General features: G+C 60.8%; 119 protein-coding genes and 1 riboswitch (2 of these 120 cut by a window edge). Of the genes, 61 read left to right on the plus strand and 58 right to left on the minus strand.

Annotation, left to right across the window (positions count from 1 at the left end; translation table 11 throughout):
- The 10 genes from KYK33_RS04665 to KYK33_RS04710 all read right to left on the minus strand — a co-directional run.
- A protein-coding gene (locus KYK33_RS04665; RefSeq protein WP_224432173.1) for an N-acetylmuramidase domain-containing protein crosses the window boundary here: on the minus strand, positions 1 to 428 show its 5' portion. The gene continues 394 nt to the left of window position 1, outside the view; the window shows 428 of its 822 coding nt (coding positions 1-428); the start codon lies at positions 426 to 428; the stop codon falls past the left edge of the window.
- Positions 425 to 733, minus strand: a complete 309-nt coding sequence (locus KYK33_RS04670; RefSeq protein WP_224432174.1) for a phage holin family protein — start codon at positions 731 to 733, stop codon at positions 425 to 427. The genes KYK33_RS04665 and KYK33_RS04670 overlap by 4 nt, the downstream gene beginning before the upstream one ends.
- Before the next feature lies 1 nt (position 734).
- A complete protein-coding gene (locus tag KYK33_RS04675) occupies positions 735 to 995 on the minus strand; it encodes a hypothetical protein (protein WP_224432175.1) in 261 nt (86 codons plus the stop codon).
- 1 nt (position 996) lies between these two features.
- Positions 997 to 1,359, minus strand: coding sequence for a putative holin (locus KYK33_RS04680; RefSeq protein ID WP_224432176.1), 363 nt, complete (start codon positions 1,357 to 1,359; stop codon positions 997 to 999).
- A gap of 9 nt (positions 1,360 to 1,368) precedes the next feature.
- Positions 1,369 to 1,599, minus strand: coding sequence for a TraR/DksA C4-type zinc finger protein (locus KYK33_RS04685; protein ID WP_224432177.1), 231 nt, complete (start codon positions 1,597 to 1,599; stop codon positions 1,369 to 1,371).
- 2 nt (positions 1,600 to 1,601) lie between these two features.
- Positions 1,602 to 1,805, minus strand: a complete 204-nt coding sequence (locus tag KYK33_RS04690; protein WP_224432178.1) for a tail protein X — start codon at positions 1,803 to 1,805, stop codon at positions 1,602 to 1,604.
- The gene (locus KYK33_RS04695; protein WP_224432179.1) at positions 1,805 to 2,275 is read right to left on the minus strand and encodes a head completion/stabilization protein; all 471 of its coding nucleotides are present in this window, start codon (positions 2,273 to 2,275) and stop codon (positions 1,805 to 1,807) included. Before KYK33_RS04695 ends, KYK33_RS04690 begins: the two co-directional genes overlap by 1 nt.
- 105 nt (positions 2,276 to 2,380) lie before the next feature.
- A complete protein-coding gene (gene gpM / locus KYK33_RS04700) occupies positions 2,381 to 3,130 on the minus strand; it encodes a phage terminase small subunit (protein ID WP_224432180.1) in 750 nt (249 codons plus the stop codon).
- Between the two features lie 9 nt (positions 3,131 to 3,139).
- A complete protein-coding gene (locus tag KYK33_RS04705; protein ID WP_224432181.1) occupies positions 3,140 to 4,171 on the minus strand; it encodes a phage major capsid protein, P2 family in 1,032 nt (343 codons plus the stop codon).
- An 11-nt stretch (positions 4,172 to 4,182) separates the two neighbouring features.
- Positions 4,183 to 5,007, minus strand: coding sequence for a GPO family capsid scaffolding protein (locus KYK33_RS04710; protein WP_224432182.1), 825 nt, complete (start codon positions 5,005 to 5,007; stop codon positions 4,183 to 4,185).
- Positions 5,008 to 5,155: 148 nt separating this feature from the next.
- On the opposite strand from KYK33_RS04710, the gene KYK33_RS04715 reads away from it, so the two are divergent.
- The gene (locus tag KYK33_RS04715; protein ID WP_224432183.1) at positions 5,156 to 6,919 is read left to right on the plus strand and encodes a terminase ATPase subunit family protein; all 1,764 of its coding nucleotides are present in this window, start codon (positions 5,156 to 5,158) and stop codon (positions 6,917 to 6,919) included.
- Positions 6,919 to 7,995 (plus strand): phage portal protein, encoded by a 1,077-nt coding sequence (locus tag KYK33_RS04720; protein WP_224432184.1) that lies wholly within the window; start codon positions 6,919 to 6,921, stop codon positions 7,993 to 7,995. Before KYK33_RS04715 ends, KYK33_RS04720 begins: the two co-directional genes overlap by 1 nt.
- Positions 7,996 to 8,362: 367 nt before the next feature.
- Here the strand turns inward: KYK33_RS04720 and KYK33_RS04725 are convergent, their stop codons facing one another.
- Positions 8,363 to 9,259: a hypothetical protein gene (locus KYK33_RS04725; RefSeq protein WP_224432185.1), complete on the minus strand. Its 897-nt coding sequence runs from the start codon at positions 9,257 to 9,259 to the stop codon at positions 8,363 to 8,365.
- A 328-nt stretch (positions 9,260 to 9,587) separates the two neighbouring features.
- Between KYK33_RS04725 and umuD the strand changes: the two genes are divergently transcribed.
- Both umuD and umuC read left to right on the plus strand, forming a co-directional pair.
- Positions 9,588 to 10,010 carry a translesion error-prone DNA polymerase V autoproteolytic subunit gene (umuD, locus tag KYK33_RS04730; RefSeq protein ID WP_224432186.1) on the plus strand — a complete coding sequence of 141 codons (423 nt, stop codon included), beginning with the start codon at positions 9,588 to 9,590 and terminating at the stop codon, positions 10,008 to 10,010.
- On the plus strand, positions 10,007 to 11,287 hold the full coding sequence (gene umuC, locus KYK33_RS04735) for a translesion error-prone DNA polymerase V subunit UmuC (RefSeq protein ID WP_224432187.1): 1,281 nt from the start codon (positions 10,007 to 10,009) through the stop codon (positions 11,285 to 11,287). Before umuD ends, umuC begins: the two co-directional genes overlap by 4 nt.
- On the opposite strand, the gene KYK33_RS04740 is transcribed toward umuC, so the two are convergent.
- The 17 genes from KYK33_RS04740 to KYK33_RS04820 all read right to left on the minus strand — a co-directional run bounded on the left by KYK33_RS04740 (position 11,259) and on the right by KYK33_RS04820 (position 21,254).
- Complete coding sequence (locus KYK33_RS04740; RefSeq protein WP_224432188.1) at positions 11,259 to 11,699, minus strand: hypothetical protein; 441 nt, start codon at positions 11,697 to 11,699, stop codon at positions 11,259 to 11,261. The two genes, umuC and KYK33_RS04740, sit on opposite strands and share 29 nt — an antisense overlap.
- A 1,056-nt stretch (positions 11,700 to 12,755) precedes the next feature.
- Entirely contained in the window at positions 12,756 to 13,106 is a 351-nt protein-coding gene (locus KYK33_RS04745) for a hypothetical protein (protein ID WP_224432189.1), read from the minus strand.
- Complete coding sequence (locus KYK33_RS04750) at positions 13,103 to 13,588, minus strand: ead/Ea22-like family protein (protein WP_224432190.1); 486 nt, start codon at positions 13,586 to 13,588, stop codon at positions 13,103 to 13,105. The genes KYK33_RS04745 and KYK33_RS04750 overlap by 4 nt, the downstream gene beginning before the upstream one ends.
- A 4-nt stretch (positions 13,589 to 13,592) precedes the next feature.
- Positions 13,593 to 14,189 carry a 3'-5' exonuclease gene (locus KYK33_RS04755; RefSeq protein WP_224432191.1) on the minus strand — a complete coding sequence of 199 codons (597 nt, stop codon included), beginning with the start codon at positions 14,187 to 14,189 and terminating at the stop codon, positions 13,593 to 13,595.
- Positions 14,190 to 14,199: 10 nt separating this feature from the next.
- Positions 14,200 to 16,587, minus strand: a complete 2,388-nt coding sequence (locus KYK33_RS04760; RefSeq protein WP_224432192.1) for a replication endonuclease — start codon at positions 16,585 to 16,587, stop codon at positions 14,200 to 14,202.
- A gap of 229 nt (positions 16,588 to 16,816) precedes the next feature.
- The gene (locus KYK33_RS04765; RefSeq protein WP_224432193.1) at positions 16,817 to 17,251 is read right to left on the minus strand and encodes a hypothetical protein; all 435 of its coding nucleotides are present in this window, start codon (positions 17,249 to 17,251) and stop codon (positions 16,817 to 16,819) included.
- Positions 17,251 to 17,457 (minus strand): hypothetical protein, encoded by a 207-nt coding sequence (locus tag KYK33_RS04770; protein ID WP_139744002.1) that lies wholly within the window; start codon positions 17,455 to 17,457, stop codon positions 17,251 to 17,253. The genes KYK33_RS04765 and KYK33_RS04770 overlap by 1 nt, the downstream gene beginning before the upstream one ends.
- Complete coding sequence (locus tag KYK33_RS04775) at positions 17,454 to 17,990, minus strand: class I SAM-dependent methyltransferase (RefSeq protein ID WP_224432194.1); 537 nt, start codon at positions 17,988 to 17,990, stop codon at positions 17,454 to 17,456. The genes KYK33_RS04770 and KYK33_RS04775 overlap by 4 nt, the downstream gene beginning before the upstream one ends.
- Complete coding sequence (locus KYK33_RS04780) at positions 17,987 to 18,277, minus strand: hypothetical protein (RefSeq protein WP_224432195.1); 291 nt, start codon at positions 18,275 to 18,277, stop codon at positions 17,987 to 17,989. Before KYK33_RS04780 ends, KYK33_RS04775 begins: the two co-directional genes overlap by 4 nt.
- Complete coding sequence (locus KYK33_RS04785) at positions 18,274 to 18,450, minus strand: hypothetical protein (RefSeq protein WP_224432196.1); 177 nt, start codon at positions 18,448 to 18,450, stop codon at positions 18,274 to 18,276. The genes KYK33_RS04780 and KYK33_RS04785 overlap by 4 nt, the downstream gene beginning before the upstream one ends.
- Positions 18,451 to 18,656: 206 nt before the next feature.
- Positions 18,657 to 18,809, minus strand: coding sequence for a DUF3927 family protein (locus KYK33_RS04790; protein WP_224432197.1), 153 nt, complete (start codon positions 18,807 to 18,809; stop codon positions 18,657 to 18,659).
- The gene (locus tag KYK33_RS04795) at positions 18,802 to 19,236 is read right to left on the minus strand and encodes a tellurite resistance TerB family protein (protein ID WP_224432198.1); all 435 of its coding nucleotides are present in this window, start codon (positions 19,234 to 19,236) and stop codon (positions 18,802 to 18,804) included. The genes KYK33_RS04790 and KYK33_RS04795 overlap by 8 nt, the downstream gene beginning before the upstream one ends.
- A 36-nt stretch (positions 19,237 to 19,272) precedes the next feature.
- Positions 19,273 to 19,716 (minus strand): hypothetical protein, encoded by a 444-nt coding sequence (locus KYK33_RS04800; RefSeq protein WP_224432199.1) that lies wholly within the window; start codon positions 19,714 to 19,716, stop codon positions 19,273 to 19,275.
- Between the two features lie 15 nt (positions 19,717 to 19,731).
- Positions 19,732 to 19,965, minus strand: a complete 234-nt coding sequence (locus tag KYK33_RS04805) for a hypothetical protein (protein WP_224432200.1) — start codon at positions 19,963 to 19,965, stop codon at positions 19,732 to 19,734.
- A complete protein-coding gene (locus KYK33_RS04810) occupies positions 19,962 to 20,279 on the minus strand; it encodes an ogr/Delta-like zinc finger family protein (protein WP_224432201.1) in 318 nt (105 codons plus the stop codon). Before KYK33_RS04810 ends, KYK33_RS04805 begins: the two co-directional genes overlap by 4 nt.
- Positions 20,280 to 20,288: 9 nt before the next feature.
- Entirely contained in the window at positions 20,289 to 20,804 is a 516-nt protein-coding gene (locus KYK33_RS04815; protein WP_224432202.1) for a phage regulatory CII family protein, read from the minus strand.
- 33 nt (positions 20,805 to 20,837) lie between these two features.
- The gene (locus KYK33_RS04820) at positions 20,838 to 21,254 is read right to left on the minus strand and encodes a hypothetical protein (RefSeq protein WP_224432203.1); all 417 of its coding nucleotides are present in this window, start codon (positions 21,252 to 21,254) and stop codon (positions 20,838 to 20,840) included.
- A 153-nt stretch (positions 21,255 to 21,407) separates the two neighbouring features.
- Here KYK33_RS04820 and KYK33_RS04825 point away from each other — a divergent pair, with 153 nt between their 5' ends.
- The 9 genes from KYK33_RS04825 (at position 21,408) to KYK33_RS04865 (ending at position 29,736) form a co-directional block, all read left to right on the plus strand.
- On the plus strand, positions 21,408 to 22,160 hold the full coding sequence (locus KYK33_RS04825) for a S24 family peptidase (protein ID WP_224432204.1): 753 nt from the start codon (positions 21,408 to 21,410) through the stop codon (positions 22,158 to 22,160).
- Positions 22,161 to 22,178: 18 nt separating this feature from the next.
- Positions 22,179 to 22,790 (plus strand): BRCT domain-containing protein, encoded by a 612-nt coding sequence (locus KYK33_RS04830; RefSeq protein ID WP_224432205.1) that lies wholly within the window; start codon positions 22,179 to 22,181, stop codon positions 22,788 to 22,790.
- Positions 22,791 to 22,831: 41 nt separating this feature from the next.
- The gene (locus KYK33_RS04835; RefSeq protein ID WP_224432206.1) at positions 22,832 to 23,566 is read left to right on the plus strand and encodes a hypothetical protein; all 735 of its coding nucleotides are present in this window, start codon (positions 22,832 to 22,834) and stop codon (positions 23,564 to 23,566) included.
- A gap of 3 nt (positions 23,567 to 23,569) precedes the next feature.
- Positions 23,570 to 24,616: a phage integrase gene (locus tag KYK33_RS04840; protein WP_224432207.1), complete on the plus strand. Its 1,047-nt coding sequence runs from the start codon at positions 23,570 to 23,572 to the stop codon at positions 24,614 to 24,616.
- Between the two features lie 108 nt (positions 24,617 to 24,724).
- On the plus strand, positions 24,725 to 25,192 hold the full coding sequence (gene gpt, locus KYK33_RS04845) for a xanthine phosphoribosyltransferase (RefSeq protein WP_005892554.1): 468 nt from the start codon (positions 24,725 to 24,727) through the stop codon (positions 25,190 to 25,192).
- Between the two features lie 155 nt (positions 25,193 to 25,347).
- Entirely contained in the window at positions 25,348 to 26,610 is a 1,263-nt protein-coding gene (frsA, locus tag KYK33_RS04850; RefSeq protein ID WP_224432208.1) for an esterase FrsA, read from the plus strand.
- A 70-nt stretch (positions 26,611 to 26,680) separates the two neighbouring features.
- Positions 26,681 to 27,073: a sigma factor-binding protein Crl gene (gene crl, locus KYK33_RS04855; RefSeq protein WP_042039768.1), complete on the plus strand. Its 393-nt coding sequence runs from the start codon at positions 26,681 to 26,683 to the stop codon at positions 27,071 to 27,073.
- An 89-nt stretch (positions 27,074 to 27,162) separates the two neighbouring features.
- Positions 27,163 to 28,266 (plus strand): glutamate 5-kinase, encoded by a 1,104-nt coding sequence (proB, locus tag KYK33_RS04860; RefSeq protein ID WP_224432209.1) that lies wholly within the window; start codon positions 27,163 to 27,165, stop codon positions 28,264 to 28,266.
- 216 nt (positions 28,267 to 28,482) lie between these two features.
- Positions 28,483 to 29,736, plus strand: coding sequence for a glutamate-5-semialdehyde dehydrogenase (locus KYK33_RS04865; protein ID WP_224432210.1), 1,254 nt, complete (start codon positions 28,483 to 28,485; stop codon positions 29,734 to 29,736).
- A 92-nt stretch (positions 29,737 to 29,828) separates the two neighbouring features.
- On the opposite strand, the gene KYK33_RS04870 is transcribed toward KYK33_RS04865, so the two are convergent.
- Positions 29,829 to 30,260 (minus strand): universal stress protein, encoded by a 432-nt coding sequence (locus KYK33_RS04870; RefSeq protein WP_224432211.1) that lies wholly within the window; start codon positions 30,258 to 30,260, stop codon positions 29,829 to 29,831.
- 215 nt (positions 30,261 to 30,475) lie between these two features.
- Between KYK33_RS04870 and KYK33_RS04875 the strand changes: the two genes are divergently transcribed.
- A complete protein-coding gene (locus KYK33_RS04875; RefSeq protein ID WP_224432212.1) occupies positions 30,476 to 31,231 on the plus strand; it encodes a substrate-binding periplasmic protein in 756 nt (251 codons plus the stop codon).
- Between the two features lie 527 nt (positions 31,232 to 31,758).
- On the opposite strand, the gene KYK33_RS04880 is transcribed toward KYK33_RS04875, so the two are convergent.
- On the minus strand, positions 31,759 to 32,259 hold the full coding sequence (locus tag KYK33_RS04880; protein ID WP_224432213.1) for an RNA methyltransferase: 501 nt from the start codon (positions 32,257 to 32,259) through the stop codon (positions 31,759 to 31,761).
- A gap of 309 nt (positions 32,260 to 32,568) precedes the next feature.
- Between KYK33_RS04880 and KYK33_RS04885 the strand changes: the two genes are divergently transcribed.
- The 10 genes from KYK33_RS04885 (at position 32,569) to KYK33_RS04930 (ending at position 45,320) form a co-directional block, all read left to right on the plus strand.
- Complete coding sequence (locus KYK33_RS04885) at positions 32,569 to 35,190, plus strand: nitrate reductase (protein WP_224432214.1); 2,622 nt, start codon at positions 32,569 to 32,571, stop codon at positions 35,188 to 35,190.
- On the plus strand, positions 35,187 to 35,972 hold the full coding sequence (gene cobA / locus KYK33_RS04890) for a uroporphyrinogen-III C-methyltransferase (RefSeq protein WP_224432215.1): 786 nt from the start codon (positions 35,187 to 35,189) through the stop codon (positions 35,970 to 35,972). Before KYK33_RS04885 ends, cobA begins: the two co-directional genes overlap by 4 nt.
- 111 nt (positions 35,973 to 36,083) lie before the next feature.
- Positions 36,084 to 36,665 (plus strand): ANTAR domain-containing response regulator, encoded by a 582-nt coding sequence (locus tag KYK33_RS04895; protein ID WP_224432216.1) that lies wholly within the window; start codon positions 36,084 to 36,086, stop codon positions 36,663 to 36,665.
- A 382-nt stretch (positions 36,666 to 37,047) separates the two neighbouring features.
- Positions 37,048 to 38,433 (plus strand): CmpA/NrtA family ABC transporter substrate-binding protein, encoded by a 1,386-nt coding sequence (locus KYK33_RS04900; protein ID WP_224432217.1) that lies wholly within the window; start codon positions 37,048 to 37,050, stop codon positions 38,431 to 38,433.
- Positions 38,434 to 38,454: 21 nt separating this feature from the next.
- Positions 38,455 to 39,387 (plus strand): ABC transporter permease, encoded by a 933-nt coding sequence (locus tag KYK33_RS04905; protein WP_042040125.1) that lies wholly within the window; start codon positions 38,455 to 38,457, stop codon positions 39,385 to 39,387.
- Positions 39,388 to 39,412: 25 nt separating this feature from the next.
- On the plus strand, positions 39,413 to 40,234 hold the full coding sequence (locus KYK33_RS04910) for an ABC transporter ATP-binding protein (protein WP_224432218.1): 822 nt from the start codon (positions 39,413 to 39,415) through the stop codon (positions 40,232 to 40,234).
- 65 nt (positions 40,235 to 40,299) lie between these two features.
- Positions 40,300 to 42,846, plus strand: a complete 2,547-nt coding sequence (gene nirB / locus KYK33_RS04915) for a nitrite reductase large subunit NirB (RefSeq protein ID WP_396021391.1) — start codon at positions 40,300 to 40,302, stop codon at positions 42,844 to 42,846.
- On the plus strand, positions 42,843 to 43,175 hold the full coding sequence (gene nirD / locus KYK33_RS04920; RefSeq protein ID WP_224432220.1) for a nitrite reductase small subunit NirD: 333 nt from the start codon (positions 42,843 to 42,845) through the stop codon (positions 43,173 to 43,175). Before nirB ends, nirD begins: the two co-directional genes overlap by 4 nt.
- Positions 43,176 to 43,326: 151 nt before the next feature.
- Positions 43,327 to 44,418 carry a PfkB family carbohydrate kinase gene (locus tag KYK33_RS04925; protein WP_224432221.1) on the plus strand — a complete coding sequence of 364 codons (1,092 nt, stop codon included), beginning with the start codon at positions 43,327 to 43,329 and terminating at the stop codon, positions 44,416 to 44,418.
- Positions 44,412 to 45,320: a pseudouridine-5'-phosphate glycosidase gene (locus tag KYK33_RS04930; RefSeq protein WP_224432222.1), complete on the plus strand. Its 909-nt coding sequence runs from the start codon at positions 44,412 to 44,414 to the stop codon at positions 45,318 to 45,320. Before KYK33_RS04925 ends, KYK33_RS04930 begins: the two co-directional genes overlap by 7 nt.
- A 158-nt stretch (positions 45,321 to 45,478) precedes the next feature.
- Here the strand turns inward: KYK33_RS04930 and KYK33_RS04935 are convergent, their stop codons facing one another.
- The 3 genes from KYK33_RS04935 to KYK33_RS04945 form a co-directional block, all read right to left on the minus strand.
- Positions 45,479 to 45,664 (minus strand): hypothetical protein, encoded by a 186-nt coding sequence (locus KYK33_RS04935; RefSeq protein ID WP_396021392.1) that lies wholly within the window; start codon positions 45,662 to 45,664, stop codon positions 45,479 to 45,481.
- Positions 45,665 to 45,726: 62 nt separating this feature from the next.
- The gene (locus tag KYK33_RS04940) at positions 45,727 to 46,809 is read right to left on the minus strand and encodes a methyltransferase (protein ID WP_224432224.1); all 1,083 of its coding nucleotides are present in this window, start codon (positions 46,807 to 46,809) and stop codon (positions 45,727 to 45,729) included.
- 19 nt (positions 46,810 to 46,828) lie between these two features.
- Entirely contained in the window at positions 46,829 to 47,224 is a 396-nt protein-coding gene (locus KYK33_RS04945) for a hypothetical protein (protein WP_224432225.1), read from the minus strand.
- Positions 47,225 to 47,275: 51 nt separating this feature from the next.
- Here KYK33_RS04945 and KYK33_RS04950 point away from each other — a divergent pair, with 51 nt between their 5' ends.
- The 17 genes from KYK33_RS04950 to KYK33_RS05030 all read left to right on the plus strand — a co-directional run bounded on the left by KYK33_RS04950 (position 47,276) and on the right by KYK33_RS05030 (position 62,900).
- On the plus strand, positions 47,276 to 47,509 hold the full coding sequence (locus KYK33_RS04950) for a hypothetical protein (protein ID WP_224432226.1): 234 nt from the start codon (positions 47,276 to 47,278) through the stop codon (positions 47,507 to 47,509).
- On the plus strand, positions 47,487 to 48,200 hold the full coding sequence (locus tag KYK33_RS04955) for a beta-ketoacyl synthase chain length factor (protein WP_224432227.1): 714 nt from the start codon (positions 47,487 to 47,489) through the stop codon (positions 48,198 to 48,200). The genes KYK33_RS04950 and KYK33_RS04955 overlap by 23 nt, the downstream gene beginning before the upstream one ends.
- Positions 48,185 to 48,943, plus strand: a complete 759-nt coding sequence (locus tag KYK33_RS04960) for a lysophospholipid acyltransferase family protein (RefSeq protein WP_224432228.1) — start codon at positions 48,185 to 48,187, stop codon at positions 48,941 to 48,943. The genes KYK33_RS04955 and KYK33_RS04960 overlap by 16 nt, the downstream gene beginning before the upstream one ends.
- Positions 48,944 to 48,960: 17 nt before the next feature.
- Positions 48,961 to 49,215, plus strand: coding sequence for a phosphopantetheine-binding protein (locus tag KYK33_RS04965; protein ID WP_224432229.1), 255 nt, complete (start codon positions 48,961 to 48,963; stop codon positions 49,213 to 49,215).
- Positions 49,216 to 49,241: 26 nt separating this feature from the next.
- Complete coding sequence (locus KYK33_RS04970) at positions 49,242 to 49,490, plus strand: acyl carrier protein (protein WP_042040144.1); 249 nt, start codon at positions 49,242 to 49,244, stop codon at positions 49,488 to 49,490.
- Positions 49,483 to 50,070 carry a COG4648 family protein gene (locus tag KYK33_RS04975; protein WP_224432230.1) on the plus strand — a complete coding sequence of 196 codons (588 nt, stop codon included), beginning with the start codon at positions 49,483 to 49,485 and terminating at the stop codon, positions 50,068 to 50,070. The genes KYK33_RS04970 and KYK33_RS04975 overlap by 8 nt, the downstream gene beginning before the upstream one ends.
- Complete coding sequence (locus tag KYK33_RS04980) at positions 50,070 to 51,878, plus strand: ApeI family dehydratase (RefSeq protein ID WP_224432231.1); 1,809 nt, start codon at positions 50,070 to 50,072, stop codon at positions 51,876 to 51,878. Before KYK33_RS04975 ends, KYK33_RS04980 begins: the two co-directional genes overlap by 1 nt.
- Positions 51,875 to 53,560 carry a glycosyltransferase family 2 protein gene (locus KYK33_RS04985; protein ID WP_224432948.1) on the plus strand — a complete coding sequence of 562 codons (1,686 nt, stop codon included), beginning with the start codon at positions 51,875 to 51,877 and terminating at the stop codon, positions 53,558 to 53,560. The genes KYK33_RS04980 and KYK33_RS04985 overlap by 4 nt, the downstream gene beginning before the upstream one ends.
- The gene (locus KYK33_RS04990) at positions 53,550 to 55,121 is read left to right on the plus strand and encodes an HAL/PAL/TAL family ammonia-lyase (RefSeq protein WP_042040147.1); all 1,572 of its coding nucleotides are present in this window, start codon (positions 53,550 to 53,552) and stop codon (positions 55,119 to 55,121) included. Before KYK33_RS04985 ends, KYK33_RS04990 begins: the two co-directional genes overlap by 11 nt.
- Entirely contained in the window at positions 55,111 to 55,536 is a 426-nt protein-coding gene (locus KYK33_RS04995) for an acyl-CoA thioesterase (protein WP_224432232.1), read from the plus strand. Before KYK33_RS04990 ends, KYK33_RS04995 begins: the two co-directional genes overlap by 11 nt.
- A complete protein-coding gene (locus KYK33_RS05000; RefSeq protein WP_224432233.1) occupies positions 55,533 to 56,144 on the plus strand; it encodes a LolA family protein in 612 nt (203 codons plus the stop codon). The genes KYK33_RS04995 and KYK33_RS05000 overlap by 4 nt, the downstream gene beginning before the upstream one ends.
- The gene (locus KYK33_RS05005) at positions 56,134 to 58,476 is read left to right on the plus strand and encodes an MMPL family transporter (RefSeq protein WP_224432234.1); all 2,343 of its coding nucleotides are present in this window, start codon (positions 56,134 to 56,136) and stop codon (positions 58,474 to 58,476) included. Before KYK33_RS05000 ends, KYK33_RS05005 begins: the two co-directional genes overlap by 11 nt.
- A 49-nt stretch (positions 58,477 to 58,525) precedes the next feature.
- On the plus strand, positions 58,526 to 59,104 hold the full coding sequence (locus KYK33_RS05010) for a DUF3261 domain-containing protein (protein ID WP_224432235.1): 579 nt from the start codon (positions 58,526 to 58,528) through the stop codon (positions 59,102 to 59,104).
- The gene (locus KYK33_RS05015; protein ID WP_224432236.1) at positions 59,101 to 60,381 is read left to right on the plus strand and encodes a beta-ketoacyl-[acyl-carrier-protein] synthase family protein; all 1,281 of its coding nucleotides are present in this window, start codon (positions 59,101 to 59,103) and stop codon (positions 60,379 to 60,381) included. Before KYK33_RS05010 ends, KYK33_RS05015 begins: the two co-directional genes overlap by 4 nt.
- Complete coding sequence (locus tag KYK33_RS05020) at positions 60,374 to 60,832, plus strand: ApeP family dehydratase (protein WP_042040152.1); 459 nt, start codon at positions 60,374 to 60,376, stop codon at positions 60,830 to 60,832. The genes KYK33_RS05015 and KYK33_RS05020 overlap by 8 nt, the downstream gene beginning before the upstream one ends.
- Before the next feature lie 107 nt (positions 60,833 to 60,939).
- Positions 60,940 to 61,665: a 3-ketoacyl-ACP reductase FabG2 gene (locus KYK33_RS05025; protein WP_224432237.1), complete on the plus strand. Its 726-nt coding sequence runs from the start codon at positions 60,940 to 60,942 to the stop codon at positions 61,663 to 61,665.
- Positions 61,662 to 62,900 (plus strand): beta-ketoacyl-ACP synthase, encoded by a 1,239-nt coding sequence (locus KYK33_RS05030; RefSeq protein ID WP_224432238.1) that lies wholly within the window; start codon positions 61,662 to 61,664, stop codon positions 62,898 to 62,900. Before KYK33_RS05025 ends, KYK33_RS05030 begins: the two co-directional genes overlap by 4 nt.
- A 60-nt stretch (positions 62,901 to 62,960) precedes the next feature.
- Here the strand turns inward: KYK33_RS05030 and mog are convergent, their stop codons facing one another.
- Complete coding sequence (mog, locus tag KYK33_RS05035; protein ID WP_042040156.1) at positions 62,961 to 63,491, minus strand: molybdopterin adenylyltransferase; 531 nt, start codon at positions 63,489 to 63,491, stop codon at positions 62,961 to 62,963.
- A 412-nt stretch (positions 63,492 to 63,903) separates the two neighbouring features.
- Here mog and KYK33_RS05040 point away from each other — a divergent pair, with 412 nt between their 5' ends.
- The 4 genes from KYK33_RS05040 (at position 63,904) to folA (ending at position 66,412) form a co-directional block, all read left to right on the plus strand.
- Positions 63,904 to 64,242: a DUF3135 domain-containing protein gene (locus tag KYK33_RS05040; RefSeq protein ID WP_224432239.1), complete on the plus strand. Its 339-nt coding sequence runs from the start codon at positions 63,904 to 63,906 to the stop codon at positions 64,240 to 64,242.
- A gap of 306 nt (positions 64,243 to 64,548) precedes the next feature.
- Complete coding sequence (locus KYK33_RS05045) at positions 64,549 to 65,361, plus strand: threonine/serine exporter family protein (protein ID WP_224432240.1); 813 nt, start codon at positions 64,549 to 64,551, stop codon at positions 65,359 to 65,361.
- A 58-nt stretch (positions 65,362 to 65,419) separates the two neighbouring features.
- On the plus strand, positions 65,420 to 65,887 hold the full coding sequence (locus KYK33_RS05050; protein ID WP_042040159.1) for a threonine/serine exporter family protein: 468 nt from the start codon (positions 65,420 to 65,422) through the stop codon (positions 65,885 to 65,887).
- 24 nt (positions 65,888 to 65,911) lie between these two features.
- A complete protein-coding gene (gene folA, locus KYK33_RS05055; RefSeq protein ID WP_224432241.1) occupies positions 65,912 to 66,412 on the plus strand; it encodes a type 3 dihydrofolate reductase in 501 nt (166 codons plus the stop codon).
- A 69-nt stretch (positions 66,413 to 66,481) separates the two neighbouring features.
- Here the strand turns inward: folA and KYK33_RS05060 are convergent, their stop codons facing one another.
- Genes KYK33_RS05060 through lptD form a run of 6 tightly spaced genes read right to left on the minus strand, consistent with a single transcriptional unit; the run spans position 66,482 to position 73,205 of the window.
- Positions 66,482 to 67,309 (minus strand): symmetrical bis(5'-nucleosyl)-tetraphosphatase, encoded by an 828-nt coding sequence (locus KYK33_RS05060; RefSeq protein WP_224432242.1) that lies wholly within the window; start codon positions 67,307 to 67,309, stop codon positions 66,482 to 66,484.
- Positions 67,310 to 67,315: 6 nt separating this feature from the next.
- Positions 67,316 to 67,678, minus strand: a complete 363-nt coding sequence (apaG, locus tag KYK33_RS05065; protein ID WP_224432243.1) for a Co2+/Mg2+ efflux protein ApaG — start codon at positions 67,676 to 67,678, stop codon at positions 67,316 to 67,318.
- Between the two features lie 4 nt (positions 67,679 to 67,682).
- Positions 67,683 to 68,495, minus strand: coding sequence for a 16S rRNA (adenine(1518)-N(6)/adenine(1519)-N(6))-dimethyltransferase RsmA (rsmA, locus tag KYK33_RS05070; RefSeq protein ID WP_224432244.1), 813 nt, complete (start codon positions 68,493 to 68,495; stop codon positions 67,683 to 67,685).
- Positions 68,492 to 69,478, minus strand: coding sequence for a 4-hydroxythreonine-4-phosphate dehydrogenase PdxA (gene pdxA / locus KYK33_RS05075; protein ID WP_224432949.1), 987 nt, complete (start codon positions 69,476 to 69,478; stop codon positions 68,492 to 68,494). The genes rsmA and pdxA overlap by 4 nt, the downstream gene beginning before the upstream one ends.
- Positions 69,478 to 70,776, minus strand: coding sequence for a peptidylprolyl isomerase SurA (gene surA / locus KYK33_RS05080; RefSeq protein WP_224432245.1), 1,299 nt, complete (start codon positions 70,774 to 70,776; stop codon positions 69,478 to 69,480). The genes pdxA and surA overlap by 1 nt, the downstream gene beginning before the upstream one ends.
- Positions 70,777 to 70,805: 29 nt before the next feature.
- Positions 70,806 to 73,205 (minus strand): LPS assembly protein LptD, encoded by a 2,400-nt coding sequence (lptD, locus tag KYK33_RS05085; protein ID WP_224432246.1) that lies wholly within the window; start codon positions 73,203 to 73,205, stop codon positions 70,806 to 70,808.
- 179 nt (positions 73,206 to 73,384) lie between these two features.
- On the opposite strand from lptD, the gene KYK33_RS05090 reads away from it, so the two are divergent.
- The 3 genes from KYK33_RS05090 to djlA are packed head-to-tail and all read left to right on the plus strand — an operon-like array spanning position 73,385 to position 75,922.
- A complete protein-coding gene (locus KYK33_RS05090; protein ID WP_224432247.1) occupies positions 73,385 to 74,416 on the plus strand; it encodes an aminoglycoside phosphotransferase family protein in 1,032 nt (343 codons plus the stop codon).
- Positions 74,413 to 75,078 (plus strand): N-acetylmuramate alpha-1-phosphate uridylyltransferase MurU, encoded by a 666-nt coding sequence (gene murU / locus KYK33_RS05095; RefSeq protein ID WP_224432248.1) that lies wholly within the window; start codon positions 74,413 to 74,415, stop codon positions 75,076 to 75,078. Before KYK33_RS05090 ends, murU begins: the two co-directional genes overlap by 4 nt.
- Before the next feature lie 16 nt (positions 75,079 to 75,094).
- The gene (djlA, locus tag KYK33_RS05100) at positions 75,095 to 75,922 is read left to right on the plus strand and encodes a co-chaperone DjlA (RefSeq protein ID WP_042040173.1); all 828 of its coding nucleotides are present in this window, start codon (positions 75,095 to 75,097) and stop codon (positions 75,920 to 75,922) included.
- A 67-nt stretch (positions 75,923 to 75,989) separates the two neighbouring features.
- On the opposite strand, the gene KYK33_RS05105 is transcribed toward djlA, so the two are convergent.
- From KYK33_RS05105 to KYK33_RS05120, 4 genes are all read right to left on the minus strand, one after another.
- Complete coding sequence (locus tag KYK33_RS05105) at positions 75,990 to 77,333, minus strand: NCS2 family permease (protein ID WP_224432249.1); 1,344 nt, start codon at positions 77,331 to 77,333, stop codon at positions 75,990 to 75,992.
- A gap of 263 nt (positions 77,334 to 77,596) precedes the next feature.
- Complete coding sequence (locus KYK33_RS05110) at positions 77,597 to 77,932, minus strand: hypothetical protein (RefSeq protein WP_224432250.1); 336 nt, start codon at positions 77,930 to 77,932, stop codon at positions 77,597 to 77,599.
- A gap of 166 nt (positions 77,933 to 78,098) precedes the next feature.
- On the minus strand, positions 78,099 to 79,766 hold the full coding sequence (gene ettA / locus KYK33_RS05115) for an energy-dependent translational throttle protein EttA (protein WP_224432251.1): 1,668 nt from the start codon (positions 79,764 to 79,766) through the stop codon (positions 78,099 to 78,101).
- Positions 79,767 to 80,001: 235 nt separating this feature from the next.
- On the minus strand, positions 80,002 to 80,868 hold the full coding sequence (locus KYK33_RS05120; protein ID WP_042040179.1) for a lytic transglycosylase domain-containing protein: 867 nt from the start codon (positions 80,866 to 80,868) through the stop codon (positions 80,002 to 80,004).
- Positions 80,869 to 81,137: 269 nt separating this feature from the next.
- Between KYK33_RS05120 and KYK33_RS05125 the strand changes: the two genes are divergently transcribed.
- The gene (locus KYK33_RS05125) at positions 81,138 to 81,584 is read left to right on the plus strand and encodes a globin domain-containing protein (protein ID WP_224432252.1); all 447 of its coding nucleotides are present in this window, start codon (positions 81,138 to 81,140) and stop codon (positions 81,582 to 81,584) included.
- Between the two features lie 202 nt (positions 81,585 to 81,786).
- Positions 81,787 to 82,398: a YitT family protein gene (locus tag KYK33_RS05130; RefSeq protein ID WP_224432253.1), complete on the plus strand. Its 612-nt coding sequence runs from the start codon at positions 81,787 to 81,789 to the stop codon at positions 82,396 to 82,398.
- Positions 82,399 to 82,464: 66 nt separating this feature from the next.
- Here the strand turns inward: KYK33_RS05130 and KYK33_RS05135 are convergent, their stop codons facing one another.
- Genes KYK33_RS05135 through KYK33_RS05145 form a run of 3 tightly spaced genes read right to left on the minus strand, consistent with a single transcriptional unit; the run spans position 82,465 to position 85,143 of the window.
- Positions 82,465 to 83,271, minus strand: coding sequence for a heme ABC transporter ATP-binding protein (locus tag KYK33_RS05135; RefSeq protein WP_224432254.1), 807 nt, complete (start codon positions 83,269 to 83,271; stop codon positions 82,465 to 82,467).
- Between the two features lie 7 nt (positions 83,272 to 83,278).
- On the minus strand, positions 83,279 to 84,310 hold the full coding sequence (locus KYK33_RS05140) for a FecCD family ABC transporter permease (protein WP_042040185.1): 1,032 nt from the start codon (positions 84,308 to 84,310) through the stop codon (positions 83,279 to 83,281).
- Positions 84,307 to 85,143, minus strand: coding sequence for a heme/hemin ABC transporter substrate-binding protein (locus KYK33_RS05145; RefSeq protein WP_224432255.1), 837 nt, complete (start codon positions 85,141 to 85,143; stop codon positions 84,307 to 84,309). Before KYK33_RS05145 ends, KYK33_RS05140 begins: the two co-directional genes overlap by 4 nt.
- A 160-nt stretch (positions 85,144 to 85,303) precedes the next feature.
- On the opposite strand from KYK33_RS05145, the gene hutX reads away from it, so the two are divergent.
- Entirely contained in the window at positions 85,304 to 85,816 is a 513-nt protein-coding gene (gene hutX, locus KYK33_RS05150) for a heme utilization cystosolic carrier protein HutX (protein ID WP_224432256.1), read from the plus strand.
- Entirely contained in the window at positions 85,813 to 86,367 is a 555-nt protein-coding gene (gene hutZ, locus KYK33_RS05155; RefSeq protein WP_224432257.1) for a heme utilization protein HutZ, read from the plus strand. Before hutX ends, hutZ begins: the two co-directional genes overlap by 4 nt.
- Before the next feature lie 67 nt (positions 86,368 to 86,434).
- On the opposite strand, the gene KYK33_RS05160 is transcribed toward hutZ, so the two are convergent.
- The 3 genes from KYK33_RS05160 to KYK33_RS05170 all read right to left on the minus strand — a co-directional run bounded on the left by KYK33_RS05160 (position 86,435) and on the right by KYK33_RS05170 (position 88,445).
- Complete coding sequence (locus KYK33_RS05160; RefSeq protein ID WP_157013871.1) at positions 86,435 to 86,842, minus strand: hypothetical protein; 408 nt, start codon at positions 86,840 to 86,842, stop codon at positions 86,435 to 86,437.
- Positions 86,843 to 87,367 carry a cysteine hydrolase family protein gene (locus tag KYK33_RS05165; RefSeq protein ID WP_224432258.1) on the minus strand — a complete coding sequence of 175 codons (525 nt, stop codon included), beginning with the start codon at positions 87,365 to 87,367 and terminating at the stop codon, positions 86,843 to 86,845.
- Between the two features lie 106 nt (positions 87,368 to 87,473).
- A complete protein-coding gene (locus KYK33_RS05170; protein WP_224432259.1) occupies positions 87,474 to 88,445 on the minus strand; it encodes a ChaN family lipoprotein in 972 nt (323 codons plus the stop codon).
- Between the two features lie 144 nt (positions 88,446 to 88,589).
- Between KYK33_RS05170 and KYK33_RS05175 the strand changes: the two genes are divergently transcribed.
- From KYK33_RS05175 to KYK33_RS05190, 4 genes are all read left to right on the plus strand, one after another.
- Positions 88,590 to 90,737, plus strand: coding sequence for a TonB-dependent hemoglobin/transferrin/lactoferrin family receptor (locus tag KYK33_RS05175; protein ID WP_396021380.1), 2,148 nt, complete (start codon positions 88,590 to 88,592; stop codon positions 90,735 to 90,737).
- Positions 90,738 to 91,062: 325 nt separating this feature from the next.
- A complete protein-coding gene (locus KYK33_RS05180) occupies positions 91,063 to 92,202 on the plus strand; it encodes a 3-phenylpropionate MFS transporter (RefSeq protein ID WP_224432261.1) in 1,140 nt (379 codons plus the stop codon).
- Positions 92,203 to 92,274: 72 nt separating this feature from the next.
- Complete coding sequence (locus KYK33_RS05185; RefSeq protein WP_224432262.1) at positions 92,275 to 95,763, plus strand: hybrid sensor histidine kinase/response regulator; 3,489 nt, start codon at positions 92,275 to 92,277, stop codon at positions 95,761 to 95,763.
- Between the two features lie 184 nt (positions 95,764 to 95,947).
- Positions 95,948 to 96,035: riboswitch (cyclic di-GMP riboswitch) on the plus strand.
- A gap of 112 nt (positions 96,036 to 96,147) precedes the next feature.
- Positions 96,148 to 98,742, plus strand: a complete 2,595-nt coding sequence (locus KYK33_RS05190; protein WP_224432263.1) for a glycosyl hydrolase family 18 protein — start codon at positions 96,148 to 96,150, stop codon at positions 98,740 to 98,742.
- A 274-nt stretch (positions 98,743 to 99,016) separates the two neighbouring features.
- Here the strand turns inward: KYK33_RS05190 and KYK33_RS05195 are convergent, their stop codons facing one another.
- Together KYK33_RS05195 and crp are read right to left on the minus strand one after the other, a co-directional pair.
- Positions 99,017 to 99,817: a putative RNA methyltransferase gene (locus KYK33_RS05195; protein WP_224432264.1), complete on the minus strand. Its 801-nt coding sequence runs from the start codon at positions 99,815 to 99,817 to the stop codon at positions 99,017 to 99,019.
- A 195-nt stretch (positions 99,818 to 100,012) separates the two neighbouring features.
- Complete coding sequence (gene crp, locus KYK33_RS05200) at positions 100,013 to 100,651, minus strand: cAMP-activated global transcriptional regulator CRP (RefSeq protein WP_005896734.1); 639 nt, start codon at positions 100,649 to 100,651, stop codon at positions 100,013 to 100,015.
- A 423-nt stretch (positions 100,652 to 101,074) separates the two neighbouring features.
- On the opposite strand from crp, the gene KYK33_RS05205 reads away from it, so the two are divergent.
- Both KYK33_RS05205 and KYK33_RS05210 read left to right on the plus strand, forming a co-directional pair.
- Complete coding sequence (locus KYK33_RS05205; protein WP_042040199.1) at positions 101,075 to 101,479, plus strand: OsmC family protein; 405 nt, start codon at positions 101,075 to 101,077, stop codon at positions 101,477 to 101,479.
- 37 nt (positions 101,480 to 101,516) lie between these two features.
- Positions 101,517 to 101,816, plus strand: a complete 300-nt coding sequence (locus KYK33_RS05210) for an MliC family protein (protein WP_042040200.1) — start codon at positions 101,517 to 101,519, stop codon at positions 101,814 to 101,816.
- Between the two features lie 73 nt (positions 101,817 to 101,889).
- Here KYK33_RS05210 and KYK33_RS05215 read toward each other — a convergent pair whose 3' ends face one another.
- From KYK33_RS05215 to KYK33_RS05225, 3 genes are all read right to left on the minus strand, one after another.
- On the minus strand, positions 101,890 to 102,426 hold the full coding sequence (locus KYK33_RS05215; RefSeq protein WP_224432265.1) for a DUF4136 domain-containing protein: 537 nt from the start codon (positions 102,424 to 102,426) through the stop codon (positions 101,890 to 101,892).
- A 16-nt stretch (positions 102,427 to 102,442) separates the two neighbouring features.
- Positions 102,443 to 103,312 carry a phosphoribulokinase gene (locus tag KYK33_RS05220; RefSeq protein ID WP_005896722.1) on the minus strand — a complete coding sequence of 290 codons (870 nt, stop codon included), beginning with the start codon at positions 103,310 to 103,312 and terminating at the stop codon, positions 102,443 to 102,445.
- An 89-nt stretch (positions 103,313 to 103,401) separates the two neighbouring features.
- The gene (locus KYK33_RS05225) at positions 103,402 to 103,638 is read right to left on the minus strand and encodes a YheU family protein (RefSeq protein WP_042040202.1); all 237 of its coding nucleotides are present in this window, start codon (positions 103,636 to 103,638) and stop codon (positions 103,402 to 103,404) included.
- 82 nt (positions 103,639 to 103,720) lie between these two features.
- Between KYK33_RS05225 and KYK33_RS05230 the strand changes: the two genes are divergently transcribed.
- Positions 103,721 to 104,866: a GGDEF domain-containing protein gene (locus KYK33_RS05230; RefSeq protein WP_224432266.1), complete on the plus strand. Its 1,146-nt coding sequence runs from the start codon at positions 103,721 to 103,723 to the stop codon at positions 104,864 to 104,866.
- Here the strand turns inward: KYK33_RS05230 and KYK33_RS05235 are convergent.
- The 3 genes from KYK33_RS05235 to KYK33_RS05245 all read right to left on the minus strand — a co-directional run bounded on the left by KYK33_RS05235 (position 104,848) and on the right by KYK33_RS05245 (position 107,578).
- Positions 104,848 to 105,831, minus strand: a complete 984-nt coding sequence (locus KYK33_RS05235) for a hydrolase (protein ID WP_224432267.1) — start codon at positions 105,829 to 105,831, stop codon at positions 104,848 to 104,850. The two genes, KYK33_RS05230 and KYK33_RS05235, sit on opposite strands and share 19 nt — an antisense overlap.
- A gap of 18 nt (positions 105,832 to 105,849) precedes the next feature.
- The gene (locus tag KYK33_RS05240; RefSeq protein WP_224432268.1) at positions 105,850 to 106,749 is read right to left on the minus strand and encodes a chemotaxis protein; all 900 of its coding nucleotides are present in this window, start codon (positions 106,747 to 106,749) and stop codon (positions 105,850 to 105,852) included.
- 163 nt (positions 106,750 to 106,912) lie between these two features.
- The gene (locus KYK33_RS05245) at positions 106,913 to 107,578 is read right to left on the minus strand and encodes a hypothetical protein (protein WP_224432269.1); all 666 of its coding nucleotides are present in this window, start codon (positions 107,576 to 107,578) and stop codon (positions 106,913 to 106,915) included.
- A gap of 39 nt (positions 107,579 to 107,617) precedes the next feature.
- Here KYK33_RS05245 and KYK33_RS05250 point away from each other — a divergent pair, with 39 nt between their 5' ends.
- Together KYK33_RS05250 and KYK33_RS05255 are read left to right on the plus strand one after the other, a co-directional pair.
- Positions 107,618 to 107,824, plus strand: coding sequence for a YheV family putative zinc ribbon protein (locus tag KYK33_RS05250; protein ID WP_042040211.1), 207 nt, complete (start codon positions 107,618 to 107,620; stop codon positions 107,822 to 107,824).
- 102 nt (positions 107,825 to 107,926) lie between these two features.
- Positions 107,927 to 108,393, plus strand: partial view of an FKBP-type peptidyl-prolyl cis-trans isomerase gene (locus KYK33_RS05255; RefSeq protein WP_042040212.1) — the 5' portion only. 163 nt of this gene lie beyond the right edge of the window; only the first 467 of its 630 coding nucleotides appear in the window; it begins with the start codon at positions 107,927 to 107,929; the stop codon falls past the right edge of the window.

Consider the following 108,393-nt stretch of genomic DNA (forward strand, 5'->3'; position numbering starts at 1 on the left):
ACCAGGTTGGGGTAACTGGCAGCCAGCTGGTCGGCGGCGGCTTTGCCCAGGTGCTTGGTGAGCTGCTTGTAGAACACATGCCGCTCAAACAGCACCACGGGGCGCATGGCGTTGGTGAAGCCTTCGCCGATGCTCTCGACCTGGGCGACCGTGGTCATGGTGGCGAGCGGCAGCGCCAGCAGGTCGGCCCCGGCCTGCATGTCGCCGATGCGCAACTGGTTGCCGCGCTCGCTGCCGAGCAGGGCGGCCAGGGTGCGCGGACCCGCTTTACCGATGGCGGCGATCATGTGGTCTCGCTGGAAGGCGAGCAGGGCGTGCTCGGTGGCGCCGCCAAACCAGCCATCAGGATCCACCGGATAACCGGCCTTGGTCAGGCGGCGCTGCAAGTCGGTGACGCTGGTGCCGGTATCCCCTTTTTTGAGGCTCATGGCTGAAATCTCCCGTTCAGGTGGCTGGCGGTGGTTGGTTGCTGGCGGCGGCGCGGCAGCAGGCGCATGACTGACCCCCTCGACCCGAGCAGAGCGGTCAGCACCACGGCGGCCAGCAGGACGGCGGCGGGATCCGGCGATGGCAAGACACCCAGCATGGCTCGCAATGGCACGGAACCGGCTGCCACTGTGAGGACCCATGCCAGCAGGGCTGGCAGGGGGCGGTAGTCGCCCCCGTTGCGGTTGAAGGTAGCCAGTCGCAGGGCGATGGCGGCGCAGATCATGGCGTAGAGGATGGTCAGCATGTCAGCCCCCTTTGCAGACTTGGCGCTTACGCCTAGCCCATTTGATGAACAGGATTACCACTCGCGCCAGTTCAATAACGAACGCGCAAATTACTGCTTTCCCGAAGGTGCTCATCGGGTCGAGAGGGGCTCCGTTCAGAAACTCAATCAACATCAGCCACAAGCAGATTGCGGCCAATATCAATGCTGATTTCTCACCAATTTTCAGGAGTACTTCCAGCCACTTGACCAGAGAGAAAGCTGTCTTTTCCCGTTGGTTCATGTCAGCCCCCTTTGCGGAGTTTGAGCAGGTCTTCCGGCGTTTTACGCAGGATCCACTGCAACAGGTGGACGGCCAGGGCTGAGGCCAGCATGGCGCCGACGGCCCTGGGGACTTCGACACTGAGCGGCAGGACGCTGGCCAGCATGGCGGCAACCAGCGGGGCAGCCAGGGCGCCCGCCACGAAGGCGGCAACGAACAGGCTCGCCTTGCGCAAGTTGCCGAGCTCGGCGGTGGTAGCGATGAACACCAGCGCCCCGGCGAATGCTCCGAGCAGGACGCCGGGGTCAACGCCCGGGAACAGTGACAGCAGCGCCAGACCGGTGAGGGTGCTGGTTGCTGCACTGGATGAGATCGGTTCTGGCATCGTGCTCTCCTATCGTTTGCTGCCGTAGTGGCGGGCGGTTTGGAATTCGGTGATGGTTTGGCAGTCGGTGCAGCGCTCGCAGCCCCTGACTGCCTCGCGGCGCTCCTGGGGGATTGGGCTGTCGCAGTCGATGCAGTAGTGCGGGCCGGTGCCACTGATGCGGGCGGCGTGGATGCGGGCAGCGAGTTGCTGCTCGCTGATGTCGGCCAGTCGTTCGAGTTCGTCGTCGAGGCGGCTCATGGTCAGTTCCATAGCTGGATCAGCGGCTGCTCGGCCTGGGTGGGGGCCGCTGGCATTGTGATGAGGGTTCCGGTCGGGAGGATGGGGCCGAGCGAGGCCAAACCGGGGTTGAGGTTGAGCACTTGCTCGGTGATGCCTGCGGTGTAGCCGTAATGCCGATACAGGATGAGATCGAGGGTGTCACCCTGCTGGCTGCGCAGCTCCATCAGATGAGCTCCACGGTGTTGTGGGTGGTGCCGAGGATGTCGCGGATGGCAAAACGGGCATCCCGGTAAAGGTCATCCGAGCTGATGACTTTGGCATCTGCCCCTTTGACGCCGTCACCGGTGGCGCTGTAGTCGGTATACCGTTCGAGCAGGTTGGCACGGGTCATGGCGTAGACGGCGCGCCGATAGCTGTGCAGGTGCAGTGATTCGCTGTCGATGACCTCGCTCGGGACGCTGGCCAGGGTGGTGTGACCTTCTCCCTGGCGGGCGCTGCGCCAATCCGTCAGATCGCGATTGACGCTGGTGACAGCATCGATCACGGCATGCTTGAGGCGGGCCGTGGTCACTGTGCCATCGAGCCGGACTGTTTCGCGCAGGTCAGGCAGCGAGATCGCTGGCCAGAATGGGCCGCTGTCTATTTCCCCTTCTTCTGGCTCGGGGGGTGCTTTGGCAATGAATCCGGTGCTCATGGTGCTCCTGTGTGGGTCGGCCGCTGGTTGGGCGGTGGTCGGGCCGTCTGGTATGCCACTGGCATTCGTCAGGCCCGAGCCGCCCAGGGTGCGGGGTACGCTCGGTTAGCTGGCCTCGCCGGGGGCGGGGTCAGGCTGTTCGGTGGTGACAGGTTCAGGGACTGCCGGTTCGGCTGATGGTTGGGGGGCGCTGGTGCTTGCGGTGGCCTCCTTTTTCAACTCCCGTTCGAGCACTTCCAGCTCTTTCTTGATGCCGACCTTGTCGTACAGTTCAAGCGCCCGACGGTAGTGCTCTGCGGCATGCTCTTTGAATCCTTCTGCCAGTGCGGCTCGGCCCACGGCCTTGTGCAGCTTGGCGTGAACCTGATCGAACATGTCTGAGTCTCTCAGTAGCTCGATGTAAGCGCAGAGCAGGCCATAGCTTGGGCCGGTGCCTGCCTCTTGCAGCTTGATGGCGGTGTCGGCCACCTCTTCGGCGATCAGGGTGGGGGCGGTGCGGTCGTACTGATCCGGAGTGCTCAGGCCATGGCGGATCACGTAGTCGGCCATATTGAATGCCCCTTCCAGATCGCCGGTGTCGAGGTGCCAGAGCATGACGGTCACCAGGACGTCATCTTGCCCGCCTCGGTTGGCGGTCAGCAGGCCATCAATCCAGGGTTTGTAGACGGCCAACATGGTGCGCTTGGCGTCGATCTTTCGCTCGATACTCTGGATGCCCTTGAGGGTGCGGCGGTGTTCGGCCAACTGCATCAGCTGGAGTTCGTAGGCATTGGCACGGACCTGGTCGAACTGGGGACTGGCCGCCCCTTGCAGGGCGGCCAGTGCTCTTTCACGGTGGCGACGGGCTGGTGTCATGCTACCTCCTTATGCGCCGGGGGCCGGGTTAGGCCCGATGACGATGTTTTCGACCAGGGCGACGCAGTCGTAGTCCTCGACCACGTAGGCATCGTTGGAGCTTTCGTAGTTGACGATGCGGTTACGCTTGGGCTCTTCCTCGATGTGGCGGCGGCGGGCACCGTCCTGCCAGTAGATGGAGAGGTTGCTGAGCTTGGTGATCAACAGGGCGTTGTCGGGGAAGAAGGGGACGCGCACGGCTTTGAGGCCACCGATCTGCTTCTGGCTCACCAGCACCTGACCGGCCAGCTTGTTTTGGTTATCGCTGGCGTCGTTGATGATGGGGAAGTATTTGTCTGACAACAGCTTGCGGCCGCAGATGACCACCAAGTCGGTATCGTCCTGGAACCATGGCTTAATCAACTCATTGACGGCGTCGAACACCAGGGCATCAAGATTTTTGTAGTCGCCATCGGTGGCATCCACGTAGATCTTGCTGCTGCCCTCGGTGCCTTCACTCATGACCTGGGCCGGGGCGTCCGTGCGGATGTGCTTCAACCAACCGATGTTGACGTCTTGCAGCAGGGGATTGGCAGTGCGATCTGTGTCGGGTGCCGCACTGGTGCCGTGCCAGCCAATCATGATGCGGTCCAGCCCCTGACGGGTGATGATGGCGTCGCGGATCCGGTGCTGGAAATCGGGGAACTTGGCCCATGAGTCGAGCTGGGCGTAGCCGATCATTGTGTCGTAGTTGGTCTGGGCGCACTCGTAGTTATGGTCGTACAGCGCAGCCGGGTTGTTGGGCTGACGGTCCTTGGTGTCTGTGTTGGTGCGACCCGCGATGGTGCTGCTGATACCGATGCCGACCTTCTGCCCTTTGAGTTCATCCACCGGCACCATGTTGATCATGGAGAGGAAGGCGACAGACTCTTGCATCTTGGTTTCCAGGGTCTGTTGGACGCTGGGTTGCACGTTGAACTGCACCATGGCGCTGGTGATGGCGTTGATTTTGGCCACTTTGCCGGTGAATTCGTTGAACTTCTGGCGGGTTTCGTTACGCATGGATGGGGTCCTTAGCAGTCGGTTTCAAATGAGGTGCCATCGCCACCGGTGGCGGGCTGGCGCTTGTGGCTGAACTCTTCCTGGCCTTCCAGCTGGGCGGTGAGATCAGCCAGTGCTTTGGCGGTGGCTTGCTGCTGGCTGGTCAGTCCGGTGATGGTGGCGGCCTGTTCGGTGAACTTCTTCTGCATGCCGGTATCGAGGATGGTGACTTCGGTGGCCACGGCTTCGACGGCCTGGTGCACGTCGCTAAAGCCAGCGCCGGATTGCTTCTTGTGGGTGGAGAACAGCGCGGTGACCCGCTCCAGCAGGCCAGGGCCTTTTTCCTGCTCGTCTTCGAATTCGATGACGGTTTCGAGCCCTTCGGTGAACAGGCTTTCTTTGTGCTGCTTACGAGCAGCAAGCGGGGAGTTTTCACCCGCCCCGGCGCAGAACTGGAGCAAATCGGTGCCCAAGCTGGCCGGGCTGTCGGTGATAGCGAGCCCCGTCAGGTAGGCGCCTTTACCGTTGAGGTTGGGGTGGATCTCGACGGAGGTGTAGACCTTCTGGCGTTTCTTGTTGAGTTCAACCAGCGCCGGGGTTGGGTCAATCTGGACGAACAGGGCCAGACGTTTTTCGCCCTCGATGGTGACCTCTTCGGCCTTGGCTGCGGTGATGTCGCCATACATCTTGAACAGGCCTTCCGGATCGAAACCGCGATAGTGCTCCATGTTGACTCGGGCACCGTAGGTTTGCGGGTTATAGCGCTGGGCCATCTGCTCGACCCATTCGCGGGTGATGGTGCGGCCATCGGTCGTGCCCCCTTCGACGGCAACACGGAAAAACTTGGACTTAGCCATGGGTTGGGATCCCTTTGGTGATTGGGTGGTGATGTCGCGGTTATGGTCTGGGTGAGAGGCGGGATCGTGCAATCGGCGGCCAGTGTATCCACGGTGGATACACTGGCGCGGGCGTCAGGGTGCTTGTCTTGGTCGGTAGACTGGCGCCATGACTACAGCACCGTTACTTTTCCCCCATATCGAACCCAGACGGCAGGCCATGCACCTGTTCTTCCAGGGCTACCCACTGCGCGCCATTGCTGAATTGCTGCAAACGCCAGAGGGGACAGTCTCGACCTGGAAGAAGCGCGACGGCTGGGATGACATCAAACCCATTGACCGGGTCGACTTCGCCATCGAGGCGCGGATGTGCCAGCTGATCGCCAAGGAGGTGAAGGGCGGCGGCGACTTCAAGGAGATTGACCTGCTGGGCCGCCAGCTGGAGCGGATCGCCCGGGTCAACAAGTACAGCAACGGCGGCAATGAAACCGACCTGAATCCCAAGGTGGCGAACCGCAACAAGGGGCCGAAGAAGGCGCCCGAGCGCAATGTGGTGGAGCCCGAACAGCAAGAGCGCCTAATCGAGCGGTTCGAGTCGACCATGTTTGGCTATCAGCGCACCTGGTACGAGGCGGGCAAGCAGCACCGGATCCGCGATCTGCTCAAGTCGCGCCAGATAGGGGCGACCTACTTCTTTGCCTTCGAGGCGTTCATCGATGCCCTGGTGACCGGACGTAATCAGATATTCCTGTCAGCCAGCAAGGCCCAGGCCCATGTGTTCAAGCAGTACATCATCCAGTTTGCCAAGGAGGAGGGGGTCGAGCTTAAAGGCGACCCTATGGTGCTGCCGAACGGGGCGCACCTCTATTTCCTTGGCACCAACGCCCGCACCGCCCAGAGCTACCACGGCAATATCTACATGGACGAGTATTTCTGGATCCATGGCTTCCTTGAGTTTCGCAAGGTGGCGTCTGGCATGGCGATGCACAAGAAGTGGCGCCAGACCTACATCTCCACCCCATCCAGCCTCTCCCATCCCGCCTATGCGTTCTGGTCCGGCGCCAACTTCAACCGGGGCAAGGCCAAGGCTGACCGGGTCGAGATTGACCTGAGCCACACTAACCTGTCTGGTGGCAAGTTGTGCGCCGATGGCCAGTGGCGGCAGATCGTCACGGTCGAAGATGCGGTGTGCGGTGGTTGCAACCTGTTCGACCTGGATCAGCTGCGCAGCGAGTATTCCGATGATGAATACAGCAACCTGCTGATGTGCATGTTCATGGACGACACGGCCAGCGTGTTTCCACTGGCGATGCTTATGCGCTGCATGGTCGATAGCTGGGAGCTGTGGGATGACTACAAACCCTTTGCGATTCGGCCAATGGGCAACCGGCCTGTGTGGATCGGCTATGACCCGGCCAAGGGCGGCAAGGGTGATAGCGCCGGATGCGTCGTGCTGGCCCCGCCTGCGGTACCTGGCGGCAAATTTCGGGTGCTTGAGCGCCACCAGTGGAAAGGGATGGATTTTGCCGCTCAGGCCGAGGCCATCCGCCAGATGACGCTCCGTTACAACGTGGCGTATATCGGCATTGATACGACCGGGATCGGGGAGGGTGTTTATCAGAATGTGAAGCCATTCTATCCGGCAGTTACATCCATCCAGTACAACCCGAGCGTCAAAATTCAGATGGTGATGAAGGCGCTCGACGTGATGAACAAGGGGCGGCTGGAGTTTGACAGCGGTTGGAATGATTTGGCCGCCGCCTTTATGAGCATCCGCCGGGGGGTTACCGCTGGCAAGATGCCGACCTTTGAGGCCAGCCGTTCCGAAGAGACCAGCCACGCAGATATCGCCTGGGCAACCATGCACGCCCTTTTACATGAGCCACTGGCAGGCGCCAACGGCACCAATACCGGTTCTATGGAGTTTTTCTAATGAGCAAACGTCGCAATCGTCGCCCCTCTTTCAACCCGACACCGCCAGTGGTGGCAACCCAGCAATCCGGTGGCGAGGCCATCGAGGCGTTCACCTTTGGCGAGCCGGTGCCGGTCTTATCGCAGCGGGAGGTGTTCGATTATCTTGAGTCGATGCACAACGGCCGCTGGTATGAGCCGCCGCTCTCCCTCAATGGGCTGTCGCGGGTCTATCGGGCCGGGGTGCATCATGCCTCTGCCATCCAGGTGAAGCGCAACATCTTGCGATCGTGTTTCATCCCTCATCCGAAACTGAGTCTGGCGGGCTTCACCGGGTTGGCGCTGGACTATCTTATTTTTGGCAACGGCTACCTGCAGGCTGTGCAGAACAGGCTCGGCGGCGTGCTGCGCTATGACCATCTGCGCGCCAAGTACACCCGGCGCGCTCTGGATATGGCCACCTATTGGTGGATTGCCCAGCCTGGGCAGGAACAGGAGCTGCCCGCCGGTCGGGTTGGGCACGTGATGGAGAGCGACATCAACCAGGAGATCTACGGCATCCCCGACTACGTTGGCGGATTGAATTCGACCTTGCTGAACGAGTCGGCCACCCTGTTTCGCCGCCGGTACTATGAGAACGGCAGCCACGCCGGTTTCATCATGCACATCACGGACCCGCTGCAGAATGAGGGGGACATCACCAAGCTGCGGGAGGCGCTACGTCAGAGCAAGGGTCCCGGAAACTTCCGCAACCTGCTGCTCTATACCCCTGGTGGGAAGAAGGACGGGGTGCAGCTGATCCCGGTGGCAGAGGTAGCGGCCAAGGATGACTTCTTGAGCATCAAGAACGTGAGCCGGGATGACCAGCTGGCCACCCACCGGGTACCGCCCCAGCTGATGGGGGTGATGCCGAACAGCACTGGCGGGTTTGGCAATGTGACGGAGGCCGCCCAGGTGTTCGACGTCAACGAGATCGACAGCATCAAGGCCAGCCTGCTGGCGATGAACGACTGGGCAGGGGAGGAGATTATCCGATTCAATCCGTACAAGCTGGCCGCCGGTACCGAGCAGGCCGCCCAGGGTGATCAGCTGCGCTGACCCGGGCAACCCATCCCGACCACCCCGCCATCTGGCGGGGTTTTCTTTTGCCCCTCACCTGGTCGCATCAGCGGCCCGCTGCGGCATCGCCAGTGCGACCCACCCTTGCACCATCGCGGATCCTTCCGCGAGCACCCGGAGCGACTGGCGCAGCCTGCCGCCCCCCGGCCAGCACCGCCAGCGCGCAATCGGAACCCCGCCCCGCCTGCCCGCTTTATGTGTGGAAAATCATGCAGGTGAACGACCGGAGGCAGGGAGCGGCCCCCCGCGCCAGCACTGGCCGCGTGCGGGATATCGGATCCTTTTTGTGATCCTTCACTTTCCGTCAGATCCTTTCACTTTTGTCAATGCAAATGCATTCTTGCATTTAAGTTCGGTGTATTCGCTTGATAATCTGCACTGATTGCTCAAAGTTGTTTTTATAGAAATATGCATTTTTCTTATTCCATCTTTGTTTCCATGCTTCAAACTCCGGTTTATCTCCATCAAAACCAAAGTAGGTAACACTGCCTTTTATCTTACCTAGCAATGACCATATATGCTCATCCACTTCGTGTACCCGAACACCGACAATAAATATCTTTGAAGAACCGAGTACCTGCTGCTTCCACATGTTGTACTGATTATCAACGTAGTCAGGGCTAATAGTTACTTTCTTACCAACGGCAAACATAGCGATAGCAGGTGCCACACTATCCTCTAGCTCACATTTTTTGAGTGTATCCAATCTACCTAAAGGCTTTATTGGGGCTTGTATATCAGCACCTCCATTTCCATATATTTGGCAGTTTCTAAACATTCCTGTTGGGATGTCTGGCCAAAAGTTACTTGAACCATGAATTTTTAACAGCCTAACACCATCTTTTTGGCATGTTGATGAATAATATGTATGTAAACCGAGGCTTGCTGCTGACATCTCAAAAAGCAAGTCATAATTAAGGCTGCTATAGATTACTCGATTACGGCCTAAACTATTAATGAGGTCAATATATACATTTGAGCCCGTAGGAATAAAAGAGGCTAAGTATTCTGCCAATTCACGTTGAAATGACATTATATTGCCATTTGAATATTTGTCATATTCAGCCATGCCCTCTTCAAAATTATTGTTGAAAATTTCTTTTATGTAGTCTGGCAAGGCTGCTGCTGCACCATTTTTTTTTACCAAATCAGAGAACAGCCGATTACCCAATGGTGGTGGATATGGTTCCACACCGATACTGCCGAAGCTAGCTCCAGCTCCTAACAAAACAACTACTGCCATTAATACCTCCTTTAATGAAACCTTCCGGTTATTAGAAAACATTGAAGTAGCTGCAAACAGCCTTAACCATCAGCATTAGTGCAATGTAAAAAATCTGTCATTTTGGCAATTATCATCAGCTTTTGCTCCAGTTATATTGCGGGCATTGTTACGACAAGTATCAACAGTGCTCTCTTATGAGTCTTTCTTCCACGACATTTAGCTTCGATTTTGATCTCCAGCACACCGGCTGCATGTAATCAGAATGGTTGGACCCAAACGCCGAACGGTGATCCTCTCTGGGCTGCTTGCTATACTGTGTTTTTATACAGTTGCCGAGGTATCCCGTATGTTTGCTCAACTCACTCCCGATGCCCCCTTGTTGGAGCTACCCCTGTTCCTCTCCCCGGTGGCCTGCGGCTTTCCGTCGCCGGCGCAGGACTACACCGAGCAGACCATCGACCTCAATCAGTTGTGCGTTGCGCACCCGGCGGCCACTTACTTTGTGCGGGCGGCCGGTGACAGCATGGTCGACCACGGGATCCGCGATGGCGATCTGCTGGTCGTCGACCGCAGCCGCAAGGCCCGCCACGGCTGCGTGGTGGTCGCCGCGGTGGATGGTGAGTTCACGGTGAAGAAGCTGCAGCTTGAGCCATCGGTGGCGCTGCTGCCCGGCAACCGAGCCTATCGCCCCATCCATTTCAACGAAGGGCAGGAGCTGGAAATCTTCGGGGTGGTGGCCTTTGTTGTGCACAAGATGGATACCCCATGAACAAGCGCTGCGCTGTCGCCCTGGTCGATGTGAACAACTTCTACGCCAGTTGCGAGCGGCTGTTTCGCCCTGATTTGAAGGGGCGGCCCATCGTGGTGCTCTCCAACAACGATGGCTGCGTGGTGGCCCGCTCGGCGGAGGCCAAGGCGCTCGGCATCAAGATGGGTGTACCCTACTTCCAGATCCGCCAGTTCTTCGAGGCCATGGGTGGTGTCTGGTTTTCCAGCAACTACGCCCTCTATGGCGACATGAGCCAGCGGGTGATGACCATTCTGGAGGGGATGGCCCCTGCGGTGGAGGTCTACAGTATCGACGAGGCCTTTATCGAGCTGAGCGAGCGCTGGGCGGGCGACCTAGTGGCCTATGGCCGTCAAGTCCGCGAACGAATACAGCAGTGGACCGGGCTGACCGTGGGGGTCGGTATCGGCCCCACCAAGACCCTAGCCAAGCTGGCGAACTACGCAGCAAAGAAATGGCCCGCCACGGGCGGCGTGGTCGATCTGCGGGATGAAGCGCAGCGCGCTCGGCTGATGGCGATCACCCCGGTGGACGAGATATGGGGCATTGGCCGGCGGCTATCGGCCAAGCTGGAGGCGCAGGGCATCAAGACCGTGGCTGACCTGGTCGCCGCCGACCCCAAGGCGCTGCGGCGCCGTTATGGCGTGGTGGTTGAGCGCACGGTGCAGGAGTTGCGGGGGATTCCCTGCGCCGAGTTGGAACAAGAGGTCCAGGCCAAGCAGCAGATCATCTGCTCGCGCTCCTTCGGCGAGCGCATCACCGAGATCGGCCCCATGCACCAGGCGCTGGCCGGTTACATGGAGCGCGCCGCCGAGAAGCTGCGGGGGGAGGGGATGTGCTGCCGGCACGTGACCTTGTTCATTCGCACCAGCCCGTTCAGCGACCGGGAACCCTATTACGGCAATCAGGTGAGCACCAAGCTGGCGATGCCCACCCATGACACCCGGGCCCTGCTGGCCCTGATCCCCGAGCTGCTACCCCGCATCTGGCGCGACGAACAGCGATACCAGAAAGGGGGCGTCATGCTGGCCGACTTCACCCCCATCGGCATGCAGCAGGGCGACCTGTTCGCCGCACAGCAGCAATCCCCGCGCAGCGAGGCGCTGATGCAGGTCATCGACAAGATCAACCAGGGGAGGTTGGGGAAGGTCTACTTCGCGGCCAGAGGGATAGACAGCTCGGAGTGGATGATGAAAAGGGGGCAGCTCAGTCCGCGCTACACAACCGGCATCAGTGAGATACCGGTGGCGAAGGCATAATCCGTACCAAACGAGCCAATTTATGTTGGAGAGACTCTGGTTTTGGCGGTTTTGGCGGCGTTGGGTGTTTCGGTTGCTTTAGTGGCCTCTGCGCCCTAGGCTGCTTGGTCTGTTTTGGAGGTTTGGGCATCTTGGTAGGTTTCGGTTCCTGAGGCTTCATGAAATCATCAGGATGAATGCACAGCACTTTGATGAAGATCCGTTTTGGAGCTTTCCCCTTTTCCTTCAACTTGCTACAGGTCTTGGCTACCAACTCTACGCGCCGTAAAGTCCGAAGGTAGATCATCAGGTCAGCAGCCTGTGAGTTGGGGATCTTGAGTGCCTCAGCGACCTGGTAAAGATCGAAGAAGCCGCCATAAAGCAACCCCCATCCCGCAATCTTTAAAGCATGAGACTTCAGCTTACTTTCCATAAGCCACCTTGAAATAAGAGGGATGTCAAACCCTTGAGTCTGGCTAAAATCTGCTACTACAGTGCAAATCGTAAAGGAGCATTTTAGACAGCATGGACTCAGTTAACCTACAAACCTTACGCAGTAATGGCTCCAGGCTATTTTTGCTGCAATAAAGAGTACCGCTGCACAAGCAAAAAAAATAATTTAAATTTTCTATATCTGACTACCGGACTTGCAATTCTGGGAGTTGACGGAGTAAAGCCCGTTCATTGTGAGCAGTTACTAACTGTTGTTGTGACACCCACAATTTATCCACAGCCATCTCTCCATGCACATGTTGCAGAGCAGTAATGATCTCATTATCTTGTAAGTTAGAACACAAATGGGCACTACATATTGTGTCCGAACTGCAGTCACCACGAGGAGTAATCCATGTTTAAGAACAGGGCATTGAATAAATACATCTTGGGCGTACCACAGCCCATAACCTGGCAAACAAAGGGGGTTCCCCATGCCACAACCGAAGCGGCCATCTGGTCGATACTACAAACCAACCCAAAATGAAAAAACCACCTTACCGAAGCTGATAAGGTGGTTTTTAACAAAACTCCACATGACCTTTAGAGAGGTGTTTGTGGGGACATTCATCACGATTTTAGTTACCGTAGTACAGCCTCACTTACCGGATTGTTCCTGGGGTACCAGCCCAGAAGCAATCAAAGTGCAATACTACCAGCTGTAACTTAGGGCCTTCGGGCCCTTTTTTTCACGAAAAATCTCGCGAAAAACTCAACATAAAGTTGACCGTTTTGGTTTCTCAATAATGATCAATTCACTAGGGAAAATCAACCGTAGTTGATGTTTATGTGATGTAGAAAATCACTGCCCTACTAACCAAAACCTACCTTTCAACAGGTAAATCAAGCACTAAACTGCTCTTACTTCCCTCACTTGTAGCGAGCTCAGACTCCTGATAGTTCACATCATCATCCAGCAATTCCACCCGTTGGATGCCTATGTCTGCTTGAATTTTACGATGACTTTACTTCCTGGTCGCGCTTTCTATCGGCTTGTTCATAATGATTTCCGGGCGTAGATGCCACGACGCGCCCGGGTGTCTTTGCCTACCTGGCGATAACCTGGGCCGATGACGCTTACCGTTCGCTTTGGCTTGGTCGGTGGAGTGAGGGTGTCGAGCTCGCCCTGGAAGAAGGGGAACCAGGCATCCTCGAACCGGATGACTCGTTCCATGCGGTCGAGCAACTGATCGCAGATGTGGCGGTCGGCGTCCGGCAGGCCATTCAGTTCGCGGGTGATGGCAGTGCGACCCGCCGATCCCGGCGGGTGCTGCTGGATGATGGGCCAGAGCCGCAGGCAGTGCGGCAGCATGCGCTCGATGTCGGCGCGTGAGAGAAGGTCGGTCATGCTTCCCCCACTGCGCTGTTCTGGCCTTCTATTACGGCAAGGCCGAGCTGCCGCAACTGCTTTTCGCCCAGGCATTCGATTTTCAACCAGTCTGCCAAGAAGACGATTTGTTGCTGTGGGAACACCTGCTTCATCGTGACCCCCAAATCTTTCAGGGTGCCTTCCCTGCTTTTCATCAGCTCCTCATTCACGGTCGCAATGATAAAACCGCCTTGCTGGGGCTCCAGCTTTTGCAGATTCAAGGTATTCATGGCCACGGCGAGCAGCAGACGCTTGATGATGTCTGCCACCACGGCTGGGTTTGCCGCGGCGATAAACTCTGTATCCTGCTGCTTAGCCCCATCAAACAGGATGTTGCCCGGTTTCCCAACCTGAACCCCGAAATACGATTCGGGCTCAAGCATAGGGAACCCCTGGCAGCGCCATGGCCCCGGGGTGGCTTTATCTGCCAGCGCCAGCAGTTCATTCAGATCAGTGTTCACACCCTTATCCCCCAACCATTCCGCAGCCATTCATTGCTGCCTGTATCCGCTGATAGATGGCGCTGACGTAGCGGGCCTGATGCTTGGCATCGTCCAACGCGCGATGGGCCACACCCTCGAATGGCATGTCTTTCTTAGGGTCAAAGCCCAGAAGGTCACGCCCCATATCAACAACGGTGCGCACATCCCGATCCTTAAATCCGTTCCAGTAGCCAATAAAACGCACTTTGTTCACCGCATCATAGGCGCTGGCCATGATGGTGCAGTCAAACCCAGCACCGTTACCCCACACACAGGGGCGCTTGCCTTCTTGCATCAGCCACTCCTGAAACTTTTGCAGTGCCTGGAGAAGCGCCATCCGCTTTTCGCCATCTACGTTATAGGCTATGGCCGCGCGTGCTTCATCACTCTGCCCCAGCCACCACAGCACGGTGTCAGGGTCTATCTCCCCAAACCTTGCGCTATCTCGTAGGTCGATATGCGCCTCGAACTCTGCGCCCAGTTCACCGGTCATCGGGTCAAAGAACACTCCCCCGATGGTGACGATTGCCGCGTTCGGGCCTTTGCCCATGGTTTCCAGATCCAGCATTACGTTTTTCATCTTCATTCCCTCAGTTAACGCCCAGGCGCGCCCGCGCCTTGGCAATCTCCGCCTTATGGCGGTCGTTGTCGGCTTGCATGCTCGCGGCGCGGGCTTGCTCCTGTTCGCTGGGCTGATAGCTGCCCCGGTCTTCTTCGTCGTCCAGCAGGCGGGTAACGATGGCGACCGCCTCTTCGGCCTGGGCCAGCGGCAGGTCGGCCAGCCAGTTGGTGACGCTGCCGCCGGAGTGCATCAGCTCGCGGGCCTGCTGTTTCAGCGCGCTGCTGCTGGCGGCCCGGTTGCGGGCCAGTTCGGCTTCCACCTCGGCGGTCAGCTGATTGGTGACCGCATCGCCAGCACCTGGCCAGTGACGAGTCACAATCAGCCGATCACCCCGCAGTCGCACATACTGGCCGCCGGCATTGATGATGCTGCCGTGTTGCAGCAGGGCCGCGCTGCTTTCATCAAGACCCATACGGCTCAACTCTTTAGCCAGAGTGGATCCTTTAACCCCTGATTTAGATCCTTCCGTACAGTTATTGAAAGAACTCCAAGGGGCGCAGCTGCCGCTGCTCAAGGGCAACTCGCTGCGCTCGCCTACTGCATGCTCGCGCTGCTCGCCCAAACCCGACACCGCAGCCCCCTTGCGCACTATCTGCCAGCCTTCGGTGCGAGTGACGGCCGTGGTGCCAACGTCGGTGATCAGCCCCAGCAGCTTGATCACGTCCTCGCCGTATTTGTTGGCGGCTTCGTCCAGGCGCTTGGAGAGGCGGATCAGATGCTCTTTACGTGGGGCATCTATGCCGCCCATGGCGTTGATGAAGTCGCCCCAGCGGGCGTTTCTGGCTGCGTGGCGGGCTAATTCCAGCACGCAGTCCCATTCAATCACCTCGTCACCCAGGCGGCGCAGCTCGCGCCACACGCTCACGGCAGGGCCGCCGATCTGCTGAAACTGGCGGATGCGCCAGCAGCTGGCCCAAGCGGCCACGGCGATGGTGGTGTGGTCAACGGGGGCCTCGGCCTCGTAGTCCATCCCCACGGCGTGGCCATCGATGTTCTTGGCGATGTACTTGGCGATATAACCGGTGGCGCTGCCCTTGGTCGGGTCGATCACCTTCCAGTTCACCCTTGGGTTAAGCGCTTTTATGGTGTCCTTGTCGGTGATATCGAGCAGATCAAAAACATCCTCTCCTTTGTTGCGCTTGGCTGTTCTTGCCAATTCATCCAGCTGTTCTCCGTTGGGTAATTTCAGCTCTGCTCTATCAACGGCAGTAAAGTGGTATGCCAGCTGGGTGAGCAGAATCCGTTCATGCGCTGGATCGATGAATAAGAGGCAGTGCCAGTGCGGGGTACCATCGTGGTGCGGCTCCACGACCCGAAATCCGAAAGGGCGAATACCCTCTCTGGCCAGTGCTGCACGCACCCGCGCCCACTGTTTGCACAGCAGGCGGTTGGTCACGGTCGGGGTGGCGTTGTTGAAGGCTTCGTTCTGGTAAGTCTTGGACTTGTCTTGTTTGCCCACCCGCCAAGCGTGATAGCTGGATGGGGCGGTCAGGGTCAGGAACAGGCACAGCTTGCCCTGTTCCTGCGCCATGTCCTCAAAGCCCCGCATCCGCACCATCAGCTCATGACGGCGGATCTTGGGGTTGGCCACAGAAGCATTCACGGCAGTCGCCAGATCGATCTCTTGCCCCAGCTCCTCGTTGACGGCGCTCATGCTCTCCATCCATGCCCGCTGGGCCGCCTTGCGCTGGGTGAACTCGCGCACGGCGTGGGCGCTGGCGTAGGGGCTGACCCCCTTGCGCACCTGGCCGGTGAGGATGGCGATCAGCTCGCAATAGACAGCCCAGGCGCGGTTAATCTTGCGTAACCACCACGACTCGTCGAGCAGGCGCACCAGCAGGCTGGCGGCGGCGCCTTCGAATTTCTCTATCTGTGGATCCATGGCTGCTCGCTCACCAGCAATCAGTGGGCGGCACAGCAAACGTTCAGCCTGAGTGCGTGGGTCTTTTGGCAAAGGTGGGCAGAAGTTCCAGGCCCGAGCCTGAGCGCCAAGATCTGCCAGCAGTTGTTCGGCATCCCACTGATGCTCGGTGCCATTGTTGAGTAGTGTCTGGCAGCGACGGGCCCATTCTGCAGCCGCCATTTCCCGGCGAACATCGTTGCGCAGGTCGACCACCGGGATAGGGAAGCGGGCAGCCGCCTTGCTGCAAACGTCCACAATACGACGCAGCCAGATATTGGCTGTTTTGGGGTTGGCCGGGTAACGGTGCAGGTAGGTTTTGGCCAGCGGTTTGGCAACATGCCACTCGACGGACGCCAGCTTTTCGGCAGCACCAGCCATGTTGATGGCGTGGTGACCAGCGCGATAAATCGGGGGGAGCTGAATGCCCTGCAGGTTAGTGACTGGCGTCATCATAGGGTCACCGCCTTGGCTGCAAAGTGGCGGCCAGTCCGACCACATGCCCAGGGCGCCCAACGGCGACGCTCAAGATAGGTGGTTTGGCACAGGGTCAGGCTTTCAGTGGTGATGCCGGTTGAGTGATCGGTGTGTTGGATCACCCAGCGGCGGGTGCATACTGATTCACCGCGGCAGTTTGTTGCTTGGTGCTGACAGTCGGCGCAGGTTTTTGGTTGGTGATTGTCTTTCATTTGCACACCCCGCATTTGCCATTTGTGTATTCCTGCGGTTGCAGGAAGCGGCCGCACTTGTTGCAGGTCGGTACCATGTCCAGGGTTGCCAACCGATCAGACCAGCATTTGGCTTCACAGAACATCAGGTCAGTCCAACCGCTCGTCAGGCGCACAGCGAACACTGGGCCGAAGTCACCGCAGCAACTGCAACGCATGGAAGGGCGAGAAGCCGGGGCCGCCTTTATCACGGTTTCACTGGCAGCGCGGGCCAGTGACCAGCATTCGTTAACGCAGTAGGGATAGGAGCGGCGGCCATAGCGCCCGGCAACGGGCAGGCAAACGGCCATGTTTTTGCAGTGGGTGCAGGTTTCCAATGTGGAGGGGGGGACGACAATCGGGCGCAGCGAGCCCAAAGCCGGGGCAAGCCCGGCTGGTTTTTGGTGGGTCATTAGATGGCGCCTCCGTTGTATGACTGGCGCAGACGGGCGGCAGATTGGCGTTCGCAGCGGCGGGCAGCGCGCACCATGATCAGCATGGTTTTGATATAGCTGTGGGGGCGGCAGGGACGTCGACGGGCATCCAGTAATTCGAGTTGGTATTCCCGGCGGCGCGCTGCGTCGCTCAACATGGCATCAAGCCAGAAGTCGTGGATCATGCTGCATCCTCCGCAATCAAATGGCTCAGGCCGTTCGGCAGATTCACACGATTGCCGTTGTCCCAGATAAACCAGCTGTATTCGCAGGAGTCAGACCCGCCATTCACAAAGCGTGGGCGTGGCACCAGGATCGGGGTCTTGTTCGGAAAGCCGACCTCTGCCCAGAAGGGCACTCGCTTCTTGCTGCCCAAGAAGTTCACCCGTTGCAGGTAAATCAGGGTGCCGCCGGGTGCGAGCTCAGACAGGCTCTTTTTCAGAAACTCCTCAGTCAGTGAGAAAGGTGGGTTGGTGATGATGACGTCAAATTTACGACCGAAGTCCCACGCCAAATAGTCACGGCCTTGGCTGATCTCGGCCCACTCCTTTTGCTCAATAGGCAGCGGCACAGGATCAAAGATGTTCCCCTCGGCGCGGCATGGCTCCATGAAGTGGTCACAAGAGCGGAAGTTAATGCAGCGCATCAGTGCAGCCACAGCGCTGGCTGGGGTAGGGTAGAGCTCGCGCTCGATGGTGTTGCCGGTGGTGCTGCTCATGACTGACCTCCGTTGCAACGGCAGATGCCGAACAGTTCATAGGTCAGTGGACCCGGCGCGCCCTGCATGGTGATGCCGGTGCGATTGACTTGAACCCTGTCACCACCCCGAACCCGGATTGTCACAGTGGCGATACCTTCCTCGACGATGACGCCATCGACCGCTTTGAGCTGGGTAGTTCTGGCGCGCTGGATCACCCGCTTGAAGGTCACCTTGTCCCCACAGCGAAAGGCGGCGGGGTCTGGCAGGCGGTAGCGCCCGCACTGTTCACATTTCATGTTGCTCATGCGGCTACTCCTTCCAATACACAGGCGCGGCCAGAGGACAGGGGCTCGATACGGGCTGCATGGCGTTGGCCTCGGAGCCAGTGGCCGCGCACCTTGATGTAGCCGTGGCGCACCAGGTAGGCGACGGCATCGGCAGGGGATTGGGCGGTGTGCTTGCTGGTGATGGCGATCATTGGGCACCGCCTTGCTGGTCATTGGCGACTTTGCGGATCGCCTGTTCTGCTGTACTATTGTTCATGAGTTAACCCTCAGTTTTGTTTGTGAAACCCCGCGGTGTTCCAGCACCTTTGCGGGGTTTTTTATTGCCTACTTTTGGCATCCCTTAACCGCCACTCGTAGCGGCTAAGGGATGGGGCCGATTCCCTTCGGCCCGTTGTCATCACTTCTTCGGTTTCAGCAGCGGCCACGCAATGGCGATCGCGACCCCTACCAGCAGCCCGTCCGCTGCCATCGACAGAATGCGGGAGCTGAAATCGACCCCCACCGATAGCAGCAGGAAGGCACCGACCAGTAGCCAGCGAGGGTTAGGCATAGTCGGCAATCCGCAGGCCCAGACGATCGGCGACGGTGGTCAGCTCTTTCTGTTCCGCCTCTTCAATCTCGCCATCGGCTTCGGCGATGGTCAGCATGGTGACCAGCACATCTTCCGCTTCCTCGCGGTTGCCCTTCACTTCTTCGATTTCTCGCAGGATCTCGACACGGGCCACGCGGTAACCGGCTTTCAGGCGCTCGGTGAAGCGGTTGACGGTATCGGTCAGCTCATGGCCGAACCCTTCGAGCGCCTTATTGGTGCGCAGCAGGGACTCGATGGTCTTGAGCTCGGCGTCTTCACATTCACCATCAGCGAAGGCAACCAGCAGGCAGCCGCCCACGGTGGCTTCCATCAGGTCTCGGTTTTCGAACTTCTTGATCTCGGCCTTGGCGGCGGATGCTTTCTTGCCAAACAGTTTTCCAAACATGGTTATTCCTCAGTCTTGATAGCCCGAAGGCGTTGGTTATTGGCCGTTTCCGGCCACTTTCTTCAGTGCCGCGATGCGGCTTTCCAATGTGCCGGCCTGCTCGGTGAGCAATGCCCGGCGTTTGTCTTCGTGTTCTGCCTGCTCCCGCTCACTGCGCGATGGCCCCTCACCACGGCGGGTTGAGCGGTGCCACTCGCGCCGGTGCAACACAGACCCGTCAAACTCCCGCAGGGTGGCCAGCAGATCGCCCAGGGCGACGCGGATTGCCTCTTGCTGCTCAAAGTCGAACTGATCCAGCTCCTGCCCGGCGGCGGTGGTTGATACCCCGGCCGCATAACAGATGACTGAGCGGGCCTTGTGTGGCAGGCGTGACCAGCGGCTGGCCGCCCCATTGCGGCCGAACTGGGCGCGCATGTCAGCCAGTGCCACATCGGCGGCGCTGGGTTGCTGAACGAGCTTGAAAACCTGTGCTGTGCTCATGGGTTGGCCCTCCGGTTATGCCTGCAGCAGCTTGGTCAGCCAGTGCGGGCGGGTTTTCTTGCTGGGCTGGCGGCGGGTTTCAAAGCGCAAGGCACCACGGCGGCCCTGGCTGTCTTCCAGATAGCTGCCGTCACAGCGGGTGGTGTTGCGCATCACCGGTTCGTCGCCATGGCTCACGACTGTGGCGCGGGTGAACAACAAGGGCGGCAGCGGGATCAACCCCGGTTGCTCGGCACGTAGCTTGTTCATGCTGACTCCTTGGTCTTGTTGCGCTCTGCCTCTACCGCCGTGAAGGGGTGAATGGTTGAGCGAAGCGGGGCAACATCCTTGAAGTTCACCCCCGGTTCCCAGTGGCGACCGACGCCATTGAGTTTTTGCAGATTGATAGCGGGGTTGGGGGCAGCGCTGGCGACGTAATAACCCGTCACCTCCACCCCGACTTGAAACACAAACCCGCAATCGTCGTTGTTGCAGCGGCAACGCAGGATCCCGGTGAGGGGGCTCATGCGGTTGGTGCTGCGTATGGCACTTCGTGAACCGCAATGCGGGCACGGAAATCTCATAGTCTTCTCCTATGCGCCGAGGGCTACGCGGGCCATGTCGGCGGCACACGCAAGGCTCGGGATGGCGTGAAAACGGTCTTCGACCTCGGTTGCCAGCAGCACGAGGTGCTCGATGCCAGCCCACAAGCCGCCGACGACGGTGTTTCTGTTGGATTTGGTGACACGGTCACCGGCGAGGATGGTGGTCGCCTGGGCGGTGACGCCCATGATCTGAGCGCCAGCGTTGAGCGCCTGCTGGGCGCGAGCCCCTGGGGCGACGGTGGCGGCGGCAGGCAGGCGAACGGCTGTCAGGTGGCAGTCAAACAGCAAGCCATCAAACAAGGTGTCGTCACCGGTGGCACGGTAGATGGCGATCAAGTCTTGGGCCGTCAGATTGTGCCGCTCACATGCCGGGTTGAATTTGTTATGCAGCACATGGCTAGACATGCCGATGTCTTCTGCAAGTTGGCTGATGTTGTGTGCCTGCTTGAACAGGTCGCAGGCCCCGGCAAAGTGATTGTGTGAGTGAGTGCGTTGGTTTGACACTTTATCCCCTTGTGCTCAATCGCTACCTTTAGGTCAAACGGTGGGACGCGAAGCGGCCCGTTTACCAGCTCGCTGCGGCGTAACACGCTGACAAGCGTTCTCGCGAGTGAACTTGAGGTATTGATCTGGAGCTTTGGTCATCTCGCGCCAGCGGTGCAGATTGACCCAGGGCTTATCGGTAGGGCGCAGTTTGGGAACGATGGGAATGCGGCCATCGCTGATCATGTCTTGTGCAGTGCGCAGCGGCAGATCGAACTTGAGCTCGTCGCGCAGCATGGTGAGGAAGGCATCAAGCGGGATGGCAGGCAGCAGGTTCAGTGCCAAGCGTTGCTCGATGGTTTTCAAATGGTGCAGCACCTCACTCATCGAGTTATCCGATGGGTTGGATTCGCTACCAGCAGGACAAGCCAAGGGGCTCAACTGCTGTTTTTTTGTGTCCTGTTGCGTCATACTGCGCCCCTGTGCGTGATTTTCTTACCTGTAATTGGACTTCAACTCGCCGGTCAAAGCTATAGTTTGAAATTCGATCTTGAGTTCGAGAATATACGCCGATGCGATAACGCGCAACCTTAAATTACAGATTTCGATCTGAGGGTCGGTTGTATGGAAATCTTGAACGGCACATCCTTTGATACAAAGGCTTTCGCAGAACGACTTCTTGCTTTAGTTGGAAGGGAGAGCTACAGCTCGTTTGGGAGGCGAGTGGGAGTTAGTGATGCGGTGATTCGTAAGTACCTGACGGGGACAACGATGCCGTCTGTTGGACAGGTTTCTCAAATCTGCGGTCATGATCCTCGGCTGTTTTTGTGGCTCTGCCTCGGCCAGGGCGAGCAACCTGAACAAGTGTCAAAGCTGCCAGAAGTCCCTTCTTATGCTCGCGTTGGGAATGGTGATTCCCCAACTGGGTTTGAAGAGTTCAGTCCCACCGACAGCAGGATGCAGGACTACACCTTGGTTGATTGCTACCAGGTGTTTGCCTCTGCCGGTTTTGGGTCAGTTGTCTCTGATGAGCTCAAGACCGACCCCATGGCGTTTCGAACTGAGTGGCTCAAGAAAGAAGGTCTGTCGCCAGAGCGGTTGGCCGTGATCCGCGCCAAGGGTGACAGCATGGAGCCCACCATCAGCAATAACGACATCATCTTGGTGTACCTGTGCAACGGTGATGCGCTGCGCGATGGCCTCTATGTGCTGCGCATCGGCGATAGCCTGCTGGTGAAGCGGTTGCAGTTTGACCCGTTCGGCGGGCTCAAGATTATTTCTGATAATCCCGGCTATGAAACCCAAGTGGTCACCAAAGACCAACGGGCCGACGTGCATATCGTTGGCCGCGTGGCCTGGGCAGGTAAGAAATTCTGATATTGCAGGAGGCTAACCGTGTTTGATCTGCACTCTTCTGAGTCAATCCGGTATCAGGGCACAGAGGTGCCAGTGTTCAATATTCTCTACTTGAACAATAAAGGCGTGCTCTCTGCCAAGAGGGTTGCGGTTTACCACACCGCCCCGGAGCGCAATCTGGTCTATGGCCACCAGGTTACGGTGGCGGCCGATGCCGAGCCATTGAACAGCGAATACCCGACCTTCGTATCGCTTCGCACTGACCGGGTGATCGATGCGTTCGATACACCCGAAGAGGCGGTTTCCGCCTTTGAGCACGCAGAGGCTCGTTATGCTGACCGGATCCAGCACATCAAGTCAGCCCCTGGCTACCATGGCCCGAAACTCCCACAAGATTACTCATTCAAGGTCTGCTTCACCGGGTTCAGCAAAGCCGATAAAGCCGGGTTAACTGAGCTTGCAGAGTCGGCTGGAATGAAGGTGGTGACGGGGGTATCTGCCTCGCTCGATTTCTTGTGCTGCGGTGACAATGCCGGATGGTCGAAGATGAAAAAGGCCAACGAGCTCGGGGTGCCATTGGTACGCGATGAGCAAATCAGGCTACTTATTGAGACAGGCGAATTGCCTGAGTCTTATAGCGAGACAACGTAATGTTTTTATAAACAAAATAAGCAAAGCATAGGGATAAGCCAATGAAAAAAAGTATCGTTCTTGCCGTTATATTGTCATCAGCTTTAACCGGCTGTTGGCAGTCAGACCCTAAAAGTACAGTTCTTTCTTCTGATATTAGCACTTGGAAGTCAGACTCTTCTTTAGAGGCTGCAGTTAAGAAGCTAAGCGATGAAGATAAAAAGCTTCTTAGTGCATATGCGGTTCGCTCAACAATGGGTCAGGCTTTCGGTGGGGCTGGAATCCCCCAAGGCTCGACAATTGGCTCTGCCATTGAGGCACAAAAAGCATGGGAAGAGGCCCAACGGCAAGCGAAAGCACAGCAAGACGCACTGGCTGCAGAAGTGCAAAAGAAGCAGCTTGAGAGTTTAAAAGAGATGAATGGTGCGCTTACTACATCGCTCCTTAAATTCGCCTATGTTCCCGCTGATACAAATTCACAGCAATACTCAGATTTCTTTGAGGTTCAGATAGCATTCAAAAATAACACTCAAGATAAAATAATTGGCGTACGCGGAGTGGTTGTTTTTAAAGATGTATTTGGCGAGACAATCAAGAGCATAAACTTATCTAACGATGGCGACATACAGGCAGGTGCAACCGTTATTTATAACGGAACCATGGATTACAACCAATTTATGGATGATGACAAAAAGCTCCGTAACACGGATAAAAGTAAACTTATTTTCGAATGGATACCTGATATCTATCTATTTGACGGTGGTAAAAAGCTTGAAATGCCTAAAAAAGTCAGCTGATAGATGACTGTTCGTAAACTCGACGACGGCAAGCCACACATCTGGCTTGCCGAAGTGTATCCCCAAGGCCGAGAAGGCCCCCGCAAGCGCAAGCGCTTTGCCACCAAAGGCGAAGCGCTGGTCTGGGAAAAGTGGCTGCTCGAAGAGCACAACAGCAACCCCTGGTTGGCCACCAATGGCGTGGCAGAGGACAAGCGCAGGCTGTCAGACATCATTGACCTTTGGTATCGGCTCCATGGCCAGGGGCTCACCGCCGGGGCCAAGGTATACCGCAAGCTCGGGTTAATGGTTGAAGCAATGAACAACCCCTACGCGGCCGACTTCTCCAAGAATCACTTCGCCTCGTATCGAGACAAGCGGATAAGTCATGAGATCATTTTCCCGGGACGCTGCAAGCCTAAACCCGCAAGCACCAAAACGGTCAATGATGAACTTCGGCTAATGAATGCGGTGTTCGGTGAACTCATTCGCCTGGAAGAGTGGACTCATGAACACCCGCTCAGAGGGTTACGCTCCTTCAAGGTGCAAGACCCCCAGATGACCTATATGACGGCCAATGAAATCCAGATGCTGCTGGCATCCTGTGAACGGTCCAAGATCCCCGATTTGGTCACTGTGGTAAAGCTGTGTCTTTCAACTGGGGCTCGCTGGTCAGAAATTCAGGGGCTAACCCGGGCACAGGTGACCAAGTATCGCCTGACCTTTACCCGCACCAAGAATAAACGCTCCCGGACTGTGCCTATCTCCTCCGAGATGTATGACCTGATCTCAACCCGGAGCAGAGAGGACGGGAACTTGTTTGCCCCTTGCTATGATGCGTTTGAATACGCTGTGCAAAAGTCAGGAGTAAACCTGCCAGTCGGTCAGTTAAGCCATGTTTTAAGGCATACGTTTGCGAGCCATTTCATGATGAATGGTGGTAATATCCTCGTCCTACAACGGATCCTTGGTCACAGCACGATAGTCATGACCATGAGATACGCACATTTTGCCCCCGACCACCTTGATGACGCTGTCAGACTTAACCCGCTGACCTGCCCACACTCATAGGTAAAAATGGCGACAGAATGGCGGCAGAGATCCGTAAGCCTTGCGTCTGGTTGCGCACTACCGCGCACTAAGTCATTGTTTTAACTACAAGCCGTTGAGATTAATAGTATGCCTAAGAAATTCTACGTGTCATGGGATAACCTGCAGCGGGAAGCCCGTCGTCTGGCTCGTCGCCAACTGCCTGTCAGCCAGTGGAAAGGGATCATCGCCGTCAGCCGTGGTGGCCTGGTGCCCGCGGCCCTGATGGCCCGTGAACTGGGCATTCGCAACGTAGAGACCCTGTGCATCTCCAGCTATGACCACAACAACCAGCGCGAGCTGACTGTGGTCAAGGCCGCAACCACCGCCGGGGACGGTGAAGGCTGGCTGGTGGTTGACGATCTGGTCGACACCGGCGGTACCGCCAAGGCCATTCGCGAGCTCTATCCAAGAGCCAAGTTCATCACCATCTTCGCCAAGCCCCTCGGCGAGCCGCTGGTGGATGACTTCGAAGTCGCCATTCCGCAAGACACCTGGATTGAGCAACCCTGGGACATGGCGCTGGAGTTCACCACGCCCATCTGCGAAGAGCAGTAATGCCGACGGCCTCTGCGGGCACCGCTTGTTGATACACAGGGCTCCTTCGGGGGCCCTGTTTCGTTGTGGCGTGGCAATGGGGCCAGTCTGGGGTGGTCTGCCATGACAAAACCTGGGTAAGATGGGTCACTGATTGATGGCGATGAGACGATGCAGTGAAGCCAAATGACGACATTAACTTGACCGAGCAACTCTTTACCCGAGTCAAGAAGGTCCAGGAGACCTCGGAGATATCGAACAGCAGTCCCCTTGAGCCGCAGGCTGAGACGGAGGACTTCATCGACGGTTCTGCGGTGCGCAGTTGGTATCGTCTGTTGCGCCGCCCTTCCTGGGCCTGGCAAGGGGCGGATCCGGTCGAGGTGGAGCAGACCCTGGCCCGGATCGCCATGGGCAAGGGGGAGCGGAGCTACCCTGAGTTGCTCGATACCATCAAGGGCTATGTGCCAGGCAACTGGGTCTTTGAATGGAGCCAGCAGGCCGGCGGTCACTTCAAGCAAGGGCGAGCCCTGGCCGACGCCGGTCAGCGTCCGGAGGCAATCAATGCCCTGCTCAAGGCGGTGCGCTACTACTCCATCGCCAGTTATCCCCATCTCAAGCACGATGAGCTGGCCGATCAGGCTCAACTGCTCGGCAATCTCGCTTATCGGGAGGCGGGGCGCCTGTTCGAGGTGCCGCTCAAAGAGATACAGGTGCCGTTTCGTGGCAAACACATTCAGGGCTACCTGCACCTGCCGACCATCGACAAGCCGGTGCCACTGGTGATGGTGAGCGGGGGCATCGACTCACTCCAGCTCGATTACCTCAATTTTTATCGCAAGTATTTGGCCCCGAATGGCATTGGCATGCTCTCCCTCGACATGCCGGGCATCGGCTACGCCGAACATTGGCCCCTGGTGCAGGACACCAGCCGCCTGCATCAAGCCGTGTTGCACTATCTGGCCGAGGTGGCCTGGGTCGATCACCAGCGCATTGCCATGGTGGGTTTTCGCTTTGCGGGCAACATAGCGGCCAGGCTCGCCTTCATTGAACCGTTCAAATTACGTACCGTGGTCTGCATCGGTGCCGGGGTGAATCAGTGCTTCGCCGACCCATCGCTTTTTGCCAAGTGTCCGCGCATGATGCGTGATAGTCTGGCTAACAGGCTGGGTGCCAATGCCGCCGACTGGGAACAGATCCGCACCAAGAGTCAGGTGTTTTCCCTGAAAAAACAGGGGTTGATGAGTACGCGCACCTCGGTGCCCATCCTCAGCATCGGTCACAAGCGGGACTTTATCTGTCCAGAGTCTGATGTCAGGGCACTGGCCGCCTGCAGCCGCAATGGCAAGGCGGTGGTGTTTGACAAGCAGCCGTTGCGGGAGGTCTATGACCAGGCGCTTCATGAAACGGTAACTTGGCTCAAGCAACATCTATGTACTTGAATATCTTCTTTTTACGCCGTCAGTATCCCGGTTGATGTGATGGCACTGCTTGTTCAACACGGAGGTTAACATGCCAGAAAGAGTCACCTATAAACGCCTGCTGCGGCAATTTGCCGCCATTGGCCCTTATCTCAGGGAAGACCTCTGTCATGAGGGGCGCTACTACTTTGATTGCCTGTCGGTCTGCGTCAGCGCCAAGGCGGCGCCGGACAAGCGGGAGTTCTGGGGCTGGTGGCTGGTATTGGAGCAAGACGATCACCACTTCCAGTACCACTATCAGCTCGGCTTTTATAACGGCGAGGGCAACTGGATAGACAAGCCGCTCCCCAAGAAGCATCAGGTCGAGGTAGACCGCTCCTTGCGACTCTTCTATCGGCTGCTTAATACCAAGCTGACACAACTGGAGTGCCAACTTGCCCCCGCGGAGCAGGTAACCCGCGAGTTATCCGTCACCGCCGCCTGACCCGACTGCCCTGCGGGGGTTAATTGCCTTGCAGGGCAGCAGGGGCGTGGGTATAAAGGGAATCCTTACCTTTTTGCCTTATCAATTCCATGGAAAACAAAACCATAGTCGTCAAGTTGGGCACCAGTGTACTCACCGGGGGATCTTCCCAGCTCAATCGTGCCCACATGGTCGAACTGGTTCGCCAGTGCGCCGCATTGCACCGCCAGGGCCACCGGGTGGTGCTGGTGAGTTCCGGGGCCATCGCCGCCGGTCGTGCCCATTTGGGGCACCCCCCACTGGCCCCGACCCTGACCAACAAGCAGATGCTGGCGGCCGTGGGACAGACCCAGCTTATCCGGGTCTGGCAGGATCTGTTCAACCTCTATGACCTGCACGTCGGCCAGATGCTGCTGACCCGCGCCGACCTGGAAGACAGGGAGCGCTACCTCAATGCGCGCGATACCCTGCGCACCCTGCTCGACCACCGCATCATCCCCATCATCAATGAGAACGATGCCGTCGCCACCGCCGAGATCAAGGTGGGGGACAACGACAATCTCTCTGCGCGTGCCGCCATTCTGGCCGATGCGGATCTGCTGATCCTGCTGACCGATCAGACCGGGCTCTTCACCGCGGATCCGCGCACCAACCCCGATGCCCAGCTGATCGAGGAGGTGCAGACCATAGACGATACCCTGCGTAAATTGGCAGGGGGCAGCGTCAGTGGCCTGGGGACCGGCGGCATGGCGACCAAGTTGCAGGCGGCCGATGTGGCGCGCCGGGCGGGGGTCGATGTGGTGATCGCCACGGGTCAGGTGCCGGAAGTGGTCGGGCGTCTCGCCAATGGCGAGCGGATCGGCACTCGCTTCCCGGCCCTGGCCTCTCCCCTTGAGGGGCGCAAGAGCTGGATCCTGGCGGGCCCACCGCCCCTTGGCGAAGTGCAGGTCGATCTCGGGGCCGTGGTCGCCATGCGCGACAAGGGCTCCAGCCTGTTGCCCAAGGGGATTACCGGGGTCAGGGGCATCTTCGTGCGCGGTGATGTGGTGCGGATCCTCGATCCCCATGGCAGCGAGCTGGCCCGTGGCATCTGCCGTTATAACCACGAGGAGCTGACACGGCTGCGGGGGGTTCACTCGGATCAGATAGAGACGCTGCTGGGCTATGGCTATGGCGCCGTGGCCATTCACCGCGACGACATGATACTGCTGTAGTGCTGATGCCGTGCGATGAGATGATGTCGCTGTAATCTACGCAGTGCAGGGCTATGGCCCGTGTGATGAGATGATGGCGCTGTAATCTACGTGGTGCAGGGCGGTGGCCCGCGCGATGAGATGATACTGCTGTAGTGTTGATGCCGTGCGATGAGATGATATCGCTGTAATCTAGGTGGTGGGCTGGGGCCCGCCGGCATATGAAAGGATCGAAAGATGAGTCTGGAGACATTGGGCCAAGCGGCCCGCGAGGCGGCCTATCAACTGGCTACCATCAACACGGCCCAGAAGAATCAGGCACTGCTGAGCATCGCCCAGGAGCTGGAAGCCCGGCAGAGCACCATATTGGCTGCCAACGCCAAGGACATCGCGGCGGGTCGGGAAGCCGGCCTGTCCGAGGCCATGCTGGACCGCTTGCTGCTCACCCCCGAGCGGCTGGCAGGCATTGCCAACGACGTGCGCAAGGTGGTGAGCCTGGACGATCCGGTCGGCGCTGAGCTGGACAGCCGCGTGCTGGAGAATGGCCTGCGTCTCTCCCGGCGCCGGGTGCCCATCGGGGTGATTGGGGTCATCTATGAGGCGCGTCCCAATGTCACCATCGACATCGCAGCGCTCTGCCTCAAGACCGGCAATGCCAGCATACTGCGCGGCGGGCGCGAGACCTTCCAATCCAACCTGGAGCTGGTCAAGGTGATCCAGGCCGCTCTGGCCAGTACTGGCCTGCCCATTGCGGCGGTGCAATACATCGACAACCCGGACCGGGCGCTGGTGGCTGAGCTGCTGCGGCTGGATCGCTACGTGGACATGATCATCCCCCGCGGTGGCGCCGGCCTGCACAAGATGTGCAAGGAGAACAGCTCCATTCCGGTCATCATCGGCGGTTTTGGCATCAGTCATGTGTTCGTGGATGCGAGCGCGGATCTGGCCCGCTCCCTGGCCGTCATCGACAATGCCAAGGTGCAGCGCCCCTCTGCCTGCAACGCCCTCGATACCCTGCTGGTGCATGACGCCATTGCCGCCGAGTTGCTGCCCAAGCTGGTCGCGCGGATGAACGAGCAGAAGGTGACCCTGGTGGCGCACCCCAATGCCATGGCGCAGCTCAACGGGGCCAACGGTATGCGGGAGGCGGGGGCCGACGATTTCGATACCGAATGGTTGGCGCTGACCCTGGGGGTCAAGCTGGTGGCCGGTGTGGAGGAGGCGCTGGCGCACATGCGCGAGCACAATGCCAGTCACTCTGACGCCATCCTGACCAATGATCTGGGCAACGCCGAACGCTTCATCAATGGTGCAGGCTCGGCCGCTGTCTATGTCAACGCCTCGACCCGCTTCACCGATGGGGCCCAGTTTGGTCTGGGGGCCGAGGTGGCTGTCTCTACCCAGATGCTGCATGCCCGGGGCCCCATGGGGCTGACCGAGCTGACCAGCTACAAGTGGGTGGGGCAGGCGGATTATCTCTCCCGCCCCTGAGTCTTGGTGCTGCGCCTCAGTCAATGACATGCCGACCCCAGGGTCGGCATGTTTGTTTCCTAAAGAGGCGCTTGGCACTTTTGGCTAGTGCATTAACCTTGGCGCACGATCAGCACGGGGCAGGGGGCATGACGCACCACGGATTCTGCCACGCTGCCAACCAGCAGGTGGCTGATGCCGGAGCGGCCATGGCTGCCCATCACCACCAGATCCACCTTCTCCTCCTTGGCCTGGGCGACGATCTCGTCGGCGGCGCGGCCAAAGCGCACGACGAAGTCGGCGGAGATCGGCAAGGTCTCGATGAGCCGTTGTATCTCTTCCTTGGCGTGGCGTTCCATCTCGTGGGTGATCTCGATGGCGGTCATGTGCAGAATCTTGTAGCTGTCGAAGCCGTGGAGCTGATCGACCACATGGATAAGCTTGAGGCTGGCATTGTGGCTCTTGGCCATGAAGACGGCATAGTCCAGTACGGGTTGGGACATCTGGGAAAAATCGACGGGACAGAGCAGGGTGCGGATAGACATGGAAGGCTCCTTTCGCGAGTGGTTTATGAGGGGCAGCCCATCGCAAATGGGCCACCAATGAATCTCACCTACCGTTATACCTGCTTGCCGCACAATAACTTGCGACTGGCTCGCAAATTTGAAAAATGGTGCCCGGTGTGATCCTGAACAGACTGATCTTCTGGGTAAGCCGTGCATAATCCAAAGCATGGCGCCAGGAGGCGAGAGGAGAGGGAATGCAGATACTGATACGAATCCTGTTGCTCTGCGGTTGCCTCTGTCCCCTGATGAGTCGGGCCGAGGATCTCCCCGTCTATTGCGATGACTGGCCCGGCTTTTGCGAGGCGGACGGAGGAGGGCTCTATCTGGATTTGGCCCGGCACATCTATGAGCCGCTCGGTTACCGGGTGAAACCGCAATCCATGCCCTACAAGCGGGCGCTGGCCATGGTGGTCAAGGGTGGATATGGTATCACCATGGGGGTCTATCTCAACGAGGTAGAGGGGGTGCACTGGCCCCATTATCCGGACGGTGCCGACGATGTGACGGTTTTCATGCTCGACAAGTGGCGCAAGAGCTGGCAGGGAGAGCAGAGTCTGGCCCAGCAACGGGTGCTCTGGCAGCGCGGTTGGGCCTTCGACAAATACATCAAGGTGCCGATGCGCTGGCATGAAGTGAACAGCCATCAGGATGCCATGGCGCTGCTGCCCAAGGGGCGCCACCGTTATTACCTGAGTGCGGGAGTGCTCTATGCCAATGACCCTCTGCCACCCCATGTCAGCCGGGTCTTCCTGCGCTGGCTGCCAAGCTACCCCATCTTTGCGCGCAGCGACGCCGGGCTCAAGTTGCAGCAAGAGTGGGATAGAGGCATGGCGCGTCTCATCGACAGCGGGGAGCTGACCGGGCTCTACCGGGAGAATCACTTGCTCGACTACTACAGTGATTTTTTACGGGGCCTCAAGCAGGAAAGGCGGGCTCAATCTGACCAATGACCCTTGGCCAGCCGATCATGGGGGATGACGCTGACCGTGACGGCCAGGCTTATGCCGTCACTGGGTGGCTATATAGGCCACCCTCTGCTCTCTTATGACGCTTGTGATCCGGTGCGAAGACGTTTGGCCAGCCGGTCATGAGGGATGACGTTGGTTGTAGTGGCCAAGCTCATGCATCCCTGGGGGGGATAGACCACATCCTTATTCCTCTGGCTTGCGCAGACGTTTGGCCAGCCGGTCATGAGGGATGACGTTGGTTGTAGTGGCCAAGCTCATGCATCCTTGGGGGGGATAGACCACATCCTTATTCCTCTGGCTTGCGCAGACGTTTGGCCAGCCGATCATGGGGGATGACGCTGACCGTGACGGCCAGGCTTATGCCGTCACTGGGTGGCTATATAGGCCACCCCCTGCTCTCTTATGACGCTTGTGATCCGGTGCGCAGGCGCTTGGCCAGCCGGTCATAGAGGATGACGTTGGTTGTAGTGGCCAAGCTCATGCATCCCTGGGGGGGATAGACCACATCCTTATTCCTCTGGCTTGCGCAGACGTTTGGCCAGCCGGTCATAGAGGATGACATTGACCGTGGCGGCCAGGTTCATGCAGCCGTGGGTCGGGATATAGACCACCCGTTTTACCCCGGCGAACAGCGCCGGTTCCAGGGTGCCATCCTCTGGGCCGAAGATGTAGAAAGCCCGTGCCGGATGGTCGAACTCCGGCAAGGGGGTAGCTCCCTCAATCAAGTCCACCAAGACCGGCTCGCACCCAGCGGGCATCACGCCGAGCAAGTCATCCACCCCGAGCAGGGGGATCTTGTCCACCATCTGTTTGGTGTCAGTGGCAAAGCGACGTGCCAGTTCGAAGCGGCTGCCGGTATAGCACACCTCATCGGCGCCATAGCAGCCCGCGGCCCGCAGCACGGCCCCCACATTGCTTGGTGACTTTGGATTGACCAGGCCCAGGCCGACATAGTCGCTCCCCGTCTCCCTTGCAGACTCGACGCAGCCTCTGTTGTTCTGTTCACTCATCTCGCTCTCCTGGTTTGCGGCGCCATTATAAAGGGCCATGCCCCGTTCTGCCCAGCCCACCGCTCTTGCTGGCTTGGCAACCCTGTCGGACCTCGCTCGCCTGTCCAGGCTGGGGCAGTTGCACCGAGTTGGGGAGCCATGAGGGAGGGCGAGGATCCAGCGTTGGCGCTGGCAGGCGTCCGGCAGGCTGGCAAGCTCTTTGCATTATCTTGTGCTGATAGACCACCAACAATATCAATGACAGGACAGAGGCGTCCGTTCCCTTCGATGGGGCGGACGCCTTTTTATTGCGGGCAGGCAGGAGGAAGGATGAAGACCACATGTGCATATTGCGGTGTTGGCTGTGGCATCAGCGTCACGCAGCAGGCGGGCGAGTGGCAGCTCGAGGGGGACAGCGCTCATCCGGCCAATGGCGGCGCACTCTGCGTCAAGGGGGCCAGCCTGCTGGAGACCCTGGCCTTTCCCCAGCGTCTGCTCTACCCCCGCCATCGGGGCCAGCGCATCAGCTGGGACGAGGCGCTCACTATGATGTCGGCCCAGTTCAGCCGGATCATGGCGGAATCCGGCCCCGAGGCGATCGGCATCTACCTCTCCGGGCAGCTCACCACGGAAGATTACTATGTGGCCAACAAGCTGATGAAGGGCTACATCGGCAGCGCCAATGTCGACACCAACTCCCGGCTCTGCATGTCCTCGGCCGTGGTGGCCCAGCAGCGGGCGTTCGGGGAGGATCTGGTCCCGGCCTGCTATGAGGATCTGGAACTGGCGGATCTCATCATCATCACCGGGGCCAACACGGCCTGGACACACCCGGTACTGTTTCGCCGCATCCAACAGGCGCGCAGCCGCCGTCCCGAACTCAAGCTGGTGGTGATGGATCCCCGCCGCACCATGACGGCGGAGCAGGCCGACTTGCATCTGGCCCTGCGTCCCGGCACCGATGTGGCGCTCTGGAACGGCTTGGGCCGCTACCTGCTCGATCACGACATCTGGGACCGAGATTATGTGGCGGCCCATGTCAGCGGCATCTCGGCCCTGGCTCGGGAGCTGGACGATCCCGCCTGGATGCCGGAGGCGGTGGCCCAGCATTGCGATCTGGCCCTCTCCGATCTGCTCGGTTTCTACCAGCTGTTCGCCCGCCACCCGCGCACCCTCAGCCTCTACTGCCAGGGCATCAATCAGTCCAATCAGGGGACGGACAAGGCCAATGCCATCATCAATGCGCATCTGCTGACCGGCCGGATAGGCAAGCCCGGTGCCTCCCCCTTCTCCCTCACGGGGCAACCCAATGCCATGGGCGGGCGCGAGGTGGGCGGGCTGGCCAGTCAGTTGGCCGCACACATGGGCTTTAGCGACGCGGAGCGCGATCGCCTGCAGCGTTTCTGGGGCAGCCCACGGATGGTGACGGGGCCTGGCCACAAGGCCGTCGAGTTGTTCGAGGCGGTGCACAGTGGTCAGATCCGTGCACTCTGGGTGCTGGGCAGCAACCCGGCGGCTTCCCTGCCAGATGGCGACCGGGTGCGGGAGTCCCTGGCGCGCTGCGAGTTTCTGGTGGTCTCCGATCTGACGGCGCAGACCGACACGGCGCGCTATGCCAATCTGCTGTTGCCCGCCCTTGGCTGGGGTGAGAAGAGCGGCACCGTCACCAACTCGGAGCGCTGCATCAGCCGCCAGCGCCCCTTCCTGCCGGCTCCCGGTGAAGCGCGTCCCGACTGGTGGGCCCTGGCCAGCCTCGGCCAGCGTCTCGGCTTTGGGGAGGCGTTCGCCTTCGCCGATGAGCATGCCATTTTCAGCGAACATGCCGCCCTCTCCGGCTTTGAAAACCGCGGGGAGCGCCAGTTCGACATCTCGGGGCTGGCCGGGCTGACCCCAGCCCAGTTCGAGGCGCTTGCCCCCCTGCGCTGGCCGGTCAATGAGGCTCACCCCCAGGGGTGCGATCGGTTGTTTGAGGATGGTCGCTTCCCTACCCCGGATGGCCGGGCCCGCTTGTTGCCCCTGAAACAACAGGCCCCCGCACTGGAGCCGCTGCCACCCGGAGCAGGAGTGCCCTTGCTGCTCAACTCGGGCAGGTTGCGGGATCAGTGGCACACCATGACCCGCAGCGGCCATGTGCCTCGCCTGCTGGAGGCCGAACCTTGGCCTCGGGTCATGGTGGGGCCGGCCAGCCTGCTCAGCCTGGGGCTGGATGCCGGGGATCTGGTCTGCCTGGACAATGGCCGGGGTCAGGTGCGGGTGCGGGTGGGACTGGATGAGGGGTTGCGGGAGGGGGAGGCCTTCTTGCCCATGCACTGGACCGACAGCCAGTGCAGCCAGGGCGCGGTCAACCGGCTGGTAGCCCCGCGCACGGATCCGCACTCCGGTCAGCCCATGTTCAAACAGGCCAGGGTGAGGCTCAACAAACAACCCACCCATTGGCAGGGCGTCTGGCTTGGCCAGCAGGCGCCTGCCGAGCGGGGGGACTGGTGGGCGCGCCGCCCTCTGGAGGGCGGGGAGTGCTGGTTGCTCGCCTCCTGGTCAGAGGGGATGAGTGAGTGCTGGCAGCGACTGGCCCTGGATGGGCACTGGCTGCGCCTGCCCGTCAAGGGGGGCTGGCTCGCCATTGCCCTCTCCCAGGGACGGATCCAGAGCCTGCTGCTGGTCGGCGAGCGTTGGCCGACCCTGAAGGTTGAGTTGCTGGCGAGCCTGCTCGGCTTGCCTCTGCAGGCTGGGGCCCTCAGCCAGACCCTGAGCGATGCCTTTGCCGGCGACTCCCGGCTCGTCTGCTCCTGCTTCCGGGTGACGGAGGCGCGCATCGTCAACGCCATCCGCGAGCAGGGGGTGAGCGAACTGGCGGGGCTGCAGGGGCTGCTTCAGTGCGGCAGCAACTGCGGCACCTGTCTGCCAGAGATTGACAAGCTATTGATACAACACCGCTTCCTGGAGTCAGCATGATGAAAAACTATCCGGAACAGACCGCCGTTCACATCGCTCTGGTGGGGGCAGGCCCTGGCCCTCTCGAGTTGTTGACCCTGAGGGCCTTGCGCCGCATCGAAGCGGCCGAGGTCGTGGTTTACGACCGCCTGGTGGGGGCCGAGATCCTCGCCATCATACCGGTCGGTGCGGCCCGCTTCGATGTGGGCAAGCGCTGTGGCGAGCCCAGCCCGAGCCAGCAGGAGATCAATGCCCTGCTGCTGGCGCTGGCGCGTACCGGCAAGCGAGTGGTGCGGCTCAAGGGGGGGGATCCGCTCATCTTCGGCCGGGGAGGGGAGGAGGCCCTCTATCTGGCCCATCACGGTTTTCGAGCCGAGCTGGTGCCCGGGATCACGGCGGCGCTCGGCTGCGCTGCCAGCACGGCCATCCCCTTGACCCACCGGGGGCTGGCTCGCTCGGTGACGTTGGTGACGGGCCATCTGCAGGGGGAAGAGAGCTTCAATGGTTGGCGCACCCTGGTCGGAGAGGGCCAGACCCTGGTCTGTTACATGGGGCTGGAACAGGCTGGCAAGATAGAGGCTGGCTTGCTGGGGGCGGGCGCCGATGGGGCGCTGCCGGTGGCCCTGATCGTGGCAGGGTGCAGCGAGCATGAGCGGGTGATCCGCTGCCGGCTCGGTGGCCTGGCCCGGGCCGCAGAGGCCCTGCGGGGCGCGACGCCAGTGCTCATCATTCTGGGAGAGGTGGTGGCGCTGCGTGATGAACTGGATCAACTGCTCACTGGCCTGGAGAGCCGGGTCGCCTGATCTACCCCCACTACCTAGAGCTGGATAATTTAGGGGTAGATTCAAACACTTGGCCCCCATGTTGCGTCAAAGAGAGCCTGTTCGATGGATTGAACTGACAAGAGGTGAGGCATGCAACATCAAGGCGGTAACTCTGAGGGGCGCCACTCCATACTGCTGATCCATGCCGATGACAGGATACAGGCCAACCGGCTGGGTATCCTGGTCAGCCATTATGGTCACAGCCCCCGCATCCTGGATGAGCGGGGGTTGCTGGGCGGCAAGATACAAGGGGACGGGCTGCTGATCAGCTGTCGGCGCTTCAGTGCCGAAATCAGGCTGGCCATGACCCAGGGGCAATTACTGCCCCGGATACTGTTTTGCGATCGTCTGACGGCGCAACAGCAGGCTGAGCTGCTGGCCCAGGGAGCCCTGGTGGTGCCCCATGGTTGTGGTGAGCGGGAACCTGTCGAGCAGTGGCTGCGACTGGCCCGTGCCCAGTTGGCCATGGTGCAGCAACAGCAGCAGGCTCAGGATGCATTGAAGGTGAAGCTGGAAGAACGACGGCTTATCGAGCAGGCCAAGGGGCGCTTGATGCGCCACCAGGGGCTGGATGAGGAGGCGGCTTACCAGGCGATGCGCAGCACCGCCATGGCCCAGAACCACAGCCTGGCGGAACTGGCCCGCCGTCTGCTCCAGGCGTTGCCCGCCTGAGAGGCGGCGTCACTCAGGCGACCCGAGCGAGGTGAGGGGGGATGGGTGGCCAACTTGGTGCAGATGCGCCGCGCTGGCGCACCCTGGCCCGACGCGCAGCCCCATTCGCCCGGTAGACAGGGCATGTGAGAAGTTGGCACGTATCCTGAATAGCTAATAGAGAGCAATAACAAGCCGGTGCCGCCAAGGGCGGACAGGCGCCAGGCCCTTCGGGGCTATCACCATGAGTGCTGGCACCATGAACGCTGGCACCATGAAAACTGGGCAATGTGGCCCCATCGACCATCAGGTCGGTGGGGCCTTTTTTTTGGCAAAACGGGGATGGCAACAACGCAACGGCGCGTGATGGCCAGACCCGGATGAGCGAAGTGAAGAGGTAACTATGAAGCCAAGAATGATGTGCAAAGGTGCGCTGCTGGCCATGTTGGCCTGGCCAGCCCTGGGGGCGGTAACGGCTGCGTCTGAGACGGTCAGCATCGGAGCCCCCGAGAAGGAAGAGCTCAAGCTGGGCTTCATCAAGTTGACCGACATGGTGCCCCTGGCGGTGGCCTATGAGCAGGGCTATTTCGAGGACGAGGGCCTCTATGTCACCCTGGAGGCTCAGGCCAATTGGAAGGTGCTGCTGGACAGGGTCATCGATGGCGAGCTCGACGGTGCCCAGATGCTGGCGGGCCAGCCCTTGGGAGCCCACATCGGCATCGGCACCCAGGCCGAGCTGGTGACCGCCTTCTCCATGGATCTCAATGGCAATGGCATCACGGTTGCCAACTCGGTGTGGCAGGCCATGCTGCCTCAGCTGGCCAAGCAGGCCGATGGCCAGGTGGTGCGCCCCGTCTCGGCCAGCAGCCTCAAGCCGGTGCTGGACCAGTACCGCCAGTCGGGCAAGGCCTTCAACTTCGGCATGGTGTTCCCCGTCTCATCCCACAACTACGAGTTGCGCTACTGGTTGGCGGCAGGGGGCGTACACCCTGGCTACTATGCCCCGCTCAAGGGGGATGACTCGGGTCAGCGTCAGGGGGAGGTGCGGCTCTCGGTCACCCCGCCCCCCCAGATGCCCGCCACCCTGGAGGCTGGCACCATCTCGGGTTACAGCGTGGGCGAGCCCTGGAACCAGCAGGCGATCGCCAAGGGGATCGGAGTCCCGGTCATCACCGACCTTGAGATCTGGCGCAACAACCCCGAGAAGGTGCTGGGCGTCACCCAGGCCTGGGCCGAACGCTATCCCAATACCCATGTCCGTCTGGTCAAGGCGCTGATCCGCGCCGCCCACTGGCTCGATGCCAACGACAATGGCAATCGCCGGGCGGCGGCCAAGCTGCTGGCTCGCCCCGATTACGTGGGGGCGGACGAAGGGGTGATCGCCGCTGCCATGACCGGCAGCTTCGAATACAACAAGGGCGACGTGCGCAGCCTGCCCGATTTCAATGTCTTCTTTCGCCATCATGCCACCTACCCCTACTACTCCGATGCCATCTGGTTCCTGACCCAGATGCGCCGCTGGGGGCAGATCCCCCAGGCGCAATCCGATGCCTGGTTCGAGCAGGTTGCCCGCGCCGTCTATCGGCCCGAGGTGTACCAGCAGGCGGCGCTGTCACTCATCGAGGAGGGCAAGCTCAAGGCGGCGGATTTCCCGGCGTTTGCGACCGAGAGCGGTTATCGCGGCCCGCAACAAGGTTTTATCGACGGCATCGTCTATGACGGTCGCCATCCCAATGACTATCTGAACCACTTTGCCATCGGCCTCAAGGGCGATGAACAGGTGCAGTGAAGCCAAGGACAAGGAGTCTTCATGATGAAAGCGACAGCGATCGGGCGCCTGCTGGCCCCCTGTTTCGGCATAGTGTTGTTTCTGCTCTGTTGGCAGCTGGGGGCCAGTCAGGTTAAGACTAGTCTGGGTACCTTGCCGGGCCCCGGGGCGACCGCCAGCCAGCTCTGGCAACTGGGCCAGGAGCACCTGGCCGAGCGGGAGCGCGAATCCGGCTTCCTGGCCCGCCAGGCCAGTCGCAATGCCGAGCGGCTGGCGGCGGATCCCGCTGCCAGCATCAAGGTGAGAGCCTACCCGGGGCGGGCGACCTTCTTCGACCAGATTGGCACCAGCTTGCTGACGGTGGCCACCGGCTTTGGGCTGGCGACCCTGCTGGCCGTCCCTCTGGGGATAGTGCTTGGCATACACCCGCAGCTCTATCGCATCGCCAATCCGGTGATCCAGCTGCTCAAGCCGGTCTCCCCCCTGGCCTGGCTGCCGCTGATCACCATGGTGGTGAGTGCCGTCTATGTGAGCCCGGATCCCTGGCTGGCAAAATCCTTCGTCAACTCGGCGCTGACCGTGGCCCTCTGTTCACTCTGGCCGACTCTGCTCAACACGGCGGTCGGGGTGAGCTCGGTGGACCCGGATCTCCATAACGTGAGCCGGGTGCTGCGGCTGCCCTTCCTGACGCATATCGCCAAGATAGTGCTGCCCAGCGCCTTGCCGATGATCTTCACCGGCATGCGCCTCTCCCTAGGCGTCGCCTGGATGGTGTTGATTGCCGCCGAGATGCTGGCCCAGAACCCGGGGCTCGGCAAGTTCGTCTGGGACGAGTTCCAGAGCGGCAGTTCCGCCTCCCTGGCCCGGATCATGGTGGCCGTGGTGACCATAGGTCTCATCGGTTTCGCGCTGGATCGCCTGATGTTGGCGCTGCAGCAGTGGTTGTCCTGGGACAAGCGGCAGCTGCTGCGTTGATGGCCCTGACGGGCAAGGAGTCGTGATGAAAACCTATCTGGATTTGAGTGAACTCGGCATGTCGTTCACCACTGAGCATGGGGTCTTCGAGGCCCTGACCGGGGTGAACCTGAAGATAGAGAAGGGGGAGTTCATCTCCCTGATAGGCCACTCGGGCTGTGGCAAGAGCACTGTACTCAATCTGGTGGCCGGGCTGCTGGAGCCGAGCCAGGGGGGCATCATCCTCGATGGCCGCGAGGTGGATGGGCCAGGGCCCGAGCGGGCCATGGTGTTCCAGAACCACGCCCTGCTGCCCTGGCTCAGTGTTCATCAGAACGTTGAGCTGGCGGTCAGGCGGCGGGTAACGGGGCGCGAGGAGGTGGCCGAACAGGTGCACTACTTCCTCTCCCTGGTGCAGATGGAGCATGCCAGCCACAAGATGCCCCATGAGATCTCGGGGGGCATGAAGCAGCGGGTCGGCATCGCGCGGGCGCTGTCGCTCTCCCCCAAGGTGCTGTTGATGGATGAACCCTTCGGCGCCCTGGATGCCCTGACCCGGGCTCATCTGCAGGATGCGCTGATGGCCATCCAGGCTGAGCTTGGCAACACCGTCATCATGATCACCCATGACGTGGACGAGGCGGTGTTGCTGTCGGATCGCATCATCATGATGACCAATGGCCCGGCGGCGACCGTGGGGGAAATTCTGGCGGTCAATCTGCCCAGACCCAGGGACAGGGTGGCCCTGGCCGACGACCCGGCGTACCACAAGTTGCGCCAGCAGGTGCTGCGTTTCCTCTACGAGAAGCAGCGCAAGGTGACACAGCTCAAGACGGCCACCGGGGGCGTCATCAGACGCACCGCCTGAATCGGGACACGGGAACAAGGATGAACGAGATGGATAAACAAAAATTGGTGGTGATAGGCAATGGCATGGCTGGTGAGATAGACCATCACTTCACCGAACAACCCAAGGTGGTTGAGAAACAGCAACTGCTGGTCGTCGGCAATGGCATGGTCGGTCATCACTTCATCGAACAGCTGGTGGCGGCAGATGGACTGGCCCGCTTCACGGTCACCGTATTGGGGGCCGAACCCGATCCCGCCTATGACAGGGTGCATCTCTCCGAGGTGTTTGGCGGCAAGGCGCCCGACGCGTTGCGCCTCGCCGACCCGGCCTGGTACGCCGAGCAAGGGGTGAGCTTGCGGCTCGGTGCCAAGGTCGAGAGCCTGGACAGGGCCGCTCGCCAGCTCTGCCTCGAGTCCGGGGAGCGCCTCGACTATGACCGTCTGGTGCTGGCCACCGGCTCTGTGCCCTTCGTGCCGCCCATCCCCGGTCATGAGCGGGCTGGCTGTTTCGTCTATCGCACCCTGGGGGATCTGGACGAGATCCGCGATGCCTGCGCCGCCGCCCGCACTGGCGTCGTCATCGGCGGCGGCCTGCTCGGCTTGGAAGCGGCCAATGCCCTGCGATTGCTGGGACTCAAGACGCGGGTGGTGGAGTTCGCTCCCCGACTGATGCCGGTTCAGCTCGATGAGAGCGGCGGCGCCCTGCTCAGGGAGAAGATCCAGGGGCTGGGGGTCGAGGTGTACACGGCCACGGCGACCGAGGCCATCGAGGATGGCGAGACGGCGCGGCATCGCCTGCGCTTCGCCGATGGTCAGCATCTGGAGACGGATGTGATCCTCTTCTCGGCCGGGATACGCCCGGCAGATGCCCTGGCCCGTCAGGGGGGGCTGACGGTGGGTGAGCGAGGGGGTATCTGCATCGATGAGGGCTGCATCAGCTCGGATCCCGCCATCCTGGCCATCGGTGAGTGTGCGCTCTGGCAGGGGCGCATCTACGGACTGGTGGCCCCCGGTTACCAGATGGCCCGCGCCGCCGTGGCGACCCTCTGTGGCGGTGAGACCCGCTTCCAGGGCGCTGACATGTCCACCAAGCTCAAGCTGATGGGGGTGGATGTGGGCTCCATCGGTGATGCCCATGGCAGCAGCGAAGGGGCTCAGGAGCTGTTGCTGCTGGACAGGGTCAATGGCATCTACAAGAAACTGGTGACCGATGGCGAGGGCAAGCGGCTGCTCGGCGCCATCCTGGTGGGGGATGGCAGTGATTATGAGCGGCTGCTCCAGTACTACCAGAACGCTCTGCCTCTGCCCGAACCCGTGCTCTCCCTGTTGATGGGGGAGGGGGCCGAGGCGGCGGCGCCCATGGTGCTGCCCGACAGCGCCATCCTCTGCTCCTGCCATAACGTCAGCAAGGGGGCCGTGGTGGCCGCCGTTCGGGCGGGCAATCACGAGCTGGCGGCGGTGAAGAGCTGCACCAAGGCGGGCACCGGCTGTGGCGGTTGCAGCAACTTGCTCAAGCAGGTGGTGGACGTGGCCCTGGCCGAGCTGGGGGTGGAGGCCGACCACAGTCTGTGCGAGCACTTCGCCTACAGCCGTCAGGAGCTCTACCACCTGGTCCGCGTGGGGGAGATCAAGACCTTCGATGCCCTGCGGGATCGTCACGGTCAGGGGCTGGGTTGCGATATCTGCAAGCCGACCGTGGCCTCCATTCTGGCTTCGCTCTGGAACGAGCACGTGCTGGAGAAGCCCCACCGGGGACTGCAAGATACCAACGACGCCTTCCTGGCCAACCTGCAAAGAGACGGCACCTACTCGGTGGTGCCGCGCATCCCCGGCGGCGAGATCACCCCGGACGGCCTCATCACCATCGGCGAGGTGGCCCGCAAATACGGGCTCTACACCAAGATCACCGGCGGCCAGCGCATCGACTTGTTCGGTGCCAGGGTCGATCAGTTGCCGGACATCTGGGGGGAGCTCATCGCGGCGGGCTTCGAGACCGGCCAGGCCTATGGCAAGTCGGTGCGCACCGTCAAATCCTGTGTGGGCTCCACCTGGTGTCGCTACGGGGTGCAGGACTCCATGGGGCTGACCATGCGGCTCGAGCACAGGTACAAGGGGCTCAGAGCGCCCCACAAGCTGAAGTTTGCCGTCTCCGGTTGCACCCGGGAGTGCGCCGAGGCCCAGAGCAAGGACATCGGCGTCATCGCCACCGAGCGGGGCTGGAACCTCTATGTCTGTGGCAACGGCGGCATGCGGCCGCGTCACGCCGACCTGTTTGCCACCGATCTCGATGAGCCGACCCTGATCCGCTACATAGACCGATTGCTGATGTTCTATGTGCGCACCGGGGAGCGCCTGCAGCGCACCTCGGTCTGGATGGAGAGCATGGAAGGGGGGCTCGACTACCTCAAGTCGGTGATCGTGGAGGACAGGCTGGGCCTCGGGGCCGAACTTGAGGCCCACATGGAGTCCATTGTCGGCAGTTGGCAGTGCGAGTGGCAGAGTACCCTGGCCGATCCGGACAAGGTGGCGCTGTTCAAGGCATTCGTCGATGACGAGCCGGTTGCCACGCCGCCAAGGCGCGAGGAGCGTGGCCAGTGGGTCCCGGCGATCAAGATCAAGGAGTTGATATGATGCAGCAAGAAACCTGGTTGCCGGTCTGCGCCCTGGCCATGCTGTTGCCAGCCCAGGGTCGCAGTGCCCGGGTTGGGGAGCAGCAGCTGGCGCTGTTTCTGCTCGGGGAGCGGGTCTATGCCCTGGATGACAGGGATCCCGTCTCGGGTATTGCCCTGCTCTCGCGAGGCATAGTGGGGGATCTTGGCGGAGAGCCGGTGGTGGCCTCGCCACTCTACAAGCAGCGCTACGCCCTGATGGATGGCCGCTGTCTCGACGATCCGGCCCTCGGGGTGCGCGCCTGGCCCACCCGGCTGGAGGGAGAGACCATCTGGGTCAAGCTCTCCTGAGCCAGGTCACCAACATGCAATCAGATGCGTCACCAGCACCGGGCCTGCCCGGTGTTTTTTTGTGCGCCACCCGACAATTCTGCACCGCCCCTCTTTTGTCGAAACGTTTTCCTGCTAGCTTAAACAAAAGCCTAGATATGGATATTTGTCTATGACAGACCGTGAGCAAGAGATCCTCGCCCTGCTGCGCCAGGACCCCATGATCCCCCAGCAGGAGCTGGCGACCCAACTTGGCATCAGTCGCTCGGCGCTGGCCAGCCATGTCTCCAGCCTGACTCGGCAGGGGTTCGTGATGGGGCGCGGTTATGTGCTGCGCGAGGGGCCTTACGCCGTGGTGGTGGGGGGGGCCAACATGGATATCTGTGGCCAGAGCCAGGGAACCCTGCGCATGGGGGATTCCAACCCGGGCTCGGTGCGCACCTCGGCCGGCGGGGTGGGACGCAACATAGCCGAGAACCTGGCGCGGCTTGGCACGGATACCCGTCTGGTGACGGCGGTGGGCAACGATCAGCATGGCCATCAGTTGCTGGAGGTGAGCCAGCAGGCTGGTGTCGATGTGCGCCAGGCGCTGGTGCTCGACGGCAAAACCACCTCCTGCTACCTGAGCCTGCACGATGGCCTGGGGGAGATGAGCTGCGCCATCAATGCCATGGGCATCATCGACGAGCTGACCCCTGCCCGGTTGAGCCCCCTTGGCGGTTTTCTCGCTGCCGCCAGCGTGCTGGTGCTGGACACCAATCTCGCCACCAGCACCCTGGACTGGCTGTTCGACCGCCATGGGGAGCAGGTGCTCTTTGTCGATACCGTCTCCGTGGCCAAGGTGGAGAAGATCCGCCCCTGGCTCGGCCGCATCCATACCCTCAAGCCCAATCGCAGCGAGGCCGAACAGCTGTGCGGCTTCGCCATTGCAGGGCCCGATACCTGGCCCAGGGCGGCGCACTGGTTCCACAGCGCCGGGGTGCAGCGCCTGTTCCTGAGTCTGGGGGAGCAGGGCATTTTTTACAGCGACGGGGAGACGCAGGGTCACCTGCCCATCCTCGGTTGCCCGGTCAGCAATGTGACCGGCGGCGGTGATGCCTTCATGGCCGGCCTGGTCCATGGCTGGCTGGCCGGTAGCGACATGGCGCAAAGCACCCGCTTTGCCCTGGGTTGCGCCGCCCTCACCGTCGGTTGTCATGAAACTGTTTTTTCCGGCCTGTCCAAGGCCGCCGTTGAACGTGTTCTGGAGGAGTACCCATGTTGAACGCTTACCTCGATATCCAACCGGTCGTCGCTGCGGCCCTGGCCGCCGGCAAACCCGTCGTAGCCCTGGAGTCCACCATCATCTCCCACGGCATGCCCTATCCGCAGAATGTGGAGACGGCGCGCCAGGTCGAGCAGGTGGTGCGCGACAATGGCGCCGTGCCGGCCACCATTGCCATCATCGATGGCCGCCTCAAGGTGGGTCTGGATGCGGGGGCGCTGGAGGCGCTGGGCAAGGCCGGTCACGCCGCCACCAAGTGCAGCCGCCGCGACATCCCCTTCGTGCTGGCCAACAAGGGGCTGGGCGCCACCACGGTCGCCTCCACCATGATCATCGCCGCCATGGCGGGGATCCGGGTGTTCGCCACCGGCGGCATCGGCGGCGTGCACCGCGGCGCCCAGGAGAGCTTCGATATCTCGGCGGATCTGCAGGAGTTCGCCCAGACCCCGGTGGCCGTGGTCTGCGCCGGTGCCAAGTCGATACTCGACATCGGTCTGACCCTGGAGTACCTGGAGACCCAGGGGGTGCCGGTCATCGGCTATCAGACCGAGGAGCTGCCCGCCTTCTACACCCGGGAGAGCGGCTTCAAGGTGGATTACCGCCTCGACACCCCGGCGGCCATCGCCGAGGCGCTGCGTCTGAAGTGGGAGCTGGGGCTGGCCGGTGGCGCCGTGGTCACCAACCCCATCCCGACCGAGTTTGCCATGCCCAAGGCCGACATAGATGCGGCCATCAAGCAGGCGCTGCAGGAAGCGGACGAGCAGGGCGTCAAAGGCAAGGCATCCACCCCCTTCCTGCTGGCGCGGGTGTGCGAGCTGACCGGCGGCAACTCCCTGGCGGCGAACATCCAGCTGGTGCTGAACAACGCCGCCCTGGGGGCAAAGATTGCCGCCAGCTTGTAACTGTTGGCCCCTGTGACTCCCTGGCGGCTAATATCCAGCTGGTGCTGAACAACGCCGTTCTGGGGGCCCACATCGCCGCCAGCCTCTGAGTCGAGATCACCGCGCAATAACAAGAGGGCCCCGGGGCCCTCTTGTTATTGGTACGCGTTCAGACGAAATCAGTCGCTCAGCTCATCCCCGACCTGTTTGACCGCATCCCGGGTGCTGTGACCTATCTCACGGGTGACATCCCGGCTGGTGTGGCCAATCTCCCGGGTCACATGCTTGGTGGTGTGGCCTATGGTGCGGCCCGCCTCCTTGATATCGGCACAACCGGCCAGCACCAGGCCGGTGAGCAGCGCCATCAGGGATGAGTGACGCAGGGATAAATGACGCATGCCAACCTCCTCGTTAAGGGTTGAGGTCATTATTGTCCCTGAGGGAGCGGGCGGGCAACCAGCAGGGTGTGACCGGGGCCCGGGATCTCGTGCTCGGCCTCCACATGGAAACCGGCTTCCCGCAGGCACTGGTACATCTGCTTGGAGTGGTAGAAGCGACTGTTGCCGTTGGCGATGGCGGTGAAGTAGAGGGAGGTGGCATTGAGGCTGAAGCTGGCCGCCTCGAAGCTCTGCCTGTCCCAGAACAGCTCAAGGATGCAGACCCGGGCCCCGGGTTTCATGTGTTGGCGAATACGCTTGAGGATGGCGACTATCTGCTCGTGGCTGAAGCAGTCCAGGAACTGGCTCATCCACCAGACGTCCGCTTCACCGGGCAACGGGCCTTCGGCTTCGAGCATGTTGACGGCATGGCCGCTGACTCTGGCTGTCAGCCCGGCGGCCTCTATCCGGGGCTGGGCCAGGGCGAGCTGCTCGGGCAAGTCCAGTATTGTGACCTTGAGTCCGGGATCCCGGGCCGCGCAAGAGAGTGCCCACTTGCCGGTATTGCCGCCCACGTCATACAGGGTGCGCGGCTCATAGCCCAGCACATGGTCCTGAGCCTGCTGGAAGGCCCAGTCTGAGTAGAAGTGATCGAAGGCAAACCAGCTGGCCCGGGCTGGCTCCGGCAACTCGTCGAGGTGGGGATAGATGGTGGCCCAGTCGCGGTTGAACACCTTGAGCCCCTCGGGCTTGCCTTCCCGAATGGCATCGAGCAGGTGGGCGAGGGGTTGATAGCAGACGTGCTGGGTGAAGTCCATATTGACCCGGGTCATGGAGTCGTTTTGCAGGTATTTGCCCACTTTGCCGAGCACATAGCGCGCCCCGGCCAGATGGCAGATCCCGCCCCCCAACCCCATGTCGAGCAGCACACCGACGCCGTATTCACTGATCGCGCAGTGGCGGGCTATCTCGGCGGTGGTCGCGCCTTCTTTACCACGGCTCTCCAGGTAGGCGAGCACACCGGTTTCACGCAGGCACCAGCTCGCCTGGAACAACATGGGAGCGAAGGCGATGCGCTGCGCCTGGCTGATGGCGGCGAGGGCGTCATGTCCCTCGCTTTGGTAATGTTTCACAGGACTTGCCACTCCGGGGTTATTTATTATTGCTAGTGCGGGACAGCTCGATCTGGATGGCCTGGTTCAATCCCTGGATCCAGCGGTTATAACTGCGGTGTATGGCACCCTTGCCATCATCATCGAGATTGATGCTGCTGACATAATTGATGGCGTAGTCATGAGCGCTATAGGGAATATTGATCACCGCCTGATGTTGGCGCACATTCAATTGACCGCGAATAAGCCCTGGCTGCTCTTTTTTCATCACCCAGCCCTTGCTGAGACCACCATTGAGGATGGCGTTGCCGACCTGTTCTTGGGTCAGGGTGAAGTTCACCTGATTGGCCGGCAAATTATGCACCGGCTGACTGGTGGCGCAGGCGGCCAGCAGGGCGCAGCCGAGCAGCAAGGCGGATTTGGACATCATGTTCATTATTGTTCCCCGAGGTCGGTTTCTTATGAAGCGGGGCAATGAGACAACATAATGGCGTTATTTTCAATAAATATGACTGAAGACAAGGGCTTATATGGTTCGCATCTATTATTTACGGAAAATAATGCTATGATGGCCGCCGAATTAATGACAGGCATGAAACCAGCATTATTTCTCCATGTTTCCCGCCGGATGACAGCCGGCAATCTGATTAACCCAACTCATCAGCCATTGCGCCGCACCAGGACGGAAGCTCGTCATCATGTTCTCATTTTCACTCCTTGATGCGCAGGCGCTCTCCCCCGGGCTGAACCAGGTCAGTCAATGGCAACAGTGGGCGGAACAGGGCCTGTGGCCCGATGCTGCCCCGTTGCCACCGACTCCGTTGCTGCCCATGATGATGGCCCGTCGCCTCAGCGCCGGGGCCCGGCTCGCGGTGCAGCTCGGCCTGGAGATGCTCGGTCGCCACGAGATAGACAACGCCATCTTTGTCAGCCGCCACGGTGAGCTGGCCCGCTCTCTCACGCTGTTGCAAGGATTGGCGGCGGCGAACCCCCTCTCGCCCACGGATTTCTCCATGTCGGTGCACAACACCGCGGCCGGACTCTGCTCCATTCAGGGCAAGGCGGCGCTGCCCATGAGCTCGCTGGCGGCAGGGGAAGGGGGACTGATGGCGGGGCTGACCGAGGCGGTCGCCAACCTGCAGGCCGGTTACCGGCGGGTGCTGCTGGTGCTCTTCGAGGGGGATATCCCCGCCTTTCATCACCCCTGGATCCCGGCCACTCCCCCCTATGGGATCGCGCTGGTACTCGGGGATGAGGAGCAAGGCGAGCGCTGGCACTGCGAAGGGGCGAGGATTCATGGCCATGCTCCCGCGCTGGCCCAGCCCCTGGCATTCTGGCGCGCGCACTTGTTGCAGCAAACGACCTGCCTGCTGGGGGATGGACGTCAGGAGTGGTCATGGCGGCGCGGCTGAACCGGCTCTGGCGGCTGTTTGGCACCGCCCTTGGCTTCACCCTCTTTGGTTTGGGGGGGCTGCTGCTCAGTCTCTGCTGGTTCCCGCTGCTGGCGCTCTGCCTGCGCGGGGAACGGCGTCGCACCCTGGCCCAGGCCAGCATCAAGCAGAGTTTTCGACTGTTTATGTCACTGCTCAAGGGGCTGGGGGTACTGGATTACAGGGTGAGCGGCATGCCCCAGGATCTGCACGGGGCCTTGGTGGTCGCCAATCACCCCAGTCTGCTCGACTATGTGATGCTGGCCGCCGAGCTGCCGGTATGTGACTGCATCGTCAAGCAAGCCTTGTGGCATAATCCGTTTCTGGGGGGTGTGGTGCGTGCCGCCGATTACATTCCCAATGTGGAGGCCGAGCGGTTATTGCCGCTCTGTATGGCGCGGGTACACAGCGGCGGCCTGCTGCTGGTGTTTCCGGAAGGGACTCGCACCACCCCAGGCCAGCCACTGCACCTGCAACGGGGGGCGGCCCAGCTCGCACTGCGCAGTCAGGTGCCGCTGCAGCCGGTGCGCATTCACTGCAGTGAGCGCTTCCTCACCAAGCAGGACAAGTGGTTCAGGACACCGAAGCACAAGCCAAGCTTCACCCTGGAATTCCTGCCGCAGATCACTGCCGCAGAGGTGGTCGACAACGAACAGGGCAGCGCTCTGGCCGCCCGCCAGCTAACCCGATTTCTCACCAGGGTCCTGCAACCCGGGGCCCAATGACAGCGTATGGAACAGCAATGCAAGACCTGCAACTAGAGATAAAGCAACTCATTATCGACAGCCTCAATCTGGAAGGATTGACCCCGGACGACATCGACAGCCAGGCTCCCCTGTTTGGGGATGGTCTGGGCCTGGACTCCATCGATGCGCTCGAGCTCGGGCTCGCCATCAAGGGTCGCTACGGCATAGTGCTCTCCGCCGATGACGAGAATACCCGTCGTCACTTTGCCAGTGTCGCAGCCCTGGTTGCCTTGGTTCAGTCCCAAGCCTGAGCCCGTCCCTTTTCGGAGAAACGCAGATGAACAGAGACGAGATTTTTACCGAGATCAAGGCCACCCTGGTGAAGCTGTTCGAGGTGGATGAAGGGGAGATCACCCTGGACGCCCAGCTCTATCAGGATCTGGAACTCGACAGCATAGATGCCATCGATCTGGTGGTGCATCTGCAAAAACTGACCGGCAAGAAGATCAAGCCCGAAGAGTTCAAGACGGTGCGCAGCGTGGCCGATGTGGTCGACGCGGTCGAGCGCCTGCTGGCCGATGCCTGATCCCAAGGTCAGACCCGTGCTGCGACTGCTCTCCCTGCTGGCAGGGGGCTTGCTGCTGGCCTATCCCCTGGCCGTCTACTGGGGATTGACCCATTGGGGCGGCTCCGCCCTGCTCGCCATCTTGCTGGTCACCTTTGCCTTGCGGCTGCTGCCCGGTGTTTCCCCGGTGCGCGAGTGGCTGCTGCTCGGCCGCCTGCTCGCCGGTGTCGGCCTGCTGCTGACGGGATTGAGCGCCCTCTTCTCGGCCCAGCACTGGTTGCTCTATTACCCCCTGGCCGTCTCCCTGGCGCTGCTCTGCCTGTTTGGCTGGAGTCTGCGCCAGCCGATGACGCTGGTGGAGCGCCTCGCCCGCCTGACCGATCCCGACTTGCCGCCGGCGGGAGTGCGCTATACCCGCACCGTGACCCAGGTCTGGTGCGGCTTCTTCGTGGTCAATGGCGTGCTTGCCGCCGCCACCATCTGGCACGGAGACCTGGCGCTGTGGAGCCTCTACAACGGTCTCATCAGCTATCTGCTGATGGGGCTGTTAATGGGCGGGGAATATCTGGTGCGCCTGCGGGTCAAACGGAGTTTTGCCTGATGAGTCATGCAGCTGACTCTTTCGCGCCCTGCCAACGTCTGCTCGCCGCCATCTGGGAGCGGGCAGACGAGGAGGTGGTGGCGTTCGGCCCACAGGGTGAGAGCCTGTTCGGGGAGCTAAGAGGCGGCGCCGAGGCGTTGGCCAGCGTGCTGGCGGCCTCACCGGCAACGCGCTGGGCACTCTGCTTCGATGACAGCCTGCTGTTTGCCCAGGCCCTGCTGGCCTGCGCCCTGTCGGGTCGTGAGGTCGTGCTGCCCGGTCATCAGCGCCCGGCCGCCCTGACCGAACTCGGTGCGGGTTTCGACGGCATACTGACCGATAGCCAGCAGCTGGGGGAGGGGGGCGAGCATCTCTGGTTGCGTCTGCCCCTGACGGCTTCGCAGCATGGCAGTCCGGCGCCGCGCTGGGCCGCCCCCACCGGCTTGCAACTGACCCTGTTCACCTCGGGCTCGACCGGCGTGCCCAAGGCGATCCCCAAGGCCTGGCACCAGCTAGAGGCCGAGTTGCGAGTCTTGATTGCGCTCTGGGGGGAGAGGCTCGATGGCACACGTCTGCTGGCGAGCGTCAGCCATCAGCATATCTATGGCCTGCTGTTTCGCATCCTGCTGCCCCTGGTACTGGGTGTTCCCTTCGCCCGCACCCTGACTATCTATCCGGAGCAGCTCAAGGGGCAGCGAGGGCCCTGGGCCCTGATCGCCTCTCCCGCCTTTCTCAGTCGACTCGATCCTGAGCTCGGGGAGGGGGAGTGCCGCCTGATTGTCTCCTCCGGCGGTCCCCTGGCCCTGGCGGATGCACTCCGCAGCGCTCAGCTGTTTGGTCAGTTGCCCATCGAAGTATTTGGCAGCAGCGAGACCGGTGGCATCGCCTGGCGCCAGAGTCAGGCGCCCCATACCCCCTGGCAACCCATGCCGGGGATCCGGGCCCTGGTGGCGGCCGAGGATCGCTTGTTGCTGCACTCCCCCTTTCTGCCCGATGGCGAGCCGCTGCTCTGCGCCGATCGCATTCGATGGGAAGAGGCTGGCTTTCATCTGCTTGGGCGCGGGGATCGGCTCATCAAGATCGAAGAGAAGCGGATCTCCCTCGATGAGGTCGAGACCCGCTTGCAGGCCCTGCCCTGGGTGGAGGCCGCCGCCGTGCTGCCCCTGACGGTGGCGACCCGGCAAGCGCTCGGCGCCGTGCTGGTGTTGACCCCTGAGGGGCTGCGCCAGTGGCAGACACTGGGGCATGGGCGCTTCCTCATCGCCCTGCGCGAGCGGCTCAGACCCTGGCTCGAACCGGTGGCGCTGCCGCGCCGGGTGCGACTCCTGGCGACCTTGCCCCTGAGCAGTCAGGGCAAGCGCCCCTGGTCCGAGTTGAAAGCGCTATTTGATGAGCTGCCTGCGGACAAGATGGCGGGTGGCGGAGCCGGTCAGCCGATGAGAAAAGAGATGAACAACAACGACTCAGGGGCTGCCGCCATGCAAGCAGCTACCCTACCGACGCTGCTCGAGCAGACTCAGACCCAGGATGCGCTGGTGCTGCGGCTTCATCTTGACCCCGCGCTCCCCTGGTTCAGCGGCCATTTTCCGGGGGCGCCGCTGCTGCCCGGCGTGACGCAGGTGCACTGGGCCATCCACTATGGTCGGCAGTTGCTTGGCCTCTCTGGCACCTTTGGCGGCATGAGCCAGCTCAAGTTCCAGCGCCCCCTGCGCCCGGGTCAGCAGTGCAGCCTGCACCTGACTTGGCAGGCCGACAAGGGTCAGTTGTTATTCAGCTATCGACTCGCCGATGAGCTCGCCAGTAGTGGAAGAGTGCGGTTATGTCCCTGACCCCCTGCATCATTATCCCCTGCTACAACCACTCGGCTCCCCTGGCCGGGGTGCTGACCAGGCTGGCCCCCCTGGGGCTGCCCTGTCTGCTCATCGACGATGGCAGCGAGCCGGGCGCCGCCGCCCGTCTCGATGGCTTGGCGAGGGAGCATCAGGCCTGGGTGAGCCTGCTGCGTCATCCCCATAATCTGGGCAAGGGGGCCGCGGTGATGACCGGGCTCAAGGCCGCCTTCGAGCGCGGTTTTAGCCATGGAGTGCAGATAGACGCGGACGGTCAGCACGATCTCGCTGACGTGCCGCGGCTATTGCACGAGGCCGAGGCCCATCCCGAGGCGCTGATCTCGGGCCGCCCCCTCTATGACGACTCTGTGCCCAAGGGACGGCTCTATGGCCGCTATGTCACCCATGTCTGGGTCTGGATAGAGACGCTCTCCTTCACCCTCGAAGACAGCATGTGCGGCTTTCGGGTCTACCCCTTGGCGGCGAGTTGCGCCCTGTTTGACGAGGTGCGCCTCGGCGCGCGGATGGATTTTGACACCGAGATCATGGTGCGCCTCCACTGGCGCGGGGTGAAGAGTCGTTTCGTGGCGACCCGGGTCATCTATCCCGCCGATGGCAGCTCCCATTTTCGGCTCTGGCAAGACAATCTGGATATCTCCTGGATGCACACCCGGCTGGTGTGCCGCCTGCTCTGGGATCTGACCCGCCAGCTGCTGCGCTGGCCCGCTCGCCTCTGGCACCGGGGCAGGGCACACTGGTCGCGCACCCCGGAACGAGGCAGCCTGCTTGGCTTGCGGATCATGCTGGCCAGCTATCGGCTGCTGGGACGCAGGGGCTTCAAGGCGCTGCTCTATCCGGTCATCGGCTACTTCTGGTTGACCGGCCGCCGTCAGCGGGCGGCTTCGGAGCAGTATCTGGCCCGGCTAGAGGCGTTTGCTGCGGCCAACCACATTCCACTGCCTGCCGAGCCGAGATCCAGCTTTCGTCACTTGCTGCGCTTTGGCGAGGCGGCCCTGGACAAGCTGGCGGGCTGGCGCGGCGACATAGCCCCGGAGCAGGTCGAGCTGGTGGGGCGCGAACACCAGGAGGCTGCTCTTGCTTCGGGGCGTGGCCTGTTGCTGCTCGGCTCCCATCTCGGGGATCTCGAGCTGTGCCGGGCCCTTGGCACCCAGGCGGGCCAAGTGCGCATCAACGCCCTGGTGTTCACCCGCCATGCGGCCCGTTTCAATGCCCTGCTCAAGCAGATCAATCCAGGATCCGGGCTCAATCTCATCCAGGTGCAGGAGATGGGGGCCGACACCGCCATCTTGCTCAAGGAGAAGATAGAGGCGGGGGAGTGGGTGGTGATCGTCGGGGATCGCACCTCGGTCACCAGGGAGAAGCGGGTGGTCTGGGCCGATTTTCTCGGCGCCCCGGCCCCTTTTCCCCTTGGCCCCTTCGCCCTGGCCAGCGTGCTGGCCTGCCCCGTCTATCTGATGTTCGGCCTCAAGGAACAGGGTCGATTCCGGGTCCATTTCGAGCCCTTCGCAGAGCGGCTGTTGCTGCCGCGTAGCAATCGGGAGGCGGCGCTGCAGCACTGGGTGCAGGCCTATGCGGACAGGTTGCAACACCACTGCCTGCGAGCCCCTCTCGACTGGTTCAACTTCTTCGATTTTTGGCAGCTAACTCATGATGAACAGTGATACTCCTTCTCCCCAGGTCACCTTCGGCGCAGACAGGCTCACCATAGAGCAGGTAGTGGCCCTGGCCGAGGGGCGGGCCAGACCCGTACTCAATCCGGATCCCGCCTTTATGGCCCGTATCCAGCGCGGCGCCGATTTTCTCGATCGGCTGCTCGAGGATGAGGGGGTCATCTACGGGGTGACCACCGGCTATGGCGACTCCGTGACCCGGGCCGTGCCGCCCGCCCTGGTGGCCGAGCTGCCCCTGCACCTGACCCGTTTCCATGGCTGCGGCCTGGGGGCGGATCTGAGCCTGGAGGCTGGCCGCGCCGTGTTGGCGACCCGGCTCTGCTCCCTGACCCAGGGGGTCTCCGGGGTCAGCCCTGCGTTGCTGGAGCGGCTCTGTTGGTTGCTGGAGCAGGACTTAATCCCCCGTATTCCCGAAGAGGGGTCGGTCGGTGCCAGCGGCGATCTCACCCCGCTCTCCTACGTGGCCGCCGTGCTGGTGGGGGAGCGCGAACTCTATCGGAACGGAGAGTTGGCCGATACCGCCGATGTCTATGGTTCGCTCGGGGTCACGCCCCTGATCCTGAGGCCCAAGGAGGGGCTGGCGCTGATGAACGGCACCTCGGTGATGACGGCGCTGGCCTGTCTGGCCTATGCCCGCACCGAATACCTGATGAAGCTTGCCACCCGCATCACCGCCCTGGTCAGCGTCGCCATGGCCGGCAACGCTTTCCACTTCGATGAGCGGTTGTTCGCGGCCAAGCCTCACCCCGGCATGCAGGGCATCGCCGCCTGGCTGCGGGCCGACTTGCAGAGTGGCGAGCTGCCGCGCCACAGCGACCGGCTGCAAGATCGCTACTCCCTGCGCTGCGCCCCCCATGTCATCGGCGTGGTGGCCGACAGCCTGCCCTGGTGGCGTCAGCTCATCGAGAACGAGCTCAACAGCGCCAATGACAATCCGCTGATCGATGGCGACTTTGAGCATGTGATGCACGGCGGCCACTTCTATGGCGGCCACATCGCCATGGCCATGGATAGCATGAAGACGGCGGTGGCGAACCTGGCCGACCTGCTCGATCGCCAGCTGGCCCAGCTGGTGGACAGCAAGTTCAACGGTGGCCTGCCGAGCAACCTGTCGGGTGCCAGCGGCGAGCGACGCATGATCAATCACGGTTTCAAGGCGGTGCAGATCGGCGTCTCCGCCTGGACCGCCGAGGCCCTCAAGCTGACCATGCCCGCCAGCGTCTTCTCCCGCTCCACCGAGTGCCACAACCAGGACAAGGTGAGCATGGGCACCATAGCGGCGCGGGATGCCCTGCGGGTGCTGACCCTGAGTGAACAGGTTGGCGCCGCCTGCCTGCTGGCGGCGGTGCAGGGGGTCGAGCTGCGGTTGCTGGCCCAGGGCCGCACCCTCAGCGAGCTTGGCGCTGAGCTGCAGAGGATGGTGCTAGGGGTACGCGAACACCACCCGGCCCTGGTGGAAGACAGGCCCCTGGAGCAGGAACTCAGGGCACTGATCGCCCGTCTGCAGGCCCGTCATTACCCGCTCTATGAGGAGATCTCCCATGGGGAGTGAACCCTGGATGATTAGCCACAGCATCGAGATAGAGATACCGTTTCACGATGTGGACATGATGGCGGTGGCCTGGCATGGCCATTATGTGCGTTATATCGAGCTGGCCCGCTGCGCCCTGCTCGAGCGCATCGATTACAACTATCCCCAGATGGAGGCCTCCGGCTATGTCTGGCCCGTCATCGACTTGCGACTCAAGTACATGGCGCCCCTGCGCTTTGGTCAGAAGGTGCGAGTCGAGGCCCGACTCTGCGAGTATCAGAACCGGCTCAAAATCGAGTACGAGCTGTTCGACGCCGCCAGTGGCGTGCGTACCAGCAAGGGCTACAGCATTCAGGTGGCGGTGGACAAGGAGAGTGGCGAGATGTGCCTGGCCTCGCCCCGGGTGCTGCTCGACAAGCTGGGAGTGAGCGAATGAGGCGCTGGTTAAGCCTGGCGCTGCTGCTGACGACGGTGCTGAGCCCGTTACCTCTCCAGGCCGCGGCCATGACCCAGGCCGAGGTGCGTCAGTTGCTGAGCGAGCAGCCCGCTCAGCGCGCCCGGTTTGAGCAGGAGAAACAGGTGGCAGGCTTAAGCCAGCCCCTGCGGGCCAGCGGCGAGCTGCTACTGGTACGGGGCAAGGGGCTCTGGTGGCATCAGCAGGCGCCCTTTGATCTCGCCCTCAGCCTCACCGACCAGCGCATGAGCCAGCGGGTGGGTCAGGGGCGGGCCGAGGTGATCGACAACCCCCAGCTGCTCGAATTCAGCAAGATGCTGCTGGCGCTGTTTGGTTCGGACGAGCAGGCGCTGGCCCGCTATTTTGACCTCGATTTTCAGTCCGGCGAGCAGGGGTGGGCCCTGACCCTGACGCCGCTGGCGTCGCCCCTTGACAAGGTATTTGCCAAGCTCACCCTGAGTGGTCGCGAGCAGTTGGATAAGCTGTCGATCGCAGACAGACAAGGGGATGAGACCCGCATCCACTTCTCCCGCTGGCAGGCAGTGACGCTGCCACTTCCCCCCGAGCAAGAGGCCTATTTTGCCCGATAAAGCGCCCATAGTCCCATCGCAGCCGACCCTTGGCATCGGCGAGGCCAGCTGGCGCAAGCTTGCCCTGGGCTGGTTGCTGCTCTGCCTGCTGGCGTTGGCGCTGCTCGGCTATCTGCTGCCCCACAGTCGCATCAACACCAGCCTGATGGATCTGCTGCCCCAAAGTGAGCGTTCCGCCCTGGATCCGGCTCTGCAGCAGGGGTTGCTGCGCCAGCTCGATGGTCAGCTGGTCTGGATGCTGAGCCTGCCGGCGGGCCAGGATGGCCGCGCCGCGGCAGAGGCCTGGGCCGAGTCTCTCGCACGGCTGCCTGAGCTCAGTAGCGTTCGCGGTGCCCAGCCTGAGCTGACGGGAGCCTGGCAAGGGTATCTGCATGACTACGCCTGGCAGCGGCTCGATGAGCGCAGCCGTGTCAGGTTGGCGGCTGGCCCAGAGGCGTGGAGCCAGTGGGTACTCGGCCAGATCTACAGCCCCTTTGGCGGCGTCTCCCGCGCCGAGTGGCAATCCGATCCCCTGCTGCTGACCCGGGCCGGGGTACAGGGCCAGGCAGCCACGCCGCTGCGCCTCGACCATGACTGGCTGGTGAGCCAGGATGAGACGGGACGGCGCTGGTATATGCTGCGGGCCGAGCTGGATCGCTCCGCCTTCGATCTCGCCCGCAACGGCGCCCTGCTCGGCCGACTCGACGAGGCCGAGCAGGCCCTCAAGGCGCACTATCCGGGGGTCGAGCTGCTGCGTCGTGGCACGCTGTTTTATAGCCAGCATGCCAGCAACCTGGCTCAGGCGGATATCTCCACCATAGGGCTGGGCTCGCTGATTGGGGTGGTGCTGCTCATCTGGGGGGTGTTCCGCTCGGCCCGTGCGCTCTGGCTTGCCCTGCTGCCCATCCTCATCGGTCTGGGCTGGGGGCTCTTGGCCGTGCTGCTCTGGTTTGGCGAAGTGCACCTCTTTACCCTGGTGATCAGCACCAGCCTCATCGGCATCGCCATCGACTATGGCCTGCATTTTCTGAGCGAGCGGCGTCTGCATGGGGGTGAGGAGAGCCCCCATCAGACGAGGATCCGGCTGCTGCCCAGCCTCTGGCTGGCGCTGCTCACCACCCTGATCGGCTATGGCCTGCTCTGGTTGGCGCCCTTCCCCGGTTTGCAACAGCTCGCGCTGTGCGCCCTGGTCGGACTGTTCGCCGCCTTCATCACAGTGATCTGCCTCTTCCCGCTCTGGCTGGGCCCCCTGCCGCAGGGAGAGCCCAGGGGGTTGGTGTGGCTAAGTGGCTGGCTCAATCTGTGGCGCGAGCGACGCGGCTTGCGCTGGGGCCTGCCGCTGACGTGCCTGTTGCTGGTGGTCGCGGGTCTGAGCCGGTTGCAGATCGATGATGATATCGGCCGTCTGCAACCGCTGCCCGCTGAGCTGCAAGCCCAGGAGCAGCAGATCCAGCACCTCATTGGCCAGCAGGGGGGCATGGCGGGTTTCCTGGTGACGGGGAACGATGGGGAGGCGGCCTTGCAACGGCTGGAGGCCCTGACCCGGACGCTTGCCTTGGCCAAGGCCCAGGGGCAACTGACCGGATTCGTCTCGCTGGCGCAGTGGCTGCCATCCCTCGCGCAGCAAAGGGCGGATCACGACGCCCTTGGCAAGCTCCTGCCCGAGGTAGTGGCAGGGCTCAACCAGGCCGGCGTGCCGGTCAAGGGCGTCGCCAGACCCTGGCAACCACTGACGCCCGCGCTGTGGCTGGCCAGCCCGGTCAGCGAGGGGAGCCGCCTGCTCTGGCACGGCATGGCCGATGGCCGGGTCGCCATCTGGCTGCCGATCTCAGGGGTGAGCGCGCCGACGGCCATGGCGAACCTGGCGGCAAACCAGTCCGGCGTCTATTGGCAGGATCAGCGGGCGCAATGGAGCCAGCTGTTCGCCCACTATCGTATCAAGCTGGCCGAGCTGCTGGGAGTGGCCATGGGACTGGTCGCCCTGTTGCTCGGCTGGCGGCTGGGTTGGCGCAAGGGGGGGCGAGTCCTGCTGGTCAACGTCCTGGCCCTGGGGGCGGGCCTGGCCCTGCTTGCCGCCTGTGGTCAGCCGCTCACCCTGTTTGGTGTCCTGGCCCTGAGTCTCATCTTTGGCATCGGCATCGACTACGGGCTCTTTTTTGCCCACAGTGGCGTCGATCCCCACCGGCAGCGCTCGACCCTGCTTGCCATCTTGCTGGCCAACCTGACCACCCAGCTGGCATTCGGGCTATTGGCCCTGAGTCACACTCCGGCCATTGCGGGTTTTGGTCTGGTGCTGAGCGGCGGTATCTTTACCGCTTTCCTCCTGTCGCCGCTGGTGCTGGACCGGAGATGATCCCATGATCCACCCCTTTTTGGCCCACCCCAGACGCCCGGGACACAAGATGAAGTCGCTTCTGCCTCTCTGTTTATGCGCCAGCTTGCTGAGCGCCTGTGCCAATGCGCCGACCGCGGTGCCGGATAATCGCGCTTTCCTGACCCAGGAGACCCGTCTGGTGTTGCCGGCGCCGACCCTGGCTCAGCCGCTCTATCGCCAACAGTTGCTGAGTGCCAGGACCCAGAGGGGGGGACATCAGCTGCTGACGGTGTTGGAGGCCGATGGCCGCCAGCTCACCCTGGTGGGGTTGACCCCGAGCGGGATCCGGCTGTTTCGCGTGAGTTATGACGGTGAGGCGATTCGCACCGAGCAACTCTCCAGCCTGCTGGGAGGCACGACCCTGCCCCCGGTGGCTCAGGTATTGGCCGATGTCATGCTCAGCTACTGGCCCATTCAATCCTGGCAGCCGCAACTGCCCAGGGGTTGGCAGCTCAAGGACGAGGGCATGGTGCGGCGCCTGCGAGACCCCAAGGGCACGCTGGTGAGCGAGATCTTCTATCAAGATATCGCCGGAGAGCGAGAACCTGTGCGTCTGGTGCAGCATGCCTTCGATTACCAGTTGCAGATGGAGAAGCTGGCCCCATGACCCAGGCAATGAACCCTATCTCCCCCTGCTATATCCAGGCTTACGGCCTGATCTGTGCCCTGGGGGAGGGCAAGGCGGCGGTGAGCACGGCCCTGACCGCCTGGCAGGTGGAGGGCATCAGCCCCCTCGACACTGAACAGCAAGCCCTGAGTGATGGCCGACTCACCCCTGTGGGCCGGGTGAGGGGGGCGCTGCCTCCCGTCCCTGACACACTGGCGGCCTATGACTCTCGCAACAATCGACTGCTGCTGGCGGCCCTGGCCCAGATCCGGCCCAGTGTCGATGCGCTGGTGACCCGACTGGGGGCGGATCGCATCGCCATCGTACTGGGTACCAGCACGGCGGGGATTGCCGAGGCGGAGCTGGCGGTGGCGGCCAGGGAGCGGGGGGCGTCATTGCCAGCTGCATTTGACTATCGCCAGCAGGAACTGGGTTCGCCGAGTGAGTTTCTGGCACGCCAGCTGGCCCTGACGGGGCCGGCTTACACCCTTTCGACCGCCTGTTCATCCAGTGCCCGCGCCTTTATCAGCGGCCAGCGGCTGCTGGCGGCCGGGCTGGCCGACGCGGTGATCGTCGGCGGGGCCGACAGCTTGTGCGGCTTGACCCTCAATGGTTTTGACAGCCTGGAGTCCCTGAGTCTGGCGCGCTGCCGCCCCTTCGCCGCGGATAGACGCGGCATCAACATCGGCGAGGGGGCCGCCCTCTTTTTGCTGAGCCAGGCCCCGGCGCCGCTGGCGTTGCTGGGGGCGGGGGAATCCTCCGATGCCTGGCATATCTCGGCCCCTCATCCGGAAGGGGTGGGGGCCGAGGCGGCCATGCGCATGGCCCTGCAGCAGGGGGGGGTGGAGGCCAGGGCGCTCGACTACATCAACCTGCATGGCACCGCGACCCGACTCAACGATGAGATGGAGAGCCGCGCCCTGGCCCGGTTATTCGGAGGCGATGAGACGGCCCCCTGCAGCTCCAGCAAGATGCTGACCGGTCATTGTCTGGGGGCGGCGGGCGCCATAGAGGCGGCGCTCTGCTGCCTGTTGATGGAGCTAGGGTTGCCAGCTCCCGGGCAGGGATGTGTGCAGGATGCGGCCCTGGCCCAGATTGAACTCATGCAGGGACGCGGGTCTGCTCTCGCCGGTGAGCCCCTCGCCCTGACACTGTCGAACTCCTTCGCCTTTGGTGGCAATAACGTCAGTCTGCTGCTGGGTCGCCGGGACGTGGCAGGCTCCGCCGAGGGGACTGCGCCCCTTGCGGCACAAGAGATGAATACCGACCATGAATGAGATAACCATCGCCGAGCTGTTGCCCCATCAGGCCCCCATGCTGCTGCTCGATAGTCTGCTCGATTACCAGGGGACGCGGGTGCGCTGCGAGACCCGGGTGGGGGATCGCCACCGCCTGCTGCTCGATGAGCAGGGGAGCCTGCCCGCCTGGGTCGGCCTGGAGCTGATGGCCCAGACCATAGCCGCCTGGGCCGGGATGCGGGGGCGCGAGCGGGGCGAGCCGGTGCGCATCGGCATGCTGCTCGGCAGTCGCCAGTATCAGAGCCAGCTGCCCGCCTTCGCGGCCGGGGAGCGGCTCGTCATCGAGGCCGAATGCCTGCTGGAAGATGGTGGCATGGCCAGTTTCGAGTGCCGGATCTTGCGCGGCGATAGGCTCTGCGCCGAGGCGCGGCTCAGCACCTATCTGCCCAGTGATAGCGAACTGGCCAATATCTTACCGCTTGACCGATAGCGCCGGGCTGGCCAGGGGGCTGGCTCGGCGGGCAACAGAGTGCCGCCGAGGGGCGCTCTGGGTGCCTGAGACCCCATTATCTGAATTTGTTAGGGAAGGATTGATTTATGAGTTCCACCGTATTGGTGACGGGTGCCAGCAAGGGCATAGGCCGTGCCATCGCCCTGCAGCTGGCCAGGGATGGCTTCCACATCGTGGTGCACTATCACAGTGACCGTTCGGGTGCCGAGGCAACCCTGGCCGAGCTCGTGGCGGCGGGGGGCCAGGGGCGACTGATCCAGTTCGATATCTCGAACCGGGAGGAGTGCCGCAGCCGGCTCGAGTCGGACATCGAGACCCATGGCGCCTATTACGGCGTGGTCAGCAATGCCGGTGTCATCCGCGACGGTGCCTTCCCGGCCCTGACCGATGAGGATTGGGATGGGGTAGTGCACACCAATCTGGATGGTTTCTACAACCTGCTCAAGCCCTGCATCATGCCGATGATTGGGCTGCGGCGGGGGGGGCGCATCGTCACCCTCTCCTCTGTCTCAGGCATCATGGGCAACAGGGGCCAGGTCAACTACAGCGCGGCCAAGGCGGGCATCATAGGGGCCAGCAAGGCCCTGGCCCTGGAGCTGGCCAAACGCAAGATCACGGTCAACTGCGTGGCCCCCGGGCTCATCGACACCGGCATGGTCAATGCCGAGGTGGAGGCCGAGGCGATGAAGATGATCCCGCTCAAGCGCATGGGCCAGGCAGATGAAGTGGCGGGGCTGGTCTCCTACCTGATGTCGGACATAGCGGCTTATGTCACCCGTCAGGTGATCTCCATCAACGGGGGCCTGATATGAGCGCGAACAGCAGGCGGGTCGTGGTCACCGGCATGGCCGGGGTGACCGCCTTTGGCAACGACTGGCAGAGCGTGGGGCCCCGCCTCAAGGCCGAGCGCAATGGAGTGTGCCAGATGCCGGAGTGGGCGGTCTATGAGGGGCTCAATACCCGGTTGGCCGCCCCCATCCCAGACTTTGTGCTGCCGAGCCACTATACCCGCAAGCAGACCCGCGCCATGGGCCGGGTCTCACAGCTCTCCACGGTGGCGACCGAGCTTGCCCTGATCCGCGCCGGCCTGATTGGCCATCCGGTTCTCACCGGTGGACGCACCGGCATCGCCTATGGCTCCTCCACGGGCAGCACCGCGCCCATCAGCGCCTTCGGCGCCATGCTCAACGACAAGACCACCGCCAGCATCACGGCCACCACCTATGTGCAGATGATGCCCCACACGGCGGCGGTCAATACCGGCCTCTTCTTCGGTCTGCGAGGCCGGGTCATTCCCACCTCGAGCGCCTGCACCTCCGGCAGCCAGGGCATTGGTTATGCCTATGAGGCGATCAAGCATGGCTATCAGGATCTGATGGTGGCGGGGGGCGCCGAGGAGCTCTGCCCCTCCGAGGCGGTGGTGTTTGACACCCTGTTTGCGACCAGCTTGCAAAATGAGACCCCGCAGCTGAGCCCCAGGCCCTTCGACAGGGAGCGCGATGGGCTGGTGATCGGGGAGGGGGCAGGCACCCTTATTCTGGAGGAGCTGGAGCATGCCCTGGCCCGGGGCGCGACCATACTCGCCGAGTTGGTGGGCTTTGCCACCAACTGCGATGCGGCCCATGTCACCCAGCCCCAGAGAGAGACCATGCAGCTCTGCATGGAGATGGCCCTGAATGATGCCGGTTTGCAGGCTGGGGATATTGGCTATATCAGTGCTCACGGCACGGCGACCGAGCGCGGCGATATTGCCGAAAGCCATGCCACTGGTGCTATTTTCGGGGACAAGACCCCCATCTCCTCATTGAAAAGCTACTTTGGTCACACCCTGGGGGCCTGCGGCGCCATCGAGGCCTGGCTCTCTCTGGAGATGATGAATGAGGGCTGGTTCTCTCCCACCCTCAACCTGAGCGAGCCGGATCCCGCCTGCGCCCCGCTGGACCATATCCGCAGCGGTGGCCGGGTGCTGGATGTGGCGTATCTGATGTCCAACAACTTCGCCTTTGGCGGCATCAATACCTCGCTCATCTTCAAGCGCTGGCCGTGACCATCAAGATGATAAAAGAGGCGCCCCTGGGCGCCTCTTTTTATGGGGGATGAGCTTCGCTTACTGCTTGGGGCGAAAAGGCTTGATGACGCTCTCATCGCACTCGAGATAGGGGCCGTCCATCAGATCGATGCAGTAGGGAATGGCGGGGAAGACCGCATCCAGGCACTCGCGAATGGATTTTGGTTTGCCTGGCAGGTTGACGATAAGGGTGCTGCCCCGCAGCCCCGCGGTCTGGCGCGACAGTATGGCGGTCGGGACGAACTTGAGGGACTCGGCGCGCATCAGTTCACCGAAGCCCGGCATCATGCGATCGCACACCGCTTCGGTCGCCTCCGGGGTGACATCCCGCTTGGCAGGGCCTGTGCCCCCCGTGGTGACGATGAGGCAGCACTGCATGTCATCCGCCAGTTGAGCCAGACACGCCTCAATCTGGGGTTGCTCGTCCGGGATCAGGCGGTAGACGGCTTCCCACTCAGAGCTCAGATAGCAGCCGAGCGTGTCCATGATGGCCTTGCCGGAGAGATCCTCGTAGATGCCTGCACTGGCCCTGTCACTGACGGTGACGATGCCGATCTTTGCCTTATTCATACGACCCCTTGTCTGTCGCGGTGGATAGGAAAATAAAATAGCATAATCAGATAGATATGTTAAATGCTGGCCTTGATGCCCGAGGTGTCGCCGGCTTGATCCGGCTCTTGGCATACGGCTTGAAAATACATTTTCAGGCCGGAAGTCAGTAATGGGAATAATGGTGCTGCCCTGCTTGTGAAAAATGTATAAGGATTGATGGTTAGACAGGATATTGGCGTTTCAAATTCAACGTGCTGATCTGTAATGGTTAATATCTTGATGTCCTGATTGGCTGTATTCAATGGAAGCCTGTCGACTGTCTGGTGGTAAATTGAACTCCGCTCACCCTTGGCATATATAACCAGTAGGAGAGGCTGGAAGAGTCAATGTGCCAGCATCACACCCTCTCAATGCGAGAGTGGAGGGCGACATGGAATTACCTGATTTTGACACCTTGAAACGGCTTGCCGCGACAGAGCCTCATCTGCTTGAGACCCTGCTCTATGAACAGATAGAGGCGGTGATAGAAACGGCCACCCCGGATCAGCAGCGCAGATTGAGAGGGTTGCAGTTTCAGGTCGACTGCCAGCGCAGGCTGGCCAAGAACCCCATCGATAGCTGCCTTCGCATCGTCAATATGATGCAAGACTCCTTCTTCCTGATGCGAAGTGAAATGAGCCGGCTCTGCTATCTCTCGGACGAAGATGAACTCCCTCCCTTGCCACCCCGTAATAATGTGGTCTCATTGCAGGACCATCGCCACAAATAAGTGTCATTCGGAAATATTCAATACCGGGTTATAGACGGGAATGGATTATTTCCGGTGACCCAGCTGGGCCGTATTTGGCATATCCCGGTCGTGTTTCCTTTATCGCGCTGACATTAGGTGATCCGAAAGAGACCGCTATCCCATGGGGGCCTTTGGCTGCGCGCTTTATTATGAGTGATACCGGTTGCAAGCTATTTATCATCCGGTTCGTTGATCTTGCCCCCTATTTTACCCTGCCAGGGGTGGGTGAATAGCCTGGCCAGCCAGGCTAAGATAGTGCCTTTAACGCTACGACTCGAAGGGAACATGAGAAGTATCAGTCCAAGAAGGGTGCTGTCCCGGGAACAGCAGACGGAGGTCACCCGTATCCTCGTCAAGGCAGGGCAGATGTTGGCCCAGTTTGGTGCCGAAAGCCGACTCATTGAGCAAACGACAACGCGGCTGGGCCTGGCGCTTGGACTGGAGAGTGTCGAGATGGCCATCTCCTCAAGTGCCATCGTGTTGACCAGCCTCTATCAGGGGCATTGTGTCACCACCACCCGCAGGGTGCGCGAGCACGGCATCAATATGCAGGTGGTGTGTGAGGTGCAACGACTGTGCATCATGGCTGAGAAGCATCTCATTGGGGCGCGGGAAGTCAGGCAGCGACTCGATGCCATCAAGCCCTTCCACTATCACCCCTGGCTGGTCGTGCCCATGGTGGGTCTATCCTGTGGTGCCTTCAGCCTGTTGTTCGGCGGCGATTGGCCCATTTTCCTGGTGACTTTTGTCGCCAGCGCCGTTGCCATGCGGGTACGCCAGCTGATGGTGCGCCACCATCACAGTCCGCTTATCAATTTCGCCCTGACCGGCTTTATCGCAACGCTCCTTGCCTCCAGCGCCACCTTCTTTGGCTGGGGCGAGCAGCCCTACCTCGCCATGGCGGCCAGCGTGCTGTTGCTGGTGCCGGGGTTCCCCCTCATCAATGCGGTCTCTGACATGGTCAAGGGTTACTTCAACATGGGGCTGGCCCGCTGGGGGACGGCGACCCTGCTCACCATCAGCGCCGCCATCGGCATCATACTGGCCATGTCCATCGCCGAGGTCTGGGGAGGCAAGGTATGGTGGAGGCTGATATGAACCGCATCTCGCATGCTATGGCAGCGCTCCCGTCAGCCGGTGGTGATGGGAGCAGGCCATGATGGAGCTGTCATGGTTGTTGGCCAAGGATGCCTTCTGGTCGGCCATTCCCGCGGTGGGGTTTGCCATGTTGTTCAACGTGCCGCCCCGCATGCTCAAGTACTGCGCCATGGGGGGCGCCCTGGCCCATAGTCTGCGTACCTTGCTGATGCACGAGGGGATGCCCATCGAGTGGGCAACCCTGGCGGCGGCGACCACGGTCGGCTTTGTCTGTGTCTATTGGTCGCGGCGGCTGCTGGCCCCGCGCCCCGTGTTCAGCGTGGCCTCTATCATCCCGATGATCCCGGGCAGCTATGCGTTCAAGACGATGATAGCCATCGTCGAACTCAACATTCACGGCGTGACCCTGGCGCTTATTCAGAGCGCCTTGGAGAATGGTTTGAAGGCTATTTTTATCGTAGGAGCATTGAGCTTCGGGCTGGCGATACCCTCGCTGGTCGTGTACCGTAATCGCCCCATTGTGTGAGAGACGGCGTGAGAGGCTGAACCCATGAAGATTTCCATGATTGCCGCCATGGCCCGGGATCGGGTGATCGGCAAGGACAACCAGATGCCCTGGCACCTGCCCGCCGATCTGGCCCACTTCAAGAGGGTCACCCTTGGCAAACCGGTATTGATGGGGCGAAAGACATTCGAGTCCATTGGCCGCCCGCTGCCTGGGCGCCGAAATTTGGTGATCAGTCGTAATTCAGGATTTAGCGCGCCCAACATTGAGGTTTTCTCATCCATCGAGGAAGTCTTCGCAACCTTGTCCGAGAGCGAGATGCCCGATGAGTTGATGGTGATTGGCGGGGGTTATCTCTATGCCCAGCTATTGCCGCGCGCGGATCGTCTCTATCTGACTCACATTGAGCTGGCCGTCGAGGGTGACACCCGCTTCCCGGAGTATGAGAGGCAGCAGTGGCACTGCGTGGAGCGGGAAGCCCATCAGCCCGATGAGCGCAATCCCCATCCTTACTGTTTCGAGACCCTGGAGCGGATCGCCCATTGATCCCCCAGTCGTACCATGAAAAAAGGCCCGTGAGGGCCTTTTTGCTGTCCGTGATGCACCATGCCTTGCTCAGCGAGCATGCAGGGGGCAGGGGGTGCTGATCAGGGCATCATCTTCCAGACGCCACAGGGTAAGAGTGTTGCCCCAGACGCAGCCGGTATCGAGGGCCTTGATATGAGGACGGCCTGTGTTGCCCATCAGTGCCGCCCAGTGGCCGAATACCAGGGTGGGGTCATCGCGGTGACGCTCCCGCAGCTCGAACCAGGGATGCAGGCCGGGGGTCGAGTCATCGGGCCCCAGCTTGCACTTGAAGTCGAGTCGACCATCGGCGTGACAAAAGCGCATCCGGGTGAAGCTGTTGATGATGTAGCGATAGCGCTCTATGCCGAGCAGGCCTTCGTCCCAGCTATCCGGATGATCCCCATACATGTGGTGCAGCAGCCAGAGGTACTGATCGCTTTGCAGCAGACTCTCCACCTCGCGGGCACAGCGGCGGGCGGTGTCGGCATCCCAGGTCGGAGAGAGACCGGCATGGACCATCATCACAGGGCGTGTCGGGTGGGGGCACTCGGCAAGCAGCGGTCGATGGCGCAGCCATTCCAGCAGGACCTCTCTGTCTGGTGCTTCCATCAAGGCCTGCAATCTGTCCTTTTTCTTGAGGGGGGCCACCCCTTCGGCGACGGCGAGCAGATGCAGATCATGATTGCCGAGTATGCAGACGGCCTTGTCACCCAGGGACTTGGCAAAGCGCAGCACGGAGAGAGAGTCCGGCCCCCGCGCCACCAGATCTCCCGCCAGCCAGAGGGTATCTGCCTGGGGATCAAAATCAGCCAGCTCAAGCAGGCGACGCAGATCGTCATAACAACCCTGGACATCGCCGACAAAACAGTTTGCCATGAAACCTCAATTGATAATGTGGGGAACCGCCAGGGTAAAGGGCGCTATGGGGGCATCAAATTCGTTGCCCGCTTCATCGCGCATCCGATAGCTCCCCTCCATGACCCCGAGGGGGGTATCAAGGGGAACCCCGCTCTGGTAGCGGAAGGTCTCACCAGGGGGGATGACGGGCTGCTCACCGACCACGCCAGGCCCCTCGACCTCCACTATCTTGCCGTTGGCATCGGTGATGATCCAGCGCCGGGCGAGCAGTTGTGCCGGGCCTGGCCCCAGGTTATGGATCTCGATGAGATAGAGAAACTGGTAGGGATCCTGGCTGCCTTCGACATAGCTGGGATGGGGGCGGATATGAATGGTCGGTGTCGCCATGGTGTCAGGCCTGCTGTTGGTCGGCCAGCCAGTTGGCGATGGTCACAAACTGTGCCAGGGAGAGGTTCTCCGGGCGCAGGGTGCTGTCAATGCCAAGCTCGGCGAGCTGGTCCACGGTAATGAAGTTCGCAAAGCTGTTGCGGATGGTCTTGCGACGCTGGCCGAAGCCTTCGGTACAGACCCGGCTCAGGCAGCGCAGATCCTTGGCGACCAGGGGTGGGGTCTTGTGGGGCACCAGGCGTACCACGGCAGAGTCCACTTTCGGGGCTGGCTTGAAGGCGCCTGGGCCCACTTCCAGCACAGGGATCACCTGGCAGTAGTACTGAACCATGACGCTCAGGCGACCATAGGCCTTGCTGCCCGGACCGGCGCACATCCGCAATACCACCTCTTTTTGCAACATGAAGTGCATGTCCTCGACCCGGTCGGCGAACTCGCACAGGTGGAAGATGAGGGGGGTGGAGATGTTATAGGGCAGGTTGCCGAAGATGCGCAGCGGCCCCTTGCCTTCGCCCATCAGGGTGCCGAAGTCGAAGCGCATGGCATCGGCTTCGATCACGGTCAGCTTCTCTTTCAGGGTGGGGTGCTCACGCAGGCGTGCGGCCAAGTCACGGTCCAGCTCGACCACGGTCATCTTGTCCATCTGGGAGGCGACCGGTTCGGTCAGCGCCGCCAGACCCGGGCCTATCTCCACCAGGTTCTGACCCGGCTGGGGATTGATGGCGGCCACTATCTGATCGATCACATAGCTGTCGTGCAAGAAGTTCTGACCGAAACGCTTACGGGCCGTGTGGCCCATGTGCATCTTACTGCTCATATTTTTTTCTCTACCATCAGAATGGCGTGGTTAAGCGCGGTGATCAGGCTGCCAGAATCGGCCAGGCCCTTGCCTGCCAAGTCCAGGGCCGTGCCGTGATCCACCGAGGTGCGGATAAAGGGGAGTCCGAGGGTGATATTGACCGAGCGCCCGAAGCCCTTGTATTTGAGCACGGGCAGCCCCTGGTCGTGGTACATGGTCAGTACCGCGTCCGCATCCTTGAGGTACTTCTCCTGGAACAGGGTGTCGGCTGGCAGGGGGCCAACCAGATCGATCCCTTCCTGGCGCAGGGCGGTCAGGGCGGGTTCGATCACGTCTATCTCTTCCCGGCCCAGGTGACCCCCTTCCCCGGCGTGGGGATTGAGGCCGCAGACGTAGATCCTGGGACGAGTGATACCAAACTTGCTGTTCAGATCCGCATTCAGGATCCGGATCACCTTGCCCAGACGCTCCGCCGTAATGGCGCGAGCGACATTGGCGAGGGGAATGTGAGTGGTGGCCAGCGCCACCCTCAGGCCGTCGGTGGCGAGCAGCATGACCACATCACCGACCCCTGCCTGCTGGGCAAAGAACTCGGTGTGGCCGCTAAACGAGACCCCTGCCTGGTTGATGATGCCCTTGTGCACCGGGCCTGTGACCACGGCGGCAAACTCGCCGCTCAGGTTGCCATCACAGGCTCGCTGCAGGGTGGCCAGCACATAGGCGCCATTGGCTTCGTCGAGCGCGCCTGCGGTCTCCGTTGCCCCCAGGGTGACGGGGCAGAGGGTCAGGCTACCGGCCCGCTGGGGGCTGGCCGGCAGGGCTGGATCATAGGGGACAAGCTCGATATCGAGCCCCAGCATGGCGGCGCGGCGGCGCATCAGCGCAGGATCGGCCACCACCACGAGCTGGTGGGGCCAATCGCGCTGGGCGATGTCGAGCACCAGGTCCGGCCCAATGCCGGCCGGCTCCCCCGGGGTGATGGCGAGACGTTGGCAAATCATCAACTGCCGGCGCCTTCGATGCGGATATAGGCTTCATCGCGCAGCTCATCCAGCCAGGCTTGGGACTCTTCCACGAAGCGGCGATTGTAGATCAGCTGGTAAGCGCGCTGTTCCTGGGCCTTGTCGGTGGCGTCCTGACTGCGTCTGTCTTCGAGCTGCACTATGTGCCAGCCGTGGCTGGTACGGAACGGCTCGCTGTACTGACCGGGTTGCAGGCGATTGACCATATCGCGGAACTCGGGCACATAAACGCCGGGATCGGACCAGCCGAGCTCGCCACCTTGAACCGCAGAACCTGGGTCTTCGGAGTACTTCTCTGCCAGGGCGGCGAAGTCAGCCTTGCCGCTCTTGATGTCGTGGAGGAAGCCATCAAGCATGCCCTTGGCCTTCTCTTCACTCAGGATGATCGAGGGCTTGATCAGAATGTGGCGGGCCTTGACCTCGGTCTGCACCACTTGCTGGGCACCCTTGGCATCAAACACCTTGACGATGTGCAGGCCTGCCCCGGAGCGCAGCGGACCGACGATGTCACCCTTCTTGGCACCCTGCACGGCCTCAGCCATGAGCGTGGGCATCTCTTGCGGGCTCATCCAGCCCCAATCCCCCCCTTCCAGGGCCTTGGGACCATTGCTCTCGGCGATGGCCAGCTCGCGGAAGTCCGCGCCATCACGCAGGCGTTTGAGCAGGCTGTCGATCTTGGCTTTGGCGGCATTGAGCTGTTCGGTGCTCGGGTTGTCCGGCAGGGCTATCTGGATGTGACCGACATGGAACTCCTGCTGTTGCTGGCCCTGTTTCTGCAGTGCCTGCACCACTTGCTTGACCTCTTGATCGGAGATGTTGATGCGGCGACGGATCTGGTTGCGGCGAACCTCGTTCATCAGGATTTCGCGGCGCACCTCTTCCCGGTACTGGGCATAACTCAGACCCTCACGGTCGAGCTGGGCCCGCAGCTGCTCCAGGTTCATCTTGTTATCGGCGGCGATGCTGTTGATCGCCTGCTCGAGCTGGGTATCGCTTATCTTCAGACCTTGCCGGTCCGCCAGCTGCAATTGCAGGCTCTCCTGGATCAGGCGATCCAGCGCCTGTTTGCGCAGGGTGGCGTCATCGGGCAGCGCCTGGCCGCTCTCCTTGGCAGAGAACTTGATCTTGTTGACCAGGGCCTCTTGCTGGCTGGCGAGTACCACGTCTTTGTTGACCACCGCCAGCACCTTGTCGATGAGCTCGGGGGAGGCAAGGGCACTCTGGCTCATGACACCTAACAGGCCTGCGGTCAGCAGGGAAATCCACGTCTTCTTCATATCCATCTCTCAAGGCGTTTTGCGATGACTCACTTGTCCCGCAGGTTAAACGGACGAATGTAAGGCAGGGCATCTGTATCCAGACTGGTGCCCTTGGCCCCTGTACCCACACTACCCAATCCTTTCATTTCAAACTGGATGCCGAAACTACGCTCCGAAGTGGGCTGGTAGGTGACGTTATCCGGGCTGTTGACCCACTCCAGGTTGAAGTTGATGCTCCAGCAACAGGAGTCATATTTGACGCCTATTTTGCGGTCGACTTTGACGTTCTGATCCAGGTCGTAGTAATAGCCGCCATACATGTGCCACTGGTCATTGATGGGCGAGCCCACCACCATGCCGACCTGATTGATGTTGGCCGTCTCACCGCTGCGGGTGAGGTCATAGTTGGCATCACGCACGAAGCGGTAGTTGACCTGGCTGACCAGCTTCTCATGGCGGTATTCCAGGGCACTGTTGGCGGAGCTGAACTCTTTTTCCTGCACGTCATACTGGGCGCCGGCATGGGCGAACCACTGTTCGCTTATCTTGGCATCCCCCTCGAACGACAAGGGGGAGCGGGTGTTGGTGCTCGCCTCATCGCTGGGATAGAGCGTTACCTTGGGGGCGACGAAATCGAATGCCTGAGCCACCGCCAGACGGAGACGTTCATCACCTACGGCATCATAGACCCGGCTGGTGAGACCCACGGAGACCCGGTTGGAATCACTTATCCGGTCCAGACCGGCGAACCGGCGATCGCTGAACAGGCTGTAGTAGTCCTGGCGCATGCTGGTCGAGTCATAGATACCAATGTTGTCCTGATCCTCGTAGGGGACATAGAGGTACTGAAACTCGGGCTCCAGGGTCTGGTTGGCAGTTTCACCAAACCAATCCTGCTGACGATCGAAGGTCATGCCACCCTTGAGGCGGAACGAGGGCAGTACCCGGGTGACCTTGTCGTCGAGATCGGTCAGCCCCTTGTCGCGGTAATAGGCCGTGAGCTTGCTGCTATCCGGTACATCCTGGTTGTACTGGGTGTACATCAGCTTGTATTGGCTATCCAGGTAGTAGCCAGCCGCATCGATGAGCGGCACCGTCAGGGTAGGCGCACTGTAGAGGCGGGTGCCTGTGTAGGCCTCGCCGATGGTGGATTGATTATTGTCATAGCCGAACTTGGTCAATTCGGTATTCCAGGCCAGATCGTACCAGTTGCCCTGATGGTAAAAGTTGTGATTGATGCGCGGCAACATGGTGTGAGGCTGCTGGGCACCGGCCAGCAATATCTGGTAGGTGCGCGCCTCTGTGGTCAGGTTCCAGTTCTGCTGGTAATAACCGGCAGTAAAGGATTGTTGCAACTGGTTATCGACCTGAGTGCCGACCGGCGGCGAGAAGTCGTTGAAATAGTTGTAATCGTTATCGCGTACCTTGGTGTAGTCGAGGGACATCACCAGGGCATTGTCGAGGAAGCGCGAGGTATGACGGGCACTGAGCAGGTAGCGATGACCATCGGCGAGATAATCATTGAGGCTATCCGTCTCGTCATACTGCTTGTCATCGGCCAGGTTCTCGAAATAGAGGCTGCCGGTATGGGACGGGTTCGGCATATAGCGGAACTCGACCTGCTCCATCAGGCCACGCCTGTCCATGAAACGAGAGCTGATAGTCGCGTCGTAGTTGGGGGCTATATTCCAGTAAAACGGCTGGTTGATGTCCATGCCGTTCTTGGAGCTCTGCTCGTAGCTGGGGTAGAGCAGACCCGTCTTGCGCTGATCCTTGATCGGAAAGTTGATATAGGGGAAGTAGAACACCGGGTAGTCATAGAGCCAGAGACTGGCGTTCCAGGCTTCGCCAAACACCTCGTTCTGATCGATGTCGATGCTGCCCGCCTTCAGGGTCCAGGCTTCCTGGCCCGGTGGGCAGGTAGTGTATTGCGCGCCTTCCAGGGTGATGTTCTGGTTGTTATTGGTCATGATGACCCGGTCGGCCGAGCCACGCACCGGTGAGCCATGAACCTGATAGACACCCTCTTCCAGCTCGGAATCTTTGGTGGTGAGGTTGGATTTCAGGGTCTTGTCGCTGGTGACAGTGACCTGGCCGTCGTTGTAATAGATGTTGCCGATGGCGATCACATCCCGGCTCTTCTGATCGACCTGGGCATAATCAGAATCAAACTTGCGCACACCCTGGCGAACCTTGACGTCGCCCTGATAGACGGCGGTGCCACCCTGCTTGGCCTCGAGCCTGTCGGCATCAACCTCCACCGGCAGGGCGTTGGCGTCCTCATTGGCGGGGGCTTTCTCTATCTTGGGAACATAGTCATAGCAGAGCCCGTCCAGCAGACCAGTGGCGGCGGGTACGCTCAATGGCGCAGCCTGGAGATATGCCGGGCTGGCAAGGCCAATGGTCAGGGCGATGGGACAGGCACGCCCCAGTGTCCATTTTGTCATTTAGAAGACTCGCGCAATCCGTATCGAAACGGCTGATTCAAGAGCATGCATAATACGCCAGGACTCATCGAGTTGACATTGCATCTCATTGCTTTATGTTAGCCGGCAATGATAAAGCATTATTGCGGCCAGGGCTAACAGCCAAGCGCTGCTTTCCACCTTCAGCCGGTCCTTCACTCATGTCCAATCGCTTCGACTCCCTGCTCCAGTTTGCTCGCCAGTACACCGGCGACCCCCAGCTGACGCTGACCCTTATCTCTGGCGATGCCAGTTTCCGCCGTTACTATCGGGGGGCAGATCTTGTCTGGGTGGATGCCAATCCCCACACCGAAAAGAATCACGAATTTGTTCGCAATGCGGCAGCCCTGCATGCCTGCAATCTGCTGGCACCCGAAGTGCGAGCGGTCGATTACAGCCTTGGCCTGCTGGCAGTGACAGATCTTGGCGATATCCAGCTCATTCATTGTCTGGGTGAGCACAGCGTACTGGCCTGGTACGAGAAAGCCATTGCGCTGCTGCCCCGGCTGGGGGGCGTGGTGTTGCCGCTCGAGCCTTTCGATGAGCTCTTCATGGCCCGGGAAAACGCCATCTTCCCCGAATGGCTGCTGGGCAAGCATCTGCAACTGCTGCTCAGCGAGGCAGAACAGCAGTTGCTGGATGACACTTTCGCCTGCCTCACCGCCAATAGCCTGGCTCAGCCCCAGGGGGTGATGCACAGAGATTTCCATAGTCGCAATCTGATGGTGTGCAGCGAAGGGGAGGGGGACCCTGTCCCGGCCCTGAGCGAGTTGGCCATCATCGATTTTCAAGACATGGTCATGGGCCCCCTCAGCTATGACCTCGTCTCGCTGCTGAAGGATTGCTACGTGCGCTGGCCCGATGAGGTGCTCGAGCAGGGAATGCAGCTTGGCTATGCCCGATTGAGTCAAGCCGGGCTGCTCGGCGAGCTGGATTATGCCAGTTTCCGTCGTCATGCGGACCTGACCGGTATGCAGCGTCACCTGAAGGCGGCGGGCCTGTTCACCCGTCTCTATCATCGCGATGGCAAGTCAGGTTACCTCAAGGATATTCCCCGTACTCTGGGCTATGTGGTGGACGTGTGCGAGCTGCACGGCACCGCCTATCCGGTGCTGGCCGAGTTCGGAGAGTGGCTGGTGCGCCGGGTTCTGCCCGGTTTTGATGGCGCAGTGCTGGAGGGCAAGGGCCCATGAAGGCCATGATACTGGCGGCCGGTCGCGGTGAGCGGATGCGTCCGCTCACCGACACTGTGCCCAAGCCGCTGCTGAGGGTGGGGGGCAAGCCGCTTATCGTTCATCATCTCGAGAAGCTCAAAGCCGCTGGCATCAGCGAGGTGGTCATCAACCATGCCTGGCTCGGCGACAAGCTGGTGGCGGCGCTCGGTGATGGCAGTGACGTCGGGGTACAGATCGCCTGGTCTGCCGAGGCTGCGGCGCTCGAAACGGCGGGCGGCATAGTGCAGGCCCTGCCACTGCTGGGGGATGGCCCTTTTCTGGTGATCAATGGGGATACCTGGCTGGGAATGGATTACGCGCCTCTGGTGTCTCAATCTCTGGGAGACGATCTCGCCCATCTCTGGCTGGTGCCCAATCCTCCCCAGCACCCTCAGGGGGATTTTTCCCTCGAGGGAGACAGAGTACTGGATCGCCCCGGATTGACCTTTAGCGGCGTCGGTCTTTACCACACGTCAGCCTTCAGTGCCCTCACCCAGGGCAGTCGTAAACTGGCCCCGCTGCTGCGCGACTGGATGGCGCAAGGGCGAGTGGGTGGCTCACCGCTGATCGGGGACTGGCGCGATATCGGCACTGTGGCGCGGCTGCGTGCCCTGGACGACGAGTTAAGCTCCACTAATTAATATGAGGTCTTGAGTCATGCGTATTTGGGGCAAGGTGCTCGGCGCCTTCTTCGGTTTTTTACTCGGCAATATCTTCGGGTTGCTGATTGGTCTCTGGCTCGGTCACCGGTTTGACCGCGGTATCGGCATCCAGGGGGCATTTCGTCGCACCCCGAGCGCCGAGCAGCAAGCCATCTTCTTCCACGCGACCTTCGCGGTCATGGGCCACATTGCCAAGGCGGGTGGCCAGGTCACCGAGCAGGAGATCCGGGTCGCTGCGGCGTTGATGGAGCGGATGCGGCTCTCCCCCGAGCAGCGCAGCAACGCCCAGCGTTCGTTTCGCGAGGGTAAAGAGGCTGATTTTCCCCTGCGTCAGACCCTGGCCGGGTTTCGCAGTGCGAGCCAGGGCCAGCGCGACATCTTGCGTTTCTTCCTGGAGGTACAACTGCAAGCGGCCTTTGCCGATGGTCAGGTCGAAGCGGCCGAGCGCGCCATCTTGCAGACCATTGCCGAGGAGCTGGGCTTTAGCCAGATAGAGCTGGCGCGGATCCTGGCCATGGCCGAGGCACAGATGAACTTCTTCCGCCACGGCGGCCGGGGCCAGTATCAGGGGGGTCATCACTCCGCGGGCCAGCAGCCACCGAGCCGTGACAGGCTCAAGGACGCCTACCAGTTGCTGGGGGTGAGCGAAGAGATGTCGGATGCCGACGTGAAGAAGGCCTATCGCAAGGAGATGAGCAAGCATCACCCGGACAAGCTGGCCGCCAAGGGTCTGCCGCCGGAGATGATGGAGATGGCCAAGGAGAAAGCCCAGGAGATACAGCAGGCCTGGGAGTGGATCCGCGAGGCGCGCGGCATCCGTTGAATCTTGCCTTTTGCCAGCCATAAAAAATGCCCGTCGATGACGGGCATTTTTGTGTGCGCAGCCGGGGTTAGTGGCTATCGACCCAGACGAATTTGATCACGAACAGCAGGGCCACTACCAGCACGCAGGGGTTGATCTCGCGCCAGCGACCGGTGCCCGCCTTCATCACGCAGTAGGAGATGAAGCCCACGGCGATCCCCTCGGTGATGGAGAAGCTGAACGGCATCATCACCGCTGTCATAAAGGCCGGCACCGCCTCGGTCAAGTCTTCCCATTTGACTTTGGTCAGCTCGGAGCACATCAGCACCCCCACGTAGATGAGCGCGCCGGCGGCGGCATAGGCGGGCACCATGGCGGCGATGGGGGAGAAGAAGATCGCCAGCAGAAACAGCACGCCGACCACTATGGCGGTCAGGCCGGTGCGACCGCCGACGGCGACCCCTGAGCTGCTCTCGATATAGGCCGTGACCGAGGAGGTACCCATAAAGGCGCCGCCAACCGAGCTGATGCTGTCGACCATCAACGCCTGTTTCATGCGCGGGAAGCGGCCCTTGTCATCGGCGAGCTTGGCCCGGCTGGTGACACCTATCAGGGTACCGGAGGAGTCAAACAGGTTGACCAGCATGAAGGAGAAGATGATCCCCGCCAGGCTGATGTCCAGCGAGCCCATCAGATCCAGCTGGCCGAACACCGGGGTGATGCTGGGCGGCATGGAGACGAAGCCCTTGAAGGTCACATCCCCAAACAGCCAGCCCAGGGTGGTGGTGACCACGATGGCGATCAGCACGGCGGAGTGGACGCCGCGGGCGGAGAAGATGCAGATCAGGAAGAAGCCGAGCAGCCCCAGCAGGCAGGGCAGGGAGGTGAGATTGCCCACCGTCACCATGGTGGCGGGGCTCGCCACCACTATGCCGGCGTTGTGCAGGCCGAGCAGGGCGATGAGCAGACCGATACCGGCGGTGATGCCGACTCGCAGGGTGAGCGGGATATTAGCAATCAGCCAGTAGCGTACCCGCAGCAGGGTGAGGATCAGCAAGCCCAGGGCGCCCCAGAAGATGGTGCCCATGCCGACCTGCCAGGAGTAGCCCATGCCGGCGACGACCACGAAGGCGAAGAAGGCGTTGAGACCCATGGCGGGGGCCAGGGCGATGGGCAGGTTGGCCAGCAGACCCATCAGAATGCTGCCGATGCCGGCGATGAGGCAGGTGGTGACAAATACCGCCTGGGTGTCCATGCCCGCATTGGAGAGGATCTGCGGGTTGACGAACACGATATAGACCATGGTCAGGAAGGTGGTGATCCCGGCGATGACCTCGGTGCGGGCGGTGGTGCCATGGCCTTTCAGGGCGAACAGGCGTTCGAGCAATCCTTGCCCGGCAGCCTGATGGTCGGTTTGATGTGGTTGATTCATGTTGTATTCCAATGGGTGACGTGAAATAAGCAGCAGGCTCGCGGCCAGACCCATCCATGAGGGATCCTGACCGGCGTCGCTGGCTAATGAATAGCCGGACTCGTCCTGATACCGTGACAGCGCGCACATTTTCACACAGGCGTCGTCGTTTACAAACCCCGGATCTGCGAAGTGGATCAACGAATAGAGTAAAAATTCAAACGTTTGCCGTCAGTGCAGTGAAAATGGAGCTCGATAGAGACCATGAGACCCTCGGGTGAGGCTCAGAGGGTCTTGAAGTAGCGTTCGACCAGCAGTGCCAGCATGGCATCGCTGCGCTCCTGCAGGGTGGCAAGATCCAGCCCCATGCGACCCATCAGTTGAGCGGCTTGCTCCTCGCTCAATTTGCGATCCCCGAGGAAGAATGTCTGTTCGGGCAACTGCTTGTCATGGCGCGGTAGCAGCACCCAGTGCACCCGTTCGGGTTCGATGGCCGCAAAGATCCGGGTGGCGGCGGCGCAGAAGGTCTCTATGTGTGACTTGCCGTCGGGGCCGAGGCAGCCGGGTTCGAGCCGGATCTGGATAGTGAGTCTCTTCGCGGTGACAGTGGTCTGGGTCATCGGCTGGTATCGGTAGGGGAAGGCGGGGAGATTGTAAGTCAAAAGGCAGTAGAAAGGGGAGCCTTGGCTCCCCTTGTCACGATGCAATCACCCTGATGGGGCGATACGCTTGCCTATCTGGTTCGGTGCGGTTGTACCGCCTCGCGCCATCTTGTACTCGGCTCACTTACTTGGTGATGCGTTTGTACTTGGCTCTGTGCGGCTGAACCGACTCGGCGCCATAGGTCTTCTTCTTCCACTCTTCATATTCGGTGAAGTTACCCTCGAAGAAGGCGATGTTGCCCTCGTCCTGATAATCGAGAATATGCGTGGCGATGCGGTCAAGGAACCAGCGATCGTGGGAGATGACCATGGCGCAACCCGGGAACTCCAACAGGGCGTTCTCGAGGGCGCGCAGGGTTTCGATGTCCAGATCGTTGGTCGGTTCATCGAGCAGCAACACGTTGCCACCGGTTTGCAGCAGCTTGGCCAGGTGCAGACGGCCACGTTCCCCCCCGGAGAGCTCGCCGACCCGCTTCTGCTGATCGGCACCCTTGAAGTTGAAGCGGCCAATATAGGCGCGACTCGGGAACTCATGGTTGCCAATGCGCAATATGTCCTGGCCGTCCGCCACTTCCTGGAACACCGTCTTCTTGTCATCCATGCTGTCACGGAACTGATCCACAGAGGCCAGCACCACGGTATCCCCCAGGCTGATGGTGCCGGAATCCGGTTGCTCCTGGCCTGACATCATGCGGAACAGGGTCGATTTACCGGCACCGTTCGGGCCTATGATGCCGACGATGGCCCCCTTCGGAATGGCGAAGGAGAGATCATCGATCAGCACGCGGTCCCCATAGGACTTGCGCAGGTTGCTCACTTCCAGCACCTTGTCGCCGAGGCGGGGTCCGGGGGGAATGAACAGCTCGTTGGTCTCGTTGCGCTTCTGGTAGTCGTTGTTGTTGAGCTCTTCGAAGCGCGCCATCCGGGCCTTGGACTTGGCCTGACGACCCTTGGGGTTCTGACGAACCCACTCCAACTCTTTCTCGATGGACTTGCGACGAGCAGCCTCGGAGCTGGCTTCCTGGGCCAGGCGGGCATCTTTTTGCTCCAGCCAGGAGGAGTAGTTGCCCTCCCACGGAATGCCTTCGCCGCGGTCCAGCTCCAGGATCCAGCCAGCCACGTTGTCGAGGAAGTAGCGGTCGTGGGTGATGGCGACCACAGTGCCCTCGTAGTCGTGCAGGAAGCGCTCCAGCCAGGCTACGGACTCGGCATCCAGGTGGTTGGTCGGTTCATCCAGCAGCAGCATGTCCGGCTTTTCCAGCAGCAGGCGGCACAGGGCCACCCGGCGACGCTCACCACCGGAGAGGTGCTGGATCTTGGCATCCCAGGCGGGCAGACGCAGGGCATCGGCCGCGCGCTCCAGCTGATTTTCCATGTTGTGGCCACCCTGAGACTCGATGATGGCCTCCAGCTCACCCTGTTCGCGGGCCAGCTTGTCGAAGTCGGCATCCGGCTCGGCGTAGAGGGCATAGACCTCGTCCAGACGGGCCATGGCGCGCTTTACTTCGCCAATGGCTTCTTCGACCGCTTCGCGCACTGTCTGCTCCGGATCCAGCTTGGGCTCCTGGGGCAGGTAGCCAATCTTGATGCCGGGCTGCGGACGGGCTTCCCCTTCGATCTCGGTGTCTATCCCCGCCATGATGCGCAGCAGGGTGGATTTACCGGCGCCATTCAGACCCAATACGCCTATCTTGGCGCCCGGGAAGAAGGAGAGGGAGATGTTCTTGAGAATATGACGCTTGGGCGGTACGACTTTACCCACCCTGTTCATGGTGTAAATAAATTGAGCCATTGGCTAATTCTCTTTCCTTTTCATCAGGTTAACTTTATTTCGTCAACAGGCTGATGTCGTGGTGGGGCCAACTGGCGACAGGGGCCAGCCGGTTCCGAATAACGGTGCGATTGTAAACCAATGGCCGACGGGGGGAAAGTCGATGCCGGTGTGGAAATGGCGCACGAGAGGGGCATTCAATGGGGGATAAGATGTTGAGTGTCACACAAGGTTCTGCGTGGGCTCAGTGGTGGGACTATGGCTTGCTGGTTCGGCTCCTGGCCTGGTGTGGGGTGGGCTCTTTGCCCGCGAAGTAGAGCACCTTGCGCACATATTGCTGGGTCTCGGCATAGGGGGGAATGCCGCCGTATTGATCCACGGATTTTTCCCCGGCGTTATAGGCCGCCGATATCCGCACCCAGTCGCCGTCGAAGCGGCGATGCAGCCACTTGAGATAGGCCATGGCACCGCGGATGTTCTGCTCGGGATCGAAGGGGCGAGTGACACCGAAGCGAGCCTGGGTGGCGGGGATGAGCTGCATCACGCCCTGGGCATTTTTGGGGGAGATGGCGCCGGGTTCGAGATTGGACTCGGCGATGGCGATGGCCAGTACCAGACGCGGGTCTATATCGTGGCGATCGGCGGCCTGACGCAACATATTCACCAGTTTTCGTTTTTCGGGGGATTGACGCGCCACATAGGCGTCGAGGTTGAAGGGGGTAGTGGGAATGGCAAAATAACCGCCGCCCCCCGCGATGCCCGCACCGCAATTGTCCCCCATGGGGACATTGCCAACCCGGCTGTTGTAGTAGCGGGCGGCTTGCTGGTTGCCAAGGCGCATCGCCATGGAGAGATAGCCGTTGGCCAACTTGGGGTTGCGGGGGGCGAGCAGGCGGCCAATACGATAATAGCCTTCGGGGTTGCCGGTGCTGGCGGCGACACAATAGTGCCGTATCGCCTGGCTGATGTTGCCCCGATTTTGAGCCGCCTGCCCCTGCTGGAGGGCATTGATGGCGCGAGGTGCCTGACGAAATGGCTCCTTGGTGGCGGCCTCTGCTATCCCAGTGCTGAGTAACAGCAGGGTCAATAGCATAAACAGCTGCTTCTCGAGCCCATTCACCATGACATCTCTCCATTCAACGTCCAAAAGCTATAGGGGAAATGCGGAGGAAGTGCCAGCCAGAGGGTGGACTCTGTGGTTATGGTATGGCGAGCTTCAAGAACGAAATGGTCTGGAACTTATCGCCGGACGCCCTGACGCCGAGGTAAACCACAGGGATGCGAATGAATTGATGCATGAGGTAATGCCAAATATGGCGCTAATAACTACTTTGTTATTAGATTCTGTGTGGCTGCCTCTGGACGAGGAGCGATGATGGCTAAGGATTGCCTATGACCTCTGATGATATCGATTTGGTACAACGGGCCTGGAGCCGTATTTCCCTGTTCAGCAATGACTTTGTCAGGGAGATCTACCAGGAGTTGTTTATCCTGGACCCGGGCCTTGTCCCCATGTTCACCATGACGAATGAGCAGCTTGTCAGCAAGGTCTCCCAGACCCTCAACATTGTGCTGACCAGCCTGGAGCAGCTCGATGCGTTGCGTTTTATCATTCGCCACCTGGGACAGCAACACAGGCGCTATGGCGTCACCTCCGAACACTTCGATTTGGTCAAGCTGGCCATGACCAATGTCATGGCCAAGCGATTGGGCGAGCACTTTACCCCGGCGCTCGCTCTGGCCTGGTCCAGTGCCTATGACGAGATAGCCGCCATCATGATTGAAGGGCTGCAGGCCGAACAGCCCTGCAAGGAAGGGGCTGGCATGGATATCTCTTGATCACTCCGGGGTTGGTGGGCCGCTTTATATTGGTGCAACCCCTGTCAAGGTGAGGTGACAGATACCAAGTTGGTGCATGCTGGTTGGCTATTGTGATCCTGTTCACAAAAAATAGACTGGTGCGAATCAAGAAGGCCCTGAAGAGAGGGCCCGCACTCGCCTGGCTCAGCAAGGCGCACTCCTTCGCAAACGGATACAACTTATGGACAAGACCCCCCACACCAGTGCACATCCCCTCTATGAGGATGTGCTGGCCTTGCTGATCGCATCTGGCTTCGTTTCTCTTGGCATCTTTCTGTTTCATCAGGTAGGTCTGCTCACCGGCGGCACTGCTGGCTTGGCGTTGCTGCTGCAACAGGTGACAGGACTGAGCTTTGGTCTGCTGTTCTTTGGCATCAACCTGCCTTTTTATGTCCTGGCCTGGCTGAGGATGGGACCCCGTTTTACCCTCAATACCTTTGTCTCTGTGGCGGCGGTCTCCTTCATGACGGATCACCTCAATGGCGTGTTGCAGATAGGCAAGATTGAGCCCGCCTACGCGGCCCTGATTGGCGGCACCCTGATAGGTATGGGATTGCTCATCATGTTTCGCCATAAATCGAGTCTGGGGGGCTTCAATATCCTGGCGTTGTTTATCCAGGACAGGTTCGGCATCCGCGCTGGCAAGCTGCAAATGGGGCTTGATTGCGCCATCGTCGTCACCTCCTTCTTCGTGGTATCCCTCTGGCTGCTGACCCTTTCCGTGGCGGCGGCCATCATCTGTAACCTGATGTTGACACTCAACCACAAGCCGGGCCGTTATCAGATAGCCTGAATCCAGTACAGCCATCCCATTGAAAAGAGCGCCACAGAGGCGCTCTTTTCGTTGTTGTTATCTGGTTTAGCTGACGATGGGCAGCCCGCTCTGGGGGTGAAGCATGACCTCGGCGGGATAGTCATAGAGAGAGTGGATAAGGGTCGGCGTCAGCACCTCGGCGGGAGGGCCGTCGGCCATCAGCTTGCCATCGGCCAACATCAGCAGGCGATCGGCGTAACGGGCGGCGAGATTGAGATCGTGCAACACCACCAGTACCGCGGTATCACGGGCCGCCAAGGCGCGTGCCAGGGTGAGCAGCTGATGCTGGTATTTCAGATCCAGTGCCGAGGTGGGCTCATCGAGCAGCAACAGCCGAGGGGAGCTCGGTGCATTGGGCGCTTGCCAGATCTGGGCCAGTACCCGGGCGAACTGCACTCGCTGGCGCTCACCCCCCGATAGCCCAGGGTAGAGGCGATTGGCCAGATGCTCGACCCCGCAATGGGCCATGGCGGCACTGACAATCTCGCGCTGGCGTGCCGCAGGTTCGCTGTGGGGCAGGCGGCCCATGGTGACCACCTCTTCGCACAGAAACGGAAAGTTCAGGGAAGAGCTTTGGGGCAGCACACCCAGTCGATGGGCCAGGATACTGGCCTGCCACTGCTCACGGGGCTGGCCGAATAGCCGTATCTCACCACCATAATCGAGCTCTCCGGTGAGGCACTTGAGCAGGCTGCTCTTGCCCGCGCCATTGGGGCCGAGCAGGGCGGTGAGGGTGCCGCCACTCAGGGTCAGGTTCAGGTCACGGAGTATCGGTTTGCCACCGCGGTGCAGGTTGAGGGCGTGGCAACTGAGCAGCGGCTCGGCCGGATTGTGTTGGGGGGGGATGGACATGGGGCGCCTAGAGTGTGCGACGGCCGCGCAGCAGCAGCCAGATGAAGAAGGGGGCGCCGAGCAGGGCGGTGATGATGCCGACCGGCAACTCGGCTGGCGCCAGCAGGGTGCGAGCCAGCATGTCTGCCCCCAGCAGCAGGGCCGCACCGACCAGTGCCGAGAGGGGCAGCAGGCGAACATGGTTGGGTCCACACAGCAGCCGCACCAGATGCGGCACCACCAGGCCGACAAAACCTATCATGCCGGCGATCGCCACGGCGACACCGACACCGGCGGCGGTGAGCAGGATCAGTCGCCGCTTCAGGGACTGCACATTGACCCCCAGATGACGGGCCTCGGACTCCCCCAGCAGCAGGGCGTTGAGGGGGCCGGCATCGCGGCTAAATAACAGCAGGAGTATGGCCAGGGTCGCGAGGGAAAGCAGCATGTCAGCGGGCTTCCCAGCCGCAAGCGTGCCCATCTGCCACAGGCTGAGATCCCGCAGCATCTGATCGTCTGCCAGATAACTGAGCAGCCCCATCACGGCGCCCGATAACGCCGTGATGGCCACCCCGGCCAGCAACATGACGGTGACGGAAGTCCCCCCCTGGCGACTGCCGAGCAGATAGACCAGGGTGGTGGTGATGGCTCCGCCGAGAAAGGCGAGCAGAGGCAGCAAGCCGATGCCGAGCTTGGCTTGCAGTTGTTGCTCCAGGGGGGCCAGCAGCACTATGGCCAGGGCGGCGCCCAAGGCAGCGCCTCCTGAAACCCCTATGATGCCGGGATCGGCGAGGGGGTTGCGAAACAGCCCCTGCATCACGGCGCCGCACAGGCCCAGTATGCCGCCCACGGCCAGGCAGAGCAGGGTTCGGGGCAGACGGATCTCTTGTACTACCAGCAATTTGTGAGGTGCAAGCTGGCTGGTCTCACTGGCCAACAGCGCCTGCAAGCTCTCGCTGAACGAGAGAGGCAGCGGCCCTGTGGCCAGGGAGCCGAGCAGGAGCCCGCTCAGCAGCAGACCGAGTCCAAGCAGCAACCAGGGGAGGGGCAGCCGCATCATGAACCCTGTTTGATCCAGCCGGCGACCTTGCTGGCCTGTGCCAAGGTCGTCAGGCTGAGCCCCCCCTGCAGAGCATGCCCATCGATGGCATGAATGGCGAGGCGCTTGCCTGCCGGAGTGGCGCTCAGGGAAGAGACTTGCTGCAACACTGTGTGGGGATCCTGATATTGTTGCCAGTCACGCCCACTGACCAGTACCAGGTCGGGCTGCATCTCGATCAATGACTCGGCCGAGACGGGCTTGTAACCGCGCAGGGTAGCGACCGGATTGACGCCTCCGGCGAGGGTGATCAGGGCACTGGCCGTGGTATCGCCACCGGCAATGCTGGTGGGCTGCCCCTTGTGCAGCAGCAGGAAGACCACGTTGAGCGGCTTGTTCTGTTTTGCTTCGGTGGCGAGGCTGGCGGCCTCCTGATTGACGCGCGCGTTCAATGCATCACCGGCTTGCGGCATGCCGAGCAGCGTGGCAAGGGTCGTGATGCGTTGATTCAGGTTGGCCAGGGTAGGTGCGGTGGCTTGCACTTCCACTTTGACGCCTGCACGGCCGAGCTGTTCCAGGGTGGCCTTGGGCCCCATCTCATCACTGCCGACCACCAGGGTGGGGGAGAGGCTCAACATCCCCTCCGCGGCCAGGGCCCTGTGATAACCCACTCTGGGTAACCCCTTGGGATCCTGGCTGCTGATATCGGTCGCGACGAGCTGTTTTTCGCCGCCGAGTGCCAGGATAAGTTCAGTGGTGGCGGGGCCTACGCTGATGATGCGTTCTGCCGCCATGATGGAGGCGGACAGGGGAATGCAACTCAGCCAGAGGGCGAGGGCAAGGCGTGGGGCCATGCTAATCTCCAGAAGATAGATAGGGGGTGAACGGGGTTGGTAGCCAACAACTCAAATATGAACACAAATGCAAACAATTATCAATTGTGCTTTTTGCCCCGTTTTATTAGAGTGCCACCACGATTTGCAGAGGGGATGTGAGTCCCGAGGGAGAAAACAGATGAGCATTGCACTGCGCATTCATGAACTGCTGGAACAGGATCCCGGCGCTCACCCATCGAGCATAGCGAGCCAGTTGGCGGTCAGTGAATGGGAAGTGGTTCGCCATTTGCCGAAGGAGCTGGTCACCCTGTTGGCAGGGGATCAAGCCGAAGGCTTGTTGGCGGATCTGGCCGATTGGGGACAAGTGACCACGATTGTGGAATCAGAGGGGTCCATCTTCGAAGTGAAGGCGCCTTTCCCCAAGGGCAAGAATGCCCGGGGTTATTACAACCTGATGGGACGAGATGGTGAGATGCACGGTCACCTCAAGCTCGACAACGTCCTGCACGTGGCCCTGGTCAGCAAGCTGTTCATGGGCAAGGAGGGTCACTCCTTCCAGTTCTTTGGCCACAGGGGCCGCTGCATTTTCAAGGTCTATCTGGGCCGGGATGAGAAGCGTCAGCTGCTTCCCGCCCAAGTCGAGCGTTTCATGGCCCTGCGCCAACAGCATCAAGAGGAAGTAAAAGCATGAGTGAACGTCAGGAGCGCCTGCAAAATCGGTTGCAGCCGGAAATCCGCGAGTTTCGTGATGCATGTCGCACCCTGCAACTGGCCACGGTCGACAGCGAAGGGCGACCCAATGCCAGCTATGCCCCCTTTGTGCTGCAACCCGATGGCTATTATGTGCTTATCTCCGAGATAGCCCGTCACGCCCGCAACTTGCAGCAGGTGCCCCAGGTCTCGCTGATGCTGATCGAGGATGAAGGTGGTGCCCGTGAGTTGTTTGCGCGCAAACGCCTCACCTTCGATGCGAGCGCCGAAGTGGTGGCTCGGGATGATGGCCGCTGGCAGGCCGCGGTGACCGCCCTGCAGGATCGTTTCGGCGAGATCATTGCCGGTCTGTCCAGGCTGGAGGACTTCAAGCTGTTCTGCCTCAAGCCCCAGCAAGGTCTGTTCGTGAAAGGATTTGGCCAGGCCTTCCAGGTCTCGAGTGATGAGCTGGTGGAGGTGGTGCATCTGGTGGAAGGCCACAAGCGCGTCGATACAGGTGAAGCGATCACCCGCACCGACAAGGTGCTTTAAGCGCCCCTTCGACATAAAAACGGACAGCCTTGGCTGTCCGTTTTTATGTCAGGTACTTCAGCGCTCATCAACCTTGCCAGTCAACCCGGTTGGGGAAGGCCTGGCGATCACCCTCATTGGCCGTCTCATTGCATTCGCCCCTGATCCGCCAGGAGGTCTGACTCAGCACGATGAAACCCTGATGGCAGTAACCCCGCTCTTCCAGCGTTTGCTGGAGCTGGGCATCCTGCAGGGCGGTACGTCGTTCGAGCAGGCTCTGCTGGCGTTGCAACTTGCTACCGTCGTCATCTTGCAGCCGGGTGGGCAATGTCTCCAGCGGCGCGGCCTCGAACAGGAAGCGTTTACTGCCCTCCTCATTGATGTGAGTGCTGAACAGAGGGGGCGGCTGATCCGATGGCTGAGTGAAGCCACAGGCAACCAGGCCTGGCAGCATGACGATGAGCAAAGCGGTATGGGGGCGCACGGGAAATTTCATTCAAAAAATCTGTTCTGTGGGTTGAACCAGGACGAGACGCTCTCCCGGCAGGGCCAGGTTCTCCCACATCCAGTTATGGTGTTTGATGATGAGGTTTGCATTCAGGTGAGCCCTGTCTGCCGTGGTATGTGCATCCTGTGCCACTGTGACGTCGAAGCCGTGGGAGGCGGCGCTGCGCACTGTGGTATCGACACAGAAGTCGGTCGCGCAGCCACACAGGATCAATCTGTCCACGCTCTGCTCCGCCAGCAGGAAGCCGAGTTCGGTATCGAGAAAACTGTCACATGCCGTCTTGCGTACCCGGCTGTCTGTGGGTCTTGGGGAGAGGGCCGCATGGATTTGCCAGGCCGGACTACCTGGTTCGAGTTCGCCACCTGGTTCGTCATGTTGCACATAGATGACTCGGCCACCGCCCTGACGCACACCGTCGGTCAGGCGATTGATATTGGAGAACACCTGGGTGTCCTCATGGCGCGGAACATCAAACAGCCCTTGTTGCACATCGATAACCAGTAACACGTCCATATGCACTCCTCAAAGAGGTTGGGGGAGTCCCCCATCTCGGCTGTGTGGTGGAGCATCAGGGAGCCTGATGCTCGTCATCTTGCGCTGATCACCCCTCGGGCCCAGGTCAGGGCTGTAACCACTGGTTGCAGTCCCGCTGCCGGGATTGATGCAGTGCGCCCATATCTTGCTTCATTTCCCCCTCGCTTTGCCAGCGTTTGGGTAAAGCTTCGATGCTGACCCCCACCTCGGCACGGCGCCCTGCAACCTGATCGGTGCCGCTCTGGGGCACCACCAGGGCAACCTTGAGTGCCGGATTGCGACTGGCAATGCGGCTGGCAAGGCCCAATCCGCCTTCTACATGGAAATTGCCGGCGATGTGCATGATGCGTCTGCCCGGATGGGATCTGAGGTAGTCCACCATGGTTTCGGCCATGGTGTCATCCCAGCCCGTCTGGGCGGCAAAGCGGCGGTCATTGCTATCCGCATCCCCATGATGCATGGAGGCCATGAATGTCTGGCGGTAAGGATCATCGCCCAGGGTCAGCTCCCGGGCCAGCTGGCTGCGGCGGGTGGCAGGCAGCTTGTCCAGCCAGGCGGGGCCTTCCTGGCCGATGCAGCTGATCAGGGGTTTGGGGGCATTGGCGGCAAGCACAGTGAGTCGCTGGGATTTGGCAAACTCAACCAGCGGGCGGTAATCACTCACATAGTTGGGCCAGGCATCGCTATCGCGGATCAGTTTGGCCTCCCCAATCTGGCCAGCCAGGTAGGCGTCCAGAACGGGTTGGGAGCCGCGACTGAACTGCTCCATGGAGAGCACCAGGGCCCGGCCATCGTCTTGGGAATGCAGTTGCAAGGCTGCCAGTAATTCGGCTTCCAGCAGATGCAGCGCCGGATGGGTGTGCAGCTCCCCGACCAGCACTATGTCGGCATCCTCCACCTTATCCACGGCCTGGGCGAGGGAGATGGCCGAGCCTGCTTCATCGGTCAGTCGATAATCATACAGGGTCGCGGCCGTCTGGTGACGGGGGCTGATGGTGTGATGGGTACAGGCGCTGAGTAGCAGGGATAGGGTGCCAAGAGCAATGAGTCGAAACATGATTTCTCGCGTTCAGAGGTTGGGTGATGGGGCTTCGCCAAGTTGGCGGGCGCGGTCACAATCGAGTAAAGGGTCGCTAGTGTAAACCCCAATCAAATAAAAATGATAACGATTATCATTGATCTTTATTTGTGGCTGACTAAGATGCTCATGTTGATAATAATTCTCAATCAAGGACATGCAGTGGCTTATACTAATCCCCCCTCTTTGATCGCAATTGCGGTCATGACAGTACTCACTTCCCCGCTTCACGCCGCACAGAACCAGACTTCCAAGCCCAACGCCGACGAGGTCGTCGTGGTCAGTGCCTCGCGCATGCCCCAGAAACTGGAAGATGTCGCCAGTTCGGTCAGCGTCATCACCGCCACCGACATAGAAGAACAGATGGTCACCAATGCGGCTGACTTGTTCCGCTATGAGCCGGGCGTCAAGGTGGTTGGCGGCGTGGGCAGTGCCCAGACCTTCATCATACGTGGTATGGGTGAAAACCGGGTCAAGGTCGTGGTGGACGGCGTGCGTCAGAATGATGCCTACAGCAAGGGGGGCGTCGGTCAGAGCTACTTTGATACCGACATGATCAAGCAGGTGGAGGTTGCCAAGGGCCCGGCATCTGCCGCTTATGGCTCCGATGCCCTGGGGGGCGTCATCGCCATCACCACCAAGGATGCCAGTGATTTCCTCACTGACAAGGATCACTACCTGGATGCGACCAGTGGCTATGCGTCCGACAGCCATCAGCGGATGTTGGGCTTTACCGGCGCACTGCGCAGCGGTGATGTCGAGAGCTTGCTGCGTTACACCTGGCGCGACAGCGGTGTGACTCAGAATTACGATTCCACCAAGACAGATTTCGATATCGGCACCAATGCCGTGCTGCTCAAGAGTCAATGGAATATCAACGAGGATCAATTCCTCAAGCTGACCGTCGACTATCTCAGCGAGAATCAAGATCCAGACTCGATCGATCTCTCCAAGACCGCCAGCGTCTTCAATCAGCCCATTACCGACAAAGAGACGGACAACCTCTCGGTGGTGCTGGATCACGGCATCGCCCTAGGGGCCAACTGGGTTGATCGCATCGACAGCAAGCTCTACTACGCCCGCACCAAGCAGACCCTGGATCAGTACGCCTCCTCCAAGTATCCGGTCAATCCGCGCAACCCCTATGTGACCAAGAACTCGCTCGATCACAATGGCTTCGAGCAGGAGAGCCTGGGCGCCCAGCTGCAATTCAGCAAGGCCCTCGCCAGCCAGCGTCTGGCCTGGGGAGTGGAGTATGAACACACGGATAACGAGCGGACGCGCATCAAGAACCCGACCGTGCCCGGAGATTTCGACTCCTACAGCGAGTTGAGCTTCCCCTCGACCACCAGTCAGCGTGCCGCACTCTGGGCATTCGACGAGATCAAATTTGGCGAGCGCTGGGTGCTGACCCCGGGGGCTCGCTACGAGTATTACCATATGAAGCCGGATAGTGATCCCGCCTACACGGGGGATGATCTCAAGACCATTTCCGAGGGCGAGTTCTCCCCGAAACTGGGCCTGGTGTACAAGGCGCATGAGCTGGCCAATCTGTTCACCCAATATAGCCATGGCTTCAAGGCGCCCATGTATGACAGTGCCTTCTCGACCCTTAACCACCAGGCTTACGGCTATCGTATCGAGCCTAACCCCAATCTGAAATCCGAGAGCAGTGACGGTATCGATGCCGGGGTGCGTGGCAGCCAGGGTGGGTTCAGCTATGAAGTGACCGCCTTCTACAACAAGTTCGAAGACTTTATCGAGCTGCAATCCATCGGCACCTCGGGCCGGACCGCTCTCTACCAGTACCAGAACCTGGATGAGGCCACCACCAAGGGGGTCGAAGCCAAGGCCGACTACTGGCTCAACGACCTGGTCAATGTCTGGGGCAACCTGGCGTATATCGAAGGTGAGGATGGCGAAGGCAACTACATCAACAGTCTGAGTCCGCTCAACGGTTCAGTGGGAGTTCGCCTCGAACAACCGAACTGGAACATCAATACCGCGCTGCGCTTTGCCGATGACATGAACAAGGTCAGCCAGGACTCCCGCGGCAATGACAACATCCAGAGTGCAGGCTGGGGCGTGGTGGATCTCTATGCCCAGTTCAAGCCGTTGACCGATTTGCAACTCAACGTCGGCGTCTTCAACCTGTTCGACAAAGAGTATGTCAGCTACGAACGGGTGGCGGGCCAGGCTGCCGGCACAGATACCCAGTACATGACGGAGCCGGGCCGCAACCTGAGTGCCAGGGTCAAGTACGTATTCTGATCGTCAAAGATAGGCATGTGGAAAGAGGAGCTGCGGCTCCTCTTTTTTTATGGGCGCTCGCCGCCGGATCCCCGGTCAGCGGGTTTTGCTGAAGCACGGTTCTGGTCGCCGCCCTCGAGGCATGCCCCAAAAAAAGAAACCCGCCAGGGGCGGGTAGAAGGATTGCAACACTAACCAGGAGAGGTGTGTGTCTCAATAGACAGCGGGGTTTCGCCAATAGTTCAACTTTATTGATATTTTTCATGATTATCCGGGCGGGGTCGCTCGGGATCCTGCCCGGGAAATGGGTTATCATCTGCGTCCCGATCCGGCCCTGTGAGGTCCTATGCCTGCTTTCTCCTGGTTAGCCCTGTTTTTTGGTGCCTTTTATTTCGTCTACGGCGCCTATTTGCCGTTCTGGTCGCTCTGGCTGGAAGGGATCGGGGTCAGCGCCGAGGCGATCGGCATGCTGTTGGGGGCTGGCATGGCGATCCGTTTTGCGGGCAACCTGATGGTGATGGGGCGCATCAAGGGGGCGGCCCAGCTGCTGCCGGTCACCCGACTGCTCTGCCTGCTCTCCCTGCTCGCCTTCCTCGGTTTCTATGTCAGTCATCAGCTCTGGTGGCTGGTGGCATTGACCTTGGTGGCCAATTTTATCTATCCAACCCTGATGCCCATGGGAGAGGCGCTGGCCACCCGCATGGTGCTGCAGACCCAGCTCGATTATGGCAAGGTGCGACTGTGCGGCTCGGCCGCCTTCATTCTGGCCTCTACCCTGGTCGGGGTCCTCATCACCGATTGGGGTAGCCAGTGGGTGCTGCACATCATGGTGCTGGGATTGGGGATCATGTTGCTGCTCAGCTGGTTGCCGCTCAGACCAGCCCCTCAGGATGTGCAGGGGGAGCGAGCCCACGCCTCCCTGCGTGATACCCTCAAGAGCGCCCCCGTGCGCCGCTTCTTGCTGGTGACGGCCTTGTTGCAAGGCAGCCATGCCGCTTATTACGGCTTTAGCGCCATCCACTGGAAGGCGGCGGGCTACAGTGGCTCCACCATTGGTTACTTATGGGCCCTGGGCGTGGTGGCCGAGATTGCCATGTTTGCCGCGGACAAGCGCTATTTCAGCCGCTTTGGCGCCCAGCGCCTGTTCCTGATTGGCGCCATCGGCTGTCTGCTGCGCTGGAGTCTGCTCGGGGCCAGCACAGAGTTTGGCGTCCTGCTGTTTGCCCAGTTGCTGCACGGGGTGAGCTTCTGCATCAGTCACCTGGGCGCGGTGCGCTTCATGACCAAGGATCTGGCGCCGGAACAGCTGATCCCTACCCAGGCGCTCTATGCCGCCCTCTCCCTCGGGATCACTGTGGCGACCCTGATGACCTTATCTGGCCTGCTGTTTGAACCGCTGGGCGGTGGCATCTTCTTCATCATGGCCCTGGTGGTGCTACCTGTCTTCGTATTGCGGCTGAAACCGAGCCGCTCGCAACCGACCTGAATTCGATTCATCTCCATGAGGGCGGCATAGGTTGCTCCCTGATGAAACCCTATTTATGACAAGGAGTTAGCAATGCACCAAGGATGGTTGCTCATCGGTTTGTCCCTCGCCTATCTGGGGCTGCTGTTTCTGATAGCCTTCGTGGCGGACAAAAACAAGCGCCGCCGCCTCAAGGGCCAACCCCTGCTCTACAGCCTGTCGCTGGCGGTTTATTGCACCTCCTGGACCTTCTTTGGCACCGTCGGTCAGGCGAGTGAGTCCCCCTGGTCGCCCTTGCCCATCTACCTCGGCCCCATGCTGGTGTTCCTGTTTGGCTGGCGGCTGCTGGCCCGACTCATTCTGGTGGCCAAGCGTGAGCACATCACCTCCATCGCCGACTTTATCGCCGCCCGCTACGGCAAGTCCCAGCGCCTCGCCATGCTGATCAGTCTGGTGGCCATCATAGGCGTGCTGCCTTATCTGGTATTGCAGCTCAAGGCCATAGTGACCGGGCTGGATCTGCTGATGGCGGGGGATACCCTGGTCGGCAGCTCAGGCAACACCGGTCAGCTGGCCCTGGGGGTCACCCTGCTGCTGGCCCTGTTCAGCATTCTGTTTGGCACCCGCAACCTGGATGCGACCGAGCACCACAGGGGCATGGTGGTGGCCATCGCCTTCGAGTCTGTGGTCAAGCTGCTGGCCTTCATGGTGGTGGGGGGCTTTGCGCTCTGGCTCATCCTGGGACAATCCAACGAGAGCCGGGACCTGGTTACCCAGGCGTTCTTTGCCTCTGTGGTCGATGTCAGCCCGGGCAACCTGCTAGAACTCGCCATCTATACCCTGCTGACCATGTGTGCGGTGATCTGCCTGCCACGCCAGTTCCATGTGACTGTGGTGGAGAACAATCAGGGCCAGGATCTGCACTGGGCTCGCTGGTTGTTCCCCGCGTATCTGTTCCTGATGGGGCTCTTCATCTGGCCCCTGGCGTTGGCGGGCAAGCAGTGGGTCGGCGCCGACATGGCCTCTGATACCTATGTGATCAGCCTGCCCATGGCGCTGGGCAATCAGGGGATGGCCATGCTGGCCTTCCTTGGCGGTACCTCGGCCGCGACCGGCATGGTCATCGTCTCCACCATCGCCCTGGCCATCATGGTCAGCAACGATCTGGTATTGCCGGTGCTGCTGCGCCGCTTCTGGCAAGAGGGGAGGGATGAGCGGCTGGTGCATCTGCTGCTGCAGGTACGGCGTGGCGCCATCTTGCTGATCCTGCTGGCGGCCTGGGCGCTCTATCTGTGGCTCGGCGATCTCACCAGCCTGTCGCGCATCGGTTACCTCTCATTTGGCGCCGTGGCCCAGTTTGCCCCGGCGCTGTTGCTCGGCCTCTATTGGCGCCATGGCAACCGCAAGGGAGTCTATCTCGGCCTGGGTCTTGGGATCAGCCTCTGGTTCATCACTCTGCTGGCCGAGAGCGGCCTGCTGGCGGGCTCGCCGCTGGAGGCCATGCTGGCCCCCCCCGACTGGCCCGCATTTCGTGAATTGAGCCTGGGGGCCTGGTGCCTCTTTCTCAGCCTGGTGCTCAACCTGCTCGGCTACGTGGCGGGCTCCCTGCTGACCCGGGCTGCGGTGAGCGAGCGGTTGCAGGCGGCGAACTTCGTCGGCCAGCCCAGCCGGGATACCGCGGCCCTTTATCAGGCCAAGGTGAGCGTCAAGGAGCTGGAGATGCTGGCGGCCCGCTTCGTCGGCCCGAGCCGGGTCAAGCGATCCTTCGGTCGCTTCGCCGGTGAATCCGGTGGCACCCTGGCGCCGCACATGCAGGCCAGCGCAGCGCTGATTGCGCACACGGAGCGGCTGCTGGCCGGGGTGTTTGGCACCTCGTCGGCGCGGCTGGTGCTCGCCTCTGCCCTGCAGGGGCGCAATATGCAGCTCGAGGAGATAGCCACCATAGTGGACGAGGCCTCGGACGTGCTGCGCTTCAACCGTGGTCTGTTGCAGGGGGCGATCGAACACATAGGGCTGGGTATTTCGGTGGTGGACAGGGAGCTGCGGCTGGTTGCCTGGAACCAGCGTTACATCGAGCTGTTCCAGTATCCGGCGGGGCTTATCCAGGTGGGGCGCCCCATCGAGGAGATTATCCGCCATAACGCCGTCAAGGGGTTGTGCGGCCAGGGAGAGGTTGAGGCCCATGTGGCACGGCGGGTCGGATTCATGAAGCGCGGCAGTGCCCATCTCTCTTCCCGGGAGCGCCCGGATGGCCGGGTCATCGAGCTGCAAGGCAACCCCATGCCCGGTGGCGGCTTCGTCATGACCTTCGCCGACATCACCCCCTTTCGCGATGCCGAGCGCGTGCTGCGTGAGGCCAATGAACATCTGGAGGCGCGGGTTGCCGAGCGTACCCGCGAGCTCTCGGCCCTCAACAGCCAGCTGCGCACCGTCAACGAGCAGGTGGAGCGGGCCAACCACTCCAAGAGCCGCTTCCTGGCGGCGGTGAGCCATGATCTGACCCAGCCGCTCAATGCCGCCAAGCTGTTTACCTCCTCCTTGATAGAGACCTTGCCCGATGAGGGGGAGCCCGCCCGGCTCGCCCGTCATATCGATGATGCCCTGGGGGCAACCGAGGATCTCATCACCGACTTGCTCGATATCTCCCGGTTGGAGGCGGGCAAGTTCAAGGCCAGGAAACTCGACTTTGCCCTGGCGGATGTCTTTGACAACCTCAAGGCCGAGTTTGGGGTGCTGGCCCAGGCAGGAGAGATAGAGTTTGCCGTGGTCGATACCAGGCTGGCGGTACACAGCGACGTGCGCTTGTTGCGGCGTGTGCTGCAAAACTTCCTCACCAATGCGTTTCGTTACAACCCCGGTGGCCGGGTATTGCTCGGTTGTCGCCGTCAGGGCCAGCGGTTGCGGATCGAGGTGTGGGACACCGGACCCGGCATCCCCCAGGACAAGCAAGAGGCCATCTTCGAAGAGTTCCAGCGTCTGGATCACTCCCGCACCACCCGCGAGCAGGGATTGGGGCTGGGCTTGGCCATCGCGCGCGGTATCTCGCAGGTGTTGGGGCACCAACTGACGCTGCGCAGTTGGCCAGGGGCAGGCTCGGTGTTTGCCATCAGCCTCAATCTGGCCAGCCGTCCTCTGGTGGAGCGGGCTCTCCAGAGCCCAGAGCCGCGGCGGGATAGCCAGCTGGCAGGGGTGCGGGTGCTCTGTCTCGATAATGAACCCGAGATACTGGTGGCCATGGCCTCGCTGCTGGGGCGTTGGGGTTGTGAGGTGCAGTGCGTTCAGGACCTGGCTCAGGCCCTGACGCTGGTGGAGAGCTTCAAACCGGACCTGGTGCTGTCCGATTACCATCTGGACGATGGCAAGACGGGGTTGCAGGCGCTGCATATGCTGCGGCTCGCCCTGGGGACCGGGGTGGGGGGGATCATCATCAGTGCGGATCGAAAAGGCGAACTGCAGGCCCAGATCCGCGAGCATGGTTATGGCTACATCAGCAAACCGGTCAAGCCCCTCAAGCTCAGGGCGCTGATGAACAGCATGAGCGGTGTCTGCAAACTTGATGATGATCACGAATTAACACATTAGTCATCAGCTTGCGGGTAAACAACTTGGCAGAGGTTCTCTGCAAAAAGGGCCATTTATGTCAATGAATGGCCCTTTTTTGTGCTATTTGGCTCCCTGCGACAGGGGCTGACTCGCGTGGGGTGTTTGCCTGCTGGCCAGTTGGGCCTTATATTTCCTTGGCGATTATTTTTATCGCGAATCAAGTTGTGCCAAAGGGCAAACCGGTCGAAAGGCCGGGACGCAAAACTTCCGGTCTAAGGGTCTGTCGTACCTAAGATAGCGGGGTCACCACAGGATTGTGTTTCCAGCCGGACGCCAAGCCAGCCTGGGATGTTGTCTGCTGTACCTGTCTGACATGCGTTGCCTTTTTCGTGACAAAATTATAAACGAATAAGGAAATTCAACATGTTAAGTCCAAAACCCTCCTTGCTGGCCTTAATGGTGGCCGGGCTATTTGCCTCCTCAGCCTATGCGGCCGCCCCGGGCAAACCCACCATCGGCTGGGGCGAAACCAAGTTCGCCATCGTCGAAGTGGATCAGGCTGCGACTGCCTACAACAAGCTGGTGACCGTCCATGCCGATGGGGCGCCGGTCAGCGTGAGCTGGAATCTCTGGTCTGGTGACGTGGGTCAGACCGCCAAGGTGCTGCTCGATGGTGTCGAGGTGTGGCGCGGCCCGTCCGGCGCATCCGGCACTGCCAACTTCAAGGTGACCAAGGGTGGTCGCTACCAGATGCAGATAGAGCTCTGCAACGCCGATGGCTGTACCCGCTCCGATGCCAAAGAGATAGTGGTCGCCGACACCGATGGCAGCCATCTGCTGCCGCTCAATGCACCGCTGCAAGGGAACAACAAGCCTTATACCAACAAGTCCGGCAAAGTGGTTGGTGCCTATTACGTGGAGTGGGGCGTCTATGGTCGCAAGTTCACCGTCGACAAGGTCCCCGCCCAGAATCTGACCCATATCCTCTATGGCTTTACTCCCATCTGTGGCGGCAACGGCATCAATGACAGCCTCAAAGAGATCGAAGGCAGCTTTGAAGCCTTGCAACGGGCCTGCGCCGGTCGTGCCGATTTCAAGGTGGCCATGCATGATCCCTGGGCTGCCATCCAGATGCCCCAGGGCAACCTCAAGGATTTCGATGAGCCATATAAAGGCAACTTCGGTAACTTGATGGCCCTCAAACAGGCCCATCCCGACCTCAAGATACTGCCATCGGTCGGTGGCTGGACCCTCTCCGATCCCTTCTATTTCCTAAGCGATAAAACCAAGCGCGATACCTTCGTCGCCTCGGTCAAAGAGTTCCTGCAGACCTGGAAGTTCTTCGATGGGGTGGATATCGACTGGGAATTCCCGGGTGGTCAGGGCGCGAACCCCAGCCTGGGTGGCCCCAATGACGGTGCCACTTATGTGACCCTGATGAAGGAGCTGCGCACCATGCTCGACGAGCTGGAGGCCAGCACGGGCCGCCAGTACGAGTTGACCTCGGCGATCAGTGCCGGCGGCGACAAGATTGCCAAGGTCGATTATCAGGCGGCCCAGCAGTACATGGACCACATCTTCCTGATGAGTTACGACTTCAACGGCGCCTGGACCAATACCGAGCTGGGTCATCAGACCAACCTGTTTGAAGCCAGCTGGGATGCCAACACCAAGTACACCACCGACAAGGGAGTCAAAGCGCTGCTTGGCCAGGGCGTGACCCCGGGCAAGATAGTGGTCGGTGCGGCCATGTATGGTCGCGGCTGGACCGGGGTGAGTGGCTATCAGGCTGGCAACCCCTTCACCGGCACTGCCACAGGCCCGGTCAAGGGCACCTGGGAAAACGGTGTGGTGGATTATCGCCAGATCGTCAATGACTACATGGGCGCCGGTTGGGAGCAGGGTTATGACGAGGTAGCGGAGGCGCCCTATGTGTTCAAGGCCAGCACCGGGGATCTCATCACCTTTGACAACGATCGCTCGGTCAAGGCCAAGGGGCAGTATGTGCTGGCGAACCAGCTCGGCGGTCTGTTTGCGTGGGAGATCGACTCGGATAATGGTGACATCCTCAACGCCATGCATGAGGGATTGGGCAATGGTAGCGGCACACCGCCAGCCAACAAGCCGCCCATTGCCAACGCGGGCAAGGATCTTGGCGTAACAGGCCCGGCGAGCGTGACTCTGGACGGTTCGGCTTCCCGGGATCCTGAAGGTTCTGCCATCGGTTACGCCTGGGTACAGGTATCAGGTCCGGCGGTTCAGTTGGCTGGGGCTAATCAGGCGCAAGCCAGCTTCAACCTCGATGGGGTGACCCAGGACGTCAACCTGGTGTTCGAACTGACAGTGACCGATGCCGATGGACTCAAGGCCAAGGATCAAACCGTGGTGACCAATAAGGCACCCCAGCCCAATCTGGCCCCCACCGTGACCCTGCCTGCCACTGCCAATGTCGAGTCCGGCAAGCAGGTGAGCATCCAGGCCCAGGCCAGCGATCCCAATGGTGATACCTTGAGCTACCAGTGGACAGTGCCAGCCGGCCTGACCGTTACGGGCCAGAATAGCGCCACGCTAGTGGTGACTGGCCCGGCGGTCGATGCCGCGACCGGCTATGACCTGAGCGTGACCGTCACTGATGGCGCCCTGGATGCCCAGGCCAGTACCCGCCTCACCGTCAAGCCGGTGAGCGGTGGCGGCGAGTGCGGCAGCACGGATCCGGATGCCGCCAACTGGCCAGCCTGGCAGGCCAGCGTCGCCTATAACGGCAACGCCAAGGTGAGCCATAACAGCCTGGTCTGGCAGGCCAAGTACTGGACTCAAGGTAACGAGCCGAGCCGCAGTGCCGATCAGTGGAAACTGGTCAGCCAGGTACAGCTCGGGTGGGATGCCGCCGTTGCCTACAATGCTGGCGATCTCACCACCCATCAGGGCCACAGCTGGAAGGCCCAGTACTGGACCAAAGGAGAGGAACCAGGTGTTGCCGTGGTCTGGCAAGACATGGGGGCGGCTAGCTGTCCTTGATCAGTTGCCAAGAGTAGCAAGTCGGAGAGGGGCGCCATGGCGCCCCTCTTTTTATGTGCGAAGGTTGCCGGTCGCCCGTGACAACGGATCCCGGTGGCTGGGTGAGGGGGCATGGCATCGGGTAACGCAGGGCTGCGCATTACCCGCAGTCAAGGCGTGATACCTTGCCCCTGGCGGGGCCTGCTGGCAGCCAGGGCGTCGCCATCATCCTTGAAATAACAGAGGCCCTGCTGGGCCTCTGATATTTACCTTGTCCATGCACCCGGACCGTTGCTCAGAGCGGCTTTTGCCACAGGCTCAGCAGCAGATCCTGTTCCAGCTCATCCGGGCCTTGCTGAGTGAACAGGTGACGCTGCTCGGCATCGGCACGCCAGCCGAGACGGCTGGTCTCGAGCACGAAGCTGCGCAGGCTCTGATCCAGGGTCAGGGAGAACTGGCTGCGCTGCTGCGCGACCTGGCTCAGACCGGTCAGGGTCGGCCAGCTAAGGGGGTGCTCCATGCTGACCGGATTGAGGCTGACCCTCAGTTGCCACTGGTGGCGTGGGCCGGGCTGCAGATGAAGCAGATAGCCACCCGGTGCCAACCAGTCGCACAGCTGCTCCGTTTTGACTTTGAGGTCGTTGACCAGCAGCAGCTCGGCTTGGCCCGATTGAAGCGGGGCCCGGGCCGGATCGGCGATGATGAAGCTGGCCTCCGGCTGCGCCTTGCTGGCAGCGAAGATGGCATTCTTGGCCAGATCGACGCCAGCGAAGCGCCAGCCAGGCAGATGCTCGGCCAGGGCTCGGCAGTAGTAGCCTTCGCCGCAACCGAGGTGGATAAGCTCACGCTCACCCAGGGGGGCGAGCAGGGTGGCCATGGCCTCGACCAGGGGCTGCATGTGGCCCTGTTCCAGGAAGTTGCGCTTGGCACGCATCAACATGCGGCTGTCGCTATCCTTGGGGTTTTTCTTGCCCGGGATGAGGTCCAGATAGCCTTCAGGTTCCGGGTCGAAGTGGTGCTTGTTATCGCAGTAGCGACCGTTGGAGGCCTGATGAAGGTGCAGTGGGCTGCGGCAGCGGGGACATTGCAGGTGCATGGGATTCTCGCTTCGGATCTAGAGTACTTGCAGGCCGAGCCTGATGCTGAGACTGCTGATAGGGGGGCATTATAGGGGGATTGCGCCGAAAAGGGCGGCCTCGATGCATTTTATCTTGGCGCTGCATGTTCTTGACCGGACCGGGATCGAAAAAGGCTGCCTGGGCAGCCTTTGTCTTGGGTGAGGATGCCGCGATCAGCGGGTACCAAACACCACTATGGTCTTGCCGTGGGCGGAGATGAGCTCTTGCTCTTCCAGCATCTTGAGAATGCGGCCGACGGTTTCACGGGAGCAGCCGACGATCTGGCCTATCTCCTGACGGGTGATCTTGATCTGCATGCCATCCGGGTGAGTCATGGCATCTGGCTGTTTGGCCAAGTTGAGCAGGGTCTGAGCGATCCGGCCTGTGACATCCAGGAAGGCCAGGTTACCTACTTTCTGGCTGGTGTGCTGCAAACGCAGCGCCATCTGGCCGGAGAGGCGCATCAGGATCTCGGGGTTGACCTGGATCAGCTGACGAAATTTCTTGTAGGAGATCTCGGCGACTTCACAGGGACCCTTGGCACGGACCCAGGCACTGCGCTCCGGGTTATCGTTCTCTTCGAACATGCCCATCTCGCCGAGGAAGTCCCCCTGGTTGAGATAGGAGAGGATCATCTCTTTCCCCTCATCGTCCTTGATGAGGACAGCCACCGTACCCTTGACGATGTAATACAGGGTCTCCGCTTTTTCACCCGCATGGATCAGGGTGCTCTTGGCGGGATACTTATGAATGTGGCAGTGCGACAAGAACCATTCCAGGGTGGGATCGCTTTGCGGTTTGCCAATGACCATGAGATTTCCTCTGTAGTGTCTTTACGGGACGTTATGCGTCCAGACAAGTTGCCAGTCTTGCCCTTCCTTGTGTCAGTGGCAGTAGGATAAGAGCCTTTGTCTGTGCTGACAAGGCTTAGGGCCTCCTTTGGACGCCAGCTACTGCACTGGACAGGCATTCTAGGGAAGATAAATGCCGTAAACGTTGATTTTGATCCGGTTAGCCACAGGTTCTCGGTGCCCCAGCGGGCAATCAAGGAGAAGAGAGAGTGGCCACGGCGATATGAGCCTGCTCTCGTGGCGCTTTTTCGCAAGGCGCCTTGGCTGCCATGGTGTCCCGGCGTGTTGGCGGGCGGACGCCAGATGCAGTCGGGGGCTCGGCTGAGGTATGCTATGGCATCGCGTCCGCCCGGACACCAATATAGATGCATGAGGTGAGTGAAGATGAAAGCCAAGGTCAGCTGGGTTGAAGGCATGAAATTTGTGGGGCAGAGTGAGTCTGGCCATCAGGTGATCCTGGATGGCGCCAACCCGGGAGAAGGGGCCAGCCCGATGGAACTGATCCTGCTGGCGGTTGGTGGCTGCAGCTCCATCGACGTGGTTTCCATTCTGGAGAAGGCACGTCAGAGCGTGACGGCCTGCCATGTGGAGTTATCCGGTGAACGGGTCGATACTGTGCCACGGGTGTTTGAGAAGATTCACTTGAACTTCGTCGTGACCGGTAAAGGGCTGGTTGAAAAGCAGGTGGCCCGCGCCGTTGACCTCTCCATGGAGAAGTACTGTTCAGTTTCCCTAATGCTGGAAAAAGCGGTCGAAATTACCCATAGTTATCAAATCATTGAGGCCTGAACCCCAGCTTCGCTCGTCATCACATAAGGAAAGTGCAATGAAGAAACTAGTCGCTCTGATCCCCCTGCTGGGGCTGGCCGCCTGTAGCTCACCGCAGCCGACCCAGTATCAATACAATCAGTACCAGTGTGGTGAAGAGATGTTGGCGGTGACCTATGATCCCCAGGCCGACATGGTGCAGTTTCCCCTGAACGGGGTGTATCAGAAATTGGATCGCGTCGAGTCCGAGAAAGATAGCGCTCGTTACTCCGATGGTGTGACCATGTTCTGGACTCAAGGCGACCAGCTGACCCTGACCCAGAAAGGGGTCACCCTGATGAACTGCACGCTGAAATAGCCGTTGGCGTCAGCAAAGAGAGAGGCCTGCATCCTGCAGGCCTCTCTCTTTATGGGGGGTTCTGACCCAAGGCTCAGGGGAGCTTGTCCAGCATCTTGGCGGCCAGTTCCTGGCTGAATGCGGCCCGATCGGACGCGGGAATGGCACTGTCAGTGGTCAGCTGGATAACGCTGCTCCAGACCGCCTGCTGATGGGCTCTGTCCAGCAAGATGATGGCGAGGGTTCCTTTGCGCTCTCCTGCCTTGGCTTGTACGCCAGGGTTCATGCCGAGGCGAGTGAACAACTCATCATCGCTGATATCCTGGGCACCGGCGACGCCGATGGCGATCCAGACATCCGCTTCATCCAGAGGGGCACTGCGCCAGCCCTTGGCATCCAGATGCTGGCTCACCGCCTGCTGTATCGGCTCGAGCCAGCCTTCGGTGCTGGCTCCCGCATATTGATACTGCTCGGCCAGGGCGTAGCGTGGCTGGGCCGGGAAAGGCCAGTGGCTGGCTGGGCGGATCACCTGTGTGCCCATGTCGACCACGGGAGCCTGGTGGCCGCTACTGCAGCCGCCGAGCAGCCCAAACAGCATGAGTGCGGATAGTTTTTTCAGGGCTGTCTGCATAGTTTGCTCCTCACTCTCAGGTGATTTTTCCGGTTTCGATCAGTTGCTGGATGAGGGGACGCAAGATCAGCTCCATAGCGAAGCCCATCTTTCCCCCTGGCACCACTATGGTGTTCATGCGCGACATGAAGGCGCCATCGATCATCGACAGCAAGTAGGGGAAGTCGACGTTCTTGATACCGCGAAAACGGATCACCAGCATACTCTCATCCAGGCTAGGTATGATCTTGGCACTGAAGGGATTTGAGGTGTCGACGGTCGGTACCCGCTGGAAGTTGATATGGGTGCGCGAGAACTGGGGAGTGATGAAGTTGATATAGTCATCCATGGAGCGGACGATGGAGTCGGCCACCGCCTCCCGGGAGTGACCGCGCTCCGAGGTGTCACGAATGAGCTTCTGGATCCACTCCAGGTTGACGATGGGCACCACCCCTATCAGGAAGTCGACATGGCGAGCCACATTGTGATCCTCGGTGACGACCCCCCCATGCAAGCCTTCGTAAAACATCAGATCCGTTTCGCTGGCGACATCCTGCCAGGGGGTAAAGGTGCCCGGCATCTGATTGAAGGGCACCGCCTCGTCGAAGGAGTGCAGATAGCGTCGATACTGGCCGCTGCCATCCTGGCCATATTGCTGGAAGAAGGATTCGAGCAGGGCGAAGTCGTTTGCCTCGGGTCCGAAGTAACTGATATGGCGGCCCTGTTCGCGGGCCTTGCGGATGGCGACGTCCATCTCGGGGCGGGTGTAGCGATGAAAGCTGTCTCCCTCGATCACCGCCGCCTGATAGCCGAGTTGATGAAACATGGAGCGAAAGGCATTGGTGGAGGTGGAGGTACCGGCGCCGGAGGAACCGGTGACCGCTATGATGGGATGCTTGGCCGACATAAGCGTCTGTTTCCTTGCTGTTGTCCCTGCAATGAAGAGGGTTTGTCCATGAGAATGAGCCGAACGGGTACGGCAGGTGGGCGCTTGCCCTAGGGCATCTCAGCCTTGGATGAGTCGAATCGATCGGTCGGTACTATGTTCACGCTCTCGTGCAGCTCACTGTACACTATCACCGCGCTGCCCTGGCGTAACTGCGCCAGCACGGTGGCGACCTTGTCGGCCAAGCTGGACTCTTGCTCACCATAATCGGTACCCTCCATCAATACGAACTGTTCGATTAATCGTTGCAGGGTGTCGAACTCCAAGGATTGCCAAGGAATGATCATAGGGTGTGCCCTTAAATGCGGATGCACCATTGTCGATCAGGGCGCCTTCGCTGCAAACTGTTTTTCTTTCTCCGGGAGAGCAATGACCTCATTATCAAATCGGCGTCAATCGCCGAAGTTGCAACGTTTGCTCGCGCAAGCTACTCGCCAGGCGCTGCTCAAAGGGGCCCACTGGGCCTGGGGCATACAGCTGATGCTCGCCGCCTTCATGTGGTTTCATGTCAAGGCGATGCACAATGCCCCTTTGGTGGGGGAGGGAGCTCTGCCTTGGCAGTTCATCCATGTCGAACTGCTGGTGCTGGTACTGATCCTGCAACCGCTGCTCTGGTATTGGCTGGACCGATGGCCGCTGACACGCTGGCGCAAGGCGGTCTCCATTCTGGCACTGCTATGGGGATGCCTCTGGGCCAGTGCCATCTATGCCTTGCTCAAGACAGAGCTGCCCGGCAGGGGAACCATGGAGCCTGCCGTAGCGACCACCCTGCTGCTGGTTGGACTCATTTCGTTTTATCCCATGAGCCAGGTCCTGTACGGCTTCTGCCTGCCTATTCTGACGAGCCTGACTAGCCATGTAGTGATCAACGCGGTGGCGTTTCCCTGGCTCTTCGGGGCCGGCATGCTGATCCTGCTTATTTTGTTGGAGTCGGGGCGGCGCATGCTGCTTAGCTGGTTCGTGCTGGCGGTTAATCGTGAATATGAACAGCTGTTGATGGTCAAGCAGCTCGATGCGCTGGCGCACCAGGACCCGCTGACCGGGCTTGCCAATCGTCGCCACTTCGATCAGGAGGGAGAGCAGACCCTGACCAATGGCGACGCGGATAGCCAGTTATCGCTGATCCTGCTCGATGTGGACTTCTTCAAACGTTACAACGATGGCTACGGTCATCAAGCGGGGGATGCGAGCCTGATCCTGGTTGCCGAATGTCTGACGCAGAGTGTGCGTGAGCCCAGGGATCTGGTAGCGCGCTATGGCGGTGAGGAGTTCGTTGTCTTGCTGCCAGAGACGGGATTGGCAGGCGCAGAGCAGGTCGCCAAGCGCATTCGCAGCACCTTGGCCGAGCGTGCCTTGCGACATGAGGGGTCAGAGGTTGCGGATCATCTCACCCTGAGCCAGGGGATCGCTCAATGGCGACAGGGCGAGACGCTGTCTATGTTGCTCGAACGGGCCGATGACGCGCTCTATCGGGTCAAGGAGCAGGGGCGTGACGGTTACTCGGTTGCGCCGTAACCTTGCTCCCTCAGCCACTGGCTGATGCGCTCCTCCAGCCAGAAACGGGGTCGCCAGGGGGAGCCATAGACGAATCCGACATGGCCGCCCTGCTGGCTCAATTCATATTGCACCGAGGGAGAGAGATGCTCGGCTTGCGGGATCACCTCATGGGTCATGAAGGGATCGTCGGCGGCATGGAGGATCAGGGTCGGCACCGCAATCTGGCTCAGTAGCGGCAGACCCGAGCAGCATTGGTAGTAGTGATCCGCACTCTCGAAGCCATGGAGTGGTGCCGTGACCTGCTGGTCGAACTGGTAGAGGGTGCGGATACCCTTGATATCTCCGGCCCGAAAGTGCGCCGCGGCCTGGGGGTGAACCGCCAGCTTGCTCAACAAATGTGCGCGCATGGTACCGAGCAGGTAGCGCTGATACAGCTTGGAGAACCCTTGATTGACCCTGTGTGCGCAGGCATCGAGTCGCATCGGCGCCGAGACCACCGCCGCCGCCTTGAGGGCGGGCGGACAGGCACGGGCCAGCAGATTGACCAGCATGTTGCCGCCCAGGGAGTAGCCTACCGCCAGCAGGGGCTTGCCAGGAAAGCGGCGGGCCAGTTCGGCGAGCAGTGCCAGTGCATCCTCGATGGCCCCGGAGTGATAGGCACTCAGCAGGCGATTGGGTTCACCACTGCAACCTCGAAAGTGCATCAGCACCGCCTCTTCACCCCGTTGCTGCAAGTGTTGCAGCATGCCGCGGGCATAGTGGGACTCCACGCTGCCCTCCAGACCATGAAACAGCACCAGCAGTGGCCGGTTATCTGTGCTGATCGGGCCGCTCCAGGCCAGATCGACAAAATCCCCGTCCGGCAGTTCGAAGCGTTCGGCCACATAGCGGACTGGCCTGCGGCGCAACCACTTGGGCAATATGGTCTGCAGGTGGGGATTGCGGGCCCACCAGGGGGCGCGAAAATGACTCTCGGTCAGCATATGGGCTCCCGATCCAGATCAGCTGACCAGGCTGTCATGGTGCTCGGCACCGCGTAACATAGCCTGGATCAGCTCATTGGCCTCGAACTTGGTGAGTGCCTCGTGGGCACCGACCTGATGAGCGCGTTCGACGCTGATCTCACTCGACAGAGATGTGTGCAATATGATGTAGGCGCCGGCCAGACGCGCATCGCTCTGGGCCTCGAACGCAAGCTCGTAGCCATCCAGTCCCGGCATCTCTATGTCACTCACCAGTATGTCGATGGGCACCCCCTTGCTGGCCCTGTCCTGCATCAGTGCCAGGGCATCTTTGCCGTTGGTGCATACCTCGTAGGGGATGTTGATGTAGTCGAGGGCGGCGGTCAGCTGCTTGCGCGCCACGGAGGAGTCATCGACCAGCAGGATCCGCATCGGTTTGATGCGCTCCCGCTGCACATCGGTCAGCACCGGATAGAGATGGCTGGGATCGTCCGGGTAGACCCGCGACAGGATCAGTTCCACGTCCAGCAGCTGGACCAGCTGATCATTGACCCGGGTCACCCCGGTGACGAAAACATTGCTGCCAAGGGCCGGGGGCGGCGACGCTATGTCGCGCCAGTTGCACTCGGTGATCTTGTCGATGCCGCGCACCAGAAAACCGACCAGGGTGCGGCGGCAGTCGGTGATGATGATGAAGCAGCTTGCCATCTCCTCGTCGCTGATCCGCCGATAGCCCACCGCCATGGCCATGTCGATGACGGGGATGGTGGTGCCACGCATGTTGGCGGCGCCGAGCACGGTCGGATGGGAGTGAGGCAGGGCAGTCAATCGGGTATAGGGCACTATCTCCTTCACCTTGAGGGTACCGATGGCAAACGACTGGCGCGCGGCGAGGTGAAACAGCAACATTCCCTGAGATTGGTTGGCCTTGCTTTTCATGGCAAAAATCCTGTGTTCGAGAGAAGAGGGGCTAAGCGAGCGGGCTCTGATTCACTAGCATGCCTAGGTTCTGTTCTGTTAGCGACCGCCAAGGGGAAATCTGTAATCCTCCCTGGCGGTGAGTGTCTGCATTGGACCTGGCATCCGAGATGCTGGCGCCGGATTAGCGGCCTGGCGCCTCGGCCAGGGGGCAGCCAAGCCACTCTTGGCAGGCTTGCTCCAGCTCTCCCTCTTTATAGTGGAGCTTGGCCTCGAGGGCCGTTTGTTTGCTCCCCCCCTTGAGCAGGCGCAGCGCTTGCACCAGACGCCATTGACTGGCGAGTGCGGCGCCATCGAGCCACTGCCCCCCGATGCTGTTCCAGCTGGCCTGCGCCTCTTCTTTGCCACTGGCCAGATCTTGCCAGGCCTGTTGCAAGGCGCCATGAACCTGAGGGATAAGTGGACTGTGCTGCAGCTCATCGTGGATCACCTGCAGTCGTTGACCATAAGGACCTTGCCAATCACGGGGGCGATCCCAGTGGTGCAGAGAGGCCAGCAAGGCGCCGAGCAGGGGGGAAGGGGTCAGCCAACCGGACTGGCCCGGTTGGGACAGGCGCATGGAGCAGCTCAACAGGGCGTACTCGCAGCCAGCCAGAGGGGTAAACGCGGCCAGGGCATCGGCGGGCAGCCAGAAGCTGCTGCCAGCGGGGATCAGCAGCTCATGTTGGCCGAGACGCAGCAACGCCACGCCCTTGATCAGGTGCAGCAATTGACCTTGGGGTGCGCGCTTGCGGGCACCGACCTGCAGATAGCGGGGAGAAAAATGCTGGCATTCGATGGCGTGATGCATGGGTAAATCCTGATATGATGCTGCCTGGAGGTAACAAAAATGGAAACCAGACGTAAAAAACGCTTCATTGCCGGGGCCAAATGCCCGGCGTGCGGCAAAATTGACACCATGATGCTGTATATGGAGCATGGAGTCGAGAAGGTGACCTGTGTCGAGTGCGGTGATACCCAGGTGCAGACCCAGGCAGCCGTGACCGAGGCGGGCCGTCAAGCTGAGCAGGTCATAGGGGTATTCCGGCCGGAATAAGGGCGGAGTCTCCTGACCCCTCAGTGGCGCTCACCATATGCTTGCCCTGCTTTTTAGGGTATTCTGAGCCGGTTTTTTCTCTCTATTCGCAGGATCACTGACATGAAAGTAGCTCCCCTGAGCGTAGTCACGCTGGAATACACGGTCACCGACGAGCACGGTGAAGTCATCGACACCACAGTCGGCAAAGAGCCGCTGATCTATCTGCACGGCACTCGTTACCTGGTCTCCGGCCTGGAAGCCGAGCTGGAAGGTCGCAGTGTGGGCGATGCCTTCGAAGTGACCCTGGCCCCGGCCCAGGCTTACGGTGAATTTGACGAGACCCTGGTACAAGAAGTGCCGGGCGAACTGTTCGATGGTATGGAAGTGTCCGAAGGGGATACTTTTGTGGCAGAGACTGACGATGGTCACCGTCCCGTGACCGTGGTCGAGGTATCCGAGAGCTTCGTCAAGGTTGATGGCAACCATCCCCTGGCCGGTGTGACCCTGGCCTTCAAGGTGGAAGTGAAAGACGTGCGTGCCGCCACCGCCGAAGAGCTGGCCCACGGCCATGTGCACGGTGCCGGTGG

The sequence above is a fragment of the Aeromonas rivuli genome (assembly GCF_020149575.1).
Classification (GTDB): domain Bacteria; phylum Pseudomonadota; class Gammaproteobacteria; order Enterobacterales; family Aeromonadaceae; genus Aeromonas; species Aeromonas rivuli.

What these genes read in the sequence shown, in the direction of transcription:
- KYK33_RS05140 (WP_042040185.1), bottom strand. Translation starts at nt 84,310, where the DNA reads ATGATGCGGCTGCCCCTCCCCTGGTTGCTGCTTGGACTCGGTCTGCTG.
- KYK33_RS04820 (WP_224432203.1), bottom strand. Translation starts at nt 21,254, where the DNA reads ATGACGCAACAGGACACAAAAAAACAGCAGTTGAGCCCCTTGGCTTGT.
- KYK33_RS05040 (WP_224432239.1), top strand. Translation starts at nt 63,904, where the DNA reads ATGGAATTACCTGATTTTGACACCTTGAAACGGCTTGCCGCGACAGAG.
- mog (WP_042040156.1), bottom strand. Translation starts at nt 63,491, where the DNA reads ATGAATAAGGCAAAGATCGGCATCGTCACCGTCAGTGACAGGGCCAGT.
- KYK33_RS04705 (WP_224432181.1), bottom strand. Translation starts at nt 4,171, where the DNA reads ATGCGTAACGAAACCCGCCAGAAGTTCAACGAATTCACCGGCAAAGTG.
- KYK33_RS04885 (WP_224432214.1), top strand. Translation starts at nt 32,569, where the DNA reads ATGAAGACCACATGTGCATATTGCGGTGTTGGCTGTGGCATCAGCGTC.
- KYK33_RS05130 (WP_224432253.1), top strand. Translation starts at nt 81,787, where the DNA reads ATGGACAAGACCCCCCACACCAGTGCACATCCCCTCTATGAGGATGTG.
- KYK33_RS05190 (WP_224432263.1), top strand. Translation starts at nt 96,148, where the DNA reads ATGTTAAGTCCAAAACCCTCCTTGCTGGCCTTAATGGTGGCCGGGCTA.
- umuC (WP_224432187.1), top strand. Translation starts at nt 10,007, where the DNA reads ATGAACAAGCGCTGCGCTGTCGCCCTGGTCGATGTGAACAACTTCTAC.
- KYK33_RS04905 (WP_042040125.1), top strand. Translation starts at nt 38,455, where the DNA reads ATGATGAAAGCGACAGCGATCGGGCGCCTGCTGGCCCCCTGTTTCGGC.
- KYK33_RS04715 (WP_224432183.1), top strand. Translation starts at nt 5,156, where the DNA reads ATGACTACAGCACCGTTACTTTTCCCCCATATCGAACCCAGACGGCAG.
- KYK33_RS04925 (WP_224432221.1), top strand. Translation starts at nt 43,327, where the DNA reads ATGACAGACCGTGAGCAAGAGATCCTCGCCCTGCTGCGCCAGGACCCC.
- KYK33_RS04945 (WP_224432225.1), bottom strand. Translation starts at nt 47,224, where the DNA reads ATGAACATGATGTCCAAATCCGCCTTGCTGCTCGGCTGCGCCCTGCTG.
- KYK33_RS04685 (WP_224432177.1), bottom strand. Translation starts at nt 1,599, where the DNA reads ATGAGCCGCCTCGACGACGAACTCGAACGACTGGCCGACATCAGCGAG.
- KYK33_RS04740 (WP_224432188.1), bottom strand. Translation starts at nt 11,699, where the DNA reads ATGGAAAGTAAGCTGAAGTCTCATGCTTTAAAGATTGCGGGATGGGGG.
- KYK33_RS05165 (WP_224432258.1), bottom strand. Translation starts at nt 87,367, where the DNA reads ATGGACGTGTTACTGGTTATCGATGTGCAACAAGGGCTGTTTGATGTT.
- KYK33_RS04790 (WP_224432197.1), bottom strand. Translation starts at nt 18,809, where the DNA reads ATGCCTAACCCTCGCTGGCTACTGGTCGGTGCCTTCCTGCTGCTATCG.
- KYK33_RS04690 (WP_224432178.1), bottom strand. Translation starts at nt 1,805, where the DNA reads ATGGAGCTGCGCAGCCAGCAGGGTGACACCCTCGATCTCATCCTGTAT.
- KYK33_RS04900 (WP_224432217.1), top strand. Translation starts at nt 37,048, where the DNA reads ATGAAGCCAAGAATGATGTGCAAAGGTGCGCTGCTGGCCATGTTGGCC.
- KYK33_RS04745 (WP_224432189.1), bottom strand. Translation starts at nt 13,106, where the DNA reads ATGACCGACCTTCTCTCACGCGCCGACATCGAGCGCATGCTGCCGCAC.
- KYK33_RS04970 (WP_042040144.1), top strand. Translation starts at nt 49,242, where the DNA reads ATGAACAGAGACGAGATTTTTACCGAGATCAAGGCCACCCTGGTGAAG.
- KYK33_RS05230 (WP_224432266.1), top strand. Translation starts at nt 103,721, where the DNA reads ATGACCTCATTATCAAATCGGCGTCAATCGCCGAAGTTGCAACGTTTG.
- KYK33_RS05145 (WP_224432255.1), bottom strand. Translation starts at nt 85,143, where the DNA reads ATGGCCCCACGCCTTGCCCTCGCCCTCTGGCTGAGTTGCATTCCCCTG.
- KYK33_RS05245 (WP_224432269.1), bottom strand. Translation starts at nt 107,578, where the DNA reads ATGCATCACGCCATCGAATGCCAGCATTTTTCTCCCCGCTATCTGCAG.
- KYK33_RS05205 (WP_042040199.1), top strand. Translation starts at nt 101,075, where the DNA reads ATGAAAGCCAAGGTCAGCTGGGTTGAAGGCATGAAATTTGTGGGGCAG.
- KYK33_RS05215 (WP_224432265.1), bottom strand. Translation starts at nt 102,426, where the DNA reads ATGCAGACAGCCCTGAAAAAACTATCCGCACTCATGCTGTTTGGGCTG.
- KYK33_RS04980 (WP_224432231.1), top strand. Translation starts at nt 50,070, where the DNA reads ATGAGTCATGCAGCTGACTCTTTCGCGCCCTGCCAACGTCTGCTCGCC.
- KYK33_RS04965 (WP_224432229.1), top strand. Translation starts at nt 48,961, where the DNA reads ATGCAAGACCTGCAACTAGAGATAAAGCAACTCATTATCGACAGCCTC.
- KYK33_RS05170 (WP_224432259.1), bottom strand. Translation starts at nt 88,445, where the DNA reads ATGTTTCGACTCATTGCTCTTGGCACCCTATCCCTGCTACTCAGCGCC.
- rsmA (WP_224432244.1), bottom strand. Translation starts at nt 68,495, where the DNA reads ATGAGCAGTAAGATGCACATGGGCCACACGGCCCGTAAGCGTTTCGGT.
- KYK33_RS04895 (WP_224432216.1), top strand. Translation starts at nt 36,084, where the DNA reads ATGCAACATCAAGGCGGTAACTCTGAGGGGCGCCACTCCATACTGCTG.
- KYK33_RS04785 (WP_224432196.1), bottom strand. Translation starts at nt 18,450, where the DNA reads ATGATCGCCATCACCAGCAAGCACACCGCCCAATCCCCTGCCGATGCC.
- KYK33_RS04710 (WP_224432182.1), bottom strand. Translation starts at nt 5,007, where the DNA reads ATGGCTAAGTCCAAGTTTTTCCGTGTTGCCGTCGAAGGGGGCACGACC.
- KYK33_RS05120 (WP_042040179.1), bottom strand. Translation starts at nt 80,868, where the DNA reads ATGGTGAATGGGCTCGAGAAGCAGCTGTTTATGCTATTGACCCTGCTG.
- pdxA (WP_224432949.1), bottom strand. Translation starts at nt 69,478, where the DNA reads ATGATTTGCCAACGTCTCGCCATCACCCCGGGGGAGCCGGCCGGCATT.
- proB (WP_224432209.1), top strand. Translation starts at nt 27,163, where the DNA reads ATGGAAAACAAAACCATAGTCGTCAAGTTGGGCACCAGTGTACTCACC.
- KYK33_RS04875 (WP_224432212.1), top strand. Translation starts at nt 30,476, where the DNA reads ATGCAGATACTGATACGAATCCTGTTGCTCTGCGGTTGCCTCTGTCCC.
- folA (WP_224432241.1), top strand. Translation starts at nt 65,912, where the DNA reads ATGAAGATTTCCATGATTGCCGCCATGGCCCGGGATCGGGTGATCGGC.
- KYK33_RS04680 (WP_224432176.1), bottom strand. Translation starts at nt 1,359, where the DNA reads ATGCCAGAACCGATCTCATCCAGTGCAGCAACCAGCACCCTCACCGGT.
- gpt (WP_005892554.1), top strand. Translation starts at nt 24,725, where the DNA reads ATGCCTAAGAAATTCTACGTGTCATGGGATAACCTGCAGCGGGAAGCC.
- KYK33_RS04955 (WP_224432227.1), top strand. Translation starts at nt 47,487, where the DNA reads ATGTTCTCATTTTCACTCCTTGATGCGCAGGCGCTCTCCCCCGGGCTG.
- KYK33_RS04930 (WP_224432222.1), top strand. Translation starts at nt 44,412, where the DNA reads ATGTTGAACGCTTACCTCGATATCCAACCGGTCGTCGCTGCGGCCCTG.
- KYK33_RS04800 (WP_224432199.1), bottom strand. Translation starts at nt 19,716, where the DNA reads ATGAGCACAGCACAGGTTTTCAAGCTCGTTCAGCAACCCAGCGCCGCC.
- KYK33_RS05015 (WP_224432236.1), top strand. Translation starts at nt 59,101, where the DNA reads ATGACCCAGGCAATGAACCCTATCTCCCCCTGCTATATCCAGGCTTAC.
- KYK33_RS05105 (WP_224432249.1), bottom strand. Translation starts at nt 77,333, where the DNA reads ATGAATCAACCACATCAAACCGACCATCAGGCTGCCGGGCAAGGATTG.
- KYK33_RS04770 (WP_139744002.1), bottom strand. Translation starts at nt 17,457, where the DNA reads ATGATCCACGACTTCTGGCTTGATGCCATGTTGAGCGACGCAGCGCGC.
- KYK33_RS05090 (WP_224432247.1), top strand. Translation starts at nt 73,385, where the DNA reads ATGTCCAATCGCTTCGACTCCCTGCTCCAGTTTGCTCGCCAGTACACC.
- KYK33_RS05225 (WP_042040202.1), bottom strand. Translation starts at nt 103,638, where the DNA reads ATGATCATTCCTTGGCAATCCTTGGAGTTCGACACCCTGCAACGATTA.
- KYK33_RS04865 (WP_224432210.1), top strand. Translation starts at nt 28,483, where the DNA reads ATGAGTCTGGAGACATTGGGCCAAGCGGCCCGCGAGGCGGCCTATCAA.
- KYK33_RS04840 (WP_224432207.1), top strand. Translation starts at nt 23,570, where the DNA reads ATGACTGTTCGTAAACTCGACGACGGCAAGCCACACATCTGGCTTGCC.
- crp (WP_005896734.1), bottom strand. Translation starts at nt 100,651, where the DNA reads ATGGTCATTGGCAAACCGCAAAGCGATCCCACCCTGGAATGGTTCTTG.
- KYK33_RS04995 (WP_224432232.1), top strand. Translation starts at nt 55,111, where the DNA reads ATGGGGAGTGAACCCTGGATGATTAGCCACAGCATCGAGATAGAGATA.
- KYK33_RS05050 (WP_042040159.1), top strand. Translation starts at nt 65,420, where the DNA reads ATGATGGAGCTGTCATGGTTGTTGGCCAAGGATGCCTTCTGGTCGGCC.
- KYK33_RS04795 (WP_224432198.1), bottom strand. Translation starts at nt 19,236, where the DNA reads ATGTTTGGAAAACTGTTTGGCAAGAAAGCATCCGCCGCCAAGGCCGAG.
- KYK33_RS04780 (WP_224432195.1), bottom strand. Translation starts at nt 18,277, where the DNA reads ATGAGCAACATGAAATGTGAACAGTGCGGGCGCTACCGCCTGCCAGAC.
- KYK33_RS04810 (WP_224432201.1), bottom strand. Translation starts at nt 20,279, where the DNA reads ATGAGATTTCCGTGCCCGCATTGCGGTTCACGAAGTGCCATACGCAGC.
- KYK33_RS05160 (WP_157013871.1), bottom strand. Translation starts at nt 86,842, where the DNA reads ATGAAATTTCCCGTGCGCCCCCATACCGCTTTGCTCATCGTCATGCTG.
- KYK33_RS05240 (WP_224432268.1), bottom strand. Translation starts at nt 106,749, where the DNA reads ATGAAAAGCAAGGCCAACCAATCTCAGGGAATGTTGCTGTTTCACCTC.
- murU (WP_224432248.1), top strand. Translation starts at nt 74,413, where the DNA reads ATGAAGGCCATGATACTGGCGGCCGGTCGCGGTGAGCGGATGCGTCCG.
- KYK33_RS05195 (WP_224432264.1), bottom strand. Translation starts at nt 99,817, where the DNA reads ATGCACCTGCAATGTCCCCGCTGCCGCAGCCCACTGCACCTTCATCAG.
- KYK33_RS05060 (WP_224432242.1), bottom strand. Translation starts at nt 67,309, where the DNA reads ATGGCAAACTGTTTTGTCGGCGATGTCCAGGGTTGTTATGACGATCTG.
- KYK33_RS05220 (WP_005896722.1), bottom strand. Translation starts at nt 103,312, where the DNA reads ATGTCGGCCAAGCATCCCATCATAGCGGTCACCGGTTCCTCCGGCGCC.
- KYK33_RS05045 (WP_224432240.1), top strand. Translation starts at nt 64,549, where the DNA reads ATGAGAAGTATCAGTCCAAGAAGGGTGCTGTCCCGGGAACAGCAGACG.
- cobA (WP_224432215.1), top strand. Translation starts at nt 35,187, where the DNA reads ATGATGAAAAACTATCCGGAACAGACCGCCGTTCACATCGCTCTGGTG.
- KYK33_RS04760 (WP_224432192.1), bottom strand. Translation starts at nt 16,587, where the DNA reads ATGATGACGCCAGTCACTAACCTGCAGGGCATTCAGCTCCCCCCGATT.
- KYK33_RS05125 (WP_224432252.1), top strand. Translation starts at nt 81,138, where the DNA reads ATGACCTCTGATGATATCGATTTGGTACAACGGGCCTGGAGCCGTATT.
- KYK33_RS04755 (WP_224432191.1), bottom strand. Translation starts at nt 14,189, where the DNA reads ATGAAAAACGTAATGCTGGATCTGGAAACCATGGGCAAAGGCCCGAAC.
- umuD (WP_224432186.1), top strand. Translation starts at nt 9,588, where the DNA reads ATGTTTGCTCAACTCACTCCCGATGCCCCCTTGTTGGAGCTACCCCTG.
- nirD (WP_224432220.1), top strand. Translation starts at nt 42,843, where the DNA reads ATGATGCAGCAAGAAACCTGGTTGCCGGTCTGCGCCCTGGCCATGCTG.
- KYK33_RS04725 (WP_224432185.1), bottom strand. Translation starts at nt 9,259, where the DNA reads ATGGCAGTAGTTGTTTTGTTAGGAGCTGGAGCTAGCTTCGGCAGTATC.
- KYK33_RS05250 (WP_042040211.1), top strand. Translation starts at nt 107,618, where the DNA reads ATGGAAACCAGACGTAAAAAACGCTTCATTGCCGGGGCCAAATGCCCG.
- KYK33_RS04720 (WP_224432184.1), top strand. Translation starts at nt 6,919, where the DNA reads ATGAGCAAACGTCGCAATCGTCGCCCCTCTTTCAACCCGACACCGCCA.
- nirB (WP_396021391.1), top strand. Translation starts at nt 40,300, where the DNA reads ATGGCTGGTGAGATAGACCATCACTTCACCGAACAACCCAAGGTGGTT.
- KYK33_RS05135 (WP_224432254.1), bottom strand. Translation starts at nt 83,271, where the DNA reads ATGTCCATCCCCCCCCAACACAATCCGGCCGAGCCGCTGCTCAGTTGC.
- lptD (WP_224432246.1), bottom strand. Translation starts at nt 73,205, where the DNA reads ATGACAAAATGGACACTGGGGCGTGCCTGTCCCATCGCCCTGACCATT.
- KYK33_RS04910 (WP_224432218.1), top strand. Translation starts at nt 39,413, where the DNA reads ATGAAAACCTATCTGGATTTGAGTGAACTCGGCATGTCGTTCACCACT.
- hutX (WP_224432256.1), top strand. Translation starts at nt 85,304, where the DNA reads ATGAGCATTGCACTGCGCATTCATGAACTGCTGGAACAGGATCCCGGC.
- KYK33_RS04935 (WP_396021392.1), bottom strand. Translation starts at nt 45,664, where the DNA reads ATGGCGCTGCTCACCGGCCTGGTGCTGGCCGGTTGTGCCGATATCAAG.
- KYK33_RS04805 (WP_224432200.1), bottom strand. Translation starts at nt 19,965, where the DNA reads ATGAACAAGCTACGTGCCGAGCAACCGGGGTTGATCCCGCTGCCGCCC.
- KYK33_RS04880 (WP_224432213.1), bottom strand. Translation starts at nt 32,259, where the DNA reads ATGAGTGAACAGAACAACAGAGGCTGCGTCGAGTCTGCAAGGGAGACG.
- KYK33_RS05110 (WP_224432250.1), bottom strand. Translation starts at nt 77,932, where the DNA reads ATGACCCAGACCACTGTCACCGCGAAGAGACTCACTATCCAGATCCGG.
- ettA (WP_224432251.1), bottom strand. Translation starts at nt 79,766, where the DNA reads ATGGCTCAATTTATTTACACCATGAACAGGGTGGGTAAAGTCGTACCG.
- KYK33_RS04960 (WP_224432228.1), top strand. Translation starts at nt 48,185, where the DNA reads ATGGCGGCGCGGCTGAACCGGCTCTGGCGGCTGTTTGGCACCGCCCTT.
- KYK33_RS05180 (WP_224432261.1), top strand. Translation starts at nt 91,063, where the DNA reads ATGCCTGCTTTCTCCTGGTTAGCCCTGTTTTTTGGTGCCTTTTATTTC.
- KYK33_RS04990 (WP_042040147.1), top strand. Translation starts at nt 53,550, where the DNA reads ATGAACAGTGATACTCCTTCTCCCCAGGTCACCTTCGGCGCAGACAGG.
- KYK33_RS05025 (WP_224432237.1), top strand. Translation starts at nt 60,940, where the DNA reads ATGAGTTCCACCGTATTGGTGACGGGTGCCAGCAAGGGCATAGGCCGT.
- KYK33_RS04765 (WP_224432193.1), bottom strand. Translation starts at nt 17,251, where the DNA reads ATGACCCACCAAAAACCAGCCGGGCTTGCCCCGGCTTTGGGCTCGCTG.
- KYK33_RS04835 (WP_224432206.1), top strand. Translation starts at nt 22,832, where the DNA reads ATGAAAAAAAGTATCGTTCTTGCCGTTATATTGTCATCAGCTTTAACC.
- KYK33_RS05010 (WP_224432235.1), top strand. Translation starts at nt 58,526, where the DNA reads ATGAAGTCGCTTCTGCCTCTCTGTTTATGCGCCAGCTTGCTGAGCGCC.
- crl (WP_042039768.1), top strand. Translation starts at nt 26,681, where the DNA reads ATGCCAGAAAGAGTCACCTATAAACGCCTGCTGCGGCAATTTGCCGCC.
- KYK33_RS05030 (WP_224432238.1), top strand. Translation starts at nt 61,662, where the DNA reads ATGAGCGCGAACAGCAGGCGGGTCGTGGTCACCGGCATGGCCGGGGTG.
- KYK33_RS04825 (WP_224432204.1), top strand. Translation starts at nt 21,408, where the DNA reads ATGGAAATCTTGAACGGCACATCCTTTGATACAAAGGCTTTCGCAGAA.
- djlA (WP_042040173.1), top strand. Translation starts at nt 75,095, where the DNA reads ATGCGTATTTGGGGCAAGGTGCTCGGCGCCTTCTTCGGTTTTTTACTC.
- KYK33_RS04870 (WP_224432211.1), bottom strand. Translation starts at nt 30,260, where the DNA reads ATGTCTATCCGCACCCTGCTCTGTCCCGTCGATTTTTCCCAGATGTCC.
- KYK33_RS05185 (WP_224432262.1), top strand. Translation starts at nt 92,275, where the DNA reads ATGCACCAAGGATGGTTGCTCATCGGTTTGTCCCTCGCCTATCTGGGG.
- KYK33_RS05020 (WP_042040152.1), top strand. Translation starts at nt 60,374, where the DNA reads ATGAATGAGATAACCATCGCCGAGCTGTTGCCCCATCAGGCCCCCATG.
- KYK33_RS05210 (WP_042040200.1), top strand. Translation starts at nt 101,517, where the DNA reads ATGAAGAAACTAGTCGCTCTGATCCCCCTGCTGGGGCTGGCCGCCTGT.
- KYK33_RS04670 (WP_224432174.1), bottom strand. Translation starts at nt 733, where the DNA reads ATGCTGACCATCCTCTACGCCATGATCTGCGCCGCCATCGCCCTGCGA.
- apaG (WP_224432243.1), bottom strand. Translation starts at nt 67,678, where the DNA reads ATGGCGACACCGACCATTCATATCCGCCCCCATCCCAGCTATGTCGAA.
- KYK33_RS04695 (WP_224432179.1), bottom strand. Translation starts at nt 2,275, where the DNA reads ATGAGCACCGGATTCATTGCCAAAGCACCCCCCGAGCCAGAAGAAGGG.
- KYK33_RS04975 (WP_224432230.1), top strand. Translation starts at nt 49,483, where the DNA reads ATGCCTGATCCCAAGGTCAGACCCGTGCTGCGACTGCTCTCCCTGCTG.
- KYK33_RS04950 (WP_224432226.1), top strand. Translation starts at nt 47,276, where the DNA reads ATGGCGTTATTTTCAATAAATATGACTGAAGACAAGGGCTTATATGGT.
- KYK33_RS04775 (WP_224432194.1), bottom strand. Translation starts at nt 17,990, where the DNA reads ATGAGCAGCACCACCGGCAACACCATCGAGCGCGAGCTCTACCCTACC.
- KYK33_RS05235 (WP_224432267.1), bottom strand. Translation starts at nt 105,831, where the DNA reads ATGCTGACCGAGAGTCATTTTCGCGCCCCCTGGTGGGCCCGCAATCCC.
- KYK33_RS05175 (WP_396021380.1), top strand. Translation starts at nt 88,590, where the DNA reads ATGCTCATGTTGATAATAATTCTCAATCAAGGACATGCAGTGGCTTAT.
- hutZ (WP_224432257.1), top strand. Translation starts at nt 85,813, where the DNA reads ATGAGTGAACGTCAGGAGCGCCTGCAAAATCGGTTGCAGCCGGAAATC.
- KYK33_RS05000 (WP_224432233.1), top strand. Translation starts at nt 55,533, where the DNA reads ATGAGGCGCTGGTTAAGCCTGGCGCTGCTGCTGACGACGGTGCTGAGC.
- gpM (WP_224432180.1), bottom strand. Translation starts at nt 3,130, where the DNA reads ATGACACCAGCCCGTCGCCACCGTGAAAGAGCACTGGCCGCCCTGCAA.
- KYK33_RS04675 (WP_224432175.1), bottom strand. Translation starts at nt 995, where the DNA reads ATGAACCAACGGGAAAAGACAGCTTTCTCTCTGGTCAAGTGGCTGGAA.
- surA (WP_224432245.1), bottom strand. Translation starts at nt 70,776, where the DNA reads ATGAAGAAGACGTGGATTTCCCTGCTGACCGCAGGCCTGTTAGGTGTC.